Below are 115,343 nucleotides of genomic sequence, written 5' to 3'. Positions count from 1 at the left end.
TCGCGTTGGCGATCGCCTGGAGGATCATGGTCTTGCCGGTCTTCGGCGGGGCCACGATCAGTCCGCGCTGGCCCTTGCCGATCGGCGCGACGAGGTCGACGATCCGTGTCGTCAGCACGCCCGGGTCGGTCTCCAGGCGGAGCCGGTCCTGCGGGTAGAGCGGGGTCAGCTTCTGGAACTCCGGCCGGCCGCGGCCGGTCTCGGGTGCCATGCCGTTGACCGAGTCGAGGCGGACCAGCGCGTTGAACTTCTCGCGGCGCTCGCCGTCCTTGGGCTGGCGCACTGCGCCGGTGACGTGGTCACCCTTGCGCAGGCCGTTCTTACGGACCTGGGCGAGCGAGACGTACACGTCGTTCGGGCCCGGCAGGTAGCCGGAGGTCCGGATGAACGCGTAGTTGTCGAGGATGTCCAGGATGCCCGCGACGGGAATCAGGACGTCGTCGTCGGCGACCTGGACATCGGGGTTCGCGAAGTCCTCGCGGCCCCGGCGGCCCCGGCGGTCGCGGTAGCGTCCGCGACGGCCGCGACGGCCGCCCGCCTCGTCGTCGAACCCGTCGTCCTGCGGTCCGTTGTCCCGGTTGTCCCGGCCGTCCCTGCCGGACTGGCTCTGACCGCCCTGGCCCTGACCGCTCTGTCCCTGACCCTGGCCGCTCTGGCGCTGCTGGCGCTGTCCGCCGCCGCCCTGCTGACCCTGGCCGCCGCCCTGCTCGTCGCTCTTGCCGCGGCGGTCGCGCTGCCGGTCACGGCGATCGCCACGCTCACCGCGGTCACGGTCACCGCGCTGGCCGCGCTCCTGGCGGTCGCCACGACGGCCTTCCGCGGTGTCGGCGCCGGACTCCGCCTTGGTGTCGGTTCTCGCCTCGGACCGGTCCTCGCGGGTCTCGGCCTTCGCCTCGGACCGGTCCTCGCGGGTCTCGGCCTTCGCCTCGGGCCGCTCCTCGCGGGCCTCGGTCCTCGCCTCGGCCTGAGGCTTCTCCTCCGCCTTCGTCTCGGGGCTGCCCGCCTGCGCGGTCGCCCTGCGCCGACGACGCTCGCCCGTGGGCTGGTCGTCGCTGGCGGGCTGGCCGGGAATGTCGATCTGCTGCTGCGCCGCGGTCTGCTCGGCGGCGGCGGTCTCGTCCCCGGTGCGCGCCTTGGAGGTGGCACGGCGCTTCGGCTTGCTCTCGGCGTCCGTGGCAGCGGCGGCCTTCGGCGCGGCGGAGCCACCGGCCTGGGCCGCCCTGATGACCTCGATCAGCTGGCTCTTGCGCATGCGCGCGGTGCCCCTGATGCCGAGGCCGGACGCGACCTGCTGCAGCTCGGCCAGGACCATGCCCTCGAGGCCGGTGCCGGAACGGCGGCGCCGTGCGGTGGTGCCAGTGGCAGCACCTTCGGCGGGCGCGGCGCTGTCGACATTTTTGTCGGCAGTCACGCCCATCAGATCGGTGGTGTCGCTCACGAAGGGTCCTTCCCTGGAGCGGACGTCGGCCTTCTGGCTCGGCGACCGGTTGTGCTGTCCGACTGCGGTCTGTGCTCTTGCGAGGCGCGGACCGTGCCGGGGCGGTGGTCCGCCGGGTACGGCGGAGAGACGAATGTGCTGGGCCCGGCGCGAGGTCCCCCTGCTCGGCCCACTCCTGGACGAGCGAGGGGGTGTCGTGCCGGTTCCGGAGCGTGCTCGAAACTGCTCAGGCAGGCTGCTCAGGCAGTTGGGGAGGCTCCCGGAAGAATGGTGGTCCCTAAGGGGGACACGAAGCAACGCGCCACATAGACGTCGATTGCTGACTTGAGGTTAACACTACCGGCTCCAACAAACATTCCCCCTCTCACTCACCGGCAATCCCGCCCCTCTACGGGGCCAGCGGCAGCACGCTCGCGCCCGCGGCGTCGAGAGTGAGCCGGTTGGCGGCCCAGTCCTCCCCCGCCAGCCGCGCGACCTTGTCGGCCGCACCGTCCTCGACCAGCGCGAGCACCGTGGGCCCGGCACCGGAGATCACCGCCGGGACGCCGTCCGCGCGCAGCCGGTTGACGAGTTCGACGCTCCGCGGCATCGCCGGGGCGCGGTATTCCTGGTGCAGCCGGTCCTCGGTGGCGGCCAGCAGCAGCTCGGGGCGCCTGGTCAGGGCCTCGACGAGGAGCGCGGCACGGCCGGCGTTGGCCGCGGCGTCCACATGGGGGACGGTGCGCGGCAGCAGGCCGCGGGCAGTCTCGGTGAGTACGGCCTTGCCCGGTACGAAAACCACCGGAACGACGGAATCCGCCGGGTCCATCCTGATGGCGCGGGCGGCACCCCCGTCCGTCCAGGCGAGGGTGAAGCCGCCGAGGAGGCAGGCGGCGACGTTGTCCGGGTGCCCCTCGATCTCGGTGGCGAGCTCCAGCAGCGCCGCGTCGTCGAGGCGCGCGTCGCCGCCTATGGTCACCGCTCGGGCGGCGACGATGCCCGCGCAGATGGCGGCGGAGGAGGAACCGAGGCCGCGGCCGTGCGGGATGCGGTTGGCGCAGACGATCTCCAGGCCGCGGGGCTGTCCGCCGAGCAGGTCGAAGGCGGTGCGCAGGGAGCGTACGAGCAGATGGCTCTCGTCGCGGGGCAGCGTCTCTCCGCCCTCACCTGCGATGTCGATGTGCAGTCCGGAATCGGCCACGCGGACGACGACGTCGTCGTACAGCCCCAGCGACAGGCCGAGGGCGTCGAAACCCGGACCCAGGTTGGCACTGGTTGCGGGGACGCGCACCCGGACGGCGGCGGCTCGGAACGCGGGACCGGCCATCGCTCTGACGACTCTCCTTGTGAGACAGCGGTGATTTCTGGGCGTTTCGGGGCTGTGGTGGGGGGTGGAGTGGAATACCCGGCGGCCACGTCGGCGACGACACCGCGGCGGACGCGGCGGGGCGGGTCGGGCACAGCCTATCGAAGGAAGGTTCCGCGGCGACATAGGGCGCACAGGAGGCGCACGATGCGTGTCGTTCCCCCGTCATGCGCTCCGCACCCGGTCGGAGGGGCGTCGGTACGCCGCGACGCCGCGATCCGGAGATCGCGCGACGCGGCGTCGGGGTACGGCTCCGGGGCGGGAGCGCCCCGCCCGGCGCGCGTACGGCCAGGGACCGGCGGGGCGGCCACGCGCGACCGCCGTGCGCGGTTGCCGGGTCCGGCGCACACGGCGTTCGCACACATACCGACACGCACGGCCGCCGCACCGGAGCGCGGTCGCGCACGTACCGCCGCGGCCGACCCCGCCGCGCGGGGCCGACGCGCAGTCGACGTACGGACGGCGCTCGACCGACGCGCGGAGGGCGCCGCACCGGCACTACGCCAGGCCGAGCCGTTCCGCGGCAGCCGCGGCGTCGACGGGGACCGTGACCGGCTGGGGGGCGCCGGCGACGGCCCAGTCGGGGTCCTTCAGGCCGTTGCCGGTGACCGTGCAGACGATCCGCTGGCCGGGGTCGACCTTGCCCTCCTCGGCCGCCTTCAGCAGACCGGCGACGGAAGCGGCCGACGCGGGCTCCACGAAGACACCCTCCTGCGAGGCCAACAGACGGTAGGCGGACAGGATCTGACGGTCGGTCACCTCGTCGATGAACCCGCCGGACTCGTCCCGGGCGGCCAGCGCGTACTGCCAGGACGCCGGGTTGCCGATCCGGATCGCGGTGGCGATCGTCGACGGGTCCTTGACGACCTCGCCGCGCACGATGGGCGCGGAACCGGACGCCTGGAAGCCCCACATGCGGGGGGTACGGGTGGACACGCCGTCCGCCGCGTACTCCGTGTAGCCCTTCCAGTAGGCCGTGATGTTGCCCGCGTTGCCGACCGGCAGGACGTGGATGTCCGGGGCGTCGCCGAGCGCGTCGACGATCTCGAAGGCACCCGTCTTCTGGCCCTCGATCCGGGCCGGATTGACCGAATTGACCAGTGCCACCGGGTAGTTGTCGGAGAGCGAGCGGGCCAGGGTCAGGCAGTCGTCGAAGTTGCCGTCCACCTGGAGGATCTTGGCGCCGTGCACCAGTGCCTGGCCCATCTTGCCGAGCGCGATCTTGCCCTGCGGCACGAGGACGGCGCAGACCATGCCCGCCCGCACCGCGTACGCGGCGGCGGACGCGGAGGTGTTGCCGGTGGAGGCGCAGATGACGGCCTGCGCGCCCTCCTCCTTGGCCCGGGTGATCGCCATGGTCATGCCGCGGTCCTTGAAGGACCCGGTCGGGTTGGCGCCCTCCACCTTGAGGTGCACCTCGCAGCCCGTGCGCTCGGAGAGGACCTGCGCCGGAACGAGCGGCGTACCACCCTCACGGAGCGTGACGACCTGCGTCGTGTCCGCCACCCCGAGCCGGTGCCGGTACTCCTCGATGATGCCGCGCCACTGATGGGTGCCGTTGGTGGTCATGGGTCCCTTACTCCCCTTCAACACGCATGATGCTGGCGACACCGCGCACGGTGTCGAGCTTGCGCAGTGCCTCGACGGTCCCGGAGAGGGCGGCGTCGGGTGCGCGGTGGGTGACGACGACGAGGGATGCCTCGCCGTCTCCGTCCTGTCGGCCCTTCTGACGTACCGTGTCGATCGATACGCCCTGCTCGGCGAAGACCGTCGCGACCTGGGCGAGTACGCCAGGCTTGTCGGCCACGTCGAGGCTGATGTGGTACCGCGTGACGACCTCGCCCATGGGACTCACGGGCAGCCGCGTGTACGCGGACTCGCCGGGGCCGGTGGCCCCGCCGAGTTTGTTGCGGCAGACCGCGACGAGGTCGCCGAGCACCGCGGACGCGGTCGGCGAACCGCCCGCGCCGGGTCCGTAGAACATCAGCTGCCCGGCGGCCTCGGCCTCGACGAAGACCGCGTTGTACGCCTCGCGGACGGAGGCCAGCGGGTGGCTGAGCGGGATCATCGCCGGGTGCACGCGGGCGGTGACGGACCTGCCGTCGGCGGCCCGCTCGCAGATGGCGAGGAGCTTGACCGTGCAGCCCATGCGCCGGGCGGACGCGATGTCCGCGGCGGTGACCTCGGTGATGCCCTCACGGTGCACCTCGCCGATGCGCACCCGGGTGTGGAAGGCGATACCGGCGAGGATCGCGGCCTTGGCCGCCGCGTCGAAGCCCTCGACGTCGGCGGTGGGGTCGGCCTCGGCGTAACCGAGTGCGGTGGCCTCGTCGAGTGCCTCCGAGTATCCGGCGCCGCTGGTGTCCATCCGGTCGAGGATGAAGTTCGTCGTGCCGTTGACGATGCCGAGCACCCGGTTGACCGTGTCGCCGGCCAGGGACTCGCGCAGCGGCCGTACCAGCGGGATGGCGCCCGCGACGGCGGCCTCGTAGTAGAGGTCCCGGCCGTGCCGCTCGGCGGCGGCGTGCAGTGCGGCGCCGTCCTCGGCGAGCAGCGCCTTGTTGGCGGAGACGACGCTCGCGCCGTGCTCGAAGGCGGTCGTGATCAGCGTGCGGGCCGGTTCGATCCCGCCGATGACCTCGATGACGACGTCGATGTCACCCCGTTCGACCAGGGCGGTGGCGTCGGTGGTGATGAGGGCGGGGTCGATGCCCTCACGGACCTTGGCCGGCCGGCGGACGGCGACACCGGCGAGCTCCAACGGGGCGCCGATGCGCGCCGCGAGGTCGTCGGCGTGCGTCGTCATGATGCGCGCCACCTCTGAGCCGACCACACCACAGCCCAGCAGCGCCACCTTCAGCGGACGCGTACGCATCATCCGACCTCGTTTCTGTACATCTACGGTATGGACCAGTCTCACTCACCGGACGGGGGTTTCTACCACCCGTCCGGATTATGAGACATCTATTTCATCAGCCGACATCAAGACGCAGGAGATCTTCCTCCGTCTCGCGCCGGACGACGACCCGGGCCGCGCCGTCACGCACGGCGACGACGGGCGGGCGCAGGGCGTGGTTGTAGTTGCTCGCCATCGAACGGCAGTACGCGCCGGTCGCGGGCACGGCGATCAGGTCGCCCGGGGCGAGGTCGGACGGCAGGAACGCGTCCTTGACCACGATGTCGCCGCTCTCGCAGTGCTTGCCGACGACGCGGACGAGCATCGGCTCGGCGTCGGAGCGGCGCGAGACGAGCGCGACGCTGTACTCGGCGTCGTACAGCGCGGTGCGGATGTTGTCCGACATGCCGCCGTCGACGCTGACGTACGTACGGAGTCCTTCGAGCGGCTTGACCGTGCCGACCTCGTACAGCGTGAACGCGGTCGGACCGACGATGGCGCGCCCCGGTTCGACCGAGATCCGGGGTGTGGTGAGCCCGGACGCCTCGCACTCGCGGGTCACGATGTCGGTGAGCGCCTTGGCGATGTCCTGGGGTTCGCTGGGGTCGTCGTCCGAGGTGTACGCGATGCCGAGGCCGCCGCCGAGGTCGATCTCGGGGAGTTCGACGCCGTGCTCGTCCCGTACCTCCGCGAGCAGTTGCACCACGCGCCGCGCGGACACCTCGAAGCCCGCCATGTCGAAGATCTGCGAGCCGATGTGCGAGTGGATGCCGATGAGTTCGAGCCCGTCGAGGGTCAGCGCCCTGCGGACCGCCTCGGCGGCCTGTCCCCCGGCCAGCGCGATGCCGAACTTCTGGTCCTCGTGGGCGGTGGCGATGAACTCGTGGGTGTGCGCCTCGACGCCGACGGTCACCCGGATCTGTACGCGCTGCCGCTTGCCGAGCCGCTGTGCGACATGGGCGACCCGGACGATCTCCTGGAACGAGTCGAGGACGATCCGCCCGACGCCGACCCCGACGGCCCGCTCGATCTCCGCGAGGGTCTTGTTGTTGCCGTGGAAGGCGATGCGCTCGGGCGCCATGCCCGCGTCGAGCGCGGTGGTCAGCTCGCCACCGGAGCAGACGTCGAGGTTGAGCCCTTCCTCGTCGAGCCAGCGGACGACGGCGCGGGACAGGAACGCCTTCCCCGCGTAGAAGACATCGGCGTCCGCGCCGAAGGCGCCGGACCAGGCACGGCATCGGGCACGGAAGTCCGCCTCGTCCATGATGTACGCCGGAGTGCCGAACTCCTCGGCCAGCCGGGTCACTTGGATACCGCCGACGGTGACCACCCCGTCGTCGTCGCGGGAGACGGTGCGGGCCCAGACCTTCTCGTCGAGGACGTTGAGGTCGGCGGGGGGCGCGGCGTAGTGCCCCTCGGGGACGACGTCGGCGTGACGGGGACCGGCGGGGTGTGCGGATCGGCTCATCGTGGTGCTCTGCTCTCTCGGGCTCTCATCAGAGGTGTTCGGGTGCGCTGACGCCGAGCAGGGTCAGGCCGCCGGCCAGCACCGTCCCGGTGGCGTCGGCGAGGGCCAGCCGGGAGCGGTGGGCGGCCGAGGGTTTCTCGTCGCCGACGGGCAGCGGCGGACAGAGGTCGTGCAGGTCGAAGAAGGCGCGGGCGACGTCCTCAAGATGGCGGGCGAGCCGGTCGGGGGCCCGGTGCCGGGCGGCGGCGGTCAGGACGGCGGGGTGCTCGGCGAGGACGGCGGCGAGGACGGAGACGGGCTCCCGGCCGCCGTCGGCGCTCTCGCTGCCGTGGCTGTCGTCGCGCCCGTCGCTTACGTTCCGGTCGCCGCGCTCCGGGTGTCCACAGCTCATGCCGGTCACGCCGGCATCACTCACACCGAGGTCACTCACAGCGTGCCCGCTCACGCCGAGGTCGCGCGCGCCACGGGCGAGTGCGCGGGTACGGGCGTACGCGTACCGCACCCGGAACAGCGGATTGCTCTCCCGCTGGACGAGCAGGCCCTCGGTCCTGGGCCGGTCGTGCGCGGCGGGGCGCAGCAGGGCCCAGCGGGCGGCGTCGTCCCCGAGCCGGGCGAAGAGGTCGTGGTCCTCGGGGGGTACGGGCACGATGTGCGGCGTCTCACCGTCCGGCGTCCTGGGCCCGACGGTGGCGCCCTGGGCACGCAGCAGCCGCTCGGTCACCTGGACGACGACCTGGGCGCGGATCTCCTCGACGGGTGCGAACGCCACCCGGGTCCCGGTGAGGGCGTCCCCGTGTCCGTAGACGGTGCCGCGCTCGCGGGCCTCCCGGACGGCGAGGACCACGGCGTCGGCGCCACTGCGGCCGAGCGTGAAGTTGAGGTATCCGGGTCCGGTGATCTCGACCGGCCCGATGCCCGGCGCGGCGGCGATCCGGTCCCTGAGGATCTCGGCCACGGCGCGGGCGGGCAGTCCGGCGGGCCCGGCCAGTTGGAGGGCGACGGCGCAGGCGTGGTCCCCACTGCCGCCGGGCCGCGTCCGCTCCACCCGCACGCGGGCGGGCACGGGCGCGCGCAGGACTCCCTCGTCGACCGCGCGCGCCACGGCGCGCAGGACGGTTCGGGAGAGCTCTGCGGGAGTCACAGGACAAGCGTATGGGAGGAAGGGGGGCGCTCCGCGACCGGTTTCGCGATGCGGTCACCCCGCGGTCACCTCGCTGTCATCCCGCCGCGCTCTCCGCCCTGCCCGCACCACGTGCCCCGCCGCCCCCGTCGGCCGGCGGAGGTTCTTCGCGGCGCATCAGCCTCCTCACGAGCCGCACCATCTCACTCGGCTCGAACGGCTTCGCCAGAAACGCGTCGACCCCGGAGGCCGCGCCGCCGCCCACCTCGTACTGCGTGCACGCGCTGATGATGGCGACCGGCAGATGTCCCGTCCGCGGATCGGACCGCAGCCGGGCGGCGGTCTGAAAACCGTCGAGCCGGGGCATCGCCACATCCAGCGTGATCACGTCGGGACGGACCTGATGGGCCAGATCCAGACACTCGACACCATCGGCCGCGGTCACGACCTCGAAGCCCTCAAGCTCGAGGTTGACCCTGATCAACTGCCGGATGACCTTGTTGTCGTCGACAACAAGCACGCGGCCGGACGCCCCTGACACACTCCGAGAATAGGGCGGCGGACGGGGCTGCGTCCGGGTTTTGCCCATTTCCGCCCCCGGACGGGTGGTGGCCGGTGCGCAACGCCCGTTCCAGGACGCCCCGGCGACGCGGAAATCCCTGTTCACGGACACCCCACGGAAGCTGGTAGGGTTTCATCCGTCGCCGCGAAACGCAGCGAAACGCCCCCGTAGCTCAGGGGATAGAGCAACGGCCTCCGGAGCCGTGTGCGCAGGTTCGAATCCTGCCGGGGGCACTCCAGCCCGGACAGCGTGATCAACCCGCTGACCTGCTGAGTGTCGAAGATGAAGGGCCGGACCCAGGATCACTGAGTCCGGCCCTTCATCGTTGTCTGTCACCGGTGGCGCGTGGGCCTACGCCCTGGCCGGCTCCAGCGAACTGCAAGCCTTCGCAGGCCAACTCTTCTCCGGTGCGGCACAGTTGCTCCACGGCCGACCCGCCCGCACGCCCGGAGGCACCCACGGGCCCAGAATCTCGTCGAAGAACGCAACCCGTCCGCCCGTCGGGTGCTCGCGGCCGCGCCACCCGTTGACCGGACTACCACTCACCGCGCCCCGCCGACACCGGTCTCCTCCTCACCCCGGCAGGCACTCGAATGCCTCCCGCGTGATCCTCGTCCAGTGGTCGGCCCCCTTGTCGAGGAGGCCGTCCGCTTCCAGCTTGGCGAGCACGGTCTCCTCGGTGAAGTCCTGGCCGAGGAGGTAGGGCGACATGCACCAGGAGAAGCCCGCGGCGTTGAATTCGTCGACGACGCGACGAGCCGGGGACGGCCGGTGCTGCCCCGGGGCGCCGTCGTCGGCTTCGGAGTGGTGCTCCGCGATGTAGCGGGTGAGCCCTTCCGCTATGTGCCATCGCGTGCCGTCGTACCAGTAGACACCACTGGCGGCGAGAACGGTCTGTCCTGTTTCGGGGTCCCGGATACTGAGGGCTTCGTACGTCTCCCGCTGGTTGAGGACGATGCCCTTGAGGTCGTCGGGAACGCCGTCGTAGAGGGCCAGTTGGGTCCGGTGATCGCCCTCGGCGTAGAGGTTGAGGTCCTCCTCGTGGTCGAAGACGGTGAGGAGGACGCGGCCGTCGGGGAGGAAGTACCAGACGGTCGACTGACCGCCGCCGTCGTTCCACGCGTACCGGTCGGCCGCTCCGAACCTGGTCGGCGCGGGGCTTGCCTTGTCGCCCCAGCGGGAGTGGGCGTCGGCCCGTTGCATGGCGTCGACGACGGCCGCGCGGCGGCGCACGTCGGCGGCGGGAGTCGCTTGCAGGCACTTCCAGAGTGTTATGCCGTCGGCCATGAGTCATGTGCTCCGTTCCTCGGTCGATTCACCGGGTCATCGGTGCGGGGCCGGCCCGCCTCGTGCCGCGGTCGGTCGCGCGGGAGCATTCCATCAAACCCCACTGACAGCGCGGGTCCCCTGCGCGCGGAAGGCTGACCGTAGGAGGGCGCATACGTTACGGGGTGTACGGGGACGGGGACGGGACGGGTTCAGCCCGGCCCGCTCCCTCCACGACGACGAGTCGATGCGCAACCGCGCGGCCCCGCCGAGCCCGGTGCGTGGCGGAGCCCGGGGCGCCGGTCACCGTGTTCCTCGGTCGCGCCGGTCGCGGCGAGGCCGTCGGGGGCAGGGTCTGCGGGCGGCCGGAGGCCGGCCGACGGGTGGTGCGCCGGCGAATGACGGACAGAGACGCGGCTTACTCCGTTCAGGTGCAATGCCATCTATATACGTTTTAGCTGCTTATGAGAGCTTTCCTCCTCGTCGTGACGGGTACACCGGCTATGAGCGGAAAGAGAACGACCGATCTAGGAGGAGCTTTGAGCGACTTCGACGGTTCGAACCGCCGGCAGGAAGGCACCGCGGCGGCGACAGCGCGCACGGCCCAGGACAAAGCGGCCCAGGGTGCCGGGCTGGTGGGCGACAAGGGCACTGAGGTGGTCGGCACCGCCCGGGAGCAGGCGGCCCAGGTGACCGGAGAAGCCACCGCCCAGGCGAAGAATCTGGCGAACGACGTGCGCGAACAGCTCCAGGACCAGGCCAGGACGCAGACACAGCGTCTGGCGCAGAACGTCCGCCGATTGGCCGACGAACTCCAGGACATGCGCGACAAGGGCGGGTCGGATTCCACGGCCGCGGGTGTGGTCGGGCAGATAGCCGACAGCGGCCACCAGGTGGCCTCTCATCTGGAGCGTCGCGGGCCGGACGGGCTCGTCAGCGATCTGCGGGACTACGCCCGGCAGCGGCCGGGGATCTTCCTGGCGGGCGCGGCGCTGGCGGGCTTCGCCGCCGCCCGCGCGGGCAAGGGGTTCAAGGCCGCGGGCGGCGACGACGACAGCGGTCGGCCGCCCGCCCATGGAAGGAGCGACGGGGAGGGCCGGGGCCGGGGCGCCGGTCCTCCGGGGCCGGACACGCCGGGCGCGCCCGGTTGGGTGGACGGGGCAGGGGCACTCACGGACCGCGGGCCCAGCGTGTCGCGGTCGTCGCCGACGACCCCGTACCGCACCGGTGACGGGGCCGCCCCGGGGCCGGTCGTCGCGGATGACCTCCGCCCGGACCCCGAGCGTCCGCAAGGGAGTTGAGCCATGACCACCTCGCGCCTCGAAGCCACCGGGTCCTCCCGGGTCCGCCCGGCCGAGCCCCCGGTCGAGCCGTCAGCCGATCCGTCGGTCGATCAGTCGGTCGGGGATCTGGTCGGTGAGATCAGCAAGGATCTCTCACAGCTCGTCCGTGAGGAGATCGAGCTGGCGAAGTCGGAGATCAAGCAGGAGTCCGCGAAAGCAGGCAAGGCGGCCGGGATGCTGGCCGGTGCCGGTTACGCCGGGCATCTCGTACTCCTGCTCGGCAGCCTGACCGTGATCTTCGCCCTCTCCCATGTGGTCGACCTGGCCTGGGCCGCTCTGATCGTGACGGGTGTGTGGGCGATCGCCGGGGCGATTCTCCTCGTCACCGGCCGCAAACGTCTACGGACGGTGCGCCTCAAGCCGGAACGGACCATGGACACACTGAAGGAGGATGCCCGATGGGCAAAGCACCCGACGAGCTGAGCACGGACGTCGAACGGACCCGGGCGCATCTGGCACGCGATGTGGATGCCCTGGCGGAGAAGGTGGTACCGGGGAGAGTCGCCCGGCGCAAGGCCGGCGCGGCCCGGCACCGGCTGACCGGAGCGAAGGAGCGCGTGATGGGTGTGGCGAGCGGAACCGGCCGAAGCGTGTCAGGCGGCGCTCACCACGTCGCCGAGTCCACCGCGCACGTGGGCGGCACGGTGCGCGACGGCGCGGAGCACGCGGGCGCCTCCGTACGGGAGGGCGCCGAGCACGCGGGAGCCTCCGTGCGCGCGACCCCGGAGCGGGTCAAACGGCAGACACAGGGCAGCCCGCTCGCGGCCGGGATCGTGGCGTTCGGCGCCGGAATGGTCGCGGCCGCCCTGTTGCCGTCCACCTCGGCCGACGAACGGGTCGGCAGGGAGTTGCGGGCCCACTCGGACGAACTCCTCCAGCCGGTGAAACAGAGCGCCCAGGACGTCAGGGACGAACTGCGCGGGCCGGCCTCGGAAGCGGTCGACTCGGTCAAGGGCTCGGCGAGGGACGCGGCCCGGACGACCGGCGAACAGGCCCGCGATTCGGGTCGGAGCGCTGCGGGCGGCCTGCGGGACGTGGGGCAGGACGCCGTCCGGGACACCCGGGACGCGGCTTCGGGGAACTCCGGGGGCGGCTGACGCCCCACGGGCCCCGTACGCCCGGCGGGCCCTGAACGCCGGGCGGGCCGCATACGCCCTACGGGACCCGAACGCCCGGCGGGCTCCGTACGCCCCACGGGCCGCATACGCCCCACGGGCCCCGTACGCCCGGCGGGCCGCATACGCCCGGCCGGTCTACCGGACACGCGGGAGTGCGCACCTGTGGGCCCTGGCCGACGGCCGGGGCCCACAATCACGATGTACGGGACAGGCCCGGTCCGGTGCCGGGTCCACGCCGGGGGGGTGCCTCTATGTCGTTCGTCAATCCCGCACTGTCGGTTTTAGGGGTGTTGGTCCTGTTTATGCGGCGAGGGTGACGGTGGGGGTTCGGGACTCGTAGAAGGTTCCGTCGCGGAGCATGGCGAACAGGACGCTGATGCGTTGGCGGGCGAGGCGGAGGAGGGCTTGGGTGTGGGTTTTGCCGCGGGCGCGTTGCTTGTCGTAGTAGGTCCGGGAGGCGGGGTCGGCGTTCATGCAGGCGAAGGCGGACAGGAACATGGCGCGTTTGAGCTGCCGGTTTCCGCCCCGGGGTGCGTGTTCGCCGTGGATCGAGGTTCCCGACGACTTCGTGGTCGGGGCCAGGCCCGCGTAGGAGGCGAGGTGGGCGGCGGTGGGGAAGCTGGTGCCGTCGCCGATGGTGGTCAGGAGCACGGCGGCGGTCCTGACGCCGACGCCGGGCATCGAGGTCAGGACCGGGGAAAGAGGGTGGGCCTCCAGCAGGGTGCTGATCTGGGTTTCCAGGGCCCGGCGCTGTTCGTGGACGGCGCCGAGGGAGCGGGCCAGGGAGGGAACGACGGTGTCGAGGGTGCCGGTCCCGGGCACGATCACGGTCTGTTCGTCCAGGGCGTCGAAGACGTCGTCGATCAGCCGGGCGGCCATGCGGGGGGCCTTGGGCCGGATGAGTTCGACGAGTCTGCGGCGGCCGGCCTTTCGCAGTGCGGCCGGGGAGCCGTGGCGTTCGAGCAGCCAGGTGACGGCCTGGTGGTCCAGACGCGGGCCGAGGACGCGCTCCAGGCTGGGGTGGAACTGGGTGAGCAGGCCGCGTATCCGGTTGCTGGTGCGGGTGGCCTCGGCGGCGAGGTCCTGGTCGAAGCCGGCCAGGACGGTCAGCTCGGCGGTGATCTCGTCGGTCAGTTCCAGCGAGCGCAGGGTGTGGGGCAGGGTGCGGGCGGCGTCCGCGATCACGGCGGCGTCCTTCGCGTCGGTCTTCGCCTCGCCCGGGTAGAGGTCAGCGATCCTGCGCATGGCCAGGCCGGGCAGGTAGGCGACCTTGCAGCCCGCGTCCCGGGCGACGGCCAGGGGCAGGGCGCCGATGGAGGCGGGCTGGTCCACGATCACCAGCACCGTGCCGAACTTCGCGGCCAGCTTGTCGAAGACGGCCCGCAGCTTCGGCTCGCTGTTGGGCAGCTGCTTGTCGAAGACCTTCTTCCCGGCCGGAGTCAGTCCGTGCCCGTGATGGGCGCTCTTGCCGACGTCCAGGCCGAGGAATACGCCCACGTCTTCTGTGTCGAACATCGCGCCCCTCCAGGCGAGTTGAACGTGCCGGCCTCGGCAGTGGTGTCGTACGCGCGCATCCACGTTATGCAGACCTGCCGCCCAAGGGCTGTCCGGCATTGCGCCGGACCGGACGGTGGCCGGACCTCTCATCAGCGTCTCCGACGGCACCTCCCGGGCCCGGTGACACCACCCCCCAGGCCATCTGTTCGACAGGGGGACATAGTCATGCCGGGCCCGGAGGCCAGCGGTCCCGTTGCAGGACCGCGAAAAACATAACGGGGTCGATTTCGCCGAACTGCGCCTCCCCCGAGCCGCGACGCACCGCCCGCCGAGTCCCCGCCGCACCACCCACCCACCTTGATCACCGCACCCGCTGGACCGGACGGCGGGAGGTGCGGCGGATCAGCCAGGCGCTCGCCAGCCCGACAGCGGCGCCCGCCGCGACATCGCTGGGGTAGTGCGCGCCCGTGTGGACGCGTTCGGTCGCGATCAGCGTCGCGGGAACCGCGCAGACGAGTCCCGCACCGGGCCGGAGCACCGCGACGCCGACCGTGAAGGCCACCGCGGCGGCGGTGTGTCCGGACGGGAAGGAGGAGCTGTCCGGCCGGTCGTCCGCGTCCTGGCTGGGAACGAGTTCCTGGGGAGGCCGGGCACGGTGGCACAGCCGCTTGAGCACCCCGTCGGAGAACGCCTCCGCCACGGCCATGCCGGCCAGTCCGGTCACCGCCGCCCTGCGGCCGGTACGCCCTCCGGTGGCCGCCAGCAACGCGGCGGCCGCCCACCAGAGCTTGGTGTGTTCGGCGCCCGACTCCACCGCCGGAAGCAGGCGCCGCGCCCACGGTGACCTCCACGCGGCGACTCCCCGGGTCACGCCCCGGTCGATGCGGTACAGGCGGTCCCGGCACGCCGCCACACACATCCGCGGCCACGGCACCGGCCCGGATCGTTCGCTGCCCTCCACGGTCACCTGATCGGCACCCCGCCCGGTCGTCCGGTGGTCGGCGGCGGTGTCACTCGGCCGCATGCCGCAGCTCCTCCTCGCTCCACTTACTGGTGTCGCGCGGCGGGACGTACGGCTCCTCGTCCTCGGGCATGCCGCCCTTGATCGCCCGTTCCCGGGCCATCTCGGCGTCGAACTCCAGGCCGAGCAGTATCGCCAGATTGGTGATCCACAGCCACACCAGGAAGATGATCACGCCGGCGAGGGCGCCATAGGTCTTGTTGTACGAGGCGAAGTGCGCCACGTACACCGCGAAGCCCGCGGAGGCCGCCATCCAGATGATCAGGGCCACCACGCTGCCCGGAGTGACCCACTTGAAGCCGCGCCCCTTGGCGTTCGGTGAGGCCCAGTACAACAGGGCGATCATGAGCGTCACCAGCAGGAGCAGAACCGGCCACTTGGCGATCGACCACGTCGTCATCGCCGCGTCGCCGACCCCCAGGGCCGTACCGGCCTGCTGCGCCACGCCGCCGGTGAACACCACGATCAGCGCCCCGGCGCAGGCGGTCACCATCAGCGCGACGGTGACGACCAGCCGCAGCGGGGTCAGCTTCCATATCGGCCGTCCCTCGGGCATGTCGTACACCGCGTTGGAGGCACGGATGAACGCCGCCACATATCCGGAGGCGGACCACACCGCACCCACCAGCCCGACGATCGCGAGCACCGAACCGGTGCCGCCGCTGTCCCGCAGCTGGCTCACCGCGTCGCCGATGACCTGGCGCGCGGAGCCCGGGGCGAGTTGCTGAATGTTGTCAAGGACCTGATCGGCCGTCGATTTGCCCGCGATGCCCAGCAACGACACGAGGACCAGCAGGGCGGGAAACAACGAGAGGACCGCGTAGTACGTCAGAGCGGCCGCCCGGTCGGCGAGTTCGTCGTTGCTGAACTCCTTCACCGTGCGCCGCAGCACCGCCCGCCACGACTTCTTCGGCATGTCCGTCGGCTCGTCGGGGGCGTCCCGTTCCACCTCCGCCGACGGCCCCACCTGATTCCGCTCCGCCTCGGCCGACCGTACCGCTCGCCCGCCCGGACCGGTGTCCGCTCCTCGGTCCGACCTTCCGCTTGCGGGCTCACCATCCAGGCGGGGGGTGTCCTCGTGCGGTTCTTCCGCTTTCCGCTTCCTTCTCATGACCGTCGGGTAACCGCGCACCGACGATCCACGCCTCATCCGTACGAGAACCCGTTCTCGGCCATCGCTGCCGCGGCACCGGAGCCCCGGGCCGGAGCCCGTACCGACGACGACGGCGCCCGGCGGATGACCTCGCGCGGACGCCGTGTCGAACCGATCAACCGATTCGCCGCACCCGGTTCACGGGGACGGCTCGTCGGACCTGTCCACCGGGACGCGCCGCTCTACCGGGACGCGCCGCCTCCGATCGTCGGCAGGTAGCGCGGCGCGCGCCAGGCGTCCAACCGGCCTTCCACCGAGGCTCCCAGCGACAGCAGTCCGGCGTCCTGGTGGTCTCCGGCCATCAGCAGCAGACCGATGGGAAGCCCTTCCACGGACCCGGCCGGCACGGACAGCGACGGGTATCCGGCCACGGCGGCCGGGGTGGAGGACGGGATCACGTCGTCGTCACCCCGGGCGCAGTCGGTCGTCCAGGCGGGCGGGTTCGTCGGTGCGGCGATGGCGTCCAGCCGATGGGCGGCCATGGTCTCGTCGATGGAGCGCCGGGACAGGTCCCGCAGCTCCGCGCGCATGGCCCGGTAGCCGGGGTCGGTGGTCGGGGGCGCGGCGAGTGACTGCTCGAACAGCTCCTGGCCGGCGAAGCAGGTCCGCTCCCCCGGGTGGGTGCGGTTGAACTCGATCAGCTCGGCGAGGTTCCGAGGCCCCTGTCGGGTGGCGAGGTAGGCGTCGATGTCCCGGTGGAACTCGCTCAGCAGCGCCGGGAACTCCAGTTCCGCGAGCCGGTCCTGGTACGGGGGCGTCACCTCGACGACCACGGCTCCCGCGTCGCGCAGCTTCCTCGCCGTACGGGTCATCACGGCGTCCACCTCGGGTCCGAGCACCGACAGCCGCCACAGCCCGATCCGCTTGCCCCGCAGGCTCTCGGGGTGCGTCACCCTTTCCCGGAGGCCGACGAGCGCGCCGGGGTGGGCGGTGTCGCCGCCGCTGAGCACCGAGAGGGTGAGGGCGGCGTCGATCACGTTGCGTGCCATGGGTCCCGCCGTGTCCTGCTCGGCCGTGATCGGTACCACGCCGGCCTGGCTGACCAGGCCGAGGCTGGGCTTGTGGCCGACCACGCCGTTCATCCCGGCCGGACAGACGATCGAGCCGTCCGTCTCGGTGCCGATCGCCACCTGGGACAGCGACGCGGCGAGCGCGGCACCGGAGCCGGCGGAGGACCCGCACGGATTCCGGTCCAGCACATAGGGGTTACGGGTCTGTCCGCCGACCGCGGACCATCCCGAAGTGGGCTTGGCGGCGCGGAAGTTGGCCCACTCGGACAGGTTGGTCTTGCCGAGGATCACCGCACCCGCGTCCCGCAGCCGGGTCACCAGCGCGGCGTCGGCGTCCGGCGGGCTCCCCGCCAACGCGAGCGAACCCGCGGTCGTCGGCAGGGTGCGGGTGTTCACGTTGTCCTTGAGCAGCACGGGAATGCCGTCGAGGGGGCCGAGGGTGCGCCCGCGCCGGTGTCTGGCGTCACTGGCGGCCGCCTGGCTCAGCGCCGTCGGGTCGGTGTACAGCACCGCGTTGATCTTGGGGTTGATGGCCCTGATCCGCCACAGGTAGGCGCTGGTCAATGCCGACGAGGTCAGCGAACCCCTGGCCATGCGGGCCTGCAACTGCGGAATCGTCACCGTGTCGAGATCGATCCCCAGCCTGGGCGGCGGCCCACCGGCGTCCGTCCCGGTCGCCTCCGCCCGCGGGTTCGGTAAGCCGGTCATCAGGGACGCCGCGGCCAGGGCGGCGACCAGGGCGGCAATGCTCCTCTTCCTCATGCGTCTCAGGGGACTACACGCAGCCTGCCCGTGCAAGGGCTCCCCCGCCTGTACGCACATCCTGTCAAGCGGCCGTACAGGGGAGCAGGTGCGATCGCGTGGTCCCTACTCCGTCCGTACGGTCACCGCTTGCGCCGCGTCCAGCCGCAAGGCCGGGCCGTCGTCCAGCCCGACGACGACGAAGAGCCCGCCGGTGGCATACCGCTCACTCCGTACGCTGCGGACCATCTGCCAGGTTCCCCGGGCCTGTACGCGTTGCCCCGGCCGCACGGTCACCGCCGCGACATCTGTCTCGACGGGGGCGGGGACGATGCCCGGGGCCAGCAGCTCCGCCCATACGGTCTTCCCGATGCCGGCCTGCCGTTCGTCAACGCCCCAGCGATGGGCCAGGGTCTCCACCAGCAACAGGCCGCGTCCCGCCGTGTCCAGCTCACCGGGCAGCCGCACGACCGGCCGCCCTTCCCCGGCGTCGCTCACCTCTAGCCGCAGCACTCCGCCCCGCTCTCGGCAGAGGATGCGTACGCCGATCATCCGGTCGCCGGGGACAGGCACGGCGAGCGCGTTGGTCACGAGTTCGGAGAGCACCAACTCGCCCTCCTCGGTGACCGTCTGCCCTGCACGCCACTCCCCGAGCTTGGCACGGAGAACGGCTCGCGCCCTGGACACGCTGCTCGGGCAGCGCACCAACCTGCACTTCACTTCGTACGGCTCACTCATGACAGCTCCCATGGGGTCGGAGATCAGCCGGAGTCCCTTGTCCACAGGTTTAGTTCGGGACATCGACGGCCTGAGCTCAGAATGAGTGGACACCATACGAAAGTGCAACGTTTCCAAAAGATGCGACAGCTTTTTTCCCTCTTTCGGGTAACCTCACCGCTTCAGGCCCTTCCCTCAGGTAAAGGTGTTCACATGTATGCGAAGAGCACCAGCGCGAACCCTTCGACTGTCCTCGGACGCCAACTCGGTGACGAGCTGAGGCGACTGAGGGAGGCAGCAGGGCTGACCACGACACAGGCGGCTGAGGCGCTCGACTGCACGAAGGGGAAAGTCAGCCGGATCGAGAACGGCCGTGTGGCGCTTCGCCTCCCTGACCTCACAGCGATGCTTCACGCGTATCAGGTCGAAGACTCTGACACCAAGGAGAGGCTTGGTTCGTTGGCCCGTAAGGCCAACCGCAGGCGCAAGGAGGGCTGGTGGAATCAGTACGGCGATGTACTCGCCGACACATACCGCGACTACATCGCCCTGGAGGCCATGGCCAAGAGCATCCGGACCTTCCAGGCTCAACTGGTCCCCGGCTTGCTCCAAACGCCCGAGTACATCCGGGCTGTAACCGTGGCTTCACGACAGTGGCAGACAGCCGACGAGATCGAGAAGTTCGTGCACGTACGCCTCGCCCGGCAGGAACGGCTGCTGTCCGACGAACCTCTCCAACTATGGGCAGTGTTCTCGGAAGCCGTACTTCTTCAGCAGGTCGGCGGGTCACGGGTGATGAGCACGCAGCTCCAGCACCTACTGGCCAGTTCCGAACACCCGAACGTGACACTTCAGGTGCTGCCGTTCACCCGTGGAGCCCATGCCAGTATGTTCGGCCCATACGTAGTGCTGGGATTTCCGGAGGAGGGGGCGCTCGACGTGGTTCTGGTCGACAACCCGTCCGGGTCCATGTGGCTGGAGCGAGCGACGGATGTCTCGCGCTACCAAGACCTGTTCGACGCCGCGCGTACGTCAGCGCTCTCGCCGAATGAGTCCCGCGCTGTCATCCACCGCAGATCCAAGGAGCATCAAGCATGAGTCGCGCACACCGCAGCACGCCGGAACTGACAGGCGCGAGGTGGCGCACCAGCACGTACAGCGGAGGCAACAACGAGTGCGTGGAGGTCGCCGACAACCTTCCCCGCCTCGTCCCCGTCCGCGACAGCAAGCGCCCCACCGGCCCCGTCATCGCCTTCGGCCACGACGCCTGGCGCGCGTTCGTCGGTGAGCTGCGCTGACCCACAGCAGGTGTGATCCGTAGCCGCCCGCCCAGGGCCCGTGACAACCAACTGACCGGCCGCTCTTCTCCGTTGCTCGCCGTAAACGCACCATGACAGCATCCGGCGCGAATTCGCCGTTCCACTCGGTGAGTTCCGGCGGACGGCGGTGCTCGTTCGGCACGACGGGTACGGCGGTCCGTGGATGGCGGAGCGGAACGGTGTCCGCTGGATCTGAACGTCCTCGGCGCGGAGAGCTTCCCGGCGGGCTGATCCGGTGCCCCGTGCCGGGGCGTGAGCGGTCCGGAGCCCTGGCACGGGGGCGTCCCGGCGGTCAGGGCGCGTCGCGCCGCCGGGCCGGAGTCACGGCCTCGGGCCGATCACACGGTCGTCCTCGCGGACCAGGATGGCCATGGCCGGACACGAGTCGGCCGCGTCCAGGGCGCGTTCGTCCGGGTCGATCCGGCGCTTCACGGCCTCGGCCCACATACCGTCCAGGTGGAACAGGTCCGGGGCGATGCCCGCGCAGATGCCCGAGCCCATGCACTGCTTCCGGTCGACGTCCGTCGTCCAGGGCACGGCGGTCACCACCCCACCGGCATCTCGCGCGGGCCACGGACCAGCATCTCGTTCTTCCACCGCACGTCACCGGCGATGCGCAGGCCGGGAAAGCGGGTGATCAGTGCCTGGAGCGCCTCCTGGAGTTCCAGGCGGGCCAGCGGTGCGCCCAGACAGTGGTGGACGCCGTGGCCGAAGGCCAGGTGCTGGACTCCGGTACGTGCCACGTCCAGCCGGCCCGGCGCGTCGAACCTCAGGGCGTCCCGGTTGGCCGCGCCCACCGCCACCAGCACCGGTTCCCCCACCCGTACCAGCGTGCCGCCGACCTCGATGTCCTCCTTGGCGTAGCGGGGGAACGCGGCGCCGCTGCCGAGGGGTACGAAGCGCAGCAGCTCCTCCACGGCGCCCTTGAGGAGGTCCGGCCGCTCACGCAGCAGGGCCAGCTGGTCCGGGTGGTCCAGCAGCGCGTGCACGAAGTTGGGGATCTGGCTTGCGGTCGTCTCGTGACCGGCGACGAGGATGCCGACGCACAGATCGACGAGTTCGAGTTCGCTCAGCCGGTCGCCGGTGTCGCGTGCCTCGATCAGCCCGGTCATCATGTCCGGGCGCGGGTTCGCGCGGTGTTCCTCGATCAGACCGGCCATGTAGGCGCGCAGTTCCTCGCGGTTGGCGCGGAACTCCTCGGCCGTCAGCGAGCTGGTCGACAGCGCCGCGTCGCTCCACTCGCGGAACTTCGGCCGGTCCTCCTCCGGTACGCCGAGCATGCGGCAGATGACCGCGACCGGGATGGGTAACGCGTAACACTCCACGAGGTCGGCCGGCGGCCCGGCGGCCTCCATCCCGTCGAGGAGGCCGTGGGCCAGTTCCCGTACCTGGGGGCGCAGCCGTTCCACCTGGTGCACGGTGAACGCCTTCGCCACCAGGGTGCGCAGCCGGGTGTGGGAGGGCGGGTCCATGCTGAGGATGCCGCTGTCCTGGCGCCCCTCGGACTGCCGGGGCTCGTCGTGGTCACGGCCTTCCGCCCTGCTGAACCGCTGGTCACCGAGGACCAGTCTGGCGTCGGCGTACCGGGTGGCCAGCCAGGCCGGCTCGCCGTAGGCCATGCGCACGCGCACCAGTCCCGGCCGGAGGCGGGCCTGCGCGTACGCCTCGGACAGTCCCAGTCCCTCCGGTTCGTTGAAGGGATAGACGAGCGGAGCCTGCTCAACTGCGGTCATCGGCGGTCTCCTTCGGTGAAGGGTGATCCAACGAACCTAGGAGCGGGCCCTCCGGCGGACAACAGCGTTTCAAGCCCCCTGTGCGGGCGGCGGGCGGCGGGCGACGTGGGGCGGGTCGGGAGGGTGGTGCGGGACGCGTGAGCTGCGTCGGGAGGGTGGTGCGGGCGCGTGGGCCGGGTCGGGAGGGTGTGCGGGGCGCGTGGGCTGCGGCGTCGGGTCGGGGCCGGTACGGGCACGGGGGCCGGGGAGCCCGATCAGCGGGCCGGGGAGCGGGGTCGGCGTACCGGGAAGCAGGTCAGCTGCGAGGGGCGTACATGATCACCGCGACGCCGACGAGACAGATCAGCGCCCCCAGGACGTCGGCCCAGTCCGGGCGGTAGCCGTCCAGGACGACGCCCCAGGCCAGGGAGCCGGCGACGAAGACGCCACCGTAGGCGGCGAGGATACGGCCGAAATCGGCGTCCTCCTGGAGCGTCGCGACGAACCCGTAGATCCCCAGGGCGATCACTCCCGCCCCGATCCACGCCCAGCCCCGGTGCTCGCGGACCCCCTGCCACACCAGCCAGGCGCCGCCGATCTCGAACAGGGCTGCCGCGACGAACAACGCGACCGAGCGGAGGACGAGCACATCAACTGCTTTCTGCGGGGCCCACGTCGGCCGGATCGGAGCGGGAAGGCCGGCGCGGCGCGGGGTGGTTCGCGGTGTCGCGGGCCCTCATCGCCGGAGCGCGACCGCCGCCGCGTAGCCGTCGGGTACCGCCACATCGGTGAGGGTCCAGCCGTCCGGGCCCGGTGCCGGGACGGGGCCGGCGCCCACGTAGTCGAGGGAGGGGTCGCGCGAGAGACCCGTACCGATTCCCTTCAGGTACGACTCCTTGCGCGACCATGCCCGCGCGAAGGCGGCGGGCCTGTCCCGGTCGGGGAGGGCGACCAGTTCCTCGGTCTCCGACGGGTGGAGGGACACCGCGACGTCCGTGACCGTCTCCAGGGAGTGGAACTGTTCCACGTCGGTGCCGACGGGGGTGTCGGCGATGGCGATCAGCGCCAGGTCGCCGCTGTGGGACAGCGAGAAGTGCGGCCCACCGGCGCCCGCCACCGCGGGGCGGCCGTGCGGGCCGCCGCAGGTGGGGCAGGTCTCCCGGTCCATCCGGACCGCGCGGGCGGTGGTCCCCAGCCGGGCACCGAGCAGGAGGCGCAGCGCCACGTGGGCGGCGGTGTAGCAGCGGCGGTCACGGTCCAGGCGGAACGCTTCGGCGCGTCGTCGCTCCTCGTCGTCCAGGACCTGGGCGGCGAGGCGGTCCGCGGCGGCCTCCTGGGCCACGGCGTCCACGAGCCACAGGGAGGCCGGCGGGAAGCCGTCGGCCCGCTCCATGGATCTCCGTAGGGCGTCGGAGGGGGCCGTGAGATCCAGCACGGTCGGCGCCTGGAGAATGGGCGGCGATACGGTCATACGGCGATCCTAAGGGCGTCCGCCGGTAGGTGCCGTAGGTGGTGCTAGTGGGGCAGGCACGGTTCGCCCGATCATGGAGTTCTCTACGCTTCATGATCACCGGGGAATCCGTGCCTGCCGTCCCACTCATGCGTTCTCGACCCGATCCGCGACCAGTTCCTTGCCCTGCTGCCCGGCAACCCGTGCCTGAACCTGGACGCCGGCTGCGACTGCGACTACGACTACGACTACAGCATGGCCCACCAGGGCCCCCACGCCCGGCGGATCACCGGCAAGATCGCCGTACGGACCAGATGGCCACCGCCCTGCCCGGCGAGACGCCCTTGACGCCACCACTGTCTTGCAGGACGGTCAGTGCGCAACAATCCGCAACTTGCTTTTCCGGAGGCGATCATGGCATTACTTTTCTTCGGCACGGACCCGAACTCGGGCGGCGGAAACTGCCCGGCCGTGTGGGTGGACACTGAGGCCGCTGAGGGCCCGGAACTGGTTCTGCAGGGCAAGTTCGCCGACGCGGCGACCCGGGCCGCGTGCGGCCAGGACAGCCCTCCGGCTGATGACGAGGGCATCATCCGGCTCTCGGTGCGGATGATTGACCAGATCAGGGAGGCGTGTGATGCCGCAGAAGCCGCCGGCCCTCAGCTTTGAGGCCCTCCTCGACTCCGCTCAGCACCATGCCCTGCACCTGGAGCTGCGGGACTCCTACGCCGTGGGGGAGGAGCGCGAGGTCTTCGAGGCGTTCCTGCGGGACGGAAGCGTGCCCGAGGACGACTCCTCGTACTGGAACGGCTGGCTACCGCTGGTGAAGCGGGCCGTCGCCCGCGGCGTGGAGGTTCGACGGGCCCGGGTCGTGTCCGAGCCCGTCACCGACTACATCCGCTTCGAGCACGCCATCACCGACGCCAACCTCCGCGCCGGCGAACAGGTCCGCTGGCTGCCCCGCCGCCGCGCATCCGCCCTCGCTCTGCCGGGCAACGACTTCTGGCTCATCGACGACCAGGTCGTGCGGTGGAACGTCTTTTCCGGCGACGGCGAGGCTTTGGAGCCCGACCACACCGAGGACCCGCAGGCCGTCAAGCTGTGCGCGGAGGCGTTCCGTACGGTGTGGGACCTGGCCACCCCGCACGTCGACTACCGCATCTGACCCGCACGCACCTCAAGGGCCGCCACTCCATGACGACCACATCCCCCTCGTCCAGCGCCCAATCGGCCCGCGAGGCGCTCGCCGCGCGGTTGCAGCACCTACGCAAGGACGCCGGCCTCACCGGGAAGGACCTCTCCACCCGGTGCGGCTGGCACCCGGCCAAGACGACCAGGGTCCAGAAGGGCGACGTCCTACCCTCGGACGCGGACATCCGCACCTGGTGCACGGCGTGCGGCGCGGACGACCAGGCCGACGACCTCATCGCCACCGCCCGCGCTGTCGACTCGATGTACATGGAGTGGCGCCGCCTGCACCGCAACGGCATGCGCCAGGTCCAGCAGGACTGGTACGCCCTGCACGAACAGACCCGCCACTGCCGGATCTACGTCTCCAACCTGCCCCCCGGCTTCCTCCAGACACCGGCGTTCGCGACCGCTCTGATGAAGCAGATCACTCACTTCCAGGGCACCCCCGACGACGTCGCCGAAGCGGTCGCCGCCCGCGTCGCACGCTCCCGGTTCCTCTACGAGGGCGGCCACCGCTACGTCGTCCTCATCGAGGAATCCGTCCTGCGCTACCGCACCGCCGACCCCGAGGCGATGCGCGGGCAGCTGCGCCACCTCCTGGCGGTGATGCCACTCGCGTCTCTCTCGCTGGGCATCATCCCCTTCACCGCGCAGCGCACCATCTGGCCGCTGGAAGCGTTCTACGTACACGACGACACGACGGCCGTGGTGGAGACGCTCACGGCGGAGATCAAGGTGACGCAGCCACGCGAAATCGCCGACTACACCAAGGCGTTCACCGGCCTCGCGGCAATGGCCGTCTACGGCGACGCCGCCCGCGCCCTCATCCAGGCCGCGATGGACGCCCTGGAGTGAAATTCCGCAACTATCCGCAATTCTGTTGAGGGCGAAGCAGGGACGTCCGTAGCGTCGAACGACATCGACGCACCCAGCGACAGAAGGCGGTGCCCATGAGCGCACCCACACCTGCCGGACCCGAGACACCAGGCCCCGGCATTCAGCCGCCCGCCTTCGGCCAGCCGCCCCCGGAGCTGCTCGCCCGCGCCAACCGCGGCTACGCCCGCTTCTTCGCCGTCCAGACCCCGGACGCCGACACCGGCAACCATGACCAGGACGAGAACGCGGCGGGCGCATGATGACCGACACCCATGCCGTGCTGCACGACCCTGAAGGACGCCTCGAAGCGGAACTCCCGCTTGACCGGAAGCTCCACAAGGCTCTGGTCAAAGCCGTGCCGGGATGGACCGGCGACCCCGGCCTGCCACCCGCGGGCCTGAAACAGAGCACGCTGCTGCTCACCGGCTCCGCCCGCGCGGTCGCCGCCGATGTCCGCCGCGCACCTGGACGGGACCGACCAACCCCGGATGCGCGGCGTACGGCACCACCAGGCACCACACCCGTTCCAACCCGGACGGGGCGAGCACCACTCGACACCGAGAGGGGCACCACCATGAGCACTGCAACGACCGAGCTGCGCCGGTTCCTGACCATCACCGGCCAGCGTTTCCAGAACGGCCAGTCCGCACCCGAGATGTTCTCCCCGGCTGTGGACAAGGCGTGGCACGACCTGCTCGGCACCCCCGCCTACGAGGCCCTGTGCCTGGAGAGCGCCGGCCGGCCGATCCGTCACGTCGCGAACAACGGCCACGGGCCGATCGCCTGGGTCACCGCGTACGAAGAGGCGTACGGGCCGCTGCCGGAGATCTGGTTCACCGACGCCGACGGCAACGTCGACCAGGCCGCCGTCGCCCGCTACCGGGAGAGTGGCACCGTGGTCGCCGAATGGGACTGCGGCCCCGCCGGCGGCGACGGCGACATCACGCCCGACCAGCCGGAGACCACCCGCCGGTGACCACCAGCCGTACCAGCGCAGCGCCCCGACCCACCGCCGGGGCGCTGCGCCTCGTTGAGGCCAGCACCACCCGGCCGAACTCCGTGGAAATCGGTGACTACGCACGCCGGATGACCGCCCACTGCCCCTACCTCGCCCCTTCCCTCGAACGGGGACTGACGACCTGGACGGTCTACCGCGCCGACGGCGCCGCCGAAGCCGTCCAGGCGGAGCTCTTCCACGCGGGCGCCCAGGCCGCGGAGTGGCTGCGGCCGCAGCTGAACCGGCCCCATGGCCTCCTGCGCTGCGAGAACATCGTTTTGTTGGGCGAGGTGCCCGGCACGGGGCACCGTGACCTGCTGGCCTGGCCGCACTGGGTGCTGAAGAACCTCTACGGACCGGTCGGGGTGATGTTCGGCAAGTTCTGCGCGGGCGAAGAGGAAGTCACCGGGGCCGGACACCGGATCACGGCCGCCCCCGCCTCGTTCCTCCCCGTGAGGGCCGCCGTCCGTCGCCGCGACCCACGCTTCCTGCACGCGACCCCCGACCTGGCCGCAGCCCTCGCCGCGGCCGACGACGACGGCCGCGACGTGTTCGAGCACATCCCCACCGAGTGGAAGGACATCCGCACATGGGCCAGAAACCTCCTCCCCCCGCCGAAGCCGTCGCCCTCCTCGCCGACCACACCGGCAACCCCGCCGCGATCCAGCTCCTGAGCGACCGGCGCGGCTCCCGGGTCTGGAAGGTGCAGGGCCCCAGGGGAGCGGTCGCGGTGAAGGCCAACACCCCGGACGGCGACAACGCCCACGAGAAGGCCGCAGAGATGGCCCAGGAGGACGACCGCCTTCTTCGCCTCACGGCCGCCGGCGCCATCAGCCCCGACTACCGGGTTGGCGCCGGGACGTGGGAGGGCGGCCTGTGGCTGGCCGTCAACTGGGTCGACGGCGCGCCCCTGTGGCAGGCGCTCGCCCCGGCCCGCAGCCCAGAAGGAGACCGCGCCTCGGTCCGGCCCTGGCTCACGGGCATCGCCCGCAGCTGGACGGAGCGCCTCGCCCGGATGCACGCCACCGGATGGGCTCACGCCGACGTCCAGCCCACCAATACCCTCGTCACGAACGACGGCCGGGCGGCGGTCATCGACTACGCCCTCGCCTGCGGCCCCGACGACCGCCGCCGCGTCTCGTACCGGGGAGCCCTCACCCACACCACCGCCCCCGAGATCGCCACCTCGATCCTCTCCACCCCCGCCGACACCCACGTCCAGGCACACCCGGCCGCCGACATCTGGAGCCTGGGCGCCTCCCTGTTCTGGTGCTGGACCGGCCGCCGACCCGTCCCCTACGACGACACCACCGACCGACTGGAGAAACTGGCCGTCATCGCCAAGGGCACCACCACCGCGCTGCGCGATGTCCGCCCGTGGCCGTTACCCGCGTTCGAGGACACCATCACCGCATGCCTGGCCCCCGACCCCGCCGACCGGCCCACCGCGGAGGAGCTGACCACCGCATGGTGACCCTGCGCGCCCTTGCTTTGGATGACGCCGCCGCCCTCACCCGCGTCTACTGCGGCGCCTCCATCCGGCACACCACCGGAAAGCCCCTCACGCTCGACGAGGCCCACGAGAAGATCCGCGCCGCCCTCGCCCGAGCCGCCGAAACCCCGCGCGCACAGTGGAGCTGGGCCATCCTCACCGAAGACGAGATGATCGGCCTGATCTCCCTGCGGCGACGCACCCCCACCATGGGCAGCATCAGCTACATCCTCCGCGAAGACACCTGGGGTCACGGCTACGCCACCCAGGCCGCCCGCCAGGCCCTCGCCGTCGCCTTCACCACCGCCGGCCTCAACCGGCTGGAAGCCATGCACCACCCCGACAACCCCGCCTCCGGCCGCGTCCTGGCCAAAGCCGGGTTCACCCGCATCGGCACGTCCGACCGGCACACCGACAACGGAACCGTCCCCTACGAGCTGTACGTCCTGGGTACAAGCTGACGCGGTTTCGCATTCCGCCATGGAGAACGGCTCCACCCGACACAGCCGGCGACGAGAGATGTTCACCACCGACGAGCGGAGCGAAAACCCCGATCCAGACCGGTGGACGACGGGTCGTCGAACGTACGGACTCCTGGATGAACAACTTCGGCGAGCTCCGCCGCCGCACCGAGCGACGAAGAGCGCCCGTTGAGTTCTTCATCGCCCTGGCCGACGCCATCATCACCGTCCGCTGCCTCATCCGACGCACTTGGACGCTCTACCGCTGGGACACCCGCCCACGAAACCCCCGCATCCGATGACCTACTGGCGCACGCCCCAAGGGCTCTCCCGTAGCCGCTGGTGGAGCGGGCGTGGGAGTCGGGCGCGGGCGGCTCGCGGGGCGGAGGGGCATCCGCGTGCTGGATGGGTACACGTCCGGACCGTGGCGGAGGTCAGCGCTCCGGCTCGGGCCGGAAGGCCCTGAGCGTGACGTCGACGAGCGAGTCGGCGTACTCGGCGGTCAGCGGGCCCGAGCGGTGCAGCCAGCGCTGGAACAGGGGTGCGTACAGCACCTCCAGGACCAGGTCGAGGTCGGCGTCCGTGGCCAGCTGACCGGCGCGTTGCGCTCCGCGCAGCCGTTCCTTCCTCGCGTCGTCCACGGGCCGGGCCAGCTTCTCGCGGTACTGCGCGGCAAGGTCGGGATCGTTGCTGATCTCGATGGTGAGCGCCCGTATCGGCTTCTCGAACTCCGGGGCGGCGAACTCGGCGGCCGTCGCGCGCATGGCCGTCTTGAGGTCGGCCTTGATGTTCCCGGTGTCCGGCAGCGTCACCCTCCGCTCCCCGGCACCCTCGCCGAGTGCCAGGAAGGCGTCGAGGATCACGGCGCCCTTGGACGGCCACCAGCGGTAGATCGTCTGCTTGCCGACGCCGGCCCGGACGGCGATGGCCTCGATCGCCACCTTGTCGTGTCCGACCTCGGAGACCAGCGCACGGGCCGCCTCAAGGATCGCCTGCCGCGAACGTTCGCTGCGCCGGGAGCGGTCCGGCTTCGGGGCCTGGGACATGGGCGCAGGCTAACACCTCGACGAGACGGACCGGTTCGCGTCGGCCTACCACCGGGTCCCGCCCGTCCCCGACCGACTCGGCCACGACGTGGCACGCGCACTGCCCACCGGACCGCTCACCCGGCACGGCGCCCTGACGACCGGGGGTTTCCGGGCCGGGCAGTCGGTGCTGATCACCGGGGCCACCTCCGGCATCGGCCTGATCGGTGTGCGGATCGCCAGGCCCCTCGGAGCACGGCAGGTCATCGTTTCCGGAGGCCGGGGACGGACGGCCGCGCCCCGCGTGGTGGTGGTCACGTCACCTGGGAGGTGTCCGCCAGGAGCGGCGGCGGCAGTGCGAGCCCGAGTGGAGCAGGAGGCGGATCTGTTCGCCGGCCTCCCCGGCGTCCCGCAGCGGCGCGGGGAACGGCAGCCGTACATCGCGGTGGGTCCCCGCGCGTTCCAGCCGGAGCGTCAGGCCGTACCGGTCGATCGCCCAGGGCAGCACGCCGCGAACCCCCTGGAGGAGTACGGGGTCGATCAGCCGGGTCAGTCGCGCGACCAGGTCGGCGTGGTCGTCCACCAGATGCGTGATCATCGACGCCTCGTGCCCGGCCAGCGGGTCGGGGGCGGCGCCGCGCAGGACGGTGCGCCCCAGGGTGTCGTTGCCCTCGCAGGTCTCCAGGACGGCGGCCGTGAAGGCGAACCTCAGCCGGGGCTCCGGGGTTTCGGCCGTCCGGTCGGTGTAGCTGAGGCGCCCGTCCACGCACACCCGGGCGCGCACCCGGTCCCTGGCCGGGACCGGGGCCACATCCGTGAAGTGCAGGGTCGCGGGGAGCCAGCCGAGTGGCGCGGTCAGGGCCGCGCCGGCCAGCACGCTTCCGGGCGGCGCGGCCAGCAGGAGGTCTCCCCCGCCGCTCAGCCCGCGCACACCGGGCAGTTCCTCGCTGAGCCGTCCGGCGACGCCGGTCAGTGAGGTCGCGGCGGCGATGACGGTCCGCGCGCGTTCGGCGTTCGTGGGGCGGCGCACCGAGCCGTGCTTCATCTACAACCTCCGTGTACGCGGGTGAGCAGGGGTGGGTCAGGCCGTGGCGGGCTTCCGAGCGGGCAAGGCCGGCCGGGGTGTCACCACCCCCGTCCGGTCGAGTTAGGTTAGCCTTACCTAAACAATGAGGCAACGGCGGTGACGCGTACGGGGGCACGAGGGTGCTCCGGGAAGGCGCGGGGAGGGGGCGCCAGGGCCACCGCGAAGGCCGCGCCGGCCATCCGACGGGCCGTGAACACCCGTCCGGTGACGGCGAATCGAAGCGGTCGGCGGGCCGCACGTCCGTCCGACGAGTGATTAGCTTAGGCTAAGCTAACTTTCCCGGGGTGGTCGTCCGCGATCTCCCCCTCGGGCCGTGTCATGCCCTGCCTCACGCCGTCGTTCCCCGAGCACGGGGGCCCCGCCCGCGCACCGGGCCCGGCAGGACCCGGCCGAGGCGACGTCAGCGAGGAGATTCCCGATGGGTCTGCCAGGTATCGACTCCTATCCCATGCCCCAACGTTCGGCGCTCCCGCCGGCCCACGTCCCCTGGGTGATCGATCCGAGCCGGGCCGCGCTGCTCGTGCACGACATGCAGAACCACTTCGTGGAAGCGTTCCCTGCGGGCCGCGCCCCCGTCGTGGACCTCGTCGAGAACATCGCCGCCCTGCGCGCACTCGCGAGATCGCTGGCCGTGCCGATCTTCTTCAGTGCGGAACCCGCCGGCCAACGCCCCGATCAGCGCGGCCTGTTGGCCGATGTCTGGGGACCGGGCATCGGCTCCGATCCGCACGCGTCCGAGATCATCACGCGGCTCACCCCCCGCCCCGGCGAGCACGTGCTGGCCAATGTGCGCCACAACGCCTTCCTCCGCAGCCATCTCGGCACCCTGCTGCGGACCACCGGGCGGGACCAGTTGATCGTCTGCGGTGTGTACGCGCACCTCGGGGTGCTCCTGACGGCGGCGGACGCGTTCATGCGCGACATACAGCCGTTCGTGGTGGCCGACGCGGTGGCCGACTTCTCCGCGGAGGAGCACTCCATGGCGCTGCACTGGGCGGCGCGCAGTGGCGTCGTCTGTACGACCGAGACCCTGCTGCGGGACCTGCGGGCCGCCCGGCCCGCGCCGTCGGCACGGCCCGCGCGCGGGGCGTGACGCGCGGCGCCGTCCGCCGCTTCCCCGCGAGGGCAGCGGCGGCGGGCACCCGCGCCTCGGCCGAGCCATGAACAACTACGCGGAGAGATGGAGAACATGACGGTACGGGTGGCGGTCGCCGGTGCGAGTGGGTACGCCGGAGGGGAGCTGCTGCGCCTGCTGGCCGCCCACCCCGGCGTGGAGATCGGCGCGGTCTGCGCGCACAGCAGCGCGGGGCGCACGCTCGGGGAGGTCCAGCCGCAGCTCGCCGCGCTCGCCGACCGGGTGCTCGTCGAGACGTCCGCGGCGTCGCTGCGCGGGCACGACGTGGTCTTCCTGGCCCTGCCGCACGGCCGGTCCGCCTCGCTCGCCGCGGAGTTGGACGAGGCGGGCGCCGACGGCCAGGCCGGCGGGAACGGTCGGGGCACGGTGCTGGTGGACTGCGGCGCTGACTTCCGGCTGCGTGACGCGGCGGACTGGGAACGGTTCTACGGTTCGGCGCACGCCGGTACCTGGCCCTACGGGCTGCCGGAACTCCCCGGTACGCGTGATGAGTTGAAGGGAGCGGACCGGGTGGCGGTGCCCGGCTGCTATCCGACCGCCGGGACGCTCGCGCTGTATCCGGCCTTCGCCGCGCGCCTGGTGGAGCCGGAGGCCGTGATCGTCGCGGCGAGCGGGACCTCGGGGGCGGGCCGGGCCGTCAAGCCCCATCTGCTGGGCTCGGAGGTGATGGGCTCGATGAGTCCGTACGGGGTCGGCGGCGGCCACCGCCACACTCCGGAGCTGGCCCAGAACCTCACCCGGTCGGCGGGCGAACGGGTGACCGTGTCGTTCACCCCGACCCTCGCGCCGATGGCCCGGGGCATCCTGGCGACCTGCTCGGCGCGGGTCCGGCCGGGCGTCGGCCCGCGCGAGGCGAGGTCGGCGTACCAGGAGGCGTACGCCGACGAGCCGTTCGTCCGGCTGCTGCCCGAGGGCCGGTGGCCGTCGACCGCCGCCGTGCTCGGTTCCAACACCGTCCAGGTCCAGGTGACGGTGGACGAGCACGCCGGGCGGCTGATCGCGGTCAGCGCGATCGACAACCTGACCAAGGGCACCGCGGGTGGCGCGGTGCAGAGCATGAATATCGCCCTGGGCCTGCCGGAAGGGCTGGGCCTGCCTACCGATGGAGTCGCTCCGTGACCGTGACCGCCGCTCAGGGATTCCTCGCCGGCGGGGTGTCCGCCGGGATCAAGGAGTCCGGTGACCTTGACCTGGCGCTGGTGGTGAACCGGGGCCCGTCGCGCGCGGCGGCCGGTGTGTTCACCTCCAACCGGGTGCAGGCCGCCCCCGTCCACTGGTCCCGACGCGTGCTCGCCGACGGAAGGATATCCGCCGTCGTGCTCAACTCCGGTGGCGCCAACGCCTGTACGGGGAAGGCGGGCGCGGAGGACACCCGGCTGACGGCCGAGCGCACCGCGCGGGCCCTGGGGGTCGGCCCGGACGAGGTCGCGGTCTGCTCCACCGGGCTCATCGGGGTGCGGCTGCCGATGGACGCGGTCACGGCCGGGATCGACACCGTGGCCGGACTGCTGTCGCCCGAGGGGGGCGAGGACGCGGCCGAGGCGATCAGGACGACGGACTCGGTGCGCAAGACGGCGGTCGTCTCCCGCACCGGCTGGACGGTCGGCGGCATGGCGAAGGGCGCGGGGATGCTCGCCCCCGGCCTGGCGACCATGCTGGTGGTGCTCACGACGGACGCCGACGTGAGCGCGCGGCTCCTCGGCTCGGCGCTGCGGGACGCGGTCCGTACCACCTTCGACCGGGTCGACTCCGACGGCTGCATGTCGACCAACGACACCGTGCTGCTGCTGGCGTCGGGCGCCTCGGGGGTGACACCGGAGCCGGCCGCGTTCACGGCCGCGGTGCACGCCCTCTGCCTCGATCTGGCGGGGCAGTTGGTCGCGGACGCGGAGGGCGCGTCGAAGGAGATCGACGTGGAGGTCGTCGGCGCCGCGTCCGAGGGGGACGCCGTGACGGTGGGCCGGTCCGTCGCCAGGAACAACCTGCTCAAGTGCGCCCTGCACGGCAACGACCCCAACTGGGGACGGGTGTTGTCGGCGATCGGCACGACGGACGCCGTGTTCGACCCGGACCGGCTGGATGTCGCGGTCAACGGGGTGTGGGTCTGCCGGGACGGCGAGGCGGCCGAGCCCCGTGACACGGTGGACCTGACGAATCGTCAGGTGAGGCTGACGATCGACCTGCGCGCGGGCGACGAGTCGGCGGTCATCCGGACCAACGACCTCACCGCCGAGTACGTCCACGAGAACAGCGCGTACAGCTCGTGAGCGCCGACGAGCGGCCTCGCGCCCGTACGGTCATCGAGGCGCTGCCCTGGCTGGAACGGTTCCAGGGCCGGGTCGTGGTGATCAAGTTCGGCGGGAACGCCATGGTGGACGAGGAGTTGAAACGCGCCTTCGCCCAGGACGTGGTGTCACTGCGGTACGCCGGGCTGCGCCCGGTCGTGGTGCACGGCGGCGGGCCGCAGATCAGCGCGTTGCTGAACCGGCTGGATCTGGAGGTCCGCTTCGCGGCGGGACTGCGGGTGACCACGCCGGAGATCATGGACGTGGTCCGGATGGTGCTCGCCGGTCAGGTGCAGCGTGAGCTGGTCGGGCTCATCAACGCGCACGGTCCGTTCGCCGTGGGGATGACCGGCGAGGACGCGCACACCATGACGGCCACGCGGCGGCCGGTGTGGGTGGACGACGAGCCGGTGGACATCGGGCTGGTCGGCGACATCGTGGACGTGAACCCGGACACCCTTCAGGCACTGCTGGAGCGGGGCCGCATCCCGGTCGTGTCCCCCGTGGCCCGGGGGAAGGACGGGGAGATCTACAACATCAACGCCGATCTGGCGGCTTCGGCGCTGGCGGTGGCCCTGGACGCGGAGAAGCTGGTGATGCTCACGGACGTCGGGGGGCTGTACGCGAACTGGCCGCACAGCACCGAGGTGATCGAGCGGCTGACCGCCACCGAACTGGAGAAGACGCTGCCGGGGCTGGCGAGCGGGATGGTCCCCAAGATGGAGGGCTGTCTGCGGGCCGTCCGGCAGGGCGTACGGATGGCGCACGTCCTGGACGGCCGGGTGCCGCACTCGCTGCTGCTGGAGGTCTTCGCCGACGACACCACCGGGACCACCGTGGTCCCGGACCAGGAGTCCCCGGCACCGGACCGGGAAGTCCCGGCACCGGACCGGGAAACCGTGGCAACCGTGGCAGCGGACCCGTCGGACCCGGCCCGGCCGGGCCGGCGGGACCAGGAGGAGGACACCGTATGACCGCCGTCGAGGACACCCCCACCGTCCGGGCCGGGGCTCCGGCCCCGGTCACCGCCCCCGGGTCCGGGGCCGCCCCCGGCGGGGTCGGCGGCCGGTCGCTCCGGGACCGCTGGCCGCAGGTGATGATGAACACCTACGGCACTCCCCCGCTGGCCCTGGTCAGGGGCGAGGGCAGCACGGTGTGGGACGAGGAGGGCCGGGCGTACCTGGACTTCACGGGCGGCATCGCCGTCAACGCCCTCGGCCACGCGCACCCCGCGGTGGTGTCGGCGGTGAGCGGGCAGATCGCCACGCTGGGCCATGTCTCCAACCTCTACGCGGCGGGGCCGCCGGTCGCCCTCGCCGAGCGGCTGCTCCGCGTGGCGGGCAGGCCGGGGAAGGTGTTCTTCGCCAACTCCGGGGCCGAGGCGATCGAGGCGGCGTTCAAGATCGCCCGCCGGACGGGCCGTCCGCGTCTGGTCGCCGTCGAGGGCGGCTTCCACGGCCGGACTGCGGGGGCGCTGGCCCTGACCGGGCAGCCCGCGAAGCGGGAGCCGTTCCTGCCGCTGCCCGGCGAGGTGTCGTACGTACCGCTCGGCGACACGGGGGCGCTGCGGGCGGCCGTCACCGAGGAGACCGCCGCCGTGTTCGTCGAGCCGGTGCAGGGCGAGGCCGGTGTGGTGCCGGCGCCCGAGGGCTTTCTGCGGGCCGCGCGGGAGATCACCCGGGCAACCGGCACCCTGCTGGTGCTGGACGAGATCCAGACCGGGGTCGGGCGGACGGGCCGCTGGTTCGCCCATCAAGCGGTGGACGGGGCCGATCCCGACGTGGTGACGCTGGCCAAGGGACTGGGCGGCGGACTGCCGATCGGCGCCGTGCTGGCGTTCGGCGCGGCGGCCGAGCTGCTGACCCCGGGCCAGCACGGATCGACCTTCGGCGGCAATCCGGTGGCCTGCGCGGCCGGGCTCGCCGTGCTGGACACCATCGAGACGGAGGGGCTGCTGGACCGGGTGGTACGGACCGGGGAGCGGCTGCGGCGCGGTGTCGAGGGGCTGGGCCACCCCCGGGTCCGTCAGGTGCGGGGCGCCGGGCTGCTCCTCGGTGTCGCCCTGCGCGAACCGGTCGCCCCGCGTGTGCAACTGGCGGCGCGACAGGCCGGTTTCCTGGTCAACGCCACCGGTCCGACGACGGTCCGGCTGGCTCCGGCGCTGACGATCGGCGACGCGGAGGTGGACGCGCTGCTCGCGGCACTGCCGGACATCCTGGCCGTCTGACGCCTCTCCCCTTCCCCACCCGCCTCCCGGGACACCCGGCACCGACCGGGTCCTCGGCGTTTCCCGGACCCGCTCCATGGCCGGATCGGGGGGCAAGTCAGCGCTCCCCAGCGGTAGTCGGAGCAACTTGACAGCCCTTCGGCCATGAGGGATGTTAGGCGAGCCTTACCTAAGAACGGGAGGCGGTTGGGGGTGTCATATGTGGAGTCCGCCGAGGGCGGCCGATCAGTTCCGGATGCTTCCGGCGCTGAGCAGAACCGGAAAGGGATGACCATGTCGGCACGCCAGACGCAGACTTCACAGCGGGGCGAGTCCGCCTCCCAGGACGTGGTCGGCATAGGCTTCGGCCCCGCCAACCTCGCACTGGCCATCGCCATCGAGGAGCACAACGGCCGCAGCGAGCACGGCAGTGCGCTGCGGTCCGCGTTCGTGGAACGCCAGGAGCACTTCGGCTGGCACCGGGGCATGCTCATCGAGGGCGCCACGATGCAGGTCTCCTTCCTCAAGGACCTGGCCACCATGCGCGACCCGGGCAGCCGCTTCACCTTCCTGCGCTACCTCCAGGACCGGGGCAGGCTGGCCGACTTCATCAACCAGAAGAGCTTCTTCCCCACCCGTGTGGAGTTCCACGACTACTTCCGCTGGTGTGCCGCCGAGTTCACCGACCGGGTCGCGTACGGCCATGACGCCCGGCTCATACGTCCGGTGGAGCGGGACGGTGTCATCGACAGCCTCGACGTGGTGACCCGGCCCGTCCACGAGCCCACCGGCAGCGCCGAACAGGTGCTGCGCGCGCGGAACATCGTCCTCGCCACCGGTCTGCGGGCCCGGCTCCCCGAGGGGATCACAGCCGGCGAGCACGTCTGGCACAACCAGGACCTGCTCTTCCGCGCGGCCGAGCTGAAGGAGCGTCCGCACCGCCGGTTCGTCGTGGTGGGCGCCGGGCAGTCCGCGGCCGAGACCGCCGACCATCTGCACCGCACCTTCCCGGACGCCCAGGTGTGCGCGGTGTTCTCGCGGTACGGCTACAGCCCCGCCGACGACAGCCCCTTCGCCAACCGGATCTTCGACCCCCATGCCGTGGACGACTTCTACGGGGCCCCGCAGGAGACCAAGGACGCGCTGCTCGGCTACCACGGCAACACCAACTACTCGGTGGTGGACGGAGACCTGATCGAGGAGCTGTACCGCACCACGTACCAGGAGAAGGTCAGCGGCACCGAACGCCTCCGCATCCTCAACGCCACCGCGCTGACCGCGGTCGAGGAACTGCCGGACGGCGTAAGGGCGTCGGTGCGCTCGCTGACCGACGGCGAGACGTACACGCTGGACGCCGACGCCATCGTCTTCGCCACCGGGTACCGGGCGGTGGACCCCCGCGAGCTGCTGGGCGAGCTGGCCGGTGAATGCCTCACGGACGAGCTGGGCCGGCTGCGCATCGGCCGCGACCACCGCGTGCTGACGACCGACCGGGTGCGGGCCGGTGTGTACCTCCAGGGCGCCGGGACCGAGCACACCCATGGCATCACCTCCTCCCTGCTGTCGACGCTGGCGGTCCGCTCGGGTGAGATCTGCGACTCGCTGCTGCTGCGCCGGACCGAGCGGGAGGTGCGGGCGGAGCACGACGTACTGGCCGGGCTGGACGCCGGTACGGCGACGGCGGACGACGGCCTGGCCGTGCCGAACGCCTGACGGCCGCCCGCCCGCCAGCCCTGACCGGCCGCCCGCTCTCCCCGTCCGCTTCCTCCGCCCGTCCGGTCCTTCTCAACCGGCCGCGCGGCGGGGGCCGGGAACGCGTGCCCCCGCCGGCGCCCCAGTCCCGGAAGACGAGATGTCACAGCCATCGCTCCAGACGGTCCGCCCCCTGGACCTCACGGCCGCGCAGGCCGAGGTCCTGCGTGCCCAGCGGGCCGACCCCACCAACGCCGCCTACAACGTGGGCCAGTACGTCGAGCTGTCGGGGCCCGTCGACCCCGACGCGCTCCAGCACGCCGTACGCCACACGCTCGGCGAGGCGCCGGGGCTGCACCTGCGCGTCCGGGAGCATGCCGGGCGCCCGCTTCAGACCCCGGCACGGTTCGAGGCGGAGCACTGGCGGCTGCCCCGGCTGAACACCTCGGACGCGGCCGATCCCGAGGCGGCGGCCGTGGAGCTGGTGCGCGCCCAGCTCGCCTGCCCGCCCCGGATGGGCCTGTTGCTCACGGAGGACGATCCCGGCGACGCGGCGGACCCGGGGGCGGCGGACGCCGGTCCCGTACCGGGGCCCGCGCTGACGGGCGCGGTGCTGGTGACGGTCGGGCCCGAACGGCACCTGCTGTTCCAGTACTTCCACCACCTGGCCATCGACGGCTACGGGGTGTCCCTCCTCAACCGGCGGATCGCCGAGGTCTACACGGCGCGCGTGCGCGGCACGGAGACCCCGCCCTCGCCCTTCGCCCCGGTCGGCACACTCGTCGATGCCGAGCGTGACTACGCGTCGAGCGGGAGGTACGCCGCAGACCGCGCCCACTGGGCCGCCCGGTACGCCGACGGGCCGACCCCCGCTCCCGTGTCCGGCCGCGACGCCACCCGGCCGGCGGATGTCGCGCTGCGCCGGACCGTACTGCTCGACCGGCCGACGGCGGCGCTGATCCGCGCGACCGCCCGCGCCGCCCGGGTCACCTGGGCCGAGGCCGTCACCGCCGCCGTCGCCGCCCACCGGGCCCTGACGACCGGCGTGGACGAGGCGGTGCTGCGCCTCTACGCCATGGCCCGGGTCGCTCCGGGCACGCTGCGGGTGCCGGGGATGGCCGTGAACATCCTTCCGGTACGGGTCCGGGTGGGCGCCGACGCCCGCTTCGACGACCTGCTGCGCCGCGCGGGGAGCGAACTCGCCGACGTACGCCGTCATCAGCTCTTCCGGGGCGAGACCGTCGCCCGGGAGCTGTGGCCCGGCAGCGGTGGCGAGCGGCTGCGCGGGCCGCTGCTCAACTTCCGTCCGTTCGACGACGAGTTGGACTTCGCGGGAGTCCCCGGGCATGTGGTGACGCTGGCCTCCGGCCCGGTCGACGATCTCTCCGTGTCGGTGTCCGCGTACGCCGACGGACGGTTGCGGCTCGACTTCGACGCCAATCCGGCGCGGTACGGCTCCGACGGGCTGGCCGCGTACTCCCGGCAGTGCGTGGCGCTGCTGACCCGGCTCAGCGCCGAACCCGGCCGACCGCTCGCCGCCCTGGGCGCCTGGGACGTCCCGGGCGGTCCGGGTGACGGTCACGGGGCCGGGTCCGTGCGGCCTCGTCCGGCCGTACCGGCCCCGCGGGTGGAAGCCCCCGGACCGGCGGCCGGAAAGCCGCGCGGCGGGCGGGGAGGGAGCGGGCGGGGCCGGGGCGGACTGCCGCTGCTTCCCGCCGCGCACCGGCTGCGGGAGTCGGGGGGACCGGCCGAACTCCTCCAGGAGACCGTACTGCTCCGCGTCCCGGCCGGTCTCCGCACGGCGCCGCTGCGCAGGGCGCTCGCGCTGCTGGCCCGTCGGCACGACGCGCTGCGGCTGCGGCTCCACCGTGCCCACGGGGTGTGGAGCCAGGAGATCCTTCCGGCCGCCACCGCCCCCGCCGCCGCCGATCCGGCCACCCTCCGCCGGATCGACATCACCGGCCCCTCCCTCGCCACCGACGGCCGGGTCCCCGAACAGGTGCTCACCCGCGAGGCGCGCCGGGCGGCGCGAGCGCTGGATTCCGCGTCCGGGGCGGTACTGCGCGCGGTGTGGTTCGACGCGGGACAGGAAACGGACGGCAGACTGCTGCTGACCCTGCACCGGCTCTGCGCCGACGGCGACGCCTGGCCCCCGCTGGTGGCCGAACTCGCCGCGCACTGCGCCGCGTTCATGGACGGGCGGGAGCCGCCCCGCGCGGCCGGCGGGCCGGGGCCGCGGGAGTGGGCCGCCGTGTTGCACGAACAGGCACACGAGCCGTCCAGGATCACGGAACTGCCGTACTGGCGGGGCGTGCTCGCCGACGCGTCCACCGACGCGCGGGCCGCGGCGGCGGGTCGCGCGGGCGCCGTGGACGGTCCGGAACTGGTGACCGGAGCGACCGGTCTGCCACCGGTCGCGGACCCGGTCGGCTCGGGCCACCACGCCCACGACTGGGTGGACCTGGCCGTGCCGGCCGCGCTGGCCCTGCTCGCGGCGGACGAACCCCGGCTGCGCGGCACCGGAGCCGACCCGTTGGTCGAGCTGGCGTGCTCCCCCGATCCCCTGGCCGAGCCGGCGCCCGGTGCGCCGACCGCCCGGTACCCGGTACGGCTCCACGTCGAGAACGGCGAGAACGGCGGGCGTGACGGGAGCGGCGCGCATGACGGGAGCGACGGGCATGACTGGAGCGACCATGACGGGAGCGGCGGGCATGACGGGAGCGGCGACGGCGCGCCGGACACCGGGAGGCTCGCGGTGTCCGGCGTCCCGGTGGGCGAGGGCGACGACCAGGCCGCCGTCGGCGCACGGCACGACGTATCTCTGCCGGCCCGGGTGGCCGCTCAACTGGCCGCCGTACCGGACGGCGGGCGGGGGTACGAGCAGCTGCGCCACCTCAACCCGCAGACCGCGCCCCTGCTCGCCGGTCCACCGCTCGACGCCCTGCGGTACGTCCGACGCCGTCCGCCGGTCCACGCGTCCGGCTGGGCCGCCGCCCCGGCGGAGGAGGAGGCGGTGGTACGCGAGGCACTGGCCGGGCTCGGTACGGAACCGGTCGTGTCCGGACCGCTCGAACTGACCGTCACCGTCGGGACGAGCGGCGACGGCCGCACGGACCTGTCCCTGCGCTGGCGTTGGCACGGTGGCCCCGAGCGGGGCTTCACCGCCGACGAGGCGCGCCGGCTGGCCCGGCGTGGCACCGCGCTGATCGCCCGGCTCGCTCCGGTGGCCGCCCTGGCGGGACCGGACGAGGGCTCCCGGGCCCCCACCGCCCGGACCGTGCCCGCTCCCGGGACGGCGGCGCCCCGAACGCTCCGCCCCGTCCCTCCCCGCCGTGCCTCCCCCTCCCCCTCCCCCTCCCCCGCTCCCGATCCTGTCCGGGAAGCGGCCCCCGACCACCTGCCTCAACCGACCCAGAAGAAGACCGAAGGAGACATCCCATGACCGCCACCAACCCGTTCGAGGACGACGAGGCCCAGTACTACGTTCTCGTCAACGCCGAGAACCAGCACTCCCTGTGGCCGGTGTTCGCCGAGGTGCCGAGCGGCTGGACCGTGGTGCACGGCGAGGACTCGCGTCAGGGCTGCGCCGAGTACGTCGAGACGCACTGGACCGACATGCGGCCGGCCAGCCTGGTGGCGAAGTCCTGAACCGTCCGGCCGCCGCGGGCGCCGATCGTGGCGCGCGGAAGGGGCCGGTCCGGAATCTCCCTTCCGGACCGGCCCCTTCCGCGCTGTCGCACGCGACGAGACGTGTCAGAGCGTGCGGGAAAGAATCCGGGAGCCCCTGCGGGGATCGAGCGCCCGCGTCCACGCGTCCGGAGCCCGGTCCGTGCCGGTGACCGCGAAGCCGTGGTGCAGGAACAGGGCGCCGTCCCCGGTCGTCGCCGTGAACAGCGCCTCCAGCCCGTGCGCGGTGGCCTCCGTGAGCGCCGCGCCCAGCAGCAGACCGCCCACGCCGCGGCCCTGACTGCGCGGCGAGACGCAGAAGTTGTAGAGCACGCCCGTGGCACCGGGCGCTCCCGCGCCGGCGTCCGCACCGGGCCCGCCGCGGGGGTACGTGTCCGCCTCGTGGACGCGGAGGCCGAGACAGCCCTCAAGTGTGCCGTCGGGGGCTTCCAGGACGAGGAAGTCGGCCACGTCGGCGGCGTACAGAGCCGGGGGCCGTTCGCGCAGTGCCCCCGAGCGCATGAAGAGCAGGGACAGCGCGTACAGAGCGGGCGCGTCCTCCTCGCGGGCGTGCCGGACGGGGCGCGGCACGGCGCGGCCCGTGGCGGGGGGCGGTTGGACGACGAGGCGCGGCGGGGCCGTGGCCAAGGAGTTCCCTTTCTCCGGTCCCGTCCCGTGCGGGACGGGCTCGGCCCGACGGGACGGCCGCGCGCCGTGGGACGGGGCGGGGCCGGACGTGGCCGGGCGAGATGAGGCGAGGTTAGATTAGCCTTACCTAACTTAAAGACCAAACAGGGGGCCCTTCGGACTCGTGGCACACCGCCGCGCACCCCAGGGGGACTTGACTGACCGTCAGCGCCTGGCGACGGCATCCCCGCTTGACTTTCACCCGCCAGAGATAGTTAGGTGAGCCTTACCTAAGACCCAATCGCCGGGTCGGGGAGTCACACGGAGGGGAAACCAGCGTCGATGTCCGAAATAGCCCAGGAGGGCGTTTTCACGTTGGACCGGCTCGTCCGCGATGTGGCCGAGGTCCTGTACATCGAGCCCGACGAAGTATCCGTCGACGACAGCCTCCTCGACCAGGGACTGGACTCGATCCGGCTGATGACCCTGGTGGAGAACTGGCGGGCGGAGGGCGCCCGGATCGGCTTCGTCGACCTCGCCGAGCGTCCCACCCTCGAAGAGTGGGCCGCCCTGCTGGCCAAGGACTGACCCGGTGCCGTTACCGGTGATGTCCGCCCGCGAGGAGCGTCGTCGTCCGGTGCGTGCGAGCACGGCAGGGCCGGACGTCCCCGGCCACGACGGAGCGGTACGAGACGCAGCGGGCGGCGCCGGGAACGGCCGGCGCCACGGGCACGCGTCGGCGACGAGAGCGCACGCGCGCCTCAACGGCCGGCCGAATCAACGGAGGAAGACACATGGGTGAGAGGCTGCGCGCCGAGGGCCTGACCCTGGGGTACGACCGCCGGATCGTCGCCGAGAAGCTCGGCATCGGCATTCCGGACGGTTCGCTGACCGTCATCGTGGGGCCCAACGCCTGCGGTAAGTCGACCCTGTTGCACGCGCTCGCCCGGATCATCACACCCCAGGCGGGCGCGGTGCTGCTGGACGGCCGGCGGATCGCCTCCATGGCCCCCAAGGCCCTGGCCCAGCGCCTCGGTCTGCTTCCGCAGTCGCCGACCACACCCGACGGGATCACCGTCGCCGACCTGGTGGCCCGCGGCCGGTTCCCGTACCAGAAGCTGCTGCGCCAGTGGTCGGCCGACGACGATCTGGCCGTGGTCGCCGCGATGCGGTCCACCGGGGTGGCGGAACTCGCCCACCGGCTCGTGGACGAGCTGTCCGGCGGGCAGCGCCAGCGGGTCTGGCTCGCCATGGCCCTCGCCCAGGAGACCCCGATCCTGCTGCTCGACGAGCCGACCACCTTCCTCGACATCGCCCACCAGGTCGATGTCCTCGACCTGTGCGCCCAGTTGCGCGAGGAACGGCAGCGGACCGTGGTCGCCGTCCTCCACGACCTCAACCACGCCTGCCGCTACGCCACCCATCTGATCGCCATGCGCGACGGCCGGATCGTCGCCGAGGGCGCCCCCGACGACATCGTCGACGCCGACCTGGTGGAGGAGGTGTTCGGCCTGCGCTGCCGGATCATCACCGACCCCGAGACCGGCAGCCCGCTGGTCGTGCCGCTGGCACGGGTACCGCGCACCGGCGCCCTCGACACGATCCCCGCCCCTACCCCCACCGGAGCCTCGCGTGCGCATGCGTGACCTGCTCATCGACATCGAACCCCTGCGCACCAGCCGCGACTTCCGGGCCATCTTCATCGCCCGGGTCGTCTCGCTGTTCGGGCTCGGCATGGCGACCGTGGCCCTGTCCGCCCAGGTGTACGGGCTGACGCACTCGACGTTCGACGTCGCGATCGTCAGCATGATCGTCAGCGTCACGGTGCTGCTCGGCTCGCTCTGGGGCGGGGTGATGGCCGACCGGATGGACCGCCGCACGCTGATCGTCTTCGCACGCGGAGCCGCCGCCCTCGCCTTCGCCGGCCTGGCCGTCAACTCCATGCTGCCCGAGCCGAAGATCTGGGCCATCTACGTCTGTGTCGCCTGGGACGGGCTGGCCACCGGGGTCAGCGTCACCGCCCTGATGGCGGTCGCCCCCACCCTCGTACGGTCCGACCAACTGCCCGCGGCCGGCGCGCTGATCTCGCTCACCGGCGAGATCGGTTCCATCGCCGCGCCCTTCCTCGGCGGGGTGCTGCTCGCGCTGTCGGGTCCCGGTCCGGTCTTCGCGTTCACCGCCGTCACCACCGCCGTCACCACACTGCTCATCTCCCGCATCCGCTCGCTGCCACCGGGCCGGGGCGATGACGACGATGACGACGACGGCGGGAAGGACACCGGTTCGCTGCTGGTGGCGTTCAAGTACGCCCTGCGGAACCGGGTGGTGGGCGGTCTGGTGATGCTCGGCGGGGTCACCGCGCTGTTCAACGTGCCGGTCGTGCTCTTCCCCGAGATGGTCGACAAGCAGTTCGGCGGCAGCGAGGTCATGCTCGGCCTGCTGTACACCGCGCCCGCCGTCGGCGCGGTCATCGTCTCGGCCACCAGCGGCTGGCTCACCCGCGCCGCCCGGCCCGGAAAGCTGCTGCTCGGCGCCGCGTTCGTCGGGGGCACCACGACCATCGGCTTCGGCCTCAGCGGCCACGTCGCCGTCGCCTTCACCATGCTGGCCATCGGCGGCGCGGCGGGCACGGTGTACGAGATCCTGGAATACGCCCTCGTCCAGCACAGCACGCCCGACCGGCTGCGCGGCCGGATCGTCAGCGTCATCACCACGCAGGGCACCACGGGCGATGTGGTCGGTGACGTCGAAGTCGCCCTAGTCGCACGCTGGTTCAACCCGGGCGGAGCCGCCGTGATCAACGGCGCGATCTGTGCCGTGGCGGCCGTCGTGATCGCGGTCGCCGTGCCCGGACTGCGCCGCGCCACACTGCCGCGCCAGGACACGGGCGACCAGGACGACGGCACACCGCCCTCGGGCGGCGAACTCGCCCTCAGCGCCGAGCAGATCCGACCCGCCACGGCCTGACCGCCCGCCGTCCGCTCCCCCTCCCCCGGTCACCTCGCCCCCGCCTCCACCCCCGCCCGCGTCCCGGCACCGCTCGGCACGAGCACATCGAGTAGACGTCCGCCCCGGCGGACCGAGAAAGGCAGAACCATCATGTTCCGATCCCGAGCAGTCGCGTCGTCGGCCGCGCGCGCCCAGGGCAGCCCGCTGCCCCGCATCCGCAGAGCCGCCGCCTGCCTGGTCGCCGCGGTGGCGGTCACCCTCACGGCGTCCTGCGGCACCACCACCGACTCCGGGACCACCTCCTCGAAGAAGGACGCCGCCTCTCAGGAGCGCACGGTCGAGACGCCCGACGGCCCGGTGAAGATCCCCACCGCGCCGAAGCGCATCATCGGCCTGTCGTACGCCTCCGCCTGGCTGCTGGACGCCGGGGTGCCGATGGTCGGCGTCACCGACATCGACGAGGACGCGCTGACGTCCGACCAGAAGACCGCCGTCAAGAAGATGACGATCGTCGGCGAGGGCAACGAGCTGAACTTCGAGAAGATCGCCTCGCTCCACCCGGACCTCATCGTCATCTCGTCGCCGAAGCACGTCCCGTTCAACATAGGCAAGCTGAAGCCGATCGCCCCGGTGCTCTCGTACCCGATCGCGAAGCCGGTCGATCTGCTGCCGTCGTCCCTGAAGGTCATCGACGCGGCCGGCGAGGGCGGCAAGGGCACGGCGTTCAAGAAGGCGTACGACGACAAGGTCGCCGAGCTGAGGAGCACCTACGCCGACAAGCTCGCCAGGACCGACTGGGCCGTCGTCAACTCCGGTGAGGCGGGCAAGTACTCGGTCTACACCGAGACGTCGTGGCTCGGCGCGGTCGTCAAGGACATCGGCGCCAGGTTCGTCACCGTCCCGGGCGCGCCGAAGGGCGAGTTCACCTACGACCTTTCCTTCGAGGAGATCGGCAAGCTCAAGGACGCCGACGTCATCCTGGTCGACGGTGACGGCAAGAACGGCGAGCCCGTCGCCGAGACCAAGTCCCTGATGGCCCAGCAGAACTGGGCCGCTCTCCAGGCCGCGAAGAACAAGCAGGTGCACGCCGTGCCCGGCTTCTTCGTGAGCCGCTACCCCGAGGCGATGAAGATCCTCACCCAGCTGGAGACCGTGCTCAAGTCGCTGTAGTGCCGCTCCCGGCACCAGCGCCGTGACCGGCGAGATGTCCGCCGGTCACGACACCCAGGGCCTCTCGTCCGGACCGGGCCGGGCTCGCGGACCGACCCGGACGAAAGGCCCGAGCCGGTCCCCCTCGTCGTCCCGGCCGCCCATGCCCTCCCTCAACCCCCGGGGGCGGCGGCCGGGACCCCCGCCTCACCGCCCGGCCCGGCCCTGCCTCCTCGCGCACCGCCCTCGTTCCGCACCACCGACGGCCCCGCCGATCAGTCGCGTCCGACAACTGGAGCCACATCCCATGACCCGACGTCCCTCCCAGCGGCTTCCCCTCACCGGTGCCCAGACCGGTGTCTGGTACGGGCAGCGGCTCGCACCCGAGTCCCCGGTCTACAACGTCGGGCAGTACGTCGAGATCGACGGGCCCGTGGACCTCGAACTCCTGGTGCGCGCCATGCGTCTGGCCGCCTCCGAGTCCGAGGCGCTGAACGTACGGTTCGAGGAGGGCGAGGACGGTGAGCCGTACCAGCTGACCGGCGGCGGGCCGGCCGTGCTGCCCCCGACGGTCCGGATCGTGGACCACACCCGCGAGGACGACCCGCACGCCTCGGCGCTGGCCCGGATGCGCGCCGACATGGACACCCCCGCGGACCCGGCGACCGAGGCCCTGTACTCCTTCGCCCTGCACCTCGTCGCCCCCGACCGCGTCCTGTGGTACCAGCGCGCCCACCACATCGCGCTCGACGCGTACAGCTTCTCGCTCCTCTCACGCCGCACCGCCGAGATCCACACCGCCCTGGTGGGCGGCGAGGAGCCCGGCCCCACCCCGTTCGGTTCGCTGGAGACCGTCGTCACGGAGGAGCGGGCGTACCGCGCGTCCGAGCGGTTCACCGAGGACCGGGCGTACTGGCTGGAGCGGCTGGCGGGCCGGCCCGAGCCCGAGACGCTGAGCGGCGCCGTCCACCCCGCCTCCCACGCGTTCCTGCGCGACGGCGCCACCCTCGACCCGGCGGCGACGGCCGGCCTGCTGGCCATCGCCCGTGCCGCGCGGGCCAGTTGGGCCGACGTGGTGACGGCGGCGTTCGCCGCGTACCTGCACCGCTCCACCGGCAGCCGCGACGTGCTGCTCTCCCTGCCCACGATGGCCCGGCTCGGCTCGGCCGCGCTCAAGGTGCCCGCCATGGTGGTCAACGTGCTGCCGCTGCGGGTCGCGGTCCGCCCCGGGGTGCCCCTCGCGGAGCTGGTCGCCGAGGTCGCCGGGCACATCCGTGAGCTACGCGCCCACCAGCGCTACCGCGCCGAGGACATCCGCCGCGACCTCGGCCTGGTCGGCCGCGAACAGGGGCTGCTCGGCCCCATGGTCAACGTCAAGGCGTTCGACAACGCCCTGGACTTCGCGGGCGCCCCCGGCACCGTCCACAACGTGGCCGCGGGCCCGGTGGACGACATCACCCTCGGCCTGTACCACGACACCGCCGAGGGCCGTATCCGCTTCGAGTTCGACGGCAACCCGCGGGCGTACGACGCGGCGGCGCTCGCCGCTCGCCGCGCCGAGTTCGCCCGGTTCCTCACCGAGGCGGCCGTGGCGGGGCCCCGGGTCCCCGTCGGCCGGGTCGACCTGGTGTCCGCCGACACCCGTCGCACCCTGCTGCACGACCCGAACGCCACCGCACACGAGACCACCGCGACCACCGTCGTCGACGCCTTCGAGGAGAAGGCCCGCGACAACCCGGGGGCAGTCGCCGTCATCGCCGGGGACACCACCCTGACGTACGCCGAACTCGACGCGCGGGCGAGCGGACTGGCCCGGCTGCTCATCGACCGGGGCGTCGGCCCCGAGAGCATCGTCGGTCTCGCCCTGCCGCGCTCCGCGGATCTACTGGTCGCCCTCCACGCCGTGCTCAAGGCGGGCGGCGCCTATCTGCCGCTGGACCTGGACTACCCCGCCGACCGGCTGGAGTTCATGGTCACCGACGCCCGCCCGGTGTGCACGCTCACCACCCTGGCCGTCCGCGAGGGCGCCCCTGACGTGCCCGGCGTCGAGACGATCGTGCTGGACGCCCCCAACACGCTGGCCGCCCTCGCGGACGCGTCCCCCGACGCGCCCGCGGACACCGACCGGCGTGCCCCGCTGGACGGCCGCCACCCCGCGTACGTCATCTACACCTCCGGTTCCACGGGCCGCCCCAAGGGTGTCGTCGTACCGCACGCCGCGCTGTCCAACTTCCTCCAGATGCAGGCCCACGAGCTGGCGCTGACGCCCGGCGACCGGCTGCTGGCCGTCACCACGGTCTCGTTCGACATCGCCGCGCTGGAGATCCACACCCCGCTGGTCAGCGGCGCCACCGTGGTACTCGCCGACCGGGACACCGTGCGCGACCCGGCCGCGCTCGCCGCCATGGTCGACGCCCACCGGCCGGCCGTCGTGCAGGCCACCCCGTCCCTGTGGCACGCCCTGCTGGAGGACGGCCGGCCCGGGGCGCTGGGCGAGGTCCGGGCGCTGGTCGGCGGCGAGGCACTGCCCGCCGACCTCGCGGAGCGGCTGGCCCGCGCCACCCGACGCGTGACCAATGTGTACGGGCCCACCGAGGTGACCATCTGGGCCACCTCCGTCACGCTGGCACCGGACCACACCGGCGTCCCGGACATCGGCACCCCGTTCTGGAACACCCGGGCGTACGTCCTGGACGGCGCCCTGCGCCCCTCCCCCGCCGGCCGGCCGGGCGAGCTGTACCTCGCGGGCGAGCAGCTGGCGCGCGGCTACCTCGGGCGGTACGCGCTCACCGCCGAACGGTTCGTCGCCGACCCGTACGGTGCCCCTGGCGCCCGGATGTACCGCACCGGGGACCTGGTGCGCCGCCGCCCCGACGGCCGGATCGACTTCCTGGGCCGCGCCGACGACCAGGTGAAGGTCCGGGGCTTCCGGATCGAGCTGGGGGAGATCGAGAGCGCGCTCGGCTCCCCGGAGGGGGTGGGCCGGGCGGTCGTGGTGGTCCGCGAGGACCTGCCGGGCAGCCGGCACCTCGTCGGGTACGTCACCCCGTCCGGCCAGGGCACGGTCCCCGGACCGGCGGCGCTGCGCGATGTGGTGGCCGCGCGGCTGCCCGAGTACATGGTGCCGTCCGCCGTGGTCGTCCTGGACGCCTTCCCGCTGACGGCCAACGGCAAGATCGACCGCCGCTCGCTGCCCGCCCCCGATCTGTCCGGGCAGCTCTCGGGCGGGGCGCGGGCGCCGCGCGGGGCCCGTGAGGAGATCCTGTCCGGGATCTTCGCCGATGTGCTCGGGCTGGCCGCGGTCGGCCCGGACGACGACTTCTTCTCGCTCGGCGGCCACTCGCTGCTCGCCGCCCGGGTGGTCGCCCGTATCCGTGCGCTGCTCGGCACCGACTGCGGGGTACAGGACGTGTTCGAGGCGCGTACGGTCGCGGCGCTGGCCGCCGGGCTCGCCGGGCGCTCGTCCGCCGAGGGGCCCGCGTTGACCGCCGCCGCCGGGCGCCCCGAGCTGCCGCCGCTCTCCTATGCACAGCAACGCCTGTGGTTCCTTCACCAGTTGGAGGGCCAGAGTGCCACGTACAACATCCCGTTCGTGGTGCGGTTCGACGCCGTGCCCGGCGCCGACGGACTTGACCTGGCGGCACTGGACGCGGCCCTCGGTGATGTCGTCGCCCGGCACGAGACGCTGCGCACGGTGTTCGGTGAGCGCGGCGGTGAACCGTACCAGCGGGTGCTGAGCCCCGCCGAGGCCGCGGTCCGCCTCCGGGTGCGTGAGGTGCCCGCCGAGCGGTTCGACGCGGAGGCGGAGACCGCGCTCGGCCACCACTTCGACCTGTCGGCCGAGGCGCCGCTGCGGGTGACCGTGCTCCGCGACCCGGAGACCGGGGCGCACGCCCTGGTGGTGCTGCTGCACCACATCGCGAGCGACGAATGGTCCATGGGGCCCTTCCTGCGCGGCCTGGAGCGCGCCTACACCGCCCGGCGGGCGGGTGAGGAACCACAACTCGGCGAACTGCCCTTGCAGTACGTGGACTTCACGCTGTGGCAGCGGGACCTGCTGGGCGACGGGAGTGATCCGACCTCGCTGACCTCACGTCAGCTCGCATACTGGAGCGAGGCGCTGGCCGGAATGCCGGAGGAGCAGCCGCTGCCCACCGACCGGCCGCGCCCGGCCGTGCTCAGCAACGCGGGCGGCATGGTCCATCGCGAGGTCCCCGCCGAACTGGCCGTAGGCGTACGGCGGCTGGCCCGCGAGAGCGGCACCAGTGTGTTCATGGTGGTGCACGCGGCGGTCGCGGCCCTGCTGCACCGGCTCGGCGCGGGCGACGACATCCCGCTCGGCACTCCGGTCGCGGGCCGGGGCGACAGCGCCCTGGACGAACTGGTCGGCTTCTTCGTCAACACGGCGGTGCTGCGCACCGATCTGTCGGGCGGCCCGACGTTCGCCGAACTGCTCGAACGGGTGCGCGCGGCCGACCTGGCCGCGCTCGACCACGCCGACCTGCCGTTCGACCGGGTCGTGGAGGCGCTCAACCCGGAGCGCTCGCCGTCCCGGCACCCGCTGTTCCGGACGATGGTGTCCCACAGCACGGTCACCCAGGACATCAGGACCCTGTTCGGGCTGCCCACCCGGGTCGACCGGATCGATCCGGGAGTCACCAAGTTCGACCTCGACTTCACCTTCTCGGACACCGCGCACGGGGACGAGCTGGACCTGGAGCTGTTCCACTCCTCCGACCTGTTCGACCGGGCGACCGCCGAGCTGCTGGCCGAGCGGCTGCTGAGGGTGCTGGAACAGGCCGTCGCCGACCCGGCCCGGCCGGTCGCCGGGATCGAACTGCTCGACGGCGCCGAGCGGGCCCTGCTCGCCGACTGGAACGACACCGACCGCCCGGTCCCGCCCGCCACCGTGGTGGACGTGCTCGCCGAGCGGGTCGCGGCCACGCCCGAGGCGGTCGCCGTGGTCGCCGCCGGGACGGAGCTGACCTTCGCCCAGCTCGACGAGCGGGCGAACCGGCTGGCCCGGCTGCTGACCGGCCTCGGCGTGGGCCCGGACCGGTTCGTCGCGCTCGCCGTGCCCCGGTCCGCCGACTCGGTGGTGGCGATGTTCGCCGTACTGAAGGCGGGCGGCGCGTTCCTGCCGCTGGACCTGGACCACCCGGCCGAGCGGCTGGAGTTCATGCTCGCGGACTCCGCCCCGGTCTGCGTCGTCACCTCGGAGCGGGTCGCCGCCGAGGTGCCCGAACTCCCCGGTGTGGCACGTCTGTCGCTCGACGCACCGGAGACCGCCGCACTGCTCGCGGCCCAGCCGCCGACGGCGCCGACGACCGGTGCGGCCGGCCCCGGCGATGCCGCGTACGTCATCTACACCTCCGGTTCCACCGGCCGCCCCAAGGGTGTGGTGCTGCACCACGACGGCCTCACCCATCTCTACCGGGACCATGAGCGCGAGCTGTACACGCCGTTCGCCGACCGGCTGGGACGCCGGGTGCGGGCCCTGCACACCGCGTCGTTCTCCTTCGACTCCTCCTGGGAACAGGTGCTGTGGCTGGTCGCGGGGCATGAGCTGCACATCCTCGACGAGTACGAGCGGCGCGACGCCGACGCGGTCGTGGCGTACTGCCGGACGCACCGGATCGACACGCTCGACGTGACTCCGTCGTACGGCCGCCAGCTCATCGACGCCGGCCTGCTGGACACCGGCGGGCGGGCTCACGGGCCAGGCGACGGGCAGGGCGACGGGCAGGCCGGTGGATGGCGTCCCGGGCTGTTCCTGCTGGGTGGCGAGGCGGTTCCGCCCGCGCTCTGGGCGGAGCTGCGCGCGATCACGGACGTCGAGGTCGTCAACTACTACGGTCCGACCGAGTTCACGGTCGACGCGCTGGTGGCGCGGGTCTGCGACTGCCCGACCCCGGTGGTGGGCCGTCCGCTGGACAACAGCCGGGCGCACATCCTCGACGCACGGCTGCGGCCGGTGCCGCCGGGGGTGCCGGGTGAGCTGTATCTGTCCGGCGCGCAGAACGCCCGCGGCTATCTGGGGCGTCACGCGCTGACGGCCGAGCGGTTCGTCGCCGACCCGTTCGGTACGCCGGGCGGCCGGATGTACCGCACGGGCGATCTGGCGCGCAGGCGCCGGGACGGGCTGATCGAGTTCCTGGGCCGCGCCGACGACCAGGTGAAGATCCGGGGCTTCCGGGTCGAGCTGGGCGAGGTGGAGGCGGCGCTCGCCGCCCTGGCGGGGGTCACGGCCGCCGCGGTGATCGTCCGGGAGGACACACCCGGGGTGCCGCGACTGGTCGGGTACGTCACCGGTCCCGCCGAACCAGCTTTCATCCGGAGGGAGTTGGCGGCGAGCCTTCCCGAGTACATGGTCCCGGCGGCGGTCGTCGTCCTGGACACCCTGCCGACGAACGTCAACGGCAAGCTGGACCGGGCCGCGCTGCCCGCGCCCGCCGTCACGGCCGCCGAGCCGTCGCGGGCGCCGAGCGGGGACGGCGAGGAGCGCGTCGCGCGGATCTTCTCCGAGGTGCTGGGCGCGGGACCGGTCGGCGCGGACGACGACTTCTTCGCGCTGGGCGGGCACTCGCTGCTGGCGACCCGGCTGGTGGCGCGGGTCCGCGCCACGGGCACGGCGTGCTCGGTACGGGACGTGTTCGAGGCGCGTACGGTCGCGGCGCTGGCCGCCAGGCTCGCCCAGCGTTCGTCCGCCGAGCGGCCCGCGCTGACCGCCGCCGCCGGACGTCCCGAACTGCCGCCGCTCTCCCACGCACAGCGACGCCTGTGGTTCCTGCACCGGATGGAGGGCCCCAGCGCCACGTACAACATCCCGCTGGCGGTGCGGCTGCGCGGCGAGGTGGACGTGACGGCCCTGAAGTCGGCGGTGCTCGACGTGGTGACGCGGCACGAGGCACTGCGCACGGTGTTCGAGGAGCGTGGCGGCGAGCCGTACCAGCGGGTGCTGAACCCCGCCGGGACCCGGGTGCCGTTCGCGGTCCGGAAGGTGCCGGCCGGCCGGCTGGTCGAGGAGGGTGAGGCACTGGTCTCCGAGGTCATCGACCTCGCGGTGGACGTACCGCTGCGGGTGACGCTGCTGAGCGCCGGGGACGAGCACCTGCTGGTGGTACTGCTGCACCACATCGCCGGGGACGAGTGGTCGACGGGTCCGCTGCTGGCGGATCTGGATCTCGCGTACACCGCGCGGGCGGCGGGCCGGACACCGGAGTTCACACCACTGCCCGTGCAGTACGCCGACTACGCGCTCTGGCAGCGCGAGCTGCTGGGCGGCACGGACGACCCGGGCTCCCTGGCCCACCGCCAAGCGGCGTACTGGCGGGACGCGTTGAGTGGTGTTCCTGAGGAGCCGGCGCTGCCGACGGACCGGCCGCGTCCGGCGACCCCGTCGCATGCCGGTGGGACGGTGGAGACGGAACTGCCCGCCGCACTGGTGGCCGGTCTTGAGCGGGTCGCCCGGGAGTCCGGCGCGACGATGTTCATGGTGGTGCACGCGGCGGTCGCGGCGCTGCTGCACCGGCTCGGCGCGGGCGACGACATCCCGCTCGGCAGCCCGGTCGCGGGCCGGGGCGACGAGGCGCTGGACGGACTCGTCGGGTTCTTCGTCAACACGCTGGTACTGCGGGCGGATCTGTCGGGGAACCCGACGTTCGCCGAACTGCTGGAACGCGTGCGGGCCACGGATCTGGCGGGGCTCGACCACGCCGATCTGCCCTTCGACGCCGTGGTCGAGGCGGTCAACCCGGAGCGCTCGCTCGCGCGGCACCCGCTGTTCCAGACGATGGTGGCGTACGAGGGCGGCGGCCCGGACCTGACGAGGCTGTTCGGTACGGCGGCCGAGGAGGTGTCGTTCGCGTCCGGTGCGGCCAAGTTCGACCTGGAGATCCTGTTCCGCCGGGTGCCGGGCGGCCGGACGGGCGCGGAGGGCACGGAAAGCACGGCCGACTCGGCAGGCGCGGCAGGCGCGGCAGGCGCGGAAGGTACGGCCAGTGCGGCTGGTGGTACGGCTGGTACAGCTGGTACGGGCATGGTCTGCGGGGTCAGGTACGCGAAGGATCTGTTCGACCGGGCGAGCGTCGAGACGCTGTCCGGGCGGCTGCTGCGGCTGCTGGACGCGGTGGCGGGCGACCCGGACGTGCCGGTTGCCGCGATCGATGTCGTGGACAGCGACGAGCGCGAACGGATGCTGTACGGCTGGAACGACACGGCGCGTGAGCTGGAGGGGCCGGTGAACCTGGCCGATCTGGTCGCCGCTGGAGCCGCCCACGCCCAGGGACCCGCACTCGTCTTCGAGGACGACGAACTCTCCCGCGACACCTTCGACGACCACGTCAACCGCCTCGCCCGACTCCTCATCACCCGCGGCATCGGACCCGAATCCATCGTCGCCGTCGCCCTGCCCCGCTCCCACAACCTCCTCATCGCCATCCACGCCGTCATCCGCGCCGGCGCCGCCTACCTCCCCCTCGACCTCACCCTCCCCCACGACCGACTCACCTACATGGCCGACACCGCACGACCGGTCTGCGTCCTCACGGACCTCGAATCGCTGAACGCACTGCCGGAAGACCTGAACGGCGCCGACCCCGTCGTACTCGACTCACCTGAAATCCAGGCCGAGTTGGCGGGCCTCCCGGGGAACACGGTCACCGACGACGAACGCACCACACCCCTCCACCCCCACCACCCCGCCTACCTCATCTTCACCTCAGGCTCCACCGGACGCCCCAAAGGCGTCCTCACCGAACACCACGCCATCGTCAACCGCATCCAATGGATGCAACACACCTACACCCTCCACCCCCACGAACGCCTCCTCCACAAAACACCCACCACCTTCGACGTCTCCGTCTGGGAACTCTTCTGGCCCCTCACCCAAGGCGCCACCCTCATCATCGCCAAACCCGACGGACACAAAGACCCCCACTACCTCACCCACCTCATCCGCCACCAACACATCAACATCACCCACTTCGTCCCCTCCATGCTCGCCGCCTTCCTCAACGAAACCCACCTCCACACCCTCCCCACCCTCCGCCTCATCGCCTGCAGCGGCGAAGCACTCCCCACCGAACTCACCCACCGCACCCACACCTCAGCCCACCCCCACACCCTCACCCTCACCAACCTCTACGGCCCCACCGAAGCCACCATCGACGTCACCGCCACCACCTGCCACCCCACCAACACCACCGACAACACCACCAACTCCCAGAACAACAACACCGCCACCACCATCGGCACCCCCGTCTGGAACACCCAGACCTACATCCTCGACCCCCACCTCCAACCCACCCCCACCGGCACACCCGGCGAGCTCTACCTCGCCGGACACCAACTCGCCCGCGGCTACACCAACCACCCCACCCTCACCGCCGAACGCTTCACCGCAAACCCCTACGGCCCACCCGGCACCCGCATGTACCGCACCGGAGACCTCGCCCGACACAACCCCGACGGCACCATCCACTACCTCGGCCGCACCGACGACCAAATCAAACTCCGCGGCTTCCGCATCGAACCCGGCGAAATCCAAAACACCCTCACCAACACACCCGACATCGCACAGGCGGCGGTACTGGTCCGCGAGGACCGTCCGGGCGTACGCCAGCTGGTCGGGTACGCCGTACCCGCGCCCGGCGCGGTGCTGGACGCCGAAGCGTTGCGGCGCCTCGCGGCCGAGCGGCTGCCCGAGTACATGGTCCCGGCGGTGATCGTGATCCTGGACGCGCTGCCGGTGACGGCCAACGGCAAGCTGGACCGCCGCGCACTGCCCGCCCCGGACGTGACCACAGGGTCCGGAGCGTCCCGGGCCCCGCGTGACGCGCGGGAGGAGATCCTCGCGGGGATCTGGGCCGAGATGCTGGAGCTGGACACGGTCGGTGTCGAGGACGACTTCTTCGCTCTCGGCGGGCACTCGCTGCTCGCGGCGCGTGCGGTGGGCCGGGTCCGGGCGGCGTTGGGCGTCGAGTGCGGCATTCGTGACGTGTTCGAGGCGCGTACGGTCGCGGCGCTGGCCGCCAGGCTCGCCCAGCGTTCGACCGCCGGGCGGCCCGCGCTGACCGCCGCCGCCGAACGCCCCGAACCGCTGCCCCTGTCGTACGCACAGCGTCGGCTGTGGCTGATCGACAGCGCGCGGGGCGCGGGCACGACGTACAACGTGCCGTTGGCCGTACGGCTGAGCGGCGCGGTCGACGTGTCGGCCCTGGAAGCGGCGGTACGGGACGTCGTGACCCGTCATGAGGCGCTGCGCACGGTGTTCGAGGAGCGGGACGGTGAGCCGTACCAGCGGGTGCTGGCTCCCGGGGAGGCCCGGGTGCCGTTCGCGGCGGTGCGGGTCCCGGCGGCCCGGCTGGGCGACGAGGCCGTCGCGGCGGGCGGGCATGTCTTCGACCTGGCGACGGACGTACCGTTGCGGGTGACGCTGCTGAGCGCCGAGGACGGCGAACAGGCCCATGTGCTCATTCTGTTGCTACACCACATCGCGACCGACGAGTGGTCGACGGGTCCGCTGCTGGCGGATCTGGATCTCGCGTACACCGCGCGGGTGGCGGGCCGGGCACCGGAGTTCACACCACTGCCCGTGCAGTACGCCGACTACGCGCTCTGGCAGCGCGAGCTGCTGGGCGGCACGGACGACCCGGAGTCCCTGGCCCACCGCCAAGCGGCCTACTGGCGGGACGCGTTGGCGGGCTCACCGGACGAGTTGACACTGCCCACGGACCGGCCGCGGCCCGCAGTGCCCAGCCATGGCGGCGGTGTGGTCACCTTCGAGGTGCCCGCGGCGACGGGTGAGGGCCTGGCGAGGATCGCCCGGGAGGCCGGCGCGACGATGTTCATGGTCGTGCACGCGGCGGTCGCGGCACTGCTGCACCGGCTCGGCGCGGGCGACGACATCCCACTCGGCAGCCCGGTCTCCGGCCGGGAGGACGAGGCGCTGGACGGACTCGTCGGGTTCTTCCTCAACACGCTGGTACTACGGGCGGATCTGTCGGGCGATCCGACGTTCGCCGAGCTGGTCGCCCGGGTCCGGGACACCGGTCTCGCGGCGTTCTCGCACGCGGATCTGCCGCTGGAGTCGGTGGTGAAGGCGGTGGGGCCGGCCCGCTCGCAGTCCCGCAATCCGTTGTTCCAGACGATGGTGACGTACCACTCGGTGAGCGGTGGGGTACGGGAGCTGTTCGGGCTTCCGGCCGAGGAGCTGACCGTGGAGATCGGTGGATCGAAGGTCGACCTGGAGGTGGCGTTCGGCGGCTCGGAGGAGAGCGGCCGGATCTCCGGCGGCATCCGGTTCGCGACGGATCTGTTCGACCGGGCGAGCGTCGAGACGCTGTCCGGGCGGCTGCTGCGGCTGCTGGACGCGGTGGCGGAGGACCCGTCCCGACCGGTGACCGGTATTCCGGTGATGGACGCCGAGGAGTACGAACGGATCGTCTCGGGCTGGAACGACACGGCGCGTGAGCTGGACGGGCCGGTGAACCTGGCCGATCTGGTCGCCGCCGGAGCCGCCCACGCCCAGGGACCCGCACTCGTCTACGAGGACGACGAACTCTCCCGCGACACCTTCGACGACCACGTCAACCGCCTCACCCGACTCCTCATCACCCGCGGCATCGGACCCGAATCCATCGTCGCCGTCGCCCTGCCCCGCTCCCACAACCTCCTCATCGCCATCCACGCCGTCATCCGCGCCGGCGCCGCCTACCTCCCCCTCGACCTCACCCTCCCCCACGACCGACTCACCTACATGGCCGACACCGCACGACCGGTCTGCGTCCTCACGGACCTCGAATCGCTGAACGCACTGCCGGAAGACCTGAACGGCGCCGACCCCGTCGTACTCGACTCACCTGAAATCCAGGCCGAGTTGGCGGGCCTCCCGGGGAACACGGTCACCGACGACGAACGCACCACACCCCTCCACCCCCACCACCCCGCCTACCTCATCTTCACCTCAGGCTCCACCGGACGCCCCAAAGGCGTCCTCACCGAACACCACGCCATCGTCAACCGCATCCAATGGATGCAACACACCTACACCCTCCACCCCCACGAACGCCTCCTCCACAAAACACCCACCACCTTCGACGTCTCCGTCTGGGAACTCTTCTGGCCCCTCACCCAAGGCGCCACCCTCATCATCGCCAAACCCGACGGACACAAAGACCCCCACTACCTCACCCACCTCATCCGCCACCAACACATCAACATCACCCACTTCGTCCCCTCCATGCTCGCCGCCTTCCTCAACGAAACCCACCTCCACACCCTCCCCACCCTCCGCCTCATCGCCTGCAGCGGCGAAGCACTCCCCACCGAACTCACCCACCGCACCCACACCTCAGCCCACCCCCACACCCTCACCCTCACCAACCTCTACGGCCCCACCGAAGCCACCATCGACGTCACCGCCACCACCTGCCACCCCACCAACACCACCGACAACCCCCAGAACACCGCCACCACCGAAACCAACAACGCCACCACCATCGGCACCCCCGTCTGGAACACCCAGACCTACATCCTCGACCCCCACCTCCAACCCACCCCCACCGGCACACCCGGCGAGCTCTACCTCGCCGGACACCAACTCGCCCGCGGCTACACCAACCACCCCACCCTCACCGCCGAACGCTTCACCGCAAACCCCTACGGCCCACCCGGCACCCGCATGTACCGCACCGGAGACCTCGCCCGACACAACCCCGACGGCACCATCCACTACCTCGGCCGCACCGACGACCAAATCAAACTCCGCGGCTTCCGCATCGAACCCGGCGAAATCCAAAACACCCTCACCAACACACCCGACGTCGCCAGTGCCGTGGTCGTCGTCCGTGAGGACCAGCCAGGGGTACGGCGTCTGGTCGCCTACGTCGTTCCCGCGCCCGGCGCGGTCATCGACCGGGACGCGTTGCGGCGCCTCGCGGCCGAGCGGCTGCCCGAGTACATGGTCCCCGCGGTCTTCGTGGAGCTGGACCGGGTGCCGCTCTCACCGAACGGCAAGCTGGACCGCAAGGCGCTGCCCGCGCCGAAGCAGCCGGCGCCGAAGCTGCCCGGGGCCCGTACGGCGGCCGTTCCCGCCGACGGGACACCGGTCGCGTCCGGTGCGTCCCCGGTGGAGATCCTGAGCGGTCTGGTGGCCGAGGTGCTGGGGCTGGCGGCGGTGGGCCCCGACGACAACTTCTTCGAGCTGGGCGGCGACAGCATCGTCTCCATCCGGCTGGTCAGCCAGGCCCGCAAGGCGGGGCTGACGATCACCGCGCGGCAGATCTTCCAGGAGCCGACCCCGGCGGGGCTGGCGTCCGTGGCGAAGGTGACGGGTGCGGCGGGCACGGCGGGCGCCTCCCGCCCCGCTCCGGCGGACGGTGTCGGCCCGTTGCCGCTGCCGCCGATCGCGCACTGGTTCGCCGGGCGTGGCGGTCCGTTCGCCCGGTTCGCCCAGGCCCGCCTGGTGCGACTCCCGGCCGGGACGAGCCGCGAGCACCTGGTGTCCGCCTTGCAGACGGTGTTCGACCACCACGACGGACTGCGGCAGATCCTGACGGTGGCCGGTCCCGGGGTGTGGAGCGCCGAGGTGCGGGCGCGCGGCGCGCTCGACGCGGGGGCCGTGCTGCGTACGGTCGACGCGGCCGGGCTGTCCGGCGGGGCGCTGCGCGCGCTGGTCGCCGAGGAGTCGGACCGGGCGGCCGGGTCGCTGGACCCGGTGGCCGGACGCACCGTCGCCGCCGTCCAGTTGGACGCGGGGCCGGACGCGCCGGGGCGGCTGCTGCTGGTCGCCCACCATCTGGTGGTCGACGAGGTGTCGTGGCAGATCGTGCTGCCGGACCTGCGGGCCGCCTGGGAGGCGGTGGCGGCCGGCCGTGTGCCGGCGCTCGACCCCGTACCCACTCCGCTGCGTACCTGGACCACGCATCTGCTGGCGGAGTCGCACCACGCGCGGCGGCTCGCCGAGCTGGACCACTGGCTGTCGGCCGACACGCGTGAACGGCTGCTGGCGGACCGCGCGTTGGACCCCGCGAAGGACACGGCCGCGACCGCCCGGCATCTGACGGTCCAGCTGTCGGCGGAGCGTACCGAGCCGCTGCTGAACACCGTCCCGGCCGCGTTCCACGGCACGGTCAACGACACTCTGCTGACGGCGCTGGCGCTGGCCGTCGGTGACTGGGCGGGCCGGGCCGGGCGCGGCGACGGCGGGCTGAGCCTGGAGCTGGAGGGGCACGGGCGGGAGCAGGAGCTGCTGCCGGGCGCCGATCTGACCCGTACCGTCGGCTGGTTGACGAGTCTGTATCCGCTGCGGCTGGCCGCCGGGGCGTTCGACGCGCCGGCGGTCCTGTCGGGCCGTGAGGACGCGGGAGGTGCGCTGAAGGCGGTCAAGGAGCTGCTGCGGGCGGTGCCCGACGGGGGTGTCGGGGCGGGGCTGCTGCGGTACGTGAACGCGGCGACGGCCCGGTTGTTCGATCCGGCCGCGCGGCCGGAGATCCTGTGGAACTACCTGGGGCGGCACGCGGTGACGGCCGCTTCCGACTGGGGTCCGGCCGACGAGGCGGACGCCCTGGCGGTGCGGCCCGATCCGGCGACTCCGCTCTCGCACGCGCTGGAGATCAACGCGGAGATCGAGAACGGGCCCGACGGCCCGCGGTTGACCGCCACCTTCATCTGGGCCGGCGAGGCCGTCGCCCAGGACGTCGTCGGTGAGCTGGCCGACGGCTGGCTGGCCGCTCTCGACACCCTGTCCGCCTGGGCGGACGGCGGGGCCTCCGGGGGACACACCCCGTCGGACCTCGATCTGCTCGACCTCGACCAGGACCAGATCACCATGCTCGAAGAAATGTGGAGGGCCCAGCAGTGACGCAGGCTCGTATCGAGGACATGCTTCCGCTGTCCCCCTTGCAGCAGGGCATGCTGTTCCATTCGGTGTACGACCAGGGCGCCACCGACGTGTACACCGTGCAGGTGTCGGTGGGGCTGGCCGGGCCGGTCGACGCGGAACGGCTCGGCCGGGCCGCCGCCGCCCTGCTGCGCCGCCACCCCAATCTGCGGGCGGGTTTCTGGCACGAGGGGGTCCCGCAGCCCGTCCAGTTCGTGCCCGCCGAGGTGAAGATCGGGATCGGCCGGGTGGACCTGTCCGCCGATCCGTCGGCGGAGGCGCTGCGCCGGGTCGAGCGGGACGAGCAGGCCCAGCGGTTCGAGCTGCACCGGCCGCCGCTGCTGCGGCTGACGCTGGTCCGGATGGGCGAGGAGGACCACCGGCTGGTCGTCACCCTGCACCACATCCTGGTGGACGGCTGGTCGATGCCGCTGCTGGTGGGTGATCTGTTCGCGCTGTACGCGTCGGACGGCGACCCTTCGGGGCTGGCCCCGGTGCGCCCGTACCGGGACTATCTGAAGTGGCTGAAGGGACAGGACCGGCAAGCGGCCGAGTCGGCGTGGCGTGCGGCGCTGGCCGGTCTGGACGAGGCGTCGCTCGTCTCGCCGGCCGATCCGGCGCGGACGGCGGTGCGGCCGGGCAAGCACGGGGTCGAGCTGTCCGAGGAGGCCACCATGCGGCTGATCGCGGCGGCCCGGCGGCTGGGCACCACGCCCAGCACCCTGGTCCAGGCCGCGTGGGGCATCGTGCTCGGTGGTCTGACGGGCCGTCAGGACGTGGTGTTCGGCCTGACGGTGGCGGGCCGGCCGGAGGAGATACCGGGTGTCGAGTCGATGGTGGGGCTGTTCATCACCACGGTGCCGGTCCGGGTGGCGCCGCGGCCGGGCGAGAGCGTCGAGGAGCTGGTGCGGCGGTTCCGTGACGAGCAGAACGGCCTGCTGGCCCACCACCATCTGGGGCTGCGGCTGATCCAGAAGCAGGCGGGTGGCGGTGAGCTGTTCGACACGCTGGTCGTCATCGAGAACTATCCGGTGGACCCGGACGCCCGTCCGGTGCTCGCCGACGGGACCCGCGTCACCGGGATCGAGGCGCGGGACGCGACGCACTACCCGCTGACGCTCGCGGTCGCGCTCGACGAGCGGGCCAGGCTCGATCTGGAGTACCGCCCCGACCTGTTCGACGAGCGCGGTGCCGGGCTGATCGCGGCGCGGCTCGCCCGGGTGCTGGAGCAGATCGCCGAGGCGCCGGGCACGCCCGTGGGCGCCCTGGAGCTGCTGGCCCCGGGAGAGCGGGAGCAGGTCCGCGCGAGCTGGCAGGGCCGGGTGCGGGACGTGCCGTCCGGTACGGTCGCCGACCGGTTCGGCGAGCGGGCGGCCGGCGCAGCCGCGCGTACCGCCGTCGTCGCGGGCGGGGTCTCGCTGACGTTCGGCGAGCTGGACGAGCGGGCCTCCCGGCTCGCGGCGCTGCTGGCGGCGCGCGGGGTGGGTCCGGAGTCGGTGGTGGCGCTGGCGGTGCCGCGGTCGGCGGATTCCGTGGTCGCGATCCTCGCCGTGCTCAAGGCGGGCGGTGCCTATCTGCCGCTGGACCTGGACCATCCGGCGGACCGGCTCGGCTGGATGACCGAGGACGCGTCCCCGGTGTGCGTACTGACCACGTCGGCCGCGCTGCCGCTGCTGCCCGAGGCCGGGGGCCCGGAGCGGATCGTGCTGGACGACGACCGGACGGGCGCCGAACTCGCCTCGTACGACGGGGTGTTCGCCTCGCCCGAGGTGACGGCGGACCATCCCGCGTATGTGATCTACACGTCGGGTTCGACCGGGCGGCCCAAGGGCGTGGTGCTCACCCACGGTGGTCTGTCGAACCTCTACCGCAACCATCTCACCGAGGTCTTCGGGCCGGTCGTCTCGGCGACCGGCGGACGGCCGCTGCGGGCGCTGCACACCGCGTCGTTCAGCTTCGACACGTCGTGGGAGCAGCTGTTCTGGCTGATCGCCGGGCACGAGCTGCACGTTCTGGACGAAGTGGGGCGCAGGGACGCCGAGTTCGTCGTCGGCTATGTGCGCGAGCACCGCGTCGACGCGATGGACGTGACACCGACGTACGCGCAGCAGCTCGTCGAGTGGGGGCTGTTGGCCCAGGACGCGCACCGCCCGGCGCTGCTGCTGCTGGGCGGCGAGGCGGTGCCGGAGTCCCTGTGGTCCGAGGTGCGGGCGGCGACGGGGGTGATGTCGGTGAATCTGTACGGGCCCACCGAGTACACCGTCGACGCGCTGGCCGCCGATCTCGCGGACAGCGCCACGCCCGTCGTGGGCCGTCCGATCGGCAACACGGGCGCCTATGTGCTGGACGCGGCGCTGCGGCCGGTCGCCGCCGGGACGCCCGGGGAGCTGTATCTGTCCGGGCACGGGCTGGCGCGCGGCTATCTGCACCGGTACGCGCTGACCGCGGAGCGGTTCGTCGCCGACCCCTACGGTCCGCCCGGCAGCCGGATGTACCGCACGGGCGACCTGGTGCGGCTGCGTCCGGACGGTGAGCTGGAGTATCTGGGGCGCGCCGACGACCAGGTGAAGATCCGGGGTTTCCGGATCGAGCCGGGCGAGGTGGAGGCGGCGCTCTCGGCGCTGCCCGGCGTGGCGACCGCCGCCGTGGTGGTCCGCGAGGACACCCCGGGCGTGAAGCGGCTGGTCGGGTACGTCACGGGTGAGGTGGACCCGGCGGATGCCAGGGAGCGGCTGGCCGGATCGCTGCCGGAGTACATGGTCCCGGCGGCCGTGGTGGTGCTGGACGCGCTGCCGATGAACGTCAACGGCAAGCTGGACCGGGCGGCGCTGCCCGCGCCCGTGGTCACCGGTTCCGCCGCGTCCCGGGCACCGCGCGACGCCCGGGAGGAAGCCCTGTGCCGGGTCTTCGCCGAGGTGCTGGGGGTGGCGTCGGCCGGGGTCGACGACGACTTCTTCGCGCTGGGCGGTGACAGCATCGTCTCGATCCGGCTGGTGGGCCGGGCCCGCAAGGAGGGCGTGGTCCTCACCCCGCGCGACGTGTTCGAGCACCGTACGGTGGCGAGGATGGCCGCCGCGGCGGGCGGGCCGGGCACGGACGCCGGGGAGAGCCGCGCCGTCACCGGCCCCCTGGTGCGACTCGACGAGGCCCAGCAGGCGGTGCTCAGGCGGGCGTACCCGACGGCGGACGAGGTGCTGCCGCTGTCGCCGCTCCAGGAGGGTCTGTACTTCCACGCGGTCTACGACGACCGGGCGCTCGACGTCTATCTGATGCAGAACTTCGTGGAGCTGCTGCACGCGGTGGACACCACCGCGCTGCGCGCCTCGTTCGACGCGCTGCTGCGCCGCCACCCCAATCTGCGGTCGGCGTTCTGGCACGAGGGGCTGGACGGTCCGGTGCAGGTGGTGCCCCTGGCGTGGGAGCTGCCGTGGCGGGAGCTGGACCTGACGGGGCTGGACCGGGACGCGCAGGACGCGGCGCTGCGGGAGTTCTCGCTGGCGGACGCGGCGACCCGGTTCGACCTGACGGCGCCGCCGCTGATGCGGGTGACGCTGATCAAGTTCGCCGCCGAGCGCTGGATGCTGTGTGTGACACAGCATCACATCCTGACCGACGGCTGGTCGGAGTCGCTGTTCTTCGAGGACCTGTTCGCGCTGTACGGGCGGGGCGGGGAACTGGACGGGATGCCGCCGGTCACCCCGTACCGCGACTATCTGCGCTGGCTGGCCGGGACCGACGCGGACGCCGCCGCCACGGCGTGGCGGGCGCATCTGTCGGGCCTGGACCAGGCGACGCTGGTGGCGCCCGCCGACCCGGCCAGGGAGCCGGTGACGGCCGAGGTGGTGGACATCGCGCTGGACGAGGGGACCAGCGACCGGCTGCGTTCCTTCGCCCGGGGCTGCGGGATCACCCTCAACACGGTGCTCAGCACGGCGTGGGCGCTGTCGCTGTCCGGGATGACCGGCCGGGACGACGTGGTGTTCGGCGCGACCGTCTCGGGCAGGCCCGCCGACATCGCCGGGGTCGACCAGATGATCGGCATGTTCATGAACACGCTGCCGTTCCGGGTGACGCTGCGCCCGGACGAGCCGCTGCGGGACCTGATGGTACGGGTCCAGCGCGAGCACGCCGCGCTGCTGCCGCACCACTACCTGGGTCTCGGCCGGATTCAGCGGCTCAGCGGGGTCGGGCAGCTCTTCGACACGCTGTACGTGTTCCGCAACACCCCGCTGGACGACGCGGCCCGTGAGGAGGCCGTGGCCCGGCACCAGATCGGCTGGACGCACAGCGTGGACGGCACCCACTACCCGCTCACCCTGGCGGTGACCCCGGGCCGGGCGCTGGAGCTGAGCCTGGCCTACCGCCCGGACCTCTACGACCGGGCCACCGCCGAGCGACTGGCCGCGCGGCTCGCCCTGTTGGTGGAGCAGCTCGCGGACGGCGCGGCCGTACCGGTGGGCCGGCTGCGCACCCTGGCGCACCACGAGCGCGCCGAACTCCTGGCCAGGGGCGACGACATGGGCCATGAGGTCCCGGACACCACGGTCGTGGACCTGTTCGCGGACCAGGCCGCCCGGACGCCCGGCGCGACCGCGCTGGTCTTCGAGGACGAGCGGCTGAGCTACGCGGAGCTGGACGAGCGCGCCAACCGGCTGGCCCGCGCGCTGATCGCCCGGGGCGCGGGGCCCGAGCGGGTGGTGGCACTGGCCCTGCCGCGTTCGGCGGACTTCGTGGTGTCGCTGTTCGCGGTGCTCAAGACCGGGGCCGCGTACCTGCCGCTGGACCTGGACCATCCGGTGGACCGGCTGGCCGGGATGGTCGAGGACGCCCGGCCGCTGTGCCTGATCACCACCGGTCCGGTCGCCGGCCGGACCCCGGTGGTGGCCGGGGTGCCGCCGCTGGCGCTGGACGCGCCGGAGACCGCGGCGGAACTGGCCGCGCTGTCGGGGGCTCCGGTCACCGACGCGGAGCTGACGGGGGTACGGGACGGGCGCCATCCCGCGTATCTGATCTACACGTCCGGGTCCACCGGCCGCCCCAAGGGGGTGGTGGTGCCGTACTCCGGTCTGACCAACATGCTGCTCAACCACCGGGAGCGGATCTTCGCCCCGGCCGTGGCGCTGGCGGGCGGGCGGCGGATGCGGGTCGCGCACACGGTGTCGTTCGCGTTCGACATGTCCTGGGAGGAGTTCTTCTGGCTGGTCGACGGGCACGAGGTGCATGTCATCGGTGAGGAGCTGCGGCTCGACCCGGCGGCGCTGACCGCGCACTACGACCAGGTGGGCATCGACGTCATCAACGTCACCCCGTCCTACGGCCAGCAGCTGATCGACGCCGGTCTGCTCGACGGGGACCGGCACCGGCCCGCGCTGGTGCTGCTCGGCGGCGAGGCGGTGCCCGACTCGATGTGGTCGCTGCTGAAGCGCACCGAGGGCACCATGGGCTACAACCTGTACGGGCCGACGGAGTACACCATCAACGCGCTGGGCGCGGACGTCACCGACAGCGCCGCCTCCTGCGTCGGCCGCCCCATCTTCAACACCCGGGGCTATGTGCTGGACAGCGCGCTGCGGTCGGTGCCGGCCGGGGTGCCGGGCGAGCTGTACCTCGCGGGCGCGGGCCTGGCGCGCGGCTACTTCGAGCGTCCGGCGCTGACCGCCGAGCGGTTCGTCGCCGATCCGTTCGGCGAGCCGGGCACCCTGATGTACCGGACCGGCGACCTGGTGCGGTGGCGTGAGGACGACCAGATCGACTACCTCGGCCGCGCCGACCACCAGGTGAAGATCCGGGGCTTCCGCATCGAGCTGGGCGAGATCGAGTCGGCCGTCGCCGAAGCGCCGGGGATCGCGGCGGCGGCGGTGGTCGTCCACACCGCCCCGGGCGGGGTCAAGCGGCTGGTGGCGTACGCCGTGCCGGGCGCCGACGGGCCGGACTCCGCACCGGACCCGGCGGAGCTGCGCGCGAAGCTGTCGGCGACGCTGCCGGAGTACATGGTCCCGTCCGCGTTCGTGACGCTGGAGGCCCTGCCGCTCACGGTGAACGGGAAGGTGGACCGGGCCGCGCTGCCCGCCCCGGAGTTCGAGGACGCGGGAGGCGGACGCCCGCCCAAGGACGCCCGCGAGGCACTGCTGTGCCGGGTCTTCGCCGAGGTGCTGGGCCTGGAACGGGTCGGCGTGGAGGACAACTTCTTCGAGCTGGGCGGCCATTCGCTGCTCGCCATGCGGCTGGTCGGCCGCATCCGCGACGAACTGGGCGTGCCGGTCCAGGTCGCCACGGTCATGTCGGCGCCCACGGTCGCCGATGTGGCGTCGCGGATCGGCACGGACGCCCGCCGGGACGCCCTGCGGGTGGTGATGCCGCTGCGGGAACGGGGCGGCAGCGCACCGCTGTTCTGCTTCCACCCGGCGTCCGGGTTCAGCTGGCAGTACACCGGTCTGCTGCGCCATCTGGACCCGGACCGGCCGGTGTACGGAATCCAGTCGCCCGGTCTGGCCGGGGCACTGCCCGAGGTGGCCGATGTCGCGGAGCTGGCCGAGCTGTACCTCGCGGAGATCCGGGCGGTGCAGCCGCGGGGCCCGTACCACTTCCTGGGGTACTCCTTCGGCGGGACGGTCGCGCACACCCTGGCGGCCCTCCTCCAGGAGCGGGGCGAGGAGGTGGCGTTCCTCGGACTGCTCGACGCCTATCCGCCGGAGACGGACGACTGGTCGTTCATCGACGCGCCGGACTGGCGGGAACGGCTGGAGAAGGAGGAGAGCGGCTTCCTGCTCTCCGTGGCGGGGCTGGGCACCGACGACGTGCCCACCGGCGCCGACGCCTCGTCGGCGGCGGCCCGTTCGGACGCCGCGGCGAGCCGCGCGGACGCCGGCCCGGACGGGGCGGACCGCGCGGACGCGCCGCTGAGCCGCGCGGACGCCGTAGCCGCCATCCGGAACAGCCAGGGTCTGCTCGCCGGGTTCGACGACACGCTGCTGGCGGCGATCGTCGACACCAATGTGCACTGTGTGCGTCTGCTGTCCCGCAGCCGCACCCGTCACTACCGGGGTGACGTGCTGTTCTTCACCGCGGCCCGCAGCACCCCGGAGGAGTCCGCGCCGGGGCGGGTGTGGCCCGCGTACGTGTCCGGGCGGATCGGCGAGCACGTGCTGGACCGCGCGCACGACGACCTGATGGCGCCGGACGTACTGGCGGAGATCGGCCCGGTACTGAACGCCGCGCTGGCCAACCTCCCGCGCGGCTGAGCGAGTTCGGCACAGGCGCGGCGAGGGACCGTCGTGGCGGGGGGTCGGGGCGAGGTCGCCCCGACCCCCCGCCATGACGTAACTTAGCCTTACCTAAGTAGCTGTTCGAGGGAAGCGAGTCAGATCCATGGAGACGAAGAACCCGCCGACCATCGAGGTCGTCTACCACGACATCACGGTCCGCACCCTTGAGGTCCTGCGGGTCACCCGGCCCACGCCCCGGATGGTGCGGGTCACGCTGGGCGGTCCCGAGCTGGAGGGCTTCATCGACCGCTCGCCCGCCGACCACGTGAAGGTGTTCTTCCCCGAGCCGGGCGCCGAACTGCCGGTGCTGCCGCGGATCGCGGACGACGGTGACGGTCTGGAGTTCCCGACGGAGCCGCCGTTCCCCACCTCGCGCGACTACACCACCCGCCGCTTCGACGCCGAGGCGGGCGAACTCGACCTGGACTTCGTGCTGCACGGCAACGGCGTCGCCTCCGTCTGGGCCGAGCGGGCGCGGCCGGGCATGAAGCTCGGGCTGGCCGGGCCGCGCGGTTCGATCCTGGTGCCGTGGGAGTTCGACTGGTATCTGTTCGCGGGCGACGAGACCGCGCTCCCGGCCATCTGCCGGATGCTGGAGGACCTGCCGCAGGGTGCCCCCGCGAAGGTGTTCCTGCTGGTGGACGACGCCCAGGAGGAGCACCCGATCGACACCCGGGCCGACGCGGAGATCGTCTGGCTGCACCGGAACGGGCTGCGGCACGGCGAGGGCGATCTGCTCGAACGCGCGGTGAAGGGCGTGGAGTTCCTGCCGGGGCAGCCGTTCATCTGGGTGGCCGGCGAGGCCGGTGAGCTGAAGCCGATCCGCCGGTATCTGCACCGCGAGCTGGGGCTCGACCGCGAGTACACCGACGTCGACGGCTTCTGGAAGCGCGGCACCGTCAACCTCGACCACCACGAGCCGATCGAGGAAGACGACTGATCCGTACCCGCGTGTCCGTCCACACACGAAGGGTCCGGCTCCTCCCCCTGGAGGAGCCGGACCCTTCGCCGTGCGCCGCGGTGGTCAGCGGCGCCCGGCCCGCCACTCGTGGATGAGCAGCCACATCAGGTACAGACCGCCGATGGCCGCGGTCATGATCCCCACCGGCAGCTGGATGGGCGCCAGGACCCGCTGGGCCGCGAAGTCGCTGACGGTCAGCAGCAGGGCGCCCATCAGGGCGGCCGGGATGAGGGCCACGCCCGCGCTGCGGGTGACCCTGCGGGCCAGCTGCGGGGCCGCGAGCGCGACGAACGCGATGGGTCCCGCGGCGGCCGTGGCGGTCGCGCACAGCAGGACGGCGAGCACGATCAGCGCGAGTCGCGAGCGCTCCACCGGGACCCCGAGGGCCTTGGCCAGCGCGTCCCCCGCCTCCATCATGCGCAGGTGCGGGCCGAGCAGGACGCAGGCGGGGAAGAGGACGGCGACGGCGATCAGCGCGGGCACCAGCTGGTCCCAGCCCCGGCCGTTGAGCGAACCGGTCAGCCAGACCGCGGCGGCCTGCGCCTCGGCCAGCGACGCCTTGATCATCAGGTACGAGTTCACCGAGCTGAGCAGGGCGCCCGCCGCGATCCCGACGATGATCAGCCGGTAGCCCTGCACCCCGCGCTTGTACGCCAGCAGATAGACCGTCAGCGCGGTCGCGAGCCCGCCGAGCACCGCGCTGACCGCGACCGCGAACGCTCCGCCGCCGAAGACCAGGATCTGCAGCAGCGCGCCGGTCGCCGCCCCCGTCTCGAAGCCGATGATGTCGGGGCTGCCGAGCGGATTGCGGGCCAGGCTCTGGAAGATGGCGCCGCTCATGCCGAGCGCCGACCCGACGACGATGCCGACGAGGAGCCGGGGCAGCCGCAGGGTGTTGACGATGTAGTCGGTGGAGGGGGTGCCCTTGCCGACGAGGGCGCGCACCACGTCGACCCCGGAGACGGTGAAGTCGCCCGTGCCTAGGGCGGTCACGGAGACCGCGAGCAGGGCGGCCAGCAGGGCGAGGCCCACGATCAGCGGCCGCTTGGGCAGCCGTACTCCGATCCGGCCGCCCGCGATCCGCGGCCGCCAGCCGGGTATGAGCCGCCGCGCGGCCTCCAGGTCCGTGACCTCGGCGACCGCCGGGACGGGAGTGTCGTCGACGGCACGCTCGTCCGGTGCCTCGGCTGTCAGCTGTTCGGTACGGCTCATAGCTGGGGCACCTTGCGTGTACGGACGAGGGCGACGAGGACGGGCGCCCCGATGGCGGCCGTGACGATGCCGACGGCGAGTTCGTCGGGCCGGACCACGACCCGGCCGAGCACATCGGCGCCGAGCAGCAGGGCCGGGGACAGGACGACGCAGTAGGCGAGAACCCAGCGCATGTCCGGGCCGGTGATCATCCGGGTCACGTGCGGCACGATCAGCCCCACGAAGCCGACCGGCCCGATGGCGGCCGTGGCGGCGCCGCACAGCAGCGTGACGGCGAGGACCCCGAACACCCGGGTACGGATCACATGGGCGCCGAGCGCCTTGCCCGTCTCGTCCCCGAGGGCCAGGGCGTTGAGCGAGCCCGCCAGGAACAGCGCGATGACCGTACCGGCGATCAGGAACGGCGCGACCTGGGGCAGGACCGCGCTCTCACGCCCGGCGAGGGTGCCCACGGCCCACATGCGCAGTTCTCCGAACGCCTCGTCGTCCAGGAAGGTGACGGCGGAGATACAGGCGATGAGGGTGGCGTTGATGGCCGTACCGGCGAGGATCAGCCGGACCGGGGTCGCCGCACCGCGTCCCAACGCGCCGAGCACGTAGACGAGCACGGCGACGAGGACCGATCCGGCGAACGCGAACCACACGTATCCCATCAGGCTGGTCACCCCGAACCCGCCGATGGCGATGACGACCGCGGCGGACGCGCCGGACTCGATGCCGAGCAGCCCCGGGTCGGCCAGGGGGTTGCGCGTCAGGGCCTGCATCACGGCGCCGGAGAGGCCGAGGCCGATCCCGACGGCGACGCCGAGGAGGGTGCGGCTGACCCGGTAGTCCTGCACGATGACGGCGTTCTCGGAACCGTCCGGTGACAGCAGCCCCTGGACCACGTCCCAGAAGGGGATGGACTTGGCTCCGACCGCGATGCTGAGGACCACGATCACCGCGAGGACGGCGACGGCTACGAGCAGACCGGTCAGCCGTACGGCGAGTGCCCTTCGGACCGGGGAGCGCGGTTCGCCCTTCGGAGGGCCCGGGTCCGGGAGGACCCGAAGACCGTCGTCCTGAGCGCGCGAGGAACGCGCTGAGACAGAGACCATGGCATCTCTCCCCGACATGTCCGGAACCGAGGTGATGGCCTCACCTGGCAGTCAACTTAGGTAAGCCTATCTTAGGTCCTCACGCATCGAACTCGGAGTGCGCGGACGGGCATTCCCCGCTGTGCGCCCGCGCGCGCCGGTGTGCGCGGGGGCCGGAGCGCCCGCCGGGGCAGTGCGCCCGCCAGGACTTCGCGGGAGCCGGGAGAGGTGGCCGGCGGTCCGGGCGGCGGGGGCCGGGAAGGCGGGCCGACGGGTCCGGGTGGCGGACGTCGGAGCAGGGGCGGCTAGGGGTACTCCTCGGCCGACGGGCTTCCTACGCTCGATTCCTGCGCCCGTCCGGGCCGGGCCCCGGATTCCGCCCGGTCCGCGGCCGGGCGGGCCGCGGGCGCGCACCACCGAGGAGGAGGGCGCTGTGCACGACCTCACATGCTGGGAGGAACTGCGTCACGGGCGGTCGGGCGGGCTGGTCCTCGCGATCGACGCCCCGCCGCACGGGCGCACGGCCACGGACTTCCGCGAGCTGATACCGCTGCTGGACACCGAGCACACGGTGTGGCACGCGCTCGACCGGTCCGTGGGGCCCCGGCCGCCGACGGGACCCGCCATGGACGCGTGGGTCGCGTCGTGGACGGACGAGGTACGGGCCAGCGGTCTGCGGGTACGGGCGGTGCTGGGGCACGGGGTCGGCGGTGCGCTCGCCGGGCGGATCGCCGAGAACATCGCCCACCGCCAGCGGGACCGGCCCGAAGTGCTGGTCTTCGACGCGGAGTTGATGAGTGCGGGTGCGGTGCTCGACCGGTTCGACCAGGTGGTGTCCCAGGTGTCGCGGGCCCTCGACAGGGCGGAGTTCAATCATCTGGGGTCGGCACTCGCCCTGGCGCAGGAGGCGCTGGTCCTGGCGGCGGCCCGCCTCTCCTCCAGGGCCGAAGCCGCTCCCGGTCCGGCCGGCCCGGCCTACAGCGGCCCGGCCGGACCGGCCCTCGCCGGATAGCCGACGGCGGCGGCGACGGGCCGGGGCACCCGGTGTCGTCGCCCGAGACGGTGCTCATCGGTGAGAGATCGTCCTCCGGGACGGACGCGCGGGGATACTGAGGAGCGAGGCGGTGGCGCGTGGGACCGACCGGACCGTCCGGCGGCCCGGTCGTCCCACGCGCCGCCCGGCCGCCTCTGCGCGACCGATCGTCCACCTCACCGCCAAGGGGGTGTACGGAGTCCCCCGCGGTGTCACGGCGCTCGGGGAGACGCCCGGACGCCCGCCGACCGCGTCGTCGAAGGGAAACCGAGTGAGCAACGCAGCAGTGGAGCGTGACAGACAATGGATTTGGCGGTTCCGGCCCGCCCCCGCCGCCCCCGCCCAACTGGTGTGTTTCCCGCACGCGGGCGGTTCGGCGGGCTACTTCCTGCCGATGGTCCGCGCACTGACCCCCTCGCTCGACGTGCTGTGCGTGCAGTACCCGGGCCGGCAGGACCGCAGCGGCGAGGCCCCGGTGGAGGACGTCCATGAACTCGCGGACCTCGTGTCGGCCGAGTTGCGGCCGTGGATCGATCACCGGCCGTTGACCCTGTTCGGTCACAGCCTCGGCGCCTCGGTGGCGTTCGAGGTGGCCGTACGGCTGGAAGGGGCCGGGACCGAGGTCTCCGGACTGATCGCGTCGGGACGCCGGGCACCGTCGCGCACCCGTCCGGACCGGGTCCACGAGCGGGACGACCGGGCGCTGATCGCGGAGTTGGAGCGGCTGGCCGGGACGGACACCCGGATGCTGCGCGACCCGGACATCGTACGGATGGTGCTGCCCTCCCTGCGGAGCGACTACAAGGCCGCCGAGACGTACCGCTGCCGCCCCGGCGCCTCCCGGATCAGCGCGCCACTCCTGGTGCTGACCGGTGACGCGGACCCCCAGGTGACAGCCGACGAGGCCGCCGACTGGGCGGCCCACACCTCGGGGAGCTGCACGCTGAGCACCCACCCGGGCGGGCACTTCTTCCTCACCGAACACCCGGCCGAGGTCAACCGGGAGATCGACGCGTTCGCCCGGGTCCGTACGTCGCAGGGGGACCCGGCATGAGCACTTCCGAAGCGGCGGCGGGGACCGAACGCGCCCACGGCGGGCGCCTGTTGGCGGTCAGCGACCTCCATGTCCGGTACGCGGAGAACAAGGAGATCGTCGAGGGCATCCGGCCGGATTCGGACGACGACTGGCTGTTGCTCGCCGGGGACGTCGGCGAGGACAGCAGGGACATCCGGTGGACCCTGGAGCTGCTGAGCCGGCGGTTCGCCAAGGTCGTGTGGGTGCCGGGCAACCACGAGCTGTGGACCACCCCGGACGACCCGGTACGGCTCCGGGGCGCTCGGCGGTACGACCATCTGGTGTCGATATGCCGGGAGTTGGGAGTCGTCACACCGGAGGACCCGTATCCGGTCTGGACCGGTGCGGGCGGCCCGGTGGTGATCGCCCCGCTCTTCGTCCTCTACGACTACTCGTTCCGGCCGAAGGGGGCGGACGACAAGGCGTCGGGGCTCGCGCTGGCGGAGGAGGCCGGAATCGTCTGCACCGACGAGTACATGCTGCATCCCGACCCGTATCCGACCCGGGACGACTGGTGCCGGGCACGCGTCGAGTCCACCCTGGCCCGGCTGGAGGCGCTGCCTGCCGACGTACCGACCGTGCTGGTCAACCACTTCCCGCTGCGCCGCGAACCGACGGACATCCTGCACTATCCGGAGTTCGCCCAGTGGTGCGGTACGACCGCCACGGCGGACTGGCCGACCCGGTTCCGCGCGGCGGCCGTGGTCTACGGGCATCTGCACATCCCCCGGCTGACCCACTACGACGGCGTCCCCCACCAGGAGGTCTCGCTGGGATACCCGCGTGAGTGGCGACGCTACGGCAGGCGGCCCGGCCTGCTCGTACCGATCCTCGACCAGGCCGCTCCCGGCCGGGCGACCCCGTGACCGGGCCGACTTCCGGCCTGGGGGCGACCGTACTCGACGGCGCGGCGATCGGCGCCGGCCCGGCGGTCGCCGCACGGCCCCTGGTACCCCGGGAAACGCGGCTGCCCCCGGGGTCGCCGATCGCGGGCGTACCCGCAAGGTCGAGCGGCTGTTGACCGACGAGCAACGCGAGGGCATCACCCTCAACAGCACGCTGTACGTCGAACTGGCCGAGGCCCACCGCGCGGCACACGAGGAGTGAGGAGGCCGTCGCCCCCGGGGGCCCGCGGCGGACGGGTGCCCGTCCGCCGCGGGCCCCCGGGCCGTCGGCGCGGGTGAGCCGACCGGTACCACCTCCGCGGACGGGACGCGACGCGCCTGGGAATCCGTGCGGCGTCACATCACCGGAGCCCGTCGATCAGCTCCGCTCCTCCGGGGCGGGCAGACCATGGCGGCGGATCACATCGGCGTACCAGTACGCGCTGGCCTTGGGGATGCGCAGCTGCGAGGCGTAGTCGACGTACACGGCCCCGAAGCGCTTCGAATAGCCGTACGCCCACTCGAAGTTGTCCATGAGCGACCACAGGAAGTAGCCCCGGACATCGGCGCCGTCCTCGATCGCCCGGCGCACCGCGTCGAGGTGACCGCGCAGATAGTCGATGCGCTCCGGGTCCGCCACCGTTCCCTCGGGCGACACGTGGTCGTCGAAGGCGGCGCCGTTCTCGGTGACCATCAGCGGCAGGCCCGGGTGGTCGCGGCTGACGTCGAGGAGCAGGTCGTGCAGTCCCTCGGGGTCGATCGCCCAGTTCATCGCGGTGCGCGGCCTGCCCTCGGCGAGGTGGAAGGCGATGTGCTCGGACCCGGTCCACGGCGAGTGGTCGCTCTGCCCGTGGCCGTCGTCGCGGGTGTCGCCCGCACCCGAGGTGGGGGCCGAAACGATCGTGGGGGCGTAGTAGTTGACGCCCAGCACGTCGATCGGCCGGAAGATGGCGGCCAGGTCTCCGTCGTGGACCAGCTTCGACCAGTCCACCACGTGCGCGGTGTCGGCCAGCAGGTCGTCGGGGTAGGCGCCGTCCAGGATCGGACCGGTGAAGATCCGGTTGCCGACGGCGTCGATCCGGCGGGCCGCGTCCGCGTCGGCCGGGCTGTCGGTGAGCGGCCTCACCTGGTGCAGGTTGAGGGTGATCGAGGTCTGCGCGGTGGCCGGGAGCCGGTCGCGCAGGGCTCCGACCGCCCGGCCGTGGGCGAGATTGAGGTGGTGGGCCGCGCGCAGCGTGGCCGAGGCGTCGGTGCGGCCCGGGGCGTGCACCCCTGACCCGTAACCGAGGAACGCCGAGCACCACGGCTCGTTGAGGGTCGTCCACATCCCGACCCGGTCACCGAGCGCGTCCGCCATGAGGGCGGCGTAGTCGGCGAAGCGGTCGGCGGTCTCGCGGACCGGCCAGCCGCCCGCGTCCTCCAACTCCTGCGGCAGGTCCCAGTGGTAGAGGGTCGCGACGGGGGCGATGCCCGCTTCGAGGAGTTCGTCGGTGAGCCTGCGGTAGAAGTCCAGCCCGCGTTCGACGGCGGGGCCGCGGCCGGTGGGCTGCACCCGGGACCAGGAGATGGAGAACCGGTAGGCGTCCAGGCCCAGTTCCCTCATGAGGCGCACGTCGTCGCGGTAGCGGTGGTAGTGGTCGGCGGCGACGTCACCGGTGTCGCCGTTGTGGACCTTGCCCGGGGTGCGGCTGAAGGTGTCCCAGATGGAGGGGGTGCGGCCCGCCTCGGCGGCGGCGCCCTCCACCTGGTAGGCGGCGGTGGCCGCCCCCCAGACGAACCCGGTGGGGAACCGGGGCGCGGCGGTGGCCTGCTGCGGTGTGGTCTCTGAGCGTACGGCGGTCATGCGAGAGCGCTCCCATGAGTGCGTCGGGTACTGGGCAGGAGGTGGACTGGGCAGGAGGTGGAGGTGTGCGGGGTGGGGCGTCCGGCCCGTACGGGACGCGGTGGGCGGGGGCGTACGGGCCCGGACGGGACGGCGGGCCGGCGGGCCGGCGTGCGGTGCGTCAGCCCTTGACGGCGCCGGACATGATGCCTCCGACGATCCGCTTGCCGAAGACGACGAACACCACGAGCAGCGGCAGTGTGCTGATCAGCGCGCCCGCCATGACGATGCTCTGGTCGGGGGTGAACGACGCGCTCAGCTGGCCGAGCGCCACCTGGAGCGTGGGGTTCTGCTGGTTGAGGGCGAGGTACGGCCAGAAGAAGTCGTTCCACGCCTGTACGAAGGTGAGCATGCCCAGCACCATCATGGCGGGCCGGGCCACCGGGAGCACGATGCTCCACACGACGCGGGCGTTGTTCGCCCCGTCCACCTTGGCCGCCTCGACGAGTTCGTACGGCAGCGCCTCGCTCAGGTACTGCCGCATGAAGAAGACGCCGAACGCGCTGACCAGGGTCGGGAAGATCACCGACTCCAGCCGTCCGCCCCAGCCGAGGTCGGACATCATCATGAACAGCGGTACGACGCTGAGCTGCGGCGGGATCGTCAGGGTGGCGATGACCGCGGTCATCAGCCAGCCGCGCCCCCGGAAGCGCATCTTGGCGAAGGCGTAGCCGGCGAGGGTGCAGAAGAAGAGCGTCGCCGCGGTGACGCAGCTGGAGACCATGAAGCTGTTGAGGATGGCCTTGCCCAGGTGGGCCTGTTCCCAGGCGGCCTGGAGGTTGTGCGCCAGGCGGCCGCCCGGCAGGAACGGCGGGGTGGTGTCCAGGACCTCGTCCTGGGTGTGGGACGCGGCGACGAGGGTCCAGTACAGCGGCAGGACCGAACCGATGCCGACGACGATCAGGGCGAGGTAGGCGAACGGGCCGCCGTGCAACTGGCGTCCCGCGCCCGGCCGGAACCGGCCGGGTCCACGGGTCCCGGCGGGCGGGTCCTCCGCACGGCCGGGGCCGGGGACGGCGAGTGGGCCGGGTGTGGGGCTGGGGCTGGTCGTGGTCATGGGTCATCGCTCCCGGTCAGGCCGCGGACGTGCGCGTGAGGCGGCTGAAGAGCCAGTTGATCGCGGCGATCAGCAACAGCAGGGCGAGCATCGCCCAGGCCACCGCGGCGGCCGGTCCGAGATGCCCCAGATTCCAGCCGTAGTTGTAGAGGTAGACACTCAGCGTCTCGTACTGGTTCTCGTTGCCGCCCTGGGCGCCGAGGGTGCCGCCTTCGAGCAGCAGGGGTTCACCGAACAACTGCATGGAACCGATCGTCGAGATGACGATCGTGAAGAGGATCGTCGGCCGCAGCGCCGGAATCGTCACGTTGCGGAACTGCTGCCAGCGCGAGGCCCCGTCGAGCGAGGCCGCTTCGTACAGATCGGACGGGACGGCCTGCATCGCGGCCAGGTAGATCAGGGTGTTGTAGCCCGTCCACCGCCAGATCACGATCACCGAGATGGCGATCTTCGAAGTCCAGTGCCCGTTGGTCCAGTTGGTGTCGCCGAAGCCGACGAAGTGCAGCACCCAGTTCAGCAGCCCGCCGTCGGCCCGGAACACCAGGGCGAAGACGAGGGCGGCCGAGGCCACGGAGGTGGCGTACGGGGTGAGGATCAGGGTGCGCCAGAAGGTGCTGGCGCGCAGCCGGTAGTTGAGCAGATGGGCCAGGCCGAGCGCGACGAGCAGTTGCGGGACGGTCGACATGACACCGATCAGGAAGGTGTTGCTGACGGCGGTCCAGAACTCGGCGTCGTGGAGGATGCGGCCGAAGTTGTCCCAGCCGACCCACTCCATCCGGTCGAGGCCGGTCATCTCCACCCGGTGCAGAGCGATCCAGCCCGTGTAGAGGAGCGGGTAGAGCCCGAAGGCGCCGAAGACGAGGAAGAACGGTGCGATGTACGCGTACGGCGACGCCTTGTCGTCGAACCGCCACAGCCGGCTCCGCCATGCCTGGCGGCCCGGGGCCACGGGCTTCGGTGCGGGGCCCCGGGGCGGCGATTCGTGCGCGCCCCGGGTCGGGGTCGAGGTTGCCACGGGTGGGAGTCCTTCCCTGAGGTGTACCGACACGGCGGGCGGGCGGACCTGTCGTCGGGTCCCGGGACGGTGTCGGATTCGGGTGCGCGGGCGGGCGGAGCGGAGGGCCGGGCCGGCGGGCGGAGACGCGCGCGGGCGGGCGGAGCGGAAGGGACCGGGCGGGGGGGCGGGCGGGGCCGCCCCCCCGGCCGGGGGTCAGCCGATCGCCTTGTCGATGGCCTTGGTCGCGGCGGACCAGGCGTCGTCGGGGCTGGTGCCGCGCTGCTCCATGTTCGTGATCTGGGTGGAGATGATGTCCTTGATCACGCCGTCCTTGCGGCCGAGTACGGCCTCGGGGATGGTGTTGGCCTCGTCCGCGTAGATCTCACCGATCGGCGCGTCGTTGAAGTACGCGAGCTTCGCGTCCTTGACGTCCGGCAGCTCGTAGGCGCCCTTGTTCGACGGGAAGAGCCCGATCGCCTTGAAGACCGCGGCCTGCTGCTCCGGGGCGGTCAGCCACTTGACCAGCTCACCGGCCTCCTTCACGTGCTTGCCGCTCCTGGGCACGGACAGGAAGGAGCCGCCCCAGTTGGCGGCCGTGGAGCCGGGGGTGCGGGCGATGTCCCACTTGCCCTTGTAGGCGTCACCGGAGTTGGTGGAGATCTGTCCGGCCATCCAGGCCGGGCAGGCCACGGTCGCGATGGTGCCCTTGCGCAGGGCGGGGACCCAGGTGCCGGTGTCGAACTGGGCGAGGCCCTGGGAGAGCCCCTTGGCCGCGGTCTCGGCGGCGAGGTCCCAGCCCTGCTGGACGCCCGCGCTGTCCTTGTAGATCGCCTTGCCCGACTCGTCGTAGTACTGCTTGGCGTTCGAGCTGACCACGGCGTTGTACATCGCGCTGGCGGAGTCCATGAAGTACGTGCCCTCGGGCGCCTTCTTCTTGTACTCCTCGCCCAGCTTCAGGTAGTCCTGCCAGCCGCCGGCCACCTTCTTGGCCACCTCTTCGCGGTCGCTCGGCAGCCCGGCCCGCTCGAACAGGTCGCGCCGGTAGCACAGGGACATCGGGCCGATGTCGGTCCCGGCGCCGATCACCTTGCCGTCGGAGCCGGTGGCCTGGAGCGCCTTCCAGGAGACCCATTCCTTGGTGTCGATCACCTTGCCGAGGTCGGCGAACGCGTCCTGTTTGGTGTCGACGATCTCCTTGATGCGGCCGACCTCGATGCCCTGGACGTCGGCGAGACCGCTGCCCGTGTTGAGCTGCTGGAGGAACTTGGGGTAGTAGACCTTCTCCTCGGCCGTGACGTCCTCCTTGACCGTTATCTCCGGGTGCAGCTCGTGGTACTTGGCGAACAGACCGGCCTCCTTGTAGCCGAACTGCCCGAAGTCGGCCACGGTCAGGGTGATCGCGCCGTTCGCGTCGGAGCTGTCCGCGGAGTCGTCCGGGTCACTGCTGCAACCGGTCAGCAGCACGGCCGAGGCCGTCAGCGCCGAGGTGGCGAGGGCCGCGGCTCTGCGGCCTCGACGGCCGGGGGTGCGGGTGATGCGCATTCCACTACTCCTTGTTCCGGGTGGGACAGGGTCGGGGGCCGGGCCGGGGACGGGTCCGGCGGAAGCCGGGCGAGGGTCCCGGCCCTCGCTCGCCGGATCGCTCGATCCTCGGCTCACGGGGGCCAGGTCATGACATACGTACTGGTGGGGCGGGTGCCAAGTGCTGTGCGCGGAGGTGCGGATGGTGCCGTCCTCAGGGGTGGTTCGCGCCCCGGGTAGGCTGTGGGAGCGATCCCACGAGGTGTTGCCGGAAGGTTGCTGCCTCGGAGGGGCGAGTGTCAAGAGTTGAAGTCGGTTCTGTTTCCGTAGCGTGTCCCGCGCGCTCCCGGGCCGGACGAAGCGGCGGCCCCGCCGGACGGGGTGACGGGCCGTCGCGCACCCGGTCCGACCTGGCACCGGGCGGTTCGGCCACGGCTCGCCGGCCGAGGCGCCGCGCGCCGTACCGGAGATGACCGTCCGCGCCGCCGTGAGCGCTCCCATGTCCGCCCGCCGAAAGGTCATTTGATGAGTCGCACCGCAGACCCGCCCCCCACGTCCGGCGGCGGCGCCCGGCCGACGCTGGACGCCGTGGCGGCCCGCGCCGGGGTCGGCCGCGGCACGGTGTCCCGGGTGATCAACGGATCGCCCCGGGTCAGCGAACGGGCACGGACCGCCGTGCGCCGGGCGGTCACCGAACTGGGTTACGTCCCCGACCGGGCCGCCCGCACCCTCGTCACAAGTCGAACGGACGCGGTCGCCCTGGTGGTGCCCGAGAAGGAGACCCGGCTGTTCGCCGAGCCGTACTTCTCGGACATCATCCGGGGGGTGACGGCCGGACTCTCCGGCACGGACCTGCAACTGCTGCTGATCCTGGTCCGCGACGCCCGGGAGCGGGAGCGGCTGACGGCGTACCTCGCGGCCCGTCGGGTGGACGGCGTGCTCCTGGTGTCGGTGCACCGGGACGACCCGCTGCCGGGCGTCCTGGAGACGTACGACATCCCGTCGGTGCTGGCGGGGCGCCGCTCGGACGGGGAAACGCTCAGCCATGTCCACGCGGACAACGCGGGTGGTGCCAGGAGCGCGGTGCGGCATCTGCTGGGGCGGGGCTGCCGCGTGGTGGCGGCCATCACGGGCCCGCCGGACATGGAGGCGGCCCGTGCCCGGCTCGACGGCTACCACGAGGCGCTGGAGCGGGCGGGCCTCACCGTGGACGGATCACTGGTGGACTGCGGCGACTTCACCGAGGAGGGCGGCCGGGAGGTGATGCGGACGCTGCTGCGGCGCCGGCCGGACCTGGACGCCGTGTTCGCGGCCTCCGACGTGATGGCGGCGGGCGCGGTGCAGGTGCTGCGCCGGGCGGGGCGGCGGGTGCCCGAGGACGTCGCCGTCGTCGGGTTCGACGACTCCATCGTGGCGCGGCACACCGATCCGCCGTTGACGAGTGTGCGGCAGCCGGTCGAGGAGATGGGCCGGACGATGGCGCGGCTGCTGCTGGAGGAGATGTCCGAAGGGGGGCGGCCGGCCGGCCGGGTGCGCCGGGAAGTGGTGCTGGCGACGGAGCTGGTGGTACGGGGCTCGGCGTGAGGCGGCGTACCGGAGTCGCGTCCGGACGGGGCGAACGGCCCCGCCGACGCGGGCGGCTTCGCACGCCCCCGGGGCGCACGGACGGGGGCGGGGCACGTGTGCGCGCCCCGCCCCCGCCGCTCCGCGTGCGGTGTGTCAGCTCGCGTTCAGGGCCACGTCGTCGATGACGAAGCTCGTCTGGAGGTAGGCGTCCTCCTGGCTGGTGAACTTCAGGGTGACGGTCTGGCCGGCGTAGGCGCCGACGTCGAACGTCTTCTGCGTGTAGCCGTATCCGGCGTCGGTGTTGGAGTACGAGGCCAGCGTCTTGTTGCCGAGCTGGACCGTGAAGGTGTCGTACGCGACGCGCGAGCCCGCCGCCTCGGCGGTGTCGGTGTGCAGGTGGAACGACAGCTGGTAGGTCGAGCAGCCACCCGGGATCGTCACCGTCTGGGACGCGGTGTCACTGTGGGTGCTGCCCCAGCCGCCCAGCCACGCCTGGTAGGAGCCGCTGTGCGCGGGCTGCTCGGAGGTGCGGTTGTTGATCACGCCCGAGGTCGTGGTCCAGGAGGTGTTGCCGCTCTCGAAGCCGCCGTTGGTGACGGCCTGGCGGGGCTGGCAGTTGCCGCCGCCACCGATGACGAGCGAGTAGGTGGTGCTGTGGGTGGCCGTGCCCGTGCCGGTCACGTTGAGGGTGTACGTACCCGCCGCGACCTGGCTGCCGACCGAGACGGTCATGGTCGAGGAGGACCCGGACTGCACGGTGGACGGGGCGAACGAGACCGTGACGCCGCTGGGCTGGCCGGTCGCCGACAGGGCCACGCTCTGGGCCGCGCCGCCGGTGGTCGCCGTGGACACCGTGGCGGTGAGCGTGTCACCGGGCTGGGCGTTGCCGGAGACCGGGTTGACGGTCACGGAGAAGTCGTCGGCCGGGGCGGTGCTGCCGACCGAGGTCTTCCACACGGTGTACGCGATGCCGTCGGCGCTGCGGTCGAGGGCGGTCGCGTTGATGTTGCTGGTGGTGTCGCACGCCTGGTGGTAGCAGGAGTCGTAGCCCCGGCCCGCCGTGCCGCCCCACTTGGTGGCCTGCGCCGAGGTCTTGACGGCGTCGGCGCCGGATGCGTAACCGGAGGTGGGGATGCCGCCCTGCTGGAAGGAGTAGTCGTCGGACCGTCCCTGGCCCTCGACGTTCTCCTCCGGCTTGAGGTTCAGCGAGTCCCAGTACTCCTTCATCGGGACCGAGGCCGCGGAGTTGAGGTTGTTGATGAAGTAGCCGGCGTTGGGCGAGCCGACCATGTCGAAGTTGTAGTACGCCTTGATGGCACCGCGCTGGGCGGACGTGAGCTGGCCGACGTAGTACTGCGAACCCTGGAGGCCCTGCTCCTCACCGTTCCACCAGGCGAACCGGACGTGCTTGGTCATCGTCGGGTTCCGCTGGGCGAGGGTCAGCGCGTTCTCCAGCAGGGCCGCGGAGCCGGAGCCGTTGTCGTTGATGCCGGGACCGGCGGCGACGCTGTCGAGGTGCGCGCCGAACATGGTGGTCTGGTCGGACGGGCCACCGGGCCAGTCGGCGATCAGGTTGTTGCCGCGGTAGGTGCAGCTGGTGCAGGTCTGCTCACTGACGGTGTAACCGGCCGCCTGGAGCTTGCCCTTGACGTACGCGACGGACGCGGTGTAACCGGCGCTGGCCGCGCGGCGGTTGCCGCCGTTCTGCGAGGCGATGGTGTTGAACTGCGTCAGGTGGGCCTGGACGTTCGCCACACTGATGTCGGGGGCGCCACCGCCGGGGTTGCCGCCGCCGCCCACGGTCAGCGTGTACTGGGCGGTGTGGGTCTGGGTGCCTGCGCCCTTCACCGTGATGCTGTACGTACCGGCCGCGACGGAGGACGTCGTCGAGACGGTCATGGTCGACGAGGAGCCGGCCTGGACACTGGACGGGCTGAACGACACGGTCACGCCGCTGGGCTGGCCGGTCGCGGTGAGCGCCACGGTCTGGGCGCTGCCCGCGGTCACGGTGGTGCCGACCGTGGAGGTGGCCGAACTACCGGGCTGCACCGAGGCGTTGGCCGGGTTCAGCGACAGCGAGAAGTCGTTGTTGCTGGCGGCGCAGGTCGGGTCGCCGGTCTGCGCGGGCACGCTGATGGCGTCCCAGGCGGCCTTGGTGCGGTTGTAGAGGTCACAGCTGCTGTCGAGGTTCTTGGCCGACGTGAGCGTGGCGGTGCGGTAGCGCTTGTACGTCATGCCGCTGGTCTTGAGCAGCATGCCGCCGTAGAAGACCTTGCCGGCGCTCTGGATGCCGACGCCGCTGAGCGTGGTGTTGTTGCAGGTGGGGCTGGTGGGCTTGCCGTTGCCCGGGTTGGTGCCCTCGGCGAGGAGGTAGAACCAGTGGTTGAGCGGCCCGGCCGCCGCGTGCTCCTCGGTGTTGGGTATCGAGGAGCTGTAGCAGTTGGGGTCGCCGATCTGGCCCGGGTTGTACATGATCCGGATCGGGCCCTGGCCGACGAGGTTGATCTTCTCGCCGACGGTGTAGTCGGGGTCGTCGTACGGGGCGGGCTCGTTGGTGTACGCCTCGGTCAGGGCGCCCATGATGTCGCCGGTCGCCTCGCCGAGCCCGGACTCGTTGTTCGCGCCGCCGGGGGTGTACTGGTCGATGCCGTGGCCGAACTCGTGGCCCACCACGTCCATCGCGCCGATCCACTCGTTGGCCTGGTTGTGGCCGATGGAGATGGACGAACCGTCCCAGTAGGCGTTGACGTCGTTCAGACCGACCTTGACGGGCCAGCTGCGGCCGTTCCCGTCGTGGCCGTTGCGGCCGAGCCAGTCCTTGAGCATGTCCCATTCGTGCTGGGCGGCCCACATGACGTCGACGCAGCCGGTCTCACGGCTGGTGGGGTTGCCGGTGCCCCAGGAGTCGGTGGACTTGGTGAAGACGCCGCCGTTGTAGTCGGCGCAGGTGAGGCCGGTGCGCTTCGGGTCGCGCAGGGAGTAGCTGCTGCCCGAGCCGGTGGTGTCGATGGTGAGCGGGTTGGGGCCGTTCCACTTGCTGTTGCCCGTACCGGCCTTGACGTCGTCGTAGCTGTCGAGGACCGTGCCGCTGCCCGCGTCCACGAAGACGTGCAGCCGGCTCGGCGCCTTGGCGGTGCGGCCCCTGAGGACCGTCTCCCAGGCCAGCCTGGAGGTCTTCTCGGTGGCCTTGACGACGAGGCGCCGCGACTCGACCTTGTCGACGTGGAGGAGCTTCTTGCGCGAGGTGGCCTCGGCGGTCGCCGCGGAGACGGTGGCGGTGGTGGGGACGTTGATCCGCCGGGACGTCGCCGACTGGGAGCCGCGGACGCGGCCCTTGCCGTCGGCCACGACGACGGCGTCGCCGCCGACGACCGGGAGGCCGCGGTAGGTGCGCTCGTACGCGACGGAGTAGAGGCCGTTGACCCAGGGAGTCACGTTCTGCCGCTCGTACCGCTCCTCGGGCCCCTTGGCCAGGGCGTCCAGTCCGCCGGCGGCGGCCCGGTCGGCCGCCGTGACGGCTGCCGAGAGCGCGGTCGGGGCGGTCGGGGCGGGCGGGGACGGGTCCGCCGAAGCCGACTGGGCACCGGTCGCGACCAGCATTCCGGCGAGGACGGCCAGGGTTGTCCCGGCCGTCATCGGTCTGCGTTTCATCGAGGCTCCTCGGGTCGTGGGGTCCCCGATCACGGGCGGTGCGTCGTGGGCGCGCTCACCCGGCAGGCGCGTCGTCGAGACGTCCGCGCCGGGGGTGCCCGTGATCGAGCGACCGAACACTCACATGTCGTCATGCCCTCGTCAACGAAATGCCTCGGCCCACCGGCACTTGGCAAGTTTCGTCAAGCCGGACGGCAAATGGTCTGGACAACTCCGCTTCTCCATAAGGACGTTGGCGCGCACACCTCGCGAAGCAGGGCCGTCGAGCCGTTCGGCGGACCGTGGGCCGCTGACACGGGACCCGCGCCTGCCGCACATCCGGCCTCCCCCACACCGCCCGTACCGCCGACATGGGCGCTCCGGGGCGACGGATCGGTCGGAGTATCCGATTGACCCATACCAATGGCATATGCCAGCACCGGCACGGTCACCCGGCGGCCTTAATGGTCTCCGTGGAGAGACGAAGGAGAGGCGGAGGAGAGACCGAGCGCCACCGCGCGCCGCCTATCGATTGCTTGTGCGGAAAGACGGAAAGGATGTCTTTCGGAACGGCTCGGATCGGACGTTCGGAGGGGGCTGAATGCGGGGGCGTGAAAGCGACGGCCACAACGAGCTGAGCGGTACGGTGGACGGCCCGGCCGTACAGGCGGGCACCGTCCACGGTGGAATCCACATCCACACGACGGGAGACCGCACGACGGGAGACCGCACGACCGGGGACCGCACGGCGGGAGAACCGCCGGAACCGCGAGCGCCGTGGCAGCTTCCCCCCTCGGCCCCCCTCACCGACCGCGTGGCCGAGCTGGACGCTCTGGAGCACTGCCGCCGCCTCGCCGAGGAACGGGGGCATCCGACGCTGGCCGCGGTCAGCGGTCTGGGCGGGGTCGGCAAGACCGCGGTCGCGCTGGCCTGGCTGCACACACTGCGACCGCTCTTCCCGGGGGGCCAGTTGTACGCGACGCTGGGCGCGCAGTCCTCCGGCGAACCCGCGGACCCCGCCGAGGTACTGAGCCGCTTTCTGCGTTCGCTGGGTGTGCCCGCCGGGCAGGTTCCGTCCGGGCTCGCCGAACGGTCCGCGCTGTACCGCTCGTTGATGTCCGACAGGCGGCTCGTGGTGCTGCTCGACGACGCGGTCAGCGCGGCCCAGGTGCGGCCCCTGCTGCCGGGGGGCCGGAACGTGACCGTGGTGACCAGCCGGTGGCGGGTCCCCGGGCTGAGCGTCGACGGCTGCTACATGATCCATCTCGGGCCCCTCGACCCGGAGGCGGCGGTCGAGCTGCTCGCGGCCACCCTCGCCGACGACCGGGTCGCCGCCCAGCCGGAGGAGGCCCGCGCCCTGGTGGAGCTGTGCGCGGGGCTGCCGCTCGCCGTCCGCATCGCCGGCGCGCGTCTCGCGGCGCGTCCGCGCCGCCACCTCACCACGATGGTGCGGGCGCTGGCCGAGGAACACAACCGACTGGAGACACTGGCCATCGAAGGCGACCACAACGTACGGGCCGCACTGGACCTCTCCTACCACGGGCTGCCCCCGGCCGCGGCGCGGCTCTACCGGTTGCTGGGGCTGCATCCCGGCCCGGAGTTCGGGGCCGCGGCCGCGGAGGCCGCGCTGGGCGAGGACGCCGCGGAACCGCTGGACCTGCTGCACGACGCCAATCTGCTCATCGACATCGGTGAGGAGCGCTACCGCTTCCACGATCTCGTACGGCTGCACGCGATGGCGCGGCTGTCCGCCGACGAGACCCCGGGCGAGCGCGGTCTCGCCCTGCGGCGCGTCGCCGACCACTACCTCGCCACCGCCACCCGCGCGGAGGAGATCATCGACCCCCAGCACCGCACGCTGCCGCGGGGGTACGGGGCGGGGCCGGTGGTCGTGGCGGACCTCGGCGACGACGCCGACACCGCGCTGGACTGGCTGGAGGGCGAACTGCCCACTCTTATGGCGGTGATCCGCCTCGCACGTCCGGCGGGTTTCGGGGCCGTCGCCTGGCAGCTCGCCGACGCCATGTGGCCGCTCTTCCCGCGGCGGAAGTTCTACGAGCACTGGCGCGCCGCGCACGAGGAGGGGCTGGCCGCGGCGGAGGAGACGGACGACGCGCCCGCCGTGTGCCGCATGCTCACCTCGGGCGGGCTGGGCGAGCTGGGCATGGGGAACCACGAGCGGGCCCTGGGGATGTTCGAGCGGGCCGCGCGGAGATTCCGGGACAGCGGGGACGCGCCGGGGGCGGCCCGGACCCTCAACTACCGGGGGCTGGCCCATCAGCGGCTCGGCCGGCTCGACAAGGCGGCCGAGTGCTTCGCGCTGGCCGCCGCCGAACTGCCGGGACACGGCGATCCCAGGGCCGGTGGGCTGGCCCGGCTCAATCTGGCGGATGTGACACTGGCCGAAGGCCACCATGAGCGGGCGGCCGCCGACGCCGAAGCGGCGTACACCACGCTGCTGGACACCGGGGACGCGTACAACGCCGCACGCGCCGCCGTCCTGCTGGGCCGCGCCTGCATCGGCCGGGGTCTGCTCGACCGGGCCGAGGACCGGCTCCTGGCCGCACTGGCCACCCTGCGTGGCATGGCCGCCGCCTACGAGGCGGCTCGCGCCCTGGAGAGCCTGGCCGACCTCGCCGAACGGCGCGGGCGGTACGAACTCTCCAGGGACCACTACCGGGAAGCGTGGGACCTCTACTCGACGGCCGGCCGTTCGGAGTCACCGGCGGCGAAAGCCGTGCGGATACGGCTCGAACAACTGGACGGGCCAGGCGGGCCGACGGACCTCACCGGGGACAGGACGGTCGCCGGACCCCGTACCGGGGAGCCCGGCACCGACGGGTGAGGCGACGCGGATCTCAGCAGCCGTACCGACGCCGAGCCGAGCGCCGCGACCGGCAGCCCCGCCACCAGCCAGGTGTGGGCCAGCGAGGCCCACACCCCCCACAGCGCTTCCGAGGCCATCCGCTGTGAGTTCAGGGTGACCACGAGTCCGCCGTCGTCGGCCGCGTCGTACGCCGGGCCGGCACCGATCCGCAGCCAGCACGCCCGGCCGCTGTGCACCGCCACGACCAGGGCCCCCGGATGGCAGGCCGCCAACTCGGCCGCGCAGCGCTCCCCTTGCCCCCTGCCGAGCAGCACATCGGCGAGTCGGGCCCATGGCCCCGGTGCGGGAAGCGCGACCCGCGTGTGCTCGTCGACGACCGGGGACCCGAGATCGGGGTGCCCCAGCGTCACCCGGACCCGGCGGCCCGGTGTCTGCGCCCGCGCGGCTTCGGCCATGTCCGCCACGAGCATGTCCGGCGCCCTCATCAGGCACCCCCCGCCCGGTGACGGCCCGCCGTGAACGGCAGGGGGGCCGGCTCCGTGTCCAGGCGTACGGCGGGAGCCCGCAGCCGGAGCTTGCGGTAGATCAGCGCGCGCATCCGGGGCGCGAACTGTCCGGGCTCGGAGGAGATGCGGCGCGCCACCTGCGCGTGACGGTGCGGATGGTACGTCGTGGAGCTGCGGCTGAGCTGCCGGTGCAGGGGGCGGTCGTCACGCACCCGGGGGGCGAACGAGCCCAGTTCGGCCAGCGGCGACCCGGGGTCGACATCGGCGTCCGGGAGGTTTCCCATCAGGACGGGCACCCCGGTCATCGCCCCGTACAGCGACACCGAACCGTGGTCGCCCACGATGTAGTCGGCCGCGACGAGCGCTCCGATCCAGTCCGCGTACGGACTGATCACGATGAGCCCCAGGCTCTCCAGCACGGCCAGCCAGCTGAGGATCTGCCACTCGCTGTGGGCCGTCCACACATGGGGATGCATCAGCAGGGCGACCCGGTACTCGTCCTGGGGCAGCTCGGTCACCAGCCGCTCCAGGAGCTCCCAGCGCTGCCCGAGCAACGAGCGCGGCCCCCAGGTGGAGCACGCCACGACGAGCCGCTGCCTGCTCCTGACGTGCAGGGCCTCCCGGTACAGCGCCCGCGACGCGATGCTCGCGGTCATCCGGTCGTAGCAGGGGTCGCCGACGACCTCGGCGACCGGCACGGCCTCCGGGCATTCACGGCCCAGCCGGGTCAGTTCCTCGTGGTGCGCCAGCACGATCGCCTCGGGTATCACCCTTCCGTCCCGGATCAGCCGCTGCCGGCTGAGTCCGTAGACACCGCGCTCCGCCACCTCGCGTCCGCGTCCCCCCGCGGGCACGAACTTGTTGTGCCCGGCCCCGTGCGGAAGCACGATCACCGGCGCGTGCAGCTCGTGCAGCCCTCCGTGACCGGCGGCCAGCGCCAGGTCGAACTCCGTCTGCACGGCCTGGTCCCACGGCAGCACCAGGCCGCGCAGACCTTCCAGGAATTCCTCCACACCGCTGCTGAAGACATCGGGGCCCGCCGTGAAGCAGACCAGGATGCGCGAATCGCCCTGCAACAGGTGGATCGCCTCCAGCAGTCGCTGCCCCGCGGTCACCGTGTGCACGACCACCAGCAGCCTCCTGTGGATCTTGCGTGTGATCCATCGTTCGGAATCCAAGCGTGTCGGAACGTGCCGCCTGTGCGCATCCGACATGGATAAGCCCATCGATTCGATCCCCCGGTTCTCTCTCTCGGACCGGCTGTCCGGTCGAGCCCGCCGCGACGGCTCGCGGCCCTGTCACAGAGGTGCCCCGGGGGCTGGACGAACGGCTTGCAGGAATCCTGCACTCCACTCACGGCACGGGCCGGGGCCGGTGACGGCATGCGCCCGCCGCGCTGCCGTGCGCCCGTGCCTGCACCCTCTGTCGGCGGTACGGCGGAGCGCAGATAATTCCGCGCAGACGCGCATCAGCGCGCTCCGCGGAGGCTGTCGGCCCGCGGCAGGAAGAGACGCACCCGCCGGGGGGCGATCGTGGACCTTGTTGCTCTTGGACCTCTTGAACTATGGCATCGCGATCAGCAGTACAAACTCGGTTCGGTGAAGGAAAGGTGCGTGCTGGCCGTACTGGTCCACGCCCGTGGCGAACCGGTGGCCATGGACATGATGATCGACCGTATCTGGGAGGACAGCCCGCCGCCAACGGGTCTTGACACATTGCAGTCCTATGTGTCCCGGTTACGGGGGCGACTGCGGGACTCGGTGGGCGATCTCGCCCAGGTGGAGCTGCTCTCACCACGTCAGTACCGGCTCCGCGTCGATCCGAACGACGTCGATCTGCTCCGGTTCCAGCGGCTGCGGTCGGAAGCGGGGGCGGCGGCCGCCCAGGGCAGGAGGGATGTCGCCATCGGCAACCTCAGAACCGCCGAGAGCATGTGGCGCGGCACCCCCCTGGTCGAGTTCACCAGCGCCTGGGCGGAGTCGACGCGGGCCCGGCTGCTGGAGGACCAGCGCCGGGTACGGGAGGAACGCATCCGGCTGGAGCTGGAGCTGGGCCGGCACGCGGACCTCATCGGCGAGCTGCACGAACTGGCGTCGCAGAATCCGCTCGCCCAGCAGGTGATCATGTCGCTGATGCTCGCCCTGTACCGCTCGGGCCGGCACGACGAGGCGCTGGAGCTCTACCGGAACACGCGCCGGCGGTTCCACGAGGGACAGGGCATCGAACCCGGCGCGGAGTTGCGACGGCTCCATCAACGCATCCTCGATCAGGACCGTACGTTGATGGAGACCGCGGGCGGTCCGGTGACCGCCGCCGCGGACCCCGCTCCGGCGCCGCCGGCCCGAAACCATCTTCCGCGCGACATACCGGACTTCACCGGGCGCGTGGAGGAACTGAACCTCCTGCTGGGGGACATGGACGCGGAGGATGACAGCGCGACGACGGCCTCGGCTCCCGACGGCGGTGACGCGTTCGCCCTGCCTGTCACGGTCGTCCACGGAATGCCGGGAATCGGTAAGACGAGCCTCACGGTTCATGCCGCGCACCGGCTCCACCACATGTATCCCGATGGACTGTTCTACCTCGATCTGCATGGCTTCGGCGGGCAGCCGCCGTCCGATCCGGCCGAGGCACTGGCCGGGCTGCTGCACGCCGCGGGCATCCGCGAGGACCTGCCCGACTCACTGGACGAGCGGGTCGCCAGATGGCGGGAGTGGACGGCCCGCCACCGGGTCCTGGTGGTCCTCGACAACGCCCGGACCTCGGCCCAGGTCCGCCCACTGCTGCCCGGCGCCCCCACCTGCCGTGCCATCGTCACCAGCAGGAACCGGCTGGTCGGGCTGGACGGCGCGGAGTCCCTTCTCGTGGACGTGCTGCCCGAGGCGCAGGCCGCGGCCCTCTTCGCCCGGATCGCGGGCGCCGGGCGGGTCTCCGCCGCCGACCCGGCGCTGACGCGGGTGGTGGAGGCCGCCGGCAGGCACCCCCTCGCGTTGAGGCTGCTCGCGAGCCGGTTCCGGCACCGGAACACCTGGGACCTCACACACCTCCTCGACCGGCTGGCCCGCGCGTCGGACCCGTTCGACGAGTTCGACGAACTCGCGGGCGTCTTCCGCCTCTCCTACGCCGAACTCGACGGAACCACACGGCTGGTGTTCCGCCGACTGGCACTGCATCCGGGGCCGGACATCACTCTCCGGGCCGCGAGCGCGCTCGCCGGAACCGGGCCCGACAGACGGGCGGAGGGACAGATCCAGTCAATCCTGGAGGAGTTGCTGGACTGCCACCTGGTCGAGGAGCCGGTGCGTGGCCGGTACCGGCTGCACGACCTCATCCGGGCGTTCGGCCTGCGGGTCTGCTCGCAGAACGATCCCGCGCCCGCCCGTCGCGCCGCGGTCGACCGTCTCATGGCCCACTACCTCACCGCCGCCCATCGCGCCGACCGCACCGTCCATCCGCACCGCGCCCCTCTGCCACCGGGCTCCGGTCCGGGCCACGAGTCCCCGCACGCCCCCGTGTTCGCCGACGTCGCGGAGGCGTCACGGTGGCTCGCGGACGAACGCGCCAACCTCCTCGCCGTCGCCCGGGCCGCCGTCACCGAGGCCCCCGAGTACGCCCTGCGCTTTCCGCGCGTGCTGGCGGAGCCCCTGAAGACCTGGGGCGCCTGGGACATCGCGGCCGAACTGCACACCGCCGCCGTGTCGTCACTGCGCGGAACGGGCGACCACGCCGCTCTGGCGAGGACCCTGGTGGACCGCGCGGACGTACTGGCCCAGAAGGACCACGACGAGGCCCTGAGCTGCGCGACGGAGGCGCTGACGCTGTTCCAGCGGCTGCGCGATCCCGGTGGTTGCGCGCACGCCCTGCTCCAGTCGGGTCGCGCCCATCTGGCCGCGGGGCGCGGCGATCTCGCCCATGACCTCGCGGCCCGGTCGCGGACGCTGAACCGGGATCTGGGCGACCGCCACGGTGAGGCGGAGTGTCTCAACATCCAGGCGGTCGCCCTGCATTACGCGGGCCGGTACGACGAATCGCTCGGGCACGTACGGGAGATGCTGGCGATCTACGAAGACCTGGGTGATGTGACGGGGCAGATCAGAGGATGGAGCAATCTGGGGGAACTCAGGTTCTTCCAGGGCTATATGGACGAAGCCCGTGACTTCTACGAGAGGTCGGTGACCCTCGCCCGGTTGTCCGGGGATTTGCAGGCGTTGGCCACGTTGCAGGCGAATCTCGGCGGCGTCCATCAGGCGAGCGGCCGCATCGATCTGGCCCTGGACTGCTTCCGCCGCGCCCTCGACAGCCACCGCGCCGGGGGCGACACCCTCGGCGAGGCCAACGCTCTGATCTGCATGGGGACGGCGTACATGGGGGCGGGGGAGCCGGGTGAGGCGCTGTCGCACTTCACCCGTGCCGAAGGGGTCGCCCGGAGCATCGACAACGCGTTCGAGCTCCAGCGTGCGCTGACGGGGGTGGCCGATGCCCAGCGCGCCGTGGGGCGGCTGGACATCGCACACGAGACGTACGAGAGGGCGCTTCTGCTCGCGGAGCGCATCGGATTCACCCGCGGCTCCGCCCAGGCCCTAGACGGACTGGCTCGGACCGTTCTCGCCACGGGCGACGTGGAGCGGGCTCGTCCTCATGGACGGCGGGCGTTCACCCTCTACATGGGGCTCGACGCCGGAGCGGAGGCAGAGGGGCTGCGCCGGCTCTTCACGGAGGCCCCCCCGGGTTGAACTACCGGCGTGCGCCGACGCCTGGGGGCGTGTCAGGTACGCGTACGTCGGGGTGGTGGTCGGGCAGCCGTCCGTGCCGGGACCGGCGTTCATCGGTGCTGCCCACATCCACCGCACCTGCGCGGTACGGGCCGGGGCGGCGGCGGAGCGGGAAGGGGCGGCAGCCGCCCCGGTGTCCGTCGCGGGCACGGCGCGTAAGGTGGCCGCGTACGCCGCCGTCGCGAAAGCGACGACCAGGAGACCGGCTACGAGAACACCGGCGGCTGAGCTGTTCTTGCTGGTCAAGGTGGGCCTTTACATGTTTCTGAGCAGCACGAAAACGTGTGCATGTTGCCGTTCGCGAAATTAGAACGTCTCTTCAGAATACCTTCACCTGCTGTCCCACGTGACCTCGCTCAAGCGCGGGGCCGGACCGGAGCCGGCGGCCGCGCGGGGCGCCAACTCGACGCACTGGCCACCTACGCGTAGCTCAGCCGCACCGGAATCCTCCGACACGTGTTCACGCTTTACACCGGCTTGTTGAGGCGCGAAGGGGCGCACTTCCAAGTCCCTCACGCCGTCGTGATCATGATATGTCATCATCTTCCGTTTCACCGACGGCGTCACAGAACCCCCGCCACCGAACGCGATGGTGACGGGGGCCCGTTACTCCTGAGGACTGTCCCGCGATCCGTGATGGAACAGCGTGCGGTGTCGGATGCGGTGCATCGCAAGGCGGAGGGGCATCCGCGTACTGGACGTATGGGGAGGACGTTCCGACAACGCCGCGAGGTGCCGTAGCTGTCGTCGCACGCCCACCAGGGATGGCGGGACAGCCCTTAGGCGCAGCAGCCGCCCCGGTGATCACGGAGGGTCTTGCGCTCGCCCATCCGTGGGGCGATCCGCAGGGCACCGAACACGCCCCGCACCTTGAGGTCGCCGTAGCCGCCGCCGGTCGAGCCCCGGGGAACGGCGCGCGGGGCGGGAATCGCGCGCTCGGGGGCGGAGTCGGAGGCGGCGGCGGAGTGGTGGCCGGGAGCGGGGAGGGAGTCGGGAGCGGAGCCGGGCTCGGGCAGGGGCGCTCCCCCGGTCCCGGCCCCCTTCGCCGCTTCCCTTTCCGATTCCGCTTCGGCCCCTGGGCCGGGGACCGGACCGGCCTCGCGCACCTGCGCGGGGGCGGGTCCCATGGCCGGTTCCGTAAGTGGTGCGGGCACGGACGCGCGCACGAGCGGGGTGAGCGTGGAGACGGGTGCCGATCCGGTGTCCGCCTCCGGGCCCCGCGGGATGAGGTGGTCGACGGCCCGCTCCGTCACGGCCCGTTGCTCCAGCCGGTCGCGGTAGAAGCGCAGCCGCTCCTCCCCCTCGGCGATGATGTCCGCCCAGGCCCGCACCCACACCCGGTAGGTGGGCCGGTCCACCACACAGCCCGGTTCGCGGTCGCGCTGCTGGGCCATCTGCCGGAGGTTGTCGTCCATGCTGTGGCCGACGAGCCAGAAGTCCCAGACGACGCCCGCCTCCCGGAACCGTTCGTCACGCCGGACGGCCTGCGCGAAGCTGGTGACCTGCCCCAGCTCCGCCATTCCCAGCACCACGTCGGGCCCCTTGAGCTCCACCACCAGATGACTCCGCCCGTCCCTGCGGTGCCGGGCGGACCGGGCCAGCAGCAGATCGACGATGCCGCTGCGGGCCTCCTCGCGCAGCGCGGGACCCGGCACGGGGGTGTCCCGGCCGAGGAGCGAACAATGCCGTCGCAGCACCTCGTCGAGGCTCCGCTCGCCCGCGTGCAGCCCGTACTCCTCCCCGAAGACCCAGCACTCGTTCTCCAGAATCCGGTGCAGCCGTGCCCGCTCCCCCGGCCGGCCCTGTCGCGTCCCGGGCTCGGCGACCAACTCCCCCAGCGCGCCCAGGAAGTCCATCCGGGCCGTGGCCTCCGCCGACGCCCTGATGAGGGACGACAGCGGGGTGCGGTCCAGCAGCCGGGAAAGGTCGTCCGTCTCCTGCGGGGTGAGCGGGAAGACGTCCTCGACGACCCGCAGCGCGGCGGCCGGGTCATGTGTCAGGACCGTGCGCAGGAAGCCGAGAACCATCCGCCGGGTCTTCCGCGCGCTGGGCAGGTGCCGGACGACCGTCGTCGCGACCAGGTCGAACGTCTCCCGCTCCACCCGCTCCCGGGAGTCGGCCGGGTCGCCGTCATACGGGTAGATGCCCTCGACGCGCCACTCGCGTACGTTGCTCTGTCTGCGCTCCTCGGCGCGGAGCCGGAAGTGCGCCCTCAGCTGCTCCCGCGCGGCGGCGATCACCCGGTGCGTCCCGTCGACGGACCGGTCCCGCACGGCGGCCTCGCCCTGCGCGGGGGCCCGGTCGCGGGCGGGTACCGGGTCGTGGGGGTCCTCGTCGAAGCCCGGCCAGGACAGATAGGCGGTGAAGTGGAAGCCGGGCGCCTCGACCTCCGGATCGAGGCGGGCCAGGGACATGCCCCGCTCGTCGCAGAGGATGAGCGCCCGGTCGACCGGGCGCTTCCACTCGACGACCTTCAGCACGGGCCGCCGCTCCGCGTCCCCCGCCGACGCCAGCGGATACTCGCCCGCGTGGGCCCGCGCCTCCACCGGATCGAGCACCACGCCGTCGTACACGACCCGGATGTCGGGGTACGCGGTGAGGTGCGTCGCCAGCGCGGCGGTCAGCGTCGTCACGGCCGTGCGCTCGGTCAGCCTCCCCGACCGGCCTCCCCCGCCGAGGGCTTCGAACACCGTGCCCAGGGGTGCGCCGGTCGGTTCCGGCTCGCTCACGTCGAACTCGTGCATCGTCCGGCGGTCCGATTCGATGACCACCTGACGGCGTCCCGAGCCGCCCTCGGAGACGCTGGTCCACCGCACCTCGCTGCCGAGCGCGAAGGCGCGGATGCGGCCCTGGCCGTTCCTGCCGTGCAGCACCCGCTTCTTGACCGGGGTCACGCCCGCGCTCCTCTTCCACGAGGCTCCCATGGGCAGGAAGTAGTGGGCGCAGCGTTCGGCGGCCATGCCCGTACCGTCGTCGCTGACCACCACGCGTTCGACCTGGCCGCGCACGTTCGTGTCCAGCTCGATCACGACGTTGTCGGCGTCGGCGTCGAGCGCGTTCCAGACCAACTCCTCGACGGCGCCGAGCGGGTCGTGCATGTGCGTCAGATCGGCCACATGCTCCTGACCGGCCCTGAGTAGCAGCTTCACCATGTGCGGGAACCTTTCCGCTGTCGCTTCGAAAGAGGCGCGGAGCGAGAGCGGCGGCCACCCCCGTCCGCATCCCCAACTCGGCACCGGCGGTTGGGTCACCCCTCACAACCGCTTCAGCCTATGACAATTACCTCCAAATACCCCTATTTTGCACTCCTCCGGCATATCCATACGCTCCCGGCGGGTCCAGTGGCCGGATGTCCGACGTATCCGTCATGAACTCGGCTCACCTTCAGGGCTCTTGGCGGATTCTTGGCGAACGCATGCCCCCTGCATGAACAAGTCGTCGGACAGAGTGGCGAATTACATGCGCACGCCATCCAGCGCATGCTCCACACGCGAAGACCCATATCGCAGGAGGTTGTATGAGAGACAGCCGCGCCAGACGTCGGGCCGGGCTGAGCATGGCGGCGACACTGCCACTGCTCGCCGGTGCCCTCGCCCTCGGCATACCGTCGGCCGACGCCGACCCGGGCCCCACCGGCCGTGACGCGCTCCAGGGCACCACGCCCGCCTGGGCGACCGCCGCCGCCGACCAGGGCGCCACGGCGGACAGCGGAAGGGTCGGCATCCGGGTCCACCTGGCCGGGCGGGACGCGAAGGGGCTGGCCGCGTACGCCGCCGCCGTGTCCGACCCACGATCGGCCTCGTACGGGAAGTATCTGACCGCCCAGCAGGCGCAGGCCAGGTTCGGGGCGACCCAGCGGCAGATCGACCAGGTCCGCCAGTGGCTGACGTCGAACGGGCTGACCGTCACGAGCGCCGACCAGCACTACGTCGCGGCGACCGGCACCGTCGCGTCGGCCGAGCGCGCGTTCAGCACCCGACTGCGCGACTACCGCAAGAGCGGTCACACGTACCACGCCCCCGCCGTGACCGCCTCGGTGCCCGCCTCGCTCGGTGACGCCGTCCTCGCGGTGTCCGGGCTGGACAACGCGCCGCACAAGGCGAGTCACGACGAGACGCTGCCGCCGCCGGACGACGTGTTCCGCAACTCCGGCCCGTTCTCCTCCTACTACGGCTCCAGGACGGCCACGTCGCTGCCCGGCGCGTACGGGTCGAAGGTGCCGTACGCCGTGAAGGGGTACACCGGCAAGCAGTTGCGGGCCGCGTACGGGGCGGGGAGCTGGACCGGCAAGGGCGTCACCGTCGCGATCACCGACGCGTACGCCTCGCCGACCATCGCCCAGGACGCCGACCGGTACGCCCGGCGCAACGGTGACGCGCCGTACAAGCGGGGGCAGTTCAGCCAACTGCTGCCTTCCGACTACACGGCGACGGAGGAGTGCGGGGCGTCCGGCTGGTACGGCGAGGAGACGCTCGACGTCGAGGCCGTCCACGCCATGGCGCCCGCCGCGAACATCCTCTACGTGGGCGGCGCCTCCTGCTACGACGCGGATCTGCTGGACTCGCTGAACAAGGTCGTCGACCACCGGCTGGCCGACATCGTCTCCAACTCCTGGGGTGACGTCGAGGCCAACGAGACACCGGACGTGGCGGCCGCCTACGACCAGGTGTTCAAGATGGGCGCCGTCGAGGGCATCGGCTTCTACTTCTCGTCCGGGGACAACGGCGACAACGTCGCGTCCACCGGCACGAAGCAGGTCGACGTCCCGTCGAACTCCGCGTGGGTGACCTCCGTCGGCGGCACCTCGCTGGCCGTCGGCAAGCACGACAGTTACCAGTGGGAGACCGGCTGGGGCACGCTGAACGCCCCGCTGGCGGCCGACGGCAGGAGCTGGACCGGCTTCCCCGGCCCGTACACCTCGGGCGCGGGCGGCGGCACCAGCGCGACCGTGCCCCAGCCCGCGTACCAGCGCGGGATCGTCCCCGACTCGCTGGCGCGGGCGAACGGCCGGACCCGGATGCGGACCGTGCCGGACATCGCGGCCGTCGGTGATCCGAACACCGGTTTCCTGGTCGGCCAGACGCAGACCCTGCCGGACGGTTCGCTCGGCTACGACGAGTACCGCATCGGTGGTACGTCACTGGCCGCGCCGGTCATCGCGGGCGTCCAGGCCCTGGCGCAGCAGGCCAGGCGCGGCGTTCCGCTCGGCTTCGCCAACCCGGCGATCTACCAGCGCGAGCACGCGGGCGTGTACCACGACGTCACGGACCACCCGCTGGGCGCCCGCCGGGATCTGGCGGTGGCCCGGGTGGACTTCACCAACGGTCACGACGCGGCGGACGGCCTGCTGACCTCGGTACGCAGTCTGGGCAAGGACAGTTCGCTCAAGGCGGTACGCGGCTACGACGACGTGACGGGGGTCGGGACCCCGGCGGCCGGCTATGTGAACTCGTACCGCAGGCGCTGACGCGGCAGACGACAGAGAGACAGGCAGCAGAGAGGCAGGCGACGGGCGGCCGTTCCGGACCGGTTCCGGGGCGGCCGTTCCGGAAGGGACCCGAGGCGGCCGTTCCGGACCGGGTGGCCCAGGGACGGGCCGCCCGGCCGATCCGGCCAAGTGCCCGGAACCCGCTGCCGGATCAGGCCGAGGCGCGCTTACGGGAGGCCGTCCCGCCCGTCGAGGCGCGGTCCGACTTCTTCGCGGACGTCTTCTTCGCGGAGGACTTCTTCGCGGAGGACTTCTTGGCGGACGTCTTCTTGGGGGAGGACTCTTTCGCGGACTCCGTCTTCTCGGACGCCTTCTTGGCTGCCGTGCTCCTGGACGCCGGCTTCTTCGGAGTGGCCCCGCCGTCCGCCCCGCGCCTGCTCCCGGCCGTCTTCCCGGCGCCCTCGGTGGACTTCTTCGCGCCGGACGACTTGGAAGAGGAGGCCGCGGACTTCTTCGTACCCGCGCCCGAGCCCGACCGGGAGCCGGAACCGGAACCGGTCGTCTTCGAGGGGCGGTCCGGCTCGTCGTCCTTCCGGCGGGTGATCGGGGTGACCTTCGCGACCGGTGCGTCCGCGTCCTCGTCGTGCCCGGTCCCGCTCCCGGCCTTGTCCCCGGTGGCCGGACCGGCGTCCTCGCCGTGCGACTCCTTGGCCGCCTTGACACTCTTCTCCAGCGCGGCGAGCAGATCGATGACCTTGCCGCCGCCCGTTTCGGCCACCGCCGCCGGTTCCACCGGTTCACCCGTGGCCTTGGAAGCGATCATCGCCTCGACCGCGTCCCGGTAGTCGTCGTGGAGCGAGTCCATGTCCACCTCGCCCAGCGTCGCCATCAGGGCGTCCGCCAGGTCGAGTTCGGCGTCACGGACCTTGACGTCGGCCTCGGGGGCGACCCCTTCGGGGGTGCGGATCTCGTCGGGCCACAGCAGTCCGTGCATCGCGATCACGTCGTCGACCACCCGCAGCATCCCGAGCCGTTCCCGCCCACGCAGCGCGTACTTGGCGACGGCGACCTTCCGGCTGCGCTTCAGCGCCTCGCGCAGCAGGGTGTACGGCTTCGTCGCCGTGGCCCCGTTGGCGGAGAGGTAGTACGCCGCGTCCATCTGGAGCGGATCGATCTCGGTGGCGGGCACGAAGGCGACGATCTCGATCGTCTTGGCCGTGTGCAGCGGAAGGGCCGCCAGGTCCTCGTCGGTGATCTCGATGACCGAGCCGTCGGCCTCCTCGTACCCCTTGCCGATCTCGGCGGAGGTCACCTCTTCCCCGTCCAGCTCGCAGACCTTCCGGTATCTGACCCGGCCGCCGTCGGTGACGTGGATCTGACGGAAGTGGATCGAGTGGTTCTCGGTGGCGTTCATCAGCTTGATCGGGATGCTGACCAGCCCGAAGGAGATGGCGCCGTTCCAGATGGACCTCACCGCTCACCCCTTTCGTCAGATCGATACCTCTTCGTACCGCTTTCGTGTGATTCTTATCGTATGACGCCGATCACGGAGGTGGAGGGGCGGCGGCTCGCCCTCAGCAATCTGGACAAGGTGCTGTACCCGGCCACCGGGACCACCAAGGCCGAGGTGCTGCACTACTACGCCGCCACCGCCGCGGAACCCATGCTCACCCATCTCCGCGACCGGCCGGTGTCGTTCCTGCGCTACCCGGACGGGCCGGACGGCCAGCGCTTCTTCACCAAGAACCCGCCGCCCGGGACCCCCGACTGGCTGCCGGTCGCCCAGGTGTCCCGTCACGCGGGCCAGGTCGCCAGGCAACTGCTCGTACCGGATCTCGCGTCCCTGATGTGGGCGGCGAACCTCGTCGTCGAGTTCCACACCCCGCAGTGGCGGGCCGACGCGCCGGGGAGGGCCGACCGGATGGTGTTCGACCTTGACCCCGGCGCGCCCGCGACCGTCGTGGAGTGCTGCGCCGTGGCCCGCTGGCTGCGCGAGCGGACGGCGGCCGACGGCCTCGGCGCCTATGTGAAGACCTCCGGATCGAAGGGCCTGCATGTGCTCGTACCGCTGGAACCGGTTCCCGCCGAACGGGTGTCGGCCTACGCGAAGGCGCTCGCCGTGGAGGCCGAGAACGAGCTGCCCGCCCTCGTCGTCCACCGGATGCGGCGGTCCCTGCGCCCCGGGAAGGTGTTCGTCGACCACAGCCAGAACGCCGCGGCGAAGACCACCGCCACCCCGTACACCCTGCGCGCGAGGGACGAACCGACCGTCTCCGCGCCCCTCACCTGGGCCGAGGTCGAGCGGTGCGCCGCACCGGAGGAGCTGGTGTTCCGGGCGGACGACATGGCCGCGCGGCTGTCCCGGTACGGGGATCTGCTCGCCCCGCTCAACGAACCGGAGCACGCGGGACCGCTGCCCGGCGCGTTCTGAGCGTGCCCACGGGGCAGGTGGGACGGGTGGGTCCGGCGGGAATGGCCGACGGATCGCACGAGGAAAGGCCACTTGTGGCGGGTTGATTGTCAGAGCGGTGGTGCACACTCTGCGCAGACACTGCTTCGTGGGGAGGTGATGGCGTGTTCGCGGGGATCGACGAGGTCGACTGGGCCTCGATGGAGCATGCCTACGGGCCGGCCGATGACGTGCCGGCGCTGTTGCGGGGGCTCGCCTCCGCCGACCCGGCGGAGCGCGAGAGCGCGTTGGACGGCATGTACGGAGCCGTTCACCACCAGGGCGATGTGTACGACTGCACGCTCGCCTGCATCCCGTTCCTGCTCGAACTCGTCGTGGACCCCGGGATACCGGACCGGGGCGGCATCGTCGAGCTGCTGACCAGCATCGGCGGCATCGACCTCGACGAGGACGACGAGGACGAGATCGACGAGGACGAGATCGAGGGGGCCGCCAACTACGCGATGGCGGCGGCGGCCGTCACCGCGGGCGCCGGCGTCTTCTTCGAGCTGATCGCCGACGAGGACCCAGGCGTACGGCTCGCGGCCCCACTGGCCCTGGCCACGCTCCACAACCGGCCGGTGCGGGTGCTCGCCCTGCTCCGGGAGCGGCTGCCCGTGGAGCCGGACGACGAGGTGCGGCTCGCGCTCGTCGAGGCGGCGGGACGACTGGCGCTGCGGCACCGCCCACTGGCCGGTCAGGCCGCGGACTGGCTCAGCCGGCTGGCGGCGGAGGCGTACCCGCCGGGGCTGCGGCTGGCGGCCCTGGCCCAGCTCGCACGCTGCGCCCCGGACGCGCTGCCCGGCGATGTGGTGCGGGTGGTGTCCGGCCTGCTGCGCGAGCTGCGGTCCACCCCCGCGGCCCCGGACCCGGCGGCCGTCCGCGCCGGCACCGCGGCCTCCCGTGAGACGGGCACCGGCGAGCCGGCCGCCGCCGAACCGCCCCCGCCGGTGGGCCCCGGCGCCGAGCCGCCCGTCGAGCGGCTCCCGGCACCGACCCTGGTGGGGCGGGTACGGGCGCTGTCGGCGGCCGGGACCACGGGCCGCCGCGCTCCCTGGGCCGCCGATCTGCTGCGCACCCTGCACGTGGGGCTCGACGACCGCGTCGAGGACCGGATCGCCCTTCTGATGGACCAGTTGCGCAGCCCCGACCCCTGGCAGCGGATCGACGCCGTACGGATGAGCAGCGGGCTGATACGGGCCTGGCGCGGCCCGTACGACGAGCTGGTCGGCCTGGTCGGCGCACAGCTGGCCGCCGCCGAGCCCAAGCTGTCCGACGCCGCCTCGCATGTCCTTGAGGAGCTGTTCGGTCTCGCGGCGCCCGCCGCCGACGCGCTGGCGGAGCGGGTCGCGGCGGACCCGGGTGCCTGGGTCAAGGAGTGGGCCAGTGGACCCCCCGGGCTGGGCAGCACGGTGAAGGCGCTCGCCCGGGTGGGTGACGCACGGGCCGTGCCCGCGCTGGCCGCCGCGCTGGAGCGGCCCGAGGTGCCGCACGACGTCGGCTTCGCCATCGGCTGTCTGGGGGCGGCGGCGGACCCGCTCGCCGGGGCGCTGCGCCGCAGGCTCGGCGAGGTCGGGCTCGACGAGGGGGCCTACGACCGGGCGAGCCCGCTGCTCGCCGGGCTGACCGCGCTGCGGGCGGGCGAGGCGGCGCCGGAGGTGCTGCGGGTGCTGCGCGGAGCGCCGGAGTACCGCGGGGAGTGGCTGCGGACGGCCGCGCTGCGGGCCCTGCGGTCGTTCGGTCCCGCCGCGCGGTGCGCCGTACCGGAGCTGCGGGCGCTGACACGCCGGCCGGGCACGGTGGCGGCGACGGAGGCCGCGGAGGCGCTGTGGGCGGTCACCGGGGACGCGGAGGCCGTGCTGCCGGTGCTGGTGGAGGGGCTGGGCGCCGGCCAGGCGCACGACCGGCGGGCGGCGGCGAGCGCGCTGGGCGCGCTCGGTGAGCGGGCGGCGCCCGCCGCGCCCCGGCTGCGGGCCCTGCTGTGGCACGACGAGCTGTGGCTGCGGGTGGACGCGGCGATCGCGCTGTGGGAGGTGACGGGCGGGACCGCGGAGACGGTTCCCGTGCTGCTCGCGGCCTGGGAGCGGAACCGTCACGTCCGAGTCCGGGTGGCCGGATGTCTGGCGCGGATGGGGCACGCCGCGGCAGGCTCCGACGCGGCACAGGTGCTGCGCGCCGAGCTGGTCTCCGTACGCCGTCACAACGCGATGGACGGCGGATACGGCAGCCATGACACCTACGAGGACGAGAAGCTGCTGGCACTCTGCCGACAGGCGTTCCGGGGAAGCACGGGAAAGGGACCCTACACATGATCATTTTTGGTACCAGAGGCTATCTGTACCAGCTGGCCGTCCTGACGATGGTCTGCGGCTGGTGCGGCAATCCGGCCGCGCACACGCTGCGCAAGCGGGTCACGAAGTTCACGCTGTTCTTCGTCCCGCTGTTCCCGTTCTCGACGAAGTTCGCCACCCAGTGCACGTTCTGCGGCGGCGAGCAGAAGATAGCGAAGGAGCAGGCCGACCAGTTGCTGGCGCAGGCCGCGGCGGGCCCGGACGGCGCCCCGTCCGGGCCGTACCAGCAGCAGCCGGGGTACGCCCAGGGCGGGCAGAACCCGTACCAGGGGTGAGCCGGGGCTGAGACGGCACGGCGGACGCCCCTCCCGGCGACGGGCCTCCCGCACGCGGACCGCGTGGGTCCCGCCGGGGAGTGGGACCCCGGCGCCCCCTGGCCGCGCCCCGCGACCGCGCCCCCGGCGGCGTCGCCGGTCGGCGACGCTCCGTGCCACCTCCCTCCACCGTCTCCGTGCCACCTCCCTCCTCCATCTCCGTCCCAAGGGCTCATGACGCCGTTCGCCGGTCCACTCCCTATCGTGGGCGGGGTCGTAACGTCTGAGGTCAGGGCCACAGGGGCGCTGAACCGGTCGGCCGGTGACGGAAGGGAGTCGTCTTGCGTACCGCGCGTTCCCGCCGTCGTCGTACCCGTCCGCGCCGCCGGGCTGCGGTGGCCCTGCTGGCCGTGGCCGGTGCGGCGGCCCTGGCGGGCTGCGGGTCCGGTGGCGGGCTGCGGAGCGCCGGTCCCACACCGACGGCGATCGGACCCGCCCGGCTGTGGCCGGAGCTGCCGCCCGCCTCGTCCGCCCCGTACGACTACGGCGAGGGCCAGACGGCGCGCATCCCCGGGATCGTCGTCCCGGACGGCGATGTGCGCCGGCTCGACCCGACGGCGGTGGTGCGGGCGGGGCTGAAGGCGCGGCCCGCCCGGACCAGCGGTACGGACGAGCTGCCCGCCCGTACGGTCCGTCAGCTCGACGACTGCGAGGTCCGGCCCCGCGCGTGCCCGGTCCTCGCCCCGTACTACCGCGATCTGACCGGGGACGGCCGGGACGAGCTGGTGCTCGGCATCCGGCTGGCGGACCGGCAGCTGAGCGTGCGCGTCTACATGCCGGACCGCCAGGGCGGGCTGACCCGGATCATGTCGACCTCGGACGCCGTGATCAGCGTGGAGCTGGCCGGACGGGACCTGATCGTCCGGGCGCCCTCGGCCATCACCGGGTACGAGTACCGCACGGCCTGGTCATGGGACGACCGCCAGCGCGCCATGCTGCCGACCCGGGACGAGATCCTGCGCACGACCCCGTCGCCGAGGCGGCACCGATGAGGCGGAGTGGCGGCGGGCCGGAAGCACCCCGGCGCGAGACCCCGCCGCGCGGCACGCCCCGGCGCACCGCTCTTCGGCGCCTCGCGCGCCGGCTCCGGCTCCGGCCGCCCGCCTGGACCGCGACGCTGACCTGGAAGTCGGCGGTCTTCATCACCGTCATGTGCTGCACCCTCGCGGCGCTGCTCGGCGCCCTGGTGCACACCGCCGTGACACGGCAGACCGTCGGCCAGGCCCGCGAGAAGGCGCTGTCCCGGCTGGCGGACGTGACGTACGCGTACCAGGCGGGCGAGCCGCTGCCGCCGGGCTCCGGCATCGATCCGGCGGAGCTGCCCGACTCGCTGCGGGCCCTGGCGCTGAAGGGGCGGCAGGGCACGGCCGTCGGCCGACGGCACGGCCGTCCCACGATGTGGGCGGCGGGCCCGGCGAGCGGTCCCGACGGACCGCACGCGGTGGCGACCGGGGTCGATTACGGCCAGAGCGCCCGGACGATCAACGGTCTGGACGGGGCGATCACCGGTTCATCGGTGCTGGCCATCGGCGCGACGCTGCTGGTCGGCGCGTTCGCCGTCACCCGGGTCACCCGGCGGCTCCACCAGACCGCCCAGGTGGCCCGCCGGATCAGCGCGGGCGATCTCGACGCCCGGGTCAACGACCCCCGCACGTCGGACCGTTCGCGCCGCCCCGACGAGGTGGCGATCGTGGCAGGCGCGCTGGACACCATGGCGTCCACGCTGCAACGCAAGCTGCTGGCCGAGCAGCGCTTCACCGCCGACGTGGCGCACGAGCTGCGCACCCCGCTGACGGGTCTGTCCGCCGCGGCCGAACTCCTGCCGCCGGGACGGCCGTCGGAGTTGGTACGGGAGCGGGTGCGGACCATGCGGACCCTGACGGAGGACCTGCTGGAGGTGTCCCGGCTCGACGCCCGTACCGAGCACGCCGACCTGGACGTACAGGAGTTGGCACCGCTGACCGAGGGGGTGGTGCGGATGTCGGGCACGGTCACCGAGGTACGGGTCGTCCGGGGCGCCGCGGTGGAGACCGACCGGCGGCGGCTGGAGCGGGTGCTCGGCAACCTCATCTCCAACGCGCACCACCACGGACGGCCGCCCGTGGTGGTGACGGTCGAGGGACCGGTGGTGTCGGTACGGGACCACGGGGACGGCTTCCCGGCGTACCTGCTGGAGGACGGGCCGCAGCGGTTCCGCACCGAGGGGCGCGGCAAGGGGCACGGCCTCGGGCTGACCATCGCGCTGGGCCAGGCGGAGGCGATCGGCGCGGAACTGGTGCTCGGCAACGCCCCGGACGGCGGGGCCGTGGCCCGGCTGTCGCTCCCCGAGTACGTGCGGCTCGACCTCGCCGACGCGGCGGAGGAGGAGGGACCGGACGGCGGGGGACCGGACGGACGGGGCGGTGGAGGACCGGACGGACCGGGCGGCGGAGGACCGGACGGCGACGGCGGCCCGCGGGACCGCGGCGCGCGGACGCGGAGGGACACCCGGGGTGACGGCGAGACGGGCGGAAGCCGGGGTCCGGGTACGTCAGCCGGGTGACGCGACAGCCAGTGACGTGTTGCGGTCTCTCCGTAACGTACCTAGCGTCTGAACCGAGAGCCGAGGGGCGTGTTCCTCGCCCCCCTCCCCCCACGATCTGGAGTCAGAATGTCCTCTCGTACCCTGTTCGGCCGACTCGGTCTCTGCATCGCCACCGGCACCCTCGCGGCCCTGACGGCCGCCACCCCGGCGCTCGCCGCCGCCCCCGCCCCCGAGCCGGCCCCGCAGTCGGGCGTCCAGTCCGCCCCGGAGCAGCAGTCCGAGGCCAACGCCGCGGTCTACTTCAACGGCTACGTGCCGCTGTCGCCCTCCGCCGAGGACGCGCGCCACGACTACCTGGGGCGCGTCATCGCCCGCACCGGCCTGCTGCTCCGTGACCGGCCGACCCGCAGCAGCAGGGTCGTCGGACAGGTCCCCTACGGCGCCGTGGTCCACATCTTCTGCAAGACCACCGGCGACAACGTCGACGGCAACAACCGCTGGTACCTCCTGACCGACGGCACCTGGGCGTGGGGTTCGGCCCGCTACATCGAGAACATCGGCCCGGCCCCGCGCACCTGCTGACCGCCGGCCGGCTGATCGCTCAACCGCCGCACCGCACCACCGCGTGATCCGTCTGCCCGGGGAGACCCCGCCACCACGGCCGGGGCCTCCCCGGGCAGACCGCCGTCCGGGGCCGGCATACGCGCGGCGGTCCCGCCCCGACATACGGGGAAATAACGTCCGCCTCTTGCTACGTTGCGTGCCATGACCGCAACGACCGCGGACGCTCCCCCGCCCGAGCCACGACTGCCGAAGCGGCGCGGGGTCGAGCTCTCGCTCCTCGTCGGGGCCGTCGTCATCCCCGTCTACGGCTACGCGGCCGTCGGTCTCGCCAGGAGCGGCGCGGTCCCGCCCGATGTCGCCGGATACGGCGCGGGCCTCGGTCTCCTGGCCCTCTTCGCCCATCTGGCGGTGCGGCTTCGTGCCCCGTACGCCGATCCACTGCTGCTGCCGATCGCCGTCCTCCTCAACGGCCTGGGCCTGGTGCTGATCTACCGGCTGGACCTGGAGACCCCGGCGGACCGGGCGGCGCCCACTCAGCTCGTCTGGTCCACGCTCGGCGTAGCGCTGTTCATCGGGGTCGTGCTCGTCCTGCGGGACCACCGGCTGCTCCAGCGGTACGCGTATCTCTCGGTGACCGCGGCGCTGGCGCTGATGATCGTGCCGATCTTCTTCCCGGCGGTGAACGGGGCGAAGATCTGGGTCAGGATCGGCGGATTCTCCTTACAGCCGGGCGAGTTCGCCAAGATCCTGCTCGCGGTGTTCTTCGCCGCCTATCTGGCCGCGAACCGCGAGGCGCTCGCCCACACCGGCCGGCGGGGGTGGCGGCGCCGACTGCCCAGCGGCCGGGTGCTGGGGCCGATCGTGGCGATCTGGCTGCTCAGTGTCGGCGTGCTGATCCTGGAACGCGATCTGGGCACCTCGCTGCTCTTCTTCGGCCTCTTCGTGATCATGCTGTACGTGGCGACGGGACGGACCGGCTGGATCGCGGTGGGGCTGCTGCTCGCCGCCGTCGGGGCGTTCGTCGTGGGTTCCCTCGAACCGCACGTGCACAGCAGGGTGACGGACTGGCTCGACCCGTTCGCGTCGATCGACGCGGGCCGGGGGCCGGGGCAGCTCGCCCAGTCGCTGTTCGCCTTCGCCGCGGGCGGGATGCTCGGCACCGGGCTCGGCCTCGGCGACTCGGTGCTGATCGGCTTCGCCACCAGGTCCGACTTCATCCTGGCGACGGCGGGCGAGGAGCTGGGACTGTCCGGACTGACCGCGATCTTCCTGCTGTACGCGCTGCTGGTGGCGCGCGGCTACCGGGCCGGTCTCGCCCTGCGTGACCCGTTCGGCCGACTCCTGTCGGTCGGGCTCGCGTCGATCCTGGCGCTCCAGGTGTTCGTGATCGCGGGTGGGGTGATGGGGCTGATCCCGCTGACCGGCATGGCGATGCCGTTCCTGGCGCAGGGCGGTTCCTCGGTGGTCACCAACTGGGTGATGGTGGCGCTGCTGATCCGGGTCAGCGACGTGGCCCGCGGACCACGGCCGGCGCGGGTGGAGAGCGGGATCGTCGCGTCGGCCGTGGAGGACGAGCGGTGATCCGCTGCATCCGGCGTACCTCGGCGTTCTGTCTGCTGCTGTTGGTGGCGCTGCTGGTGAACGCGGCCCGCGTCCAGGTCTTCGAGGCCGATACGCTCGACGACAACCCCGCCAACCGCCGTCAGGCGATCGCCCGTTACGCCCAGCCGCGCGGCGACATCCTGATCGGCGACAGGTCCGTGACCGGCTCCGCCGCCACCGGCAGGCGGCTGAAGTACGAACGGACCTACACCGAGGGGCCGTTGTACGCCCCGGTGACCGGATACGCCTCGCAGACGTACGGCACGACCCTGCTGGAGCACGCCGAGGACGCCGTGCTCTCCGGTACCGCCCCGGCGCTGGCGCCGATCCCGCTCTGGAACGAGCTGACCCGTGGCAGGGAGCCGGGTGGCGACGTCGTCACGACGATCAGGGACGCGGCTCAGCGTGCCGCGTACGACGGTCTCGGCGGGCGGCGCGGGGCGGTCGCCGCCGTCGAGCCGTCCAGCGGCCGGATTCTGGCGCTGGTCTCCACGCCCTCGTACGATCCCGGGCTGATCTCCGGGACCGGCCGGGCGGTCGTCGACGCGTGGCGGCGGCTGAACGCGTCCGCGAGTATGCCGATGCTCAACCGGGCGCTGCGGCAGACGTATCCGCCGGGCTCCGCCTTCAAGATCGTGACGGCCGCCGCGGCGCTGGACTCGGGGGTGGTACGTGATCCCGACGCGCCGACCGACACCCCGTCGCCCTATGTGCTGCCCGGCACCTCCACCACTCTCCCCGACGAGGCGGGCGGCTGCGAACGGGCCTCGCTGGCCGAGGCGATCCGGGTCTCCTGCAACACCGTGATGGCGCGCCTGGGGGTGGAGGTCGGGCTCACCGGGATGGTGGACGCGGCGCGGGGGTTCGGGTTCAACGACGACGGGCTGACCGTCCCGTCCGGGGTGGCCAGGAGCAACTTCGACGAGCGGATGAGCGACGACCAGCTGGCGCTGTCGTCGATCGGGCAGTTCGACACGGCGGCGACCCCCCTCCAGATGGCACTGGTGGCGTCGGCGGTCGCGAACGGCGGTGATGTGCGGCGGCCGTACCTGGTGGAGCGCACGACCGCCGCAGACGGCAGCACGGTGTGGCGGAACCGTCCGCGCGCCTACCGCCGGGCGATGACCCCGGCGACCGCCGTGCGGCTGCGGCGGATGATGGTCGACGTGGTGGAGAACGGCACCGGGACGAACGCGGCGATCGACGGGGCCACGGTCGGCGGGAAGACCGGGACGGCACAGAACGGCGCCGGGAACTCCAACAAGCCGTACGCCTGGTTCATCTCCTGGGCGCAGGCGGCGGAATCGGGCCGTCCGGCGGTCGCGGTGGCGGTGGTCGTGGAGGACGCGGTGGCGGACCGCGCCGACATCAGCGGCGGCGGCAGCGCGGCGCCGATCGCCCGTGCGGTGATGGAGGCGACGCTGGCGGACCGATCCGGGGACGGATGACCCGGCGGCGGATGATCCCGAGGCGGAGCACCCGGAGGCGGAACATCCGGAGGCGGACCGACCCCGAGGCGGAACATCCGGAGGCGGACCGATCCGGGACGGACGTTCCAGGAGCGGGCCGGTCCGGAGCCGGTCCGGCCCCGCGGCGGCCGGCCCACCGCCCCGCCCCACCCGCCGAAGTCTGCGACCCCGTGGCGCCGTGTCCCGTGACGCCGCCGAGGCCGTGGCCCCGCCCCTCAGCCCCGTACCCGCGCGCCCCGCCCCGGACTCGGTGCGCCCCCTCCGGGGCGAACGCGGTCAGCCGATCGGCTGCCTCGCCTCCGAGCGGATCTTCGCCGCGTTCGCGGCCTCCTGCGCCAGGTCCACCGACTTCGGGTCCTTCAGCGCCGTCTCGGGGGTGATCACGGCGACCGCGGCTCCGGTGTTGTCGTCACCCCAGGCGCACATCGGGATGGTGCTCGACACGCCCGCGTTCTTCGAGCGGAGCACCTGGCAGGACACCGTGATGTCGTAGCCCGCGGGGGTGAAGTCCTTCGGGGGTACGACGACGGTCGCGCCGTCCGCGCCGGCCGCCCCCTTCAGCATCTTGTCCCGCATGATGCCGGTCTTCTTGAACTGCCCCCACATCCCGGAGATGACGACGACACCACCCTTGGTGGAGCCGTACTGCGCGACGACGGCCTTGCCGTTGCGGACGGTGGGGTCGTACGTGTCCTCGATCTTCTTGCCCTGGGACGCCGACAGGTCGTCGGCGAGCTTGTACTCGCCGTCCAGCAGCGTCTTGGGCACGGTGAGCTTGTACTCGGCCTTGGGGAACTCGCCCCCGACCCCACTGTTGTCGATCAGCCGGGAGACACCGAAGGCGATACCGCCCGCGACCACCAGGGCCCCGACCACGACCGCGGCTATCAGCCCGGTCCGCTTCTTCCTGGGCGGCTGGAAGCCGGGCATGCCGGGTGCACCCGGCGCCCCGGGCATGCCGGGCTGCGGAGGCCCGTAGGGCTGCTGCTGCGGGAAACCGTAGGGCTGCTGCGGGGGCGCCTGCTGCGGATAGCCGTACGGCGGCTGCTGCCCCTGGGGCTGCTGGGCGTACGGGTTCTGGGGCTGCTGAGGAGAACCGTAGGGGTTCTGCGGCGGCTGCGACGAACCGTACGGGTTCTGCGGAGGCTGGGGCGGCGTGGTCATGACCATCAATTTACTTCACGCCTGCGAACGCGTTTTCGACATGGCGGACATCCATCGGGTGGCTGCCGGACATTCGGGAGAGCCCCGCCTCCCGCCCGTGCCCGCCGGCCGCCTCCCGTTCCCGGCTGCCGCTCTCGCCTTCCGGCGCCCGACCGCGGAATCGGCCGAGCGCCGCTCCCGCGCCCCGCCACCTCCACCCTGACCTCCGGACAAGTGCGGTGGCCCCCAGGCCCCTTGGCGGTTCCGCGCGTCGGCGGGCGACGGTCGACAAGTCGGGTACGAGGGATTGACGGGCTTGCTGACAAGGAGTCTTATAAGAGGTGACCGCCGGTAACCCACGTGTGAGGTGCCCTCAGCCATGACGACAGTGACCGAACGCGACGTGCAACTGCTCCGCGACGCACTCGGCCCGCTCCGGGACCGTGAGCAGACCGCCCGACGCCTGCTCGAATCCTCGGCCAAGCACTCCTTCGACCCGGACACCGAGCTGGACTGGACCGCGGCCGTCGAGGACGGCAAGTGGTTCTGGCCACCCGAGCTGGTCTCCCTCTACGACACCCCGCTCTGGCGCACCATGTCCGAGGAACAGCGCATGGAGCTGGCCAGGCACGAGGCGGCGTCGCTCGCCTCGCTCGGCATCTGGTTCGAGATCATCCTGATGCAGCTGCTGATCCGGCACATCTACGACAAGCCCGTGACCAGCGACCATGTGCGCTACGCCCTCACGGAGATCGCGGACGAGTGCCGGCACTCGATGATGTTCGGCCGGATGATCGAGTGGGGCGGGGCACCCACGTATCCGGTGCCGCGGGTCTACCACAACGCGGCGCGAGTGCTGAAGACCGTCTCCACCACCCCGGGTTCGTTCGCCGCGACCCTGCTCGGCGAGGAGATCCTGGACTGGATGCAGCGGCTGACCTTCCCGGACGAGCGCGTCCAGACCCTGGTGCGCGGCGTCACCCGCATCCATGTCGTCGAGGAGGCCCGGCACGTCCGGTACGCCCGCGAGGAGCTGCGCCGCCAGATGGTCACCGCACCGCGCTGGGAGCGGGAACTGACCCGGCTGAGCTGCGGCGAGGCGTCCCGGGTCTTCTCGGTCTGCTTCGTCAACCCGCAGGTGTACGAGAACGTCGGGCTGGACCGCCGCGAGGCCGTCGCCCAGGTCAGGGCGAGCGGACACCGCCGCGAGGTCATGCAGTCGGGAGCCAAGCGGCTGACGGACTTCTTCGACGACATCGGCGTTCTCAACGGCGTCGGCCGCAGGCTCTGGCGCAGTTCCGGCCTGCTGGCCTGACCCGGCCCCCGCCGTCACCACCACCATCACCGCCCCCGGCCGGATCGTCACGACCTCCCCCGCGACAGCGCGCGGGGTCCCCGTCACGGAGGACGTCGTTAGGCTGCGGTCCATGACCTCAGCCCCCGCCGCACCGACGGCCCGCGCGTACCGAAGGCTCAGTGTCGAGGAGCGCCGCGTCCAGCTCCTCGGCGCGGCGCTCAGCCTCTTCGCGCACCGGGCGCCCGACGAGGTGTCGATCGACGAGGTCGCGGAGGTGGCGGGGGTCTCACGCCCGCTGGTGTACCGGTACTTCCCGGGCGGCAAACAGCAGTTGTACGAGTCGGCGCTCCGATCGGCCGCCGACGCACTGGAATCGTGCTTCACCGAGCCGCAACTCGGTCCGCCCACCGAGCGGGTGGCCCGGGTCCTGGACCGCTACCTCGGCTTCGTCGACCAGCACGACGCCGGGTTCAGCGCCCTGTTGCAGGGGGGCTGCGTCGCCGGTACGTCCCGGACGAACGCGATCGTCGACGAGGTCCGCCGGGTCGCGGCCGAGCAGATCCTGTTGCATCTGGGCCGCGGCGACGGACCCGGCAGGCGCCCGCCCGGTCCGCGGCTGCGGATGATGGTCCGCACCTGGATCGCCGCTGTGGAGGCCGCCTCGCTGCTCTGGCTGGACGAGGGGAAGCAGTGCCCCGTTCGGGAACTGCGCGGCTGGCTCGTGGACCATCTGATCGCGCTGCTCGCGGCGACGGCGGCGACGGACCGCGAGACGGCGGTGGTGGTCGGGGAGCTGCTGCCCCTGGAGACCGCCGACGGCCCGGCGGGGCGGCTGGCGGAACTCCTGGTCCCGGTCGCCGGCGGGGCGGGGCACCTGCTGACCGGCACCGGCTGAGCGGACTGCGTCAGACTGGCCGGGTGAAGAGCGAGAACGTCCCCTTCAGCGGCGGTCCCCTCGACGGCCGGGTCCTGCCCGTCCTCGTCGGCGCGACCGGCCACCCGCCCCAGTGGTACGAGGTCCCGGTGCCGGACGCCGACGGCGGACCGGCCACCGTGTACGCGTACCGGAGGGTCCCGGCCGGCCATACGAAGCGGCTGGGCCTGCAACGCGGCTGGGTGTACGAGTACGCCCCCGGGGGCCGCGAGCGCCGGCCCCTCAAGTGGCCGTGGTCCAAGCCGGGATGACGGCCGGTCCGGCGGTGACCGTTCACGATCGGGGACGGCCCTTGCGGCCCCTCCCACGACACGGAGCGGACTCCCGACGCCCCACGCCCCCGCTCGCTGATCCACTCCCTGTCGTAGGGGACGTCGTTAGGATCGGCGGTCTGTAACGCGCACGGAATCAAGGGGGTGCGCCATGGAGGCGCTGCGTCAGGACGATCCACGCCACTTCGGTCCGTACACCGTGCTGGCGCGTCTGCGCGAGGCCGCCGGCGCCGTGCAGTACCTGGCCCGTGGCGCGTCCGCCCCCACCTCGGCGCCCAGGACCGCGGTGATCGTCGCCGCCCGGCCCCGGCTGGCCGCACTGCCCGCCTTCCGGCGCCGCTTCCAGGCGGAGACCGGCACCGCCGAGCGGCTGGCGGGCGGCTGGGTGCAGCCCACCCTGACCCGTACGGAGGAAAGAGCCGACGGCGGCGAACTCTGGGCGGCCTGGGCGTACGTCCCGTCGCTGACGCTCGCCGAGGCGATCGAACTGACCGGTCCGCTGCCGGAGCACGCGGTACGGGTCCTGGGCGCCGGTATCGCCGAGACCCTGTCCCGGGTGCACGCCACCGGGGCCGTGCTGCGGGGTCTCTCGCCCCGGACGGTGTCGCTGGCCGACGACGGGCCACGGCTCACCGCCTTCGGCCCGCTGGGCGGCGCGGTCGCCGCCGAGGCGCGGCCGGGCGGACAACTGTCCGTACGGCTCGGCTATCTCACCCCCGAGCAGGTCGAGGGCGAGGAGCTCGGACCGGCGTCGGACGTCTTCGTCCTGGGGCTGCTGCTGGCGTACGCGGCGACCGGTACGACCCCGCTCGCGGACGGACCCGCCGCCGGCGCGGTCGAGCGGATCGCACACATGGAACCGGAACTGGGCGCCGTACCCCCGGCGTTGCGTGAGCTGGTCGCCCGCTGCCTGGCGAAGGACCCGGCCTCCCGGCCCACCGCGGGTGAGATCGCGGCGGAGCTGGCGCTGGAGGGGGCGGTGGCGCTCGCCAAGGACGGCTGGCTGCCCGCGCGGCTGACCGAGGAACTGGCGGAACAGGCCGCGCACGCCAGGCGGTTGGCGTCCCCGACGGCCCACCTGGACGCATCGCCCGGGGGCCACGCACCGGCCACCGGGCACGGCGGAGGCGAAACCGCCGGGCCCGCCCGCGTCAACGGCGGCGCCCTCCTCTCCGTCCAGGACCGGCCGACGCCCCAGGACCGGCTGATTCCTCAGAACCCGCCGACCGTCCAGGACCGGCCGACTCCCCACGACCCGCCGACCGCTCAACCGAAGCTGGCCCCAGGCCCGTTCGCGACGCCGTCGGCCGCCTTCCCGCAGGACCGGCCGGCGCCCCCCGCGACCACGCTCCCCGCACCGCCCCCGCACGCCCCGTACACCCCTCCCGCACCAGCCGCCCTCGCCGCTCCGGCCCCGCCACCCACCGCACCCGGCGCCGTCGGCCGCAGGACGCTGCTCACGGGTGTCGCCGCCGGGGTCGCCGGGCTGCTCGTCGGCGGTGGCGGGACGCTCGCCCTCGGCTCGGACGACGCGGACCCCCCGGCCGATGCCCGGCCCTCCGCAGGACCGCGCCGCCGAGTGGTCCCGGGGCTGCCACCCGAGCCCCGCTGGGCCCGCACCCTCCCCGTCGCGGAACCCCTGCCGCTCGCCACCGCGCTCGTCGGGGACCGGCTGCTCGTCCTCACCGGTGACACCCGGGCGACCGGCATCGATCTGCGCACCGGGCGGACGCTCTGGCAGTGTGCCGACGCGGCCAAGGGCGGCCAGGCACTGTCCGCGGGCCGGGACCTCTGCTTCGTCGCGGGACCGGCCGCGTTCCTCTGGATCTCCACGAAG

78 protein-coding genes, 1 tRNA gene and 2 pseudogenes (2 of these 81 cut by a window edge) are annotated in these 115,343 nt (G+C 72.4%); 50 read left to right on the top strand and 31 right to left on the bottom strand.

Annotation, left to right across the window (positions count from 1 at the left end; genetic code table 11):
- From rho to PZB75_RS22705, 7 genes are all read right to left on the bottom strand, one after another.
- Window positions 1-1,438 carry the 5' portion of a transcription termination factor Rho gene (gene rho, locus PZB75_RS22735; protein WP_275537141.1) on the bottom strand. It extends 704 nt beyond the left edge of the window, so 1,438 of the gene's 2,142 nt are visible here — the first part of the coding sequence; the start codon lies at window positions 1,436-1,438; its stop codon lies off the left edge, out of view.
- Window positions 1,439-1,826: 388 nt separating this feature from the next.
- Entirely contained in the window at window positions 1,827-2,744 is a 918-nt protein-coding gene (gene thrB, locus PZB75_RS22730) for a homoserine kinase (RefSeq protein ID WP_275537140.1), read from the bottom strand.
- A gap of 537 nt (window positions 2,745-3,281) precedes the next feature.
- A complete protein-coding gene (gene thrC / locus PZB75_RS22725; RefSeq protein WP_275537139.1) occupies window positions 3,282-4,352 on the bottom strand; it encodes a threonine synthase in 1,071 nt (356 codons plus the stop codon).
- Between the two features lie 7 nt (window positions 4,353-4,359).
- A complete protein-coding gene (locus PZB75_RS22720; RefSeq protein ID WP_275537138.1) occupies window positions 4,360-5,661 on the bottom strand; it encodes a homoserine dehydrogenase in 1,302 nt (433 codons plus the stop codon).
- 94 nt (window positions 5,662-5,755) lie between these two features.
- The gene (lysA, locus tag PZB75_RS22715) at window positions 5,756-7,147 is read right to left on the bottom strand and encodes a diaminopimelate decarboxylase (RefSeq protein WP_275537137.1); all 1,392 of its coding nucleotides are present in this window, start codon (window positions 7,145-7,147) and stop codon (window positions 5,756-5,758) included.
- Between the two features lie 28 nt (window positions 7,148-7,175).
- A complete protein-coding gene (nrtL, locus tag PZB75_RS22710; RefSeq protein WP_275537136.1) occupies window positions 7,176-8,288 on the bottom strand; it encodes an ArgS-related anticodon-binding protein NrtL in 1,113 nt (370 codons plus the stop codon).
- A 76-nt stretch (window positions 8,289-8,364) separates the two neighbouring features.
- Window positions 8,365-8,856: a response regulator gene (locus tag PZB75_RS22705; protein WP_275538825.1), complete on the bottom strand. Its 492-nt coding sequence runs from the start codon at window positions 8,854-8,856 to the stop codon at window positions 8,365-8,367.
- Window positions 8,857-8,990: 134 nt separating this feature from the next.
- On the opposite strand from PZB75_RS22705, the gene PZB75_RS22700 reads away from it, so the two are divergent.
- Window positions 8,991-9,062 (top strand) — tRNA-Arg (locus PZB75_RS22700).
- Between the two features lie 340 nt (window positions 9,063-9,402).
- Here PZB75_RS22700 and PZB75_RS22695 read toward each other — a convergent pair.
- Window positions 9,403-10,116 (bottom strand): hypothetical protein, encoded by a 714-nt coding sequence (locus PZB75_RS22695; RefSeq protein WP_275537135.1) that lies wholly within the window; start codon window positions 10,114-10,116, stop codon window positions 9,403-9,405.
- Between the two features lie 518 nt (window positions 10,117-10,634).
- On the opposite strand from PZB75_RS22695, the gene PZB75_RS22690 reads away from it, so the two are divergent.
- Genes PZB75_RS22690 through PZB75_RS22680 form a run of 3 tightly spaced genes read left to right on the top strand, consistent with a single transcriptional unit; the run spans window position 10,635 to window position 12,535 of the window.
- Window positions 10,635-11,396 (top strand): hypothetical protein, encoded by a 762-nt coding sequence (locus tag PZB75_RS22690; RefSeq protein ID WP_275537134.1) that lies wholly within the window; start codon window positions 10,635-10,637, stop codon window positions 11,394-11,396.
- Between the two features lie 3 nt (window positions 11,397-11,399).
- Window positions 11,400-11,861 (top strand): phage holin family protein, encoded by a 462-nt coding sequence (locus PZB75_RS22685; protein ID WP_275537133.1) that lies wholly within the window; start codon window positions 11,400-11,402, stop codon window positions 11,859-11,861.
- A complete protein-coding gene (locus PZB75_RS22680) occupies window positions 11,837-12,535 on the top strand; it encodes a DUF3618 domain-containing protein (protein ID WP_275537132.1) in 699 nt (232 codons plus the stop codon). The genes PZB75_RS22685 and PZB75_RS22680 overlap by 25 nt, the downstream gene beginning before the upstream one ends.
- Window positions 12,536-12,856: 321 nt before the next feature.
- Here PZB75_RS22680 and PZB75_RS22675 read toward each other — a convergent pair whose 3' ends face one another.
- The 5 genes from PZB75_RS22675 to PZB75_RS22655 form a co-directional block, all read right to left on the bottom strand.
- Window positions 12,857-14,071: an IS110 family transposase gene (locus PZB75_RS22675; protein ID WP_275537131.1), complete on the bottom strand. Its 1,215-nt coding sequence runs from the start codon at window positions 14,069-14,071 to the stop codon at window positions 12,857-12,859.
- Window positions 14,072-14,414: 343 nt separating this feature from the next.
- Window positions 14,415-15,077 carry a phosphatase PAP2 family protein gene (locus tag PZB75_RS22670; RefSeq protein WP_275537130.1) on the bottom strand — a complete coding sequence of 221 codons (663 nt, stop codon included), beginning with the start codon at window positions 15,075-15,077 and terminating at the stop codon, window positions 14,415-14,417.
- A complete protein-coding gene (locus PZB75_RS22665) occupies window positions 15,064-16,185 on the bottom strand; it encodes a YihY/virulence factor BrkB family protein (RefSeq protein ID WP_275537129.1) in 1,122 nt (373 codons plus the stop codon). The genes PZB75_RS22670 and PZB75_RS22665 overlap by 14 nt, the downstream gene beginning before the upstream one ends.
- Window positions 16,186-16,409: 224 nt before the next feature.
- Window positions 16,410-17,999, bottom strand: coding sequence for an amidase (locus PZB75_RS22660; protein ID WP_275537128.1), 1,590 nt, complete (start codon window positions 17,997-17,999; stop codon window positions 16,410-16,412).
- A 105-nt stretch (window positions 18,000-18,104) separates the two neighbouring features.
- The gene (locus tag PZB75_RS22655) at window positions 18,105-18,716 is read right to left on the bottom strand and encodes an ATP-binding protein (RefSeq protein WP_275537127.1); all 612 of its coding nucleotides are present in this window, start codon (window positions 18,714-18,716) and stop codon (window positions 18,105-18,107) included.
- Window positions 18,717-18,908: 192 nt separating this feature from the next.
- On the opposite strand from PZB75_RS22655, the gene PZB75_RS22650 reads away from it, so the two are divergent.
- Window positions 18,909-19,793, top strand: a complete 885-nt coding sequence (locus PZB75_RS22650) for a helix-turn-helix transcriptional regulator (RefSeq protein WP_275537126.1) — start codon at window positions 18,909-18,911, stop codon at window positions 19,791-19,793.
- Entirely contained in the window at window positions 19,790-19,993 is a 204-nt protein-coding gene (locus tag PZB75_RS22645) for a DUF397 domain-containing protein (protein ID WP_275537125.1), read from the top strand. The genes PZB75_RS22650 and PZB75_RS22645 overlap by 4 nt, the downstream gene beginning before the upstream one ends.
- Before the next feature lie 342 nt (window positions 19,994-20,335).
- Here PZB75_RS22645 and PZB75_RS22635 read toward each other — a convergent pair whose 3' ends face one another.
- The 4 genes from PZB75_RS22635 to PZB75_RS22620 form a co-directional block, all read right to left on the bottom strand.
- Window positions 20,336-20,560: a ferredoxin gene (locus PZB75_RS22635; protein ID WP_275537124.1), complete on the bottom strand. Its 225-nt coding sequence runs from the start codon at window positions 20,558-20,560 to the stop codon at window positions 20,336-20,338.
- Window positions 20,557-21,747: a cytochrome P450 gene (locus PZB75_RS22630; protein WP_275537123.1), complete on the bottom strand. Its 1,191-nt coding sequence runs from the start codon at window positions 21,745-21,747 to the stop codon at window positions 20,557-20,559. Before PZB75_RS22630 ends, PZB75_RS22635 begins: the two co-directional genes overlap by 4 nt.
- Before the next feature lie 295 nt (window positions 21,748-22,042).
- Complete coding sequence (locus PZB75_RS22625) at window positions 22,043-22,375, bottom strand: YnfA family protein (RefSeq protein WP_275537122.1); 333 nt, start codon at window positions 22,373-22,375, stop codon at window positions 22,043-22,045.
- An 87-nt stretch (window positions 22,376-22,462) separates the two neighbouring features.
- Window positions 22,463-23,197, bottom strand: coding sequence for a 4'-phosphopantetheinyl transferase superfamily protein (locus PZB75_RS22620; RefSeq protein WP_275537121.1), 735 nt, complete (start codon window positions 23,195-23,197; stop codon window positions 22,463-22,465).
- Between the two features lie 354 nt (window positions 23,198-23,551).
- Here PZB75_RS22620 and PZB75_RS22615 point away from each other — a divergent pair, with 354 nt between their 5' ends.
- The 9 genes and pseudogenes from PZB75_RS22615 to PZB75_RS22575 form a co-directional block, all read left to right on the top strand.
- A complete protein-coding gene (locus PZB75_RS22615) occupies window positions 23,552-23,845 on the top strand; it encodes a hypothetical protein (protein ID WP_275537120.1) in 294 nt (97 codons plus the stop codon).
- Window positions 23,814-24,341, top strand: coding sequence for a DUF6879 family protein (locus tag PZB75_RS22610; protein WP_275537119.1), 528 nt, complete (start codon window positions 23,814-23,816; stop codon window positions 24,339-24,341). The genes PZB75_RS22615 and PZB75_RS22610 overlap by 32 nt, the downstream gene beginning before the upstream one ends.
- 29 nt (window positions 24,342-24,370) lie before the next feature.
- Complete coding sequence (locus PZB75_RS22605) at window positions 24,371-25,222, top strand: helix-turn-helix transcriptional regulator (RefSeq protein WP_275537118.1); 852 nt, start codon at window positions 24,371-24,373, stop codon at window positions 25,220-25,222.
- Between the two features lie 95 nt (window positions 25,223-25,317).
- Window positions 25,318-25,503: a hypothetical protein gene (locus PZB75_RS22600; protein ID WP_275537117.1), complete on the top strand. Its 186-nt coding sequence runs from the start codon at window positions 25,318-25,320 to the stop codon at window positions 25,501-25,503.
- 314 nt (window positions 25,504-25,817) lie between these two features.
- Window positions 25,818-26,219: a hypothetical protein gene (locus tag PZB75_RS22595; protein WP_275537116.1), complete on the top strand. Its 402-nt coding sequence runs from the start codon at window positions 25,818-25,820 to the stop codon at window positions 26,217-26,219.
- The gene (locus tag PZB75_RS22590; RefSeq protein ID WP_275537115.1) at window positions 26,216-26,914 is read left to right on the top strand and encodes a DUF6875 domain-containing protein; all 699 of its coding nucleotides are present in this window, start codon (window positions 26,216-26,218) and stop codon (window positions 26,912-26,914) included. The genes PZB75_RS22595 and PZB75_RS22590 overlap by 4 nt, the downstream gene beginning before the upstream one ends.
- Window positions 26,830-27,714 carry a protein kinase gene (locus PZB75_RS22585; protein ID WP_275537114.1) on the top strand — a complete coding sequence of 295 codons (885 nt, stop codon included), beginning with the start codon at window positions 26,830-26,832 and terminating at the stop codon, window positions 27,712-27,714. Before PZB75_RS22590 ends, PZB75_RS22585 begins: the two co-directional genes overlap by 85 nt.
- Window positions 27,708-28,193, top strand: a complete 486-nt coding sequence (locus PZB75_RS22580; RefSeq protein ID WP_275537113.1) for a GNAT family N-acetyltransferase — start codon at window positions 27,708-27,710, stop codon at window positions 28,191-28,193. The genes PZB75_RS22585 and PZB75_RS22580 overlap by 7 nt, the downstream gene beginning before the upstream one ends.
- Window positions 28,194-28,270: 77 nt before the next feature.
- A pseudogene (locus PZB75_RS22575) lies at window positions 28,271-28,495 on the top strand (IS5/IS1182 family transposase); the annotation flags it as partial.
- 132 nt (window positions 28,496-28,627) lie between these two features.
- On the opposite strand, the gene PZB75_RS22570 reads toward PZB75_RS22575, so the two are convergent.
- Window positions 28,628-29,239 carry a TetR/AcrR family transcriptional regulator gene (locus PZB75_RS22570; RefSeq protein WP_275537112.1) on the bottom strand — a complete coding sequence of 204 codons (612 nt, stop codon included), beginning with the start codon at window positions 29,237-29,239 and terminating at the stop codon, window positions 28,628-28,630.
- Between the two features lie 298 nt (window positions 29,240-29,537).
- Window positions 29,538-30,263: a DUF2470 domain-containing protein gene (locus PZB75_RS22565; protein WP_275537111.1), complete on the bottom strand. Its 726-nt coding sequence runs from the start codon at window positions 30,261-30,263 to the stop codon at window positions 29,538-29,540.
- 460 nt (window positions 30,264-30,723) lie between these two features.
- Between PZB75_RS22565 and PZB75_RS22560 the strand changes: the two genes are divergently transcribed.
- The 8 genes from PZB75_RS22560 to PZB75_RS22525 all read left to right on the top strand — a co-directional run bounded on the left by PZB75_RS22560 (window position 30,724) and on the right by PZB75_RS22525 (window position 41,271).
- A complete protein-coding gene (locus PZB75_RS22560) occupies window positions 30,724-31,398 on the top strand; it encodes an isochorismatase family protein (RefSeq protein ID WP_275537110.1) in 675 nt (224 codons plus the stop codon).
- A 96-nt stretch (window positions 31,399-31,494) separates the two neighbouring features.
- Window positions 31,495-32,559 (top strand): N-acetyl-gamma-glutamyl-phosphate reductase, encoded by a 1,065-nt coding sequence (gene argC, locus PZB75_RS22555; protein ID WP_275538824.1) that lies wholly within the window; start codon window positions 31,495-31,497, stop codon window positions 32,557-32,559.
- Complete coding sequence (gene argJ, locus PZB75_RS22550) at window positions 32,556-33,707, top strand: bifunctional glutamate N-acetyltransferase/amino-acid acetyltransferase ArgJ (RefSeq protein WP_275537109.1); 1,152 nt, start codon at window positions 32,556-32,558, stop codon at window positions 33,705-33,707. The genes argC and argJ overlap by 4 nt, the downstream gene beginning before the upstream one ends.
- Window positions 33,704-34,699 (top strand): acetylglutamate kinase, encoded by a 996-nt coding sequence (gene argB, locus PZB75_RS22545; RefSeq protein WP_275537108.1) that lies wholly within the window; start codon window positions 33,704-33,706, stop codon window positions 34,697-34,699. The genes argJ and argB overlap by 4 nt, the downstream gene beginning before the upstream one ends.
- Window positions 34,700-34,821: 122 nt before the next feature.
- Window positions 34,822-35,952: an acetylornithine transaminase gene (locus PZB75_RS22540; RefSeq protein WP_275538823.1), complete on the top strand. Its 1,131-nt coding sequence runs from the start codon at window positions 34,822-34,824 to the stop codon at window positions 35,950-35,952.
- Window positions 35,953-36,225: 273 nt separating this feature from the next.
- Complete coding sequence (locus PZB75_RS22535; protein ID WP_275537107.1) at window positions 36,226-37,644, top strand: lysine N(6)-hydroxylase/L-ornithine N(5)-oxygenase family protein; 1,419 nt, start codon at window positions 36,226-36,228, stop codon at window positions 37,642-37,644.
- 139 nt (window positions 37,645-37,783) lie between these two features.
- On the top strand, window positions 37,784-41,065 hold the full coding sequence (locus tag PZB75_RS22530; protein ID WP_275537106.1) for a condensation domain-containing protein: 3,282 nt from the start codon (window positions 37,784-37,786) through the stop codon (window positions 41,063-41,065).
- Entirely contained in the window at window positions 41,062-41,271 is a 210-nt protein-coding gene (locus PZB75_RS22525) for an MbtH family protein (protein WP_275537105.1), read from the top strand. The genes PZB75_RS22530 and PZB75_RS22525 overlap by 4 nt, the downstream gene beginning before the upstream one ends.
- A 105-nt stretch (window positions 41,272-41,376) precedes the next feature.
- Here the strand turns inward: PZB75_RS22525 and PZB75_RS22520 are convergent, their stop codons facing one another.
- Complete coding sequence (locus PZB75_RS22520) at window positions 41,377-41,937, bottom strand: GNAT family N-acetyltransferase (protein ID WP_275537104.1); 561 nt, start codon at window positions 41,935-41,937, stop codon at window positions 41,377-41,379.
- 321 nt (window positions 41,938-42,258) lie between these two features.
- Here PZB75_RS22520 and PZB75_RS22515 point away from each other — a divergent pair, with 321 nt between their 5' ends.
- The 7 genes from PZB75_RS22515 to PZB75_RS22485 all read left to right on the top strand — a co-directional run bounded on the left by PZB75_RS22515 (window position 42,259) and on the right by PZB75_RS22485 (window position 69,100).
- Complete coding sequence (locus tag PZB75_RS22515; RefSeq protein WP_275537103.1) at window positions 42,259-42,504, top strand: phosphopantetheine-binding protein; 246 nt, start codon at window positions 42,259-42,261, stop codon at window positions 42,502-42,504.
- Window positions 42,505-42,710: 206 nt separating this feature from the next.
- A complete protein-coding gene (locus PZB75_RS22510; protein ID WP_275537102.1) occupies window positions 42,711-43,562 on the top strand; it encodes an ABC transporter ATP-binding protein in 852 nt (283 codons plus the stop codon).
- The gene (gene entS, locus PZB75_RS22505) at window positions 43,555-44,883 is read left to right on the top strand and encodes an enterobactin transporter EntS (protein WP_275538822.1); all 1,329 of its coding nucleotides are present in this window, start codon (window positions 43,555-43,557) and stop codon (window positions 44,881-44,883) included. The genes PZB75_RS22510 and entS overlap by 8 nt, the downstream gene beginning before the upstream one ends.
- A 132-nt stretch (window positions 44,884-45,015) precedes the next feature.
- A complete protein-coding gene (locus PZB75_RS22500; RefSeq protein WP_275537101.1) occupies window positions 45,016-46,035 on the top strand; it encodes an ABC transporter substrate-binding protein in 1,020 nt (339 codons plus the stop codon).
- Between the two features lie 286 nt (window positions 46,036-46,321).
- A complete protein-coding gene (locus tag PZB75_RS22495; RefSeq protein WP_275537100.1) occupies window positions 46,322-60,877 on the top strand; it encodes a non-ribosomal peptide synthetase in 14,556 nt (4,851 codons plus the stop codon).
- Window positions 60,874-68,136 (top strand): non-ribosomal peptide synthetase, encoded by a 7,263-nt coding sequence (locus tag PZB75_RS22490; RefSeq protein WP_275537099.1) that lies wholly within the window; start codon window positions 60,874-60,876, stop codon window positions 68,134-68,136. The genes PZB75_RS22495 and PZB75_RS22490 overlap by 4 nt, the downstream gene beginning before the upstream one ends.
- Window positions 68,137-68,263: 127 nt before the next feature.
- Entirely contained in the window at window positions 68,264-69,100 is an 837-nt protein-coding gene (locus PZB75_RS22485) for a siderophore-interacting protein (RefSeq protein WP_275537098.1), read from the top strand.
- Window positions 69,101-69,184: 84 nt separating this feature from the next.
- Here the strand turns inward: PZB75_RS22485 and PZB75_RS22480 are convergent, their stop codons facing one another.
- Entirely contained in the window at window positions 69,185-70,333 is a 1,149-nt protein-coding gene (locus PZB75_RS22480; RefSeq protein WP_275537097.1) for an iron chelate uptake ABC transporter family permease subunit, read from the bottom strand.
- Window positions 70,330-71,430 carry an iron chelate uptake ABC transporter family permease subunit gene (locus tag PZB75_RS22475; protein ID WP_275537096.1) on the bottom strand — a complete coding sequence of 367 codons (1,101 nt, stop codon included), beginning with the start codon at window positions 71,428-71,430 and terminating at the stop codon, window positions 70,330-70,332. The genes PZB75_RS22480 and PZB75_RS22475 overlap by 4 nt, the downstream gene beginning before the upstream one ends.
- A gap of 412 nt (window positions 71,431-71,842) precedes the next feature.
- Between PZB75_RS22475 and PZB75_RS22470 the strand changes: the two genes are divergently transcribed.
- The 4 genes and pseudogenes from PZB75_RS22470 to PZB75_RS22455 all read left to right on the top strand — a co-directional run.
- A complete protein-coding gene (locus PZB75_RS22470; protein ID WP_275537095.1) occupies window positions 71,843-72,421 on the top strand; it encodes a hypothetical protein in 579 nt (192 codons plus the stop codon).
- Window positions 72,422-72,713: 292 nt separating this feature from the next.
- Entirely contained in the window at window positions 72,714-73,496 is a 783-nt protein-coding gene (locus PZB75_RS22465) for an alpha/beta fold hydrolase (protein ID WP_275537094.1), read from the top strand.
- Window positions 73,493-74,383: a metallophosphoesterase gene (locus tag PZB75_RS22460; protein WP_275537093.1), complete on the top strand. Its 891-nt coding sequence runs from the start codon at window positions 73,493-73,495 to the stop codon at window positions 74,381-74,383. The genes PZB75_RS22465 and PZB75_RS22460 overlap by 4 nt, the downstream gene beginning before the upstream one ends.
- Window positions 74,384-74,397: 14 nt before the next feature.
- Window positions 74,398-74,624 (top strand): annotated as a pseudogene (locus PZB75_RS22455) (gamma carbonic anhydrase family protein); the annotation flags it as partial.
- 156 nt (window positions 74,625-74,780) lie between these two features.
- Here the strand turns inward: PZB75_RS22455 and PZB75_RS22450 are convergent.
- From PZB75_RS22450 to PZB75_RS22435, 4 genes are all read right to left on the bottom strand, one after another.
- On the bottom strand, window positions 74,781-76,244 hold the full coding sequence (locus PZB75_RS22450) for a GH1 family beta-glucosidase (RefSeq protein WP_275537092.1): 1,464 nt from the start codon (window positions 76,242-76,244) through the stop codon (window positions 74,781-74,783).
- 160 nt (window positions 76,245-76,404) lie between these two features.
- Window positions 76,405-77,340, bottom strand: coding sequence for a carbohydrate ABC transporter permease (locus PZB75_RS22445; RefSeq protein ID WP_275537091.1), 936 nt, complete (start codon window positions 77,338-77,340; stop codon window positions 76,405-76,407).
- 16 nt (window positions 77,341-77,356) lie between these two features.
- Window positions 77,357-78,355, bottom strand: coding sequence for a sugar ABC transporter permease (locus tag PZB75_RS22440; RefSeq protein ID WP_275537090.1), 999 nt, complete (start codon window positions 78,353-78,355; stop codon window positions 77,357-77,359).
- A gap of 195 nt (window positions 78,356-78,550) precedes the next feature.
- The gene (locus tag PZB75_RS22435; protein WP_275537089.1) at window positions 78,551-79,879 is read right to left on the bottom strand and encodes an extracellular solute-binding protein; all 1,329 of its coding nucleotides are present in this window, start codon (window positions 79,877-79,879) and stop codon (window positions 78,551-78,553) included.
- Window positions 79,880-80,383: 504 nt separating this feature from the next.
- Between PZB75_RS22435 and PZB75_RS22430 the strand changes: the two genes are divergently transcribed.
- Window positions 80,384-81,442 (top strand): LacI family DNA-binding transcriptional regulator, encoded by a 1,059-nt coding sequence (locus PZB75_RS22430; protein WP_275537088.1) that lies wholly within the window; start codon window positions 80,384-80,386, stop codon window positions 81,440-81,442.
- A gap of 135 nt (window positions 81,443-81,577) precedes the next feature.
- On the opposite strand, the gene PZB75_RS22425 is transcribed toward PZB75_RS22430, so the two are convergent.
- On the bottom strand, window positions 81,578-85,060 hold the full coding sequence (locus PZB75_RS22425; protein ID WP_275538821.1) for a M28 family peptidase: 3,483 nt from the start codon (window positions 85,058-85,060) through the stop codon (window positions 81,578-81,580).
- Between the two features lie 595 nt (window positions 85,061-85,655).
- Between PZB75_RS22425 and PZB75_RS22420 the strand changes: the two genes are divergently transcribed.
- Window positions 85,656-87,899 carry a tetratricopeptide repeat protein gene (locus PZB75_RS22420; protein WP_275537087.1) on the top strand — a complete coding sequence of 748 codons (2,244 nt, stop codon included), beginning with the start codon at window positions 85,656-85,658 and terminating at the stop codon, window positions 87,897-87,899.
- Window positions 87,900-88,365: 466 nt separating this feature from the next.
- On the opposite strand, the gene PZB75_RS22415 is transcribed toward PZB75_RS22420, so the two are convergent.
- Entirely contained in the window at window positions 88,366-89,613 is a 1,248-nt protein-coding gene (locus tag PZB75_RS22415; protein WP_275537086.1) for a hypothetical protein, read from the bottom strand.
- A 306-nt stretch (window positions 89,614-89,919) separates the two neighbouring features.
- On the opposite strand from PZB75_RS22415, the gene PZB75_RS22410 reads away from it, so the two are divergent.
- A complete protein-coding gene (locus PZB75_RS22410; protein ID WP_275537085.1) occupies window positions 89,920-93,120 on the top strand; it encodes a tetratricopeptide repeat protein in 3,201 nt (1,066 codons plus the stop codon).
- Window positions 93,121-93,938: 818 nt separating this feature from the next.
- Here PZB75_RS22410 and PZB75_RS22405 read toward each other — a convergent pair.
- A complete protein-coding gene (locus PZB75_RS22405) occupies window positions 93,939-96,311 on the bottom strand; it encodes an ATP-binding protein (RefSeq protein ID WP_275537084.1) in 2,373 nt (790 codons plus the stop codon).
- A gap of 365 nt (window positions 96,312-96,676) precedes the next feature.
- On the opposite strand from PZB75_RS22405, the gene PZB75_RS22400 reads away from it, so the two are divergent.
- Window positions 96,677-98,626, top strand: coding sequence for a S53 family peptidase (locus tag PZB75_RS22400; protein ID WP_275537083.1), 1,950 nt, complete (start codon window positions 96,677-96,679; stop codon window positions 98,624-98,626).
- 172 nt (window positions 98,627-98,798) lie between these two features.
- Here PZB75_RS22400 and PZB75_RS22395 read toward each other — a convergent pair whose 3' ends face one another.
- On the bottom strand, window positions 98,799-100,061 hold the full coding sequence (locus PZB75_RS22395) for a Ku protein (protein WP_275537082.1): 1,263 nt from the start codon (window positions 100,059-100,061) through the stop codon (window positions 98,799-98,801).
- Window positions 100,062-100,121: 60 nt separating this feature from the next.
- Between PZB75_RS22395 and ligD the strand changes: the two genes are divergently transcribed.
- The 8 genes from ligD (at window position 100,122) to PZB75_RS22355 (ending at window position 109,839) form a co-directional block, all read left to right on the top strand.
- Window positions 100,122-101,018 carry a non-homologous end-joining DNA ligase gene (ligD, locus tag PZB75_RS22390; protein ID WP_275537081.1) on the top strand — a complete coding sequence of 299 codons (897 nt, stop codon included), beginning with the start codon at window positions 100,122-100,124 and terminating at the stop codon, window positions 101,016-101,018.
- Between the two features lie 143 nt (window positions 101,019-101,161).
- A complete protein-coding gene (locus tag PZB75_RS22385; RefSeq protein WP_275537080.1) occupies window positions 101,162-103,348 on the top strand; it encodes a PBS lyase in 2,187 nt (728 codons plus the stop codon).
- Entirely contained in the window at window positions 103,345-103,662 is a 318-nt protein-coding gene (locus PZB75_RS22380) for a zinc-ribbon domain-containing protein (RefSeq protein ID WP_275537079.1), read from the top strand. Before PZB75_RS22385 ends, PZB75_RS22380 begins: the two co-directional genes overlap by 4 nt.
- Window positions 103,663-104,036: 374 nt before the next feature.
- A complete protein-coding gene (locus PZB75_RS22375) occupies window positions 104,037-104,693 on the top strand; it encodes a hypothetical protein (protein WP_275538820.1) in 657 nt (218 codons plus the stop codon).
- Entirely contained in the window at window positions 104,690-106,243 is a 1,554-nt protein-coding gene (locus PZB75_RS22370; protein WP_275537078.1) for a HAMP domain-containing sensor histidine kinase, read from the top strand. Before PZB75_RS22375 ends, PZB75_RS22370 begins: the two co-directional genes overlap by 4 nt.
- 108 nt (window positions 106,244-106,351) lie before the next feature.
- Complete coding sequence (locus PZB75_RS22365; protein WP_275537077.1) at window positions 106,352-106,807, top strand: SH3 domain-containing protein; 456 nt, start codon at window positions 106,352-106,354, stop codon at window positions 106,805-106,807.
- A 183-nt stretch (window positions 106,808-106,990) separates the two neighbouring features.
- Window positions 106,991-108,370 (top strand): FtsW/RodA/SpoVE family cell cycle protein, encoded by a 1,380-nt coding sequence (locus tag PZB75_RS22360; protein ID WP_275537076.1) that lies wholly within the window; start codon window positions 106,991-106,993, stop codon window positions 108,368-108,370.
- Complete coding sequence (locus PZB75_RS22355; RefSeq protein ID WP_275537075.1) at window positions 108,367-109,839, top strand: penicillin-binding transpeptidase domain-containing protein; 1,473 nt, start codon at window positions 108,367-108,369, stop codon at window positions 109,837-109,839. Before PZB75_RS22360 ends, PZB75_RS22355 begins: the two co-directional genes overlap by 4 nt.
- 297 nt (window positions 109,840-110,136) lie before the next feature.
- On the opposite strand, the gene PZB75_RS22350 is transcribed toward PZB75_RS22355, so the two are convergent.
- Window positions 110,137-111,024, bottom strand: a complete 888-nt coding sequence (locus tag PZB75_RS22350) for a hypothetical protein (protein ID WP_275537074.1) — start codon at window positions 111,022-111,024, stop codon at window positions 110,137-110,139.
- A 358-nt stretch (window positions 111,025-111,382) separates the two neighbouring features.
- Here PZB75_RS22350 and PZB75_RS22345 point away from each other — a divergent pair, with 358 nt between their 5' ends.
- From PZB75_RS22345 to PZB75_RS22330, 4 genes are all read left to right on the top strand, one after another.
- A complete protein-coding gene (locus tag PZB75_RS22345; protein ID WP_275537073.1) occupies window positions 111,383-112,318 on the top strand; it encodes a diiron oxygenase in 936 nt (311 codons plus the stop codon).
- Window positions 112,319-112,430: 112 nt separating this feature from the next.
- Window positions 112,431-113,195, top strand: coding sequence for a TetR/AcrR family transcriptional regulator (locus PZB75_RS22340; protein ID WP_275537072.1), 765 nt, complete (start codon window positions 112,431-112,433; stop codon window positions 113,193-113,195).
- A 23-nt stretch (window positions 113,196-113,218) separates the two neighbouring features.
- Window positions 113,219-113,485 carry a hypothetical protein gene (locus tag PZB75_RS22335; RefSeq protein ID WP_275537071.1) on the top strand — a complete coding sequence of 89 codons (267 nt, stop codon included), beginning with the start codon at window positions 113,219-113,221 and terminating at the stop codon, window positions 113,483-113,485.
- Between the two features lie 172 nt (window positions 113,486-113,657).
- Window positions 113,658-115,343: the 5' portion of a PQQ-binding-like beta-propeller repeat protein gene (locus PZB75_RS22330; RefSeq protein ID WP_275537070.1), read on the top strand. Its footprint extends 882 nt past the window's final position; only the first 1,686 of its 2,568 coding nucleotides appear in the window; its start codon is at window positions 113,658-113,660; its stop codon lies off the right edge, out of view.

The organism is Streptomyces sp. AM 4-1-1 (genome assembly GCF_029167625.1).
Taxonomy (GTDB): domain Bacteria; phylum Actinomycetota; class Actinomycetes; order Streptomycetales; family Streptomycetaceae; genus Streptomyces.
The sequence above is the reverse complement of the archived record's forward strand: the minus strand, read 5'-3'. Positions and strand labels throughout refer to the sequence as shown.

Coding starts and splice junctions, on each gene's coding strand:
- PZB75_RS22655 (WP_275537127.1), bottom strand. CDS start 18,716: ATGAGTGAGCCGTACGAAGTGAAGTGCAGGTTGGTGCGCTGCCCGAGC.
- PZB75_RS22430 (WP_275537088.1), top strand. CDS start 80,384: ATGAGTCGCACCGCAGACCCGCCCCCCACGTCCGGCGGCGGCGCCCGG.
- PZB75_RS22680 (WP_275537132.1), top strand. CDS start 11,837: ATGGGCAAAGCACCCGACGAGCTGAGCACGGACGTCGAACGGACCCGG.
- PZB75_RS22705 (WP_275538825.1), bottom strand. CDS start 8,856: ATGGGCAAAACCCGGACGCAGCCCCGTCCGCCGCCCTATTCTCGGAGT.
- PZB75_RS22460 (WP_275537093.1), top strand. CDS start 73,493: ATGAGCACTTCCGAAGCGGCGGCGGGGACCGAACGCGCCCACGGCGGG.
- argC (WP_275538824.1), top strand. CDS start 31,495: ATGACGGTACGGGTGGCGGTCGCCGGTGCGAGTGGGTACGCCGGAGGG.
- entS (WP_275538822.1), top strand. CDS start 43,555: ATGCGTGACCTGCTCATCGACATCGAACCCCTGCGCACCAGCCGCGAC.
- PZB75_RS22565 (WP_275537111.1), bottom strand. CDS start 30,263: ATGAAGCACGGCTCGGTGCGCCGCCCCACGAACGCCGAACGCGCGCGG.
- PZB75_RS22570 (WP_275537112.1), bottom strand. CDS start 29,239: ATGTCCCAGGCCCCGAAGCCGGACCGCTCCCGGCGCAGCGAACGTTCG.
- PZB75_RS22480 (WP_275537097.1), bottom strand. CDS start 70,333: ATGAGCCGTACCGAACAGCTGACAGCCGAGGCACCGGACGAGCGTGCC.
- PZB75_RS22345 (WP_275537073.1), top strand. CDS start 111,383: ATGACGACAGTGACCGAACGCGACGTGCAACTGCTCCGCGACGCACTC.
- PZB75_RS22500 (WP_275537101.1), top strand. CDS start 45,016: ATGTTCCGATCCCGAGCAGTCGCGTCGTCGGCCGCGCGCGCCCAGGGC.
- PZB75_RS22610 (WP_275537119.1), top strand. CDS start 23,814: ATGCCGCAGAAGCCGCCGGCCCTCAGCTTTGAGGCCCTCCTCGACTCC.
- PZB75_RS22620 (WP_275537121.1), bottom strand. CDS start 23,197: ATGACCGTATCGCCGCCCATTCTCCAGGCGCCGACCGTGCTGGATCTC.
- PZB75_RS22400 (WP_275537083.1), top strand. CDS start 96,677: ATGAGAGACAGCCGCGCCAGACGTCGGGCCGGGCTGAGCATGGCGGCG.
- PZB75_RS22595 (WP_275537116.1), top strand. CDS start 25,818: ATGAGCACTGCAACGACCGAGCTGCGCCGGTTCCTGACCATCACCGGC.
- ligD (WP_275537081.1), top strand. CDS start 100,122: ATGACGCCGATCACGGAGGTGGAGGGGCGGCGGCTCGCCCTCAGCAAT.
- PZB75_RS22485 (WP_275537098.1), top strand. CDS start 68,264: ATGGAGACGAAGAACCCGCCGACCATCGAGGTCGTCTACCACGACATC.
- PZB75_RS22405 (WP_275537084.1), bottom strand. CDS start 96,311: ATGGTGAAGCTGCTACTCAGGGCCGGTCAGGAGCATGTGGCCGATCTG.
- PZB75_RS22515 (WP_275537103.1), top strand. CDS start 42,259: ATGTCCGAAATAGCCCAGGAGGGCGTTTTCACGTTGGACCGGCTCGTC.
- PZB75_RS22365 (WP_275537077.1), top strand. CDS start 106,352: ATGTCCTCTCGTACCCTGTTCGGCCGACTCGGTCTCTGCATCGCCACC.
- PZB75_RS22435 (WP_275537089.1), bottom strand. CDS start 79,879: ATGCGCATCACCCGCACCCCCGGCCGTCGAGGCCGCAGAGCCGCGGCC.
- PZB75_RS22340 (WP_275537072.1), top strand. CDS start 112,431: ATGACCTCAGCCCCCGCCGCACCGACGGCCCGCGCGTACCGAAGGCTC.
- PZB75_RS22670 (WP_275537130.1), bottom strand. CDS start 15,077: ATGCGGCCGAGTGACACCGCCGCCGACCACCGGACGACCGGGCGGGGT.
- PZB75_RS22450 (WP_275537092.1), bottom strand. CDS start 76,244: ATGACCGCCGTACGCTCAGAGACCACACCGCAGCAGGCCACCGCCGCG.
- PZB75_RS22380 (WP_275537079.1), top strand. CDS start 103,345: ATGATCATTTTTGGTACCAGAGGCTATCTGTACCAGCTGGCCGTCCTG.
- PZB75_RS22420 (WP_275537087.1), top strand. CDS start 85,656: ATGCGGGGGCGTGAAAGCGACGGCCACAACGAGCTGAGCGGTACGGTG.
- PZB75_RS22685 (WP_275537133.1), top strand. CDS start 11,400: ATGACCACCTCGCGCCTCGAAGCCACCGGGTCCTCCCGGGTCCGCCCG.
- PZB75_RS22370 (WP_275537078.1), top strand. CDS start 104,690: ATGAGGCGGAGTGGCGGCGGGCCGGAAGCACCCCGGCGCGAGACCCCG.
- lysA (WP_275537137.1), bottom strand. CDS start 7,147: ATGAGCCGATCCGCACACCCCGCCGGTCCCCGTCACGCCGACGTCGTC.
- PZB75_RS22695 (WP_275537135.1), bottom strand. CDS start 10,116: ATGGCCGACGGCATAACACTCTGGAAGTGCCTGCAAGCGACTCCCGCC.
- PZB75_RS22605 (WP_275537118.1), top strand. CDS start 24,371: ATGACGACCACATCCCCCTCGTCCAGCGCCCAATCGGCCCGCGAGGCG.
- PZB75_RS22540 (WP_275538823.1), top strand. CDS start 34,822: ATGATGAACACCTACGGCACTCCCCCGCTGGCCCTGGTCAGGGGCGAG.
- PZB75_RS22360 (WP_275537076.1), top strand. CDS start 106,991: ATGACCGCAACGACCGCGGACGCTCCCCCGCCCGAGCCACGACTGCCG.
- PZB75_RS22425 (WP_275538821.1), bottom strand. CDS start 85,060: ATGACGGCCGGGACAACCCTGGCCGTCCTCGCCGGAATGCTGGTCGCG.
- PZB75_RS22560 (WP_275537110.1), top strand. CDS start 30,724: ATGGGTCTGCCAGGTATCGACTCCTATCCCATGCCCCAACGTTCGGCG.
- PZB75_RS22495 (WP_275537100.1), top strand. CDS start 46,322: ATGACCCGACGTCCCTCCCAGCGGCTTCCCCTCACCGGTGCCCAGACC.
- PZB75_RS22510 (WP_275537102.1), top strand. CDS start 42,711: ATGGGTGAGAGGCTGCGCGCCGAGGGCCTGACCCTGGGGTACGACCGC.
- PZB75_RS22600 (WP_275537117.1), top strand. CDS start 25,318: ATGAGCGCACCCACACCTGCCGGACCCGAGACACCAGGCCCCGGCATT.
- PZB75_RS22350 (WP_275537074.1), bottom strand. CDS start 111,024: ATGACCACGCCGCCCCAGCCTCCGCAGAACCCGTACGGTTCGTCGCAG.
- PZB75_RS22665 (WP_275537129.1), bottom strand. CDS start 16,185: ATGAGAAGGAAGCGGAAAGCGGAAGAACCGCACGAGGACACCCCCCGC.
- thrB (WP_275537140.1), bottom strand. CDS start 2,744: ATGGCCGGTCCCGCGTTCCGAGCCGCCGCCGTCCGGGTGCGCGTCCCC.
- PZB75_RS22645 (WP_275537125.1), top strand. CDS start 19,790: ATGAGTCGCGCACACCGCAGCACGCCGGAACTGACAGGCGCGAGGTGG.
- PZB75_RS22445 (WP_275537091.1), bottom strand. CDS start 77,340: ATGACCACGACCAGCCCCAGCCCCACACCCGGCCCACTCGCCGTCCCC.
- PZB75_RS22580 (WP_275537113.1), top strand. CDS start 27,708: ATGGTGACCCTGCGCGCCCTTGCTTTGGATGACGCCGCCGCCCTCACC.
- PZB75_RS22525 (WP_275537105.1), top strand. CDS start 41,062: ATGACCGCCACCAACCCGTTCGAGGACGACGAGGCCCAGTACTACGTT.
- PZB75_RS22675 (WP_275537131.1), bottom strand. CDS start 14,071: ATGTTCGACACAGAAGACGTGGGCGTATTCCTCGGCCTGGACGTCGGC.
- PZB75_RS22415 (WP_275537086.1), bottom strand. CDS start 89,613: ATGGGCTTATCCATGTCGGATGCGCACAGGCGGCACGTTCCGACACGC.
- PZB75_RS22530 (WP_275537106.1), top strand. CDS start 37,784: ATGTCACAGCCATCGCTCCAGACGGTCCGCCCCCTGGACCTCACGGCC.
- PZB75_RS22535 (WP_275537107.1), top strand. CDS start 36,226: ATGTCGGCACGCCAGACGCAGACTTCACAGCGGGGCGAGTCCGCCTCC.
- PZB75_RS22475 (WP_275537096.1), bottom strand. CDS start 71,430: ATGGTCTCTGTCTCAGCGCGTTCCTCGCGCGCTCAGGACGACGGTCTT.
- PZB75_RS22720 (WP_275537138.1), bottom strand. CDS start 5,661: ATGATGCGTACGCGTCCGCTGAAGGTGGCGCTGCTGGGCTGTGGTGTG.
- PZB75_RS22660 (WP_275537128.1), bottom strand. CDS start 17,999: ATGAGGAAGAGGAGCATTGCCGCCCTGGTCGCCGCCCTGGCCGCGGCG.
- PZB75_RS22585 (WP_275537114.1), top strand. CDS start 26,830: ATGGGCCAGAAACCTCCTCCCCCCGCCGAAGCCGTCGCCCTCCTCGCC.
- PZB75_RS22630 (WP_275537123.1), bottom strand. CDS start 21,747: ATGACCGCAGTTGAGCAGGCTCCGCTCGTCTATCCCTTCAACGAACCG.
- PZB75_RS22650 (WP_275537126.1), top strand. CDS start 18,909: ATGTATGCGAAGAGCACCAGCGCGAACCCTTCGACTGTCCTCGGACGC.
- thrC (WP_275537139.1), bottom strand. CDS start 4,352: ATGACCACCAACGGCACCCATCAGTGGCGCGGCATCATCGAGGAGTAC.